Origin of the sequence: Haloplanus sp. CK5-1, from assembly GCF_037201915.1 — an archaeon.
Lineage (GTDB): Archaea > Halobacteriota > Halobacteria > Halobacteriales > Haloferacaceae > Haloplanus > Haloplanus salilacus.
Map to the genome: position 1 here is coordinate 2,861,518 of NZ_CP147505.1, position 111,226 is coordinate 2,972,743.

Consider the following 111,226-nt stretch of genomic DNA (forward strand, 5'->3'; position numbering starts at 1 on the left):
ACCTCGTCGGCGATGATCTCCTCGCTGGTCGCGTTCTCGAGCCAGAAGCGCGCGAACTCGGCGACGTGTTCCTCCGAGAGTGCCTCCTGTTTGGGGTAGGTGAACAGCGGTCGCGAGAGCGGGGTGTACTCGCCGGTGCGGGCGTTCTCCAGCGAAGGCTCGACACAGCCGCTCCCGTCGTCGATACCGACGGCCTTGACGCGGTCGGTGTTCTGGGAGTAGTAGGCGAAGCCGAGGTAGCCGATGGCGGCCTCCGACCCCTCGATGCCCTGGATGATCGTGCGGTCCTGTTCCGTCGCCGAGTAGTCCTGGCGGTGGTTCCCCTCCTCGCCGAGGATCGACTCGATGAAGTAGTCGTAGGTACCCGACGCGTCGGTCGGGCCGTACAGTTCGAGTTCCCGATCGGGCCAGTCGGAGTTCACGTCGCTCCACGTCGTCGGCGGATCCTCCGCCGACCAGATCGCCGCGAGTTCGTCGGTCGTCATACAGTCGACCCAGTCGGCCTCGTTGTTGACGACGACCGTCAGCGCGTCCGTCGCGACGGTGAGTTCGACGGGCGTGATCCCGTTCTCGGAGCACGACTGCTCCTCCTCGGAGCGGATCGGCCGCGAGGCGTTGTTGAAGTCCGTCCGTCCGGGACAGAAGTGGTTCGCGAAGCCGCCGCCGGAGCCGGTCGACTGGATGTTGATGTCGACCTCGGAGTGTTCGGACTCGAAGCGTTCGGCCATCGCCGTCGCCACCGGGAACACCGTCGAACTCCCGGCGATGTCGATGGTGCCCGAGAGGCCGTCGCCACCACTGCCGTCGCCGCCGTCGCCACCGCCGCTCTGAGTACAGCCGGCCAACCCGATGACGCCGGCCGATCCGGCCGCAGCGAGAAGCCGTCGACGCGTCGTGGATCCGTTCGTGGATGTCTCCGTCATCACCGGATCGTCACCGGCACCGCCGTAAGTACCCTTCTATGATAACTATATAGATATACGTTCGCCAACCGATGACGGGGGACGCATCGGACGACGCGAGTTCCGGGTGACCGGATGGACCGCGGTGCGCCAGAACGTGGCGAAATACGGCAGTAAAGGGGCTCAGTCCGGCCGTGTGGGGTACTCGTCTCGGTATTCGTCCGATCGACCTCCGCCTGCCACCGGCGATCCGAGACCGTGGACCACGATCGTTCGGAAATATATAGATATGGAAGGACTTATTTTCCCCGAGTGAGCCCCCACGAGTATGGTCGAGACCCGAAAGGTGCAGGTGACCGGCGGATCGACGTACACGGTGTCGATTCCGAAAGAGTGGGCGACCGAGAACGACGTCTCCGCCGGCAGCGAAGTGGCCTTCTATCCCGAAGGGGACTCGCTGTTCATGACGCCCCGGACCGGCGACGACCGGACGGAAGGAACCCTCGACGTGGGCGACCTCGACGGGGAGGAGTTGATCCGCGCCGTGATGACGATGTACGTCAGCGGGTTCGACATCATCGGCTTGGAGAGCGCCCGGATCACGACCGACCAGCGCCGGACGATCAGGGAGGCGACCCAGAGCCTCGTCGGCCTCGAAGTCTTGGAGGAGACGCGGGACAGGGTGGTGATCCGCGACCTGCTCGACTCCTCGGAACTCTCGATCAACAACGCGGTCACGCGGATGCGACTGATCGCGCTCTCGATGCTCGACGACGCCGTGCGGTCGCTGGTCGACCTCGATACGGATCTGGCTCGCGACGTCATTCAGCGTGACGACGACGTGGATCGCCTGTGGATGGTCGTCTCGCGCATCTTCCGTGCGACGCTCCGGAGTCCCCGTGCGGCCGAGGAACTGGGCGTCACCCGCGAGGTGTGTTTCGACTACCAATCCGCAGCCCGACAGCTCGAACGGATCGCCGACCACGCGACGAAGATCGCTCACCTCGCACTCGAGTTCGACGAGCAACTCCCCGAGGAGGTGACCGACGCATTGTTGGAACTACACGACGACGCGGCGTCGGTCACCGACTTGGCGATGGACGCGCTCTTTCTCGACGACAGCGAGGAGGCGACCAGACAGGCCAACCGGGCCCGCGAGTCGGTCCAAGATATCGACGCCCACGCCCGATCCATCGACGAACTCCTCCGGGAGCTCGACCCGGCGCGGGCGCAGTTGCTCGGACTGGTCGTCGACTCCCTGTCGCGCAGCGCGGACTACGGAGGTAACATCGCTGAAACGGGATTGCAGAAGGCCGCACCCACGCCTTAATCCAGCAGGACGGCGTTGACTTGGCCGGTCTGGCCGGGCCGGGAGGTGACGCGCGCTCGGCCGGCACTCGTCTCGATGATCGCGCCCTTCGTGACGATGTTTCGGCGGGCGTAGTTGGTGTTCGCGGGGTTCTCGGTGACGTTCTCGATTTCGGCCTCGACCGTCTCTCCGCCGTCGGCGACGTGGGCGACGTTCGTCGCGAGCGCCCGCGTCTTCGTCCCGTTGCCGCGGGCGTCGATGGTCTGGAACCGGGGGTCGCCGACCGTCGTCTCCGCCGGCTGGCGGCCGAGCTGGTAGCGCTTCTTGTTTCGGAACGGCCGGAGGCGGCCGCCCGTTCGCTTCCGTGTCGAGCGTCCCTGATCTTTCATACCGTCATCCAGTCCAAGCAGCTACTTGAATCGCTCGGAACACGCGGCACACCGGCCACGGTCATCGAGCGCAGCCGCGCCGATCGGGGGTTCCAGCCGTGGACGGCGGAGAATTACGAAAACACATAACGCCGGGGGTCGATGTTGGCTCCATGGACGGCAAGCGCGTGTTGGTCACCGGCGGTGCGGGATTCATCGGATCGAACGTCGCGAACGAACTGGCCGAGCGAAACGACGTCGTCGCCATCGACGACGGCTACCTCGGCACGCCGGAGAACCTCGACGACGCGGTCGAGTTCCACGAGCGGAGCGTCCTCGAGGACGACCTGCCCACGGACGTTGACGTCGTCATCCACCTCGCGGCGCTGTCGTCGTACGCCATGCACGAGGACGACCCCTGTCAGGGAGCACGGGTGAACGTCGAGGGGTTCGTCAACACCGTCGATCAGGCCCGTGCGGACGGATGCGGGACGGTGGTGTACGCGTCGACCTCCTCGATCTACGGCAGTCGCACCGAGCCCTCGCCCGAGGACATGCCCGTCACGACGAATACGGGCTACGAGGCGTCGAAACTCGCACGCGAGCGCTACGCCGAGTACTTCGGGAACCACTACGACATGAACATGGCCGGCCTCCGATTTTTCTCCGTGTATCAGGGCTACGGCGGCGCCGAGGAACACAAAGGCGAGTACGCCAACGTCATCGCCCAGTTCGCCGACGACATCGCCAACGGCCAGTCGCCAAAACTCTACGGCGACGGCACCCAGACCCGAGATTTCACCCACGTCGACGACATCGTCCGCGGTGTCGAACTGACCGCGGAGCACGAACTCACCGGCATCTACAACCTCGGCACCGGCGAGAGCTACAGTTTCAACACCGTCGTCGAGATGCTCAACGACGAACTCGGGACGGACGTCGATCCGGAGTACGTCACGAACCCCATCCCCGAGGACGTCTACGTCAGCGACACCTGCGCCGACCCGACCAAGATCGAAACTGCGGCGGGGTGGACCCCGCGGATCGACTTCGAGGAGGGGATTCGGCGAGTCTGCGCGCAGTACGAGTGACGGAGCCCTCGATTCCGACCCGAGATGGAGGTTCGCTCCCGGCTGAGACCGTATCCAAACGCTTAGTGGGTCGGTCGACGCCACGTTCACCATGAGCCTCGAGGTAGCCGTTGCGGTGCCCTTCCGTGACCGTGGCGGATCGCGACTCGGCGAGGGGGAGTTCGTCGTCGCCCTCTCGCTGGACCGCGACTGGTTTACACCCGACCAGGCCAAACGCCTCGTCGACGTGGCGGTCGGTCGTGGGCTCCTCGCACGCGACGATGACGACCTCGTGGCCGAGTTCGACCCCGCGACCGTCACCGTCCCCGACGGCTTCGTCCCCGACGAGTCCGTCCTCCACGAGCAGTCAACCTTCGAGCGTGTCCTCTCGGCACTGGTCGATGCCGGCGTCGAGAAACAGGCGGCGGTGGCCGCGATCAACGAGCGCCAGCGCGAGTCGGGGCTCACCATCGAAGCCGCGGCCATCCTCTACGCCCGCAAGCGGGATGTCGACGTCGACGCCGCCGCCGACCGCGTCTTGGCCGACCTCCGGAGCGACGGGGAGCGTTGAAACGGCTTCGCGCCGTACACCCCCTATGGTCGATACCGAACTCGCCGACGGCGTCCGGATCGCGCAGTTGCTGGCCTCGGATCTCGTCGGACACGACGGCGCGCTCGCTGGCGTGACGGTGACCGACGCCGACCCCGAGGTCGACCCGACGGTCGACGGTCGGCGGGCCTACGTCGTCCGCGACGACGGGGGCCCGCTGGCGACGGTCTTCGTCCACCCCGAGCGGATCCGGATCGAGTTCCGTGAGGGCCACGAGCCGGTCGCCGACGCCGCCGCCGCCGCGGGTCTGCGGGTCCGCCCGAAGGCGACCGATCCACCGCGGACGCTCGTGTTCGTTGAGTCCGGCGCGGGGGTCAAACGCGCGTTGCAGGTCGTCGAGGCTGCCACTTAACGCTCCGCGAGGATCGCCGGCAACCGATCGGCCAACTCCGAGCGGTCGACGTGTGCGACCGCATCGGGGTCGGGCGACGGACCACCGGGGTAACACACCTGCACCGCGTCGAGGCCCGCCGCAGTCGCACCCCGTACGTCGGCGTCGACGTCGTCCCCGACGTACACCGTCGCCTCCCGGTGGACGTCGAGTCGGTCGACGAGGGCGTCGAACGCCGTCCGATCGGGTTTGCCGGCCGACAGTTCGCCGGTGACGAGCGTCGCGTCGAAGGCGCCGGTCCAGCCCAGCGCCCGGAGTTTCGACCGCTGGGCGACGACCGGGCCGTTCGTCAGCAGACCGACTCGGTAGCGCTCGCGCAGGGTCGCGAGCAGGGCCTCGACGCCCGGAACGGGCGTCAGCGACGCGTTCACCCGCTCGCGGTACGCGCGTGCGAGGTCGGCGGCCTCGACCGCCTCGACGCCGTCGAGCAGTCGCTCGAAGACGGGTTCGCGACTCCGCGCGGTCAGGTTGTCTGCGTGGGCGGACAGGTACGCCTCCCGCGAGCGCGGCGGGGCGCCGACGGCCGCCAGTGCCTCCGAGAGGAGCGTCTCGCGGTCGACGCCCGTGACGGCGAGCGTGTCGTCGAGGTCGAACGCCACCGCGGCGGTGTCCATACCGACCGTACGCGTGCGAGCGGCATCAGGATGCCGTCTCCCGACGGCACGACCCACTCTATTTGTCCCTGCGGTCGGTGGGTAGCCTATGACACTCGATCCGGTCCACGTCGACGGGATCGCCGACATCGCCGGTGTCCTCGCACACCGGGTCGACTCCACCAACCACGACGACCTGGCGCGCACGGCGTTCGAGGAGTGGCTCGACCCCCTCCGCGTCGACGGGCGGACCGTCGTGGCCCCCCTCGGCGAGCGCCGTCTGCGGTCGGTGCCCGTCGACGACGTGGCGCTCGTCGACGCCCCTTACGCGACCGTCCACGGACTCGACTCGGGGACGATCAACCCGACGACGTTCAAGAACGGGCTGGTGTTGGACGTGGCCCACGCCGCGATGGCGGCCGAGCCGTCGGACCTCGACCTCCACCGCGCGCGGAGCCTCGTGACGACCGTCCACGCCAACGATCCGACGCTCTCGCTGGGCACCGACTGGGTGCGCCGCGACGAGGGGTACTTCCGGCGCAAGATCCTGCACGCGCCGCGGGTCAACCGCTACGCCGAGGGCGTCGTCCACGCCCTCTCGCTCTATCTCGCGGAGAGTGCCCACGCCCTCGAACACGCGGAGACCGTCGACGACTGTCTCCTCCTCGACGGCCCCCTCTACCCGAAGGAACTCCTCAACTGGCAGGACCGCGACGCCGAACTCGGGGCGCTCGCCACCGAGGCCAAACCCAGAGCCATCGTCGAGAACTACGTCCGCCTCGTCGAGCGACTCCTCGGTCGGGACGTCGCCGTCGCTGGCTTCGTCAAGAACCCCTCCGCGAAACTCATCACCCGGACGCTCCGCGAGAAGGGCGTCGACGCGCCGTGGGTCGACGACACCGCCTTCTTCACCCGCCTCCTCGACCCCGGCACAGGCACCGGCACCGGCACCGGCGACGACCGACCGACCGACCGACTCACGTTCACGAACTGGTTTTACTCCCGCGGCGGGTCGGATCGCACCCTCGCGGCCGACGGCGACGCCCTCGGCGTCGACAGAGCGCTGGACCCGGGCGACTACGAGGTCACGTTCTTCGTCGTCTACGACCCCCGCGAGGACCTCTGTTACCGGGTCGAGGCGCCCGCCGGCCTCACGCGCGACGCCGACGCCCGCGACCGACTCACCCGGCGGATCCTCCACGACGTGGCCGTCTCGCGGGGGCCACCCCCGGTCGTCGACCGGGCGGATTCGCTCGCGCGCATCGGCGTCGACGAGAAAGCGGCGCTCAGACGGACGTTCGAGGAGCGACTGGAGTCCGAATCCGTCCGCCGCTACGACGACGCTCGCTGGGACGAGGAGTACTAGTCGATCGGGTCTGCCTTCTCGACTTCGACCGTCACCGTCGATTCGGGGACGCCGACCCGCGCGAACTGGGTGCGGAGGTGTTCTTTCGCCGCCTCGACGGCCTGGTCCCGGGTGTCGAACCCGCGGGGCATCGGCGACTCGAAGGCGACCTGGATCTCCTCGCCGTCGATCCGGGTGGTCGACCCGCCGCTCTCGACCTCGTAGAACTCGTCGCAGACCCAGACGTAGGGGGCGTCCTCGTCGGGCGCCCCTTGGAACGAGGGCGCGCGCTCGCCGCGTTCGTACACCGTCCCGGTGAGCGTGGCGCCGCCGCCCGTCCCGCGGATCAGTAGCATCGCCGTTTCGTAGGGGAGCGAGACGTAAAAGACGTCCCCGACCGCTCCGAGCGTGGGCTCACCCGCCGCTCGGGCCGTCCGGGCAGTCGACTTCGTAGGTGGTGGTCCCACCCGAGACGCGGACGTCGGATCCGGTGGCTTCGACGAGTTCGACGGTGAGGCGGTCGGCCCCGGAGACGTTGCCGGCCGGCGGCGTCAGGCGGAGCGTCGGCCCCTCTGCCGTCCCGTACGACCCCTCGAAGGTGAGGTCGGTCGGACTGTTCGGTTCGACCGTTCGGTCCACGGTGTCGGTTGCTATCCCGACCGACCCTCCCGTCGCAGTCACCCTGACGCTGACCTCGGTGATGGTGATGTCGTCGGCGAACCGGTTCCGAACGAACGCCTCGTTGGCCCCGTTCGACCCCGTCCCACACTGCAGGTCGTCGGCGAACGCGACGTAGGCATCGCCGGTCGGTTCCGCGACGCCGACGAACGCGCCGTGGTCGCTCACCACCGCGTCGTAGCCTCCGACACCGAAGACCAACCCCACGACCACCAGCGCCCCGACGACGACGGCGAGACGGCGGCGGGACCCGGTCATCGCTCCGCTTCCGGTGGCGGTCCCTCGCCCCCGAGGCGCATGCCCTGCGTGCAGTACGTGTGGACGAGTGCGAGGACGCCGAGTGCGGTGACCGTGAAGACGCCACACATGACGTCCGTCATCCCCGCGAGCACCGGCACCCCGAGTCCGTGACCGAGCGTCACCAGTCCGGCCGTCCCGCCGACGCCGAGGTAGTAGAGGCTCCACGGGGCGTCGTACCGGTCGACGACTTCCAGATACACGTCGATGTCGTCTGCCGCGTCCGTGAGCGTCACCTCCCCGGCGCGACGGTCGAAGACGACCAGATCCAAGTCCTCCATCTTCGGGAGGTGGAACTGCTGGAGTGACGTGTACACGTTCTTCCGTGCGTCCGCCCCGACGGCCGCGACGTCGATACCGTTCTCCCACGCCGCGACGTGTTCGGCGAGCGTCCCCAGTCCGACACGCGAGTCGGTCCGCCTCAGGTAGTGGATGACGAACCGGCGTCTCCGGTTCCGCAGTACTTCGTAGACGTCGTCCCGTGGTAGGCTCACCCTTAGTTCCCTCCTCTAGCCGGGTTACGATACTCGGCTTCGCATACAAGTAACTATCGCTGACAGGTTCGACGACCGAGTCGATCCAGCCAACGGTAAGCGGGTCTTACCGACCGTTCGACCGGTGGTGTCCCGATTCACACACTCTTTTCTCGACTTCAACAACCGCACTACAAGGGAGATAGAGCCGGTAGCGGCCACTAGTGGATCACGACGCATGCAACGGAGAAAACTGATCGCAGCCGTCGGATCGCTGGCCGCCGGGAGCGCGGCGACGGTGGGAACCGGCGCGTTCACCACCGTCCAAGCCGACCGGACCGTCGAGGTGGAAGTCGCCGGCGACGCCGACGCGTACCTCAGACTGGCCGCAACCGGGTCGCCCAACTCCGACGCGTACGTCAGCACGGACGACGGGCAGGTCTCGTTCGACTTCTCCAGCGACGGGGGTGGGGAAGGCAGCGGCTTCAATCTCGACTCGGTGACGGTCATCGACAGCCTCCTCCAGGTGGCGAACCAAGGGGCACAGTCGGTGTACTTCCACGCCGATCTGTCGGGACTCGACCTGTCCGACGACAACACGACACAGTCGGGCGGCGAAGGGCGGGCGTACGTCGCCCTCGAACCCGTGGCCCTCGACGCCGACGGGACCCGAACCGGGACGGTGACCGACGGCGAGACGCCCGTCACGAACGTCGCCGTCGGGGGCGGCGGCGGCGACATCGAGGGCACCTTCTCGGGCGTGACGCCCGGCGACCCGGAGACGGTCGAACTGGACAAGGGGGAAGCGATCGAACTCGACATGATCGTCGACACGCGGGAGTTCTCCCCCCCGTCGTCGGCGTCGTTCCCCCGGACGACCAGCGGAGACGTGACGTTCATCGCGGACCAAACGGAGGAACTCTGACATGAACCGACGACAACTCCTCGCACTGATCGGATCGCTGAGCGCCGGCGTTGCGGTCGTCAACGGGACGGGCGCGTTCACGAGCGTCGAGGCCGACCGGGACGTTTCGGTCGAGGTGGCCAGCGACGCCAACGCCTATCTTTCGCTGTCGGCCACCGGCCCCAACGAACCGTACACGACGGTCGAGGACGGCCAGTTGGGTATCGACCTGACCGCCGACAACACGTCGGGCATCTCCGGCGGGCAGGGCGTCAACGCCGAAGCGATCACCGTATTCGAGGACCTCTTCGAGATCCGAAACCAGGGCACACAGGAGGCCGCGGTGTCGGCGACGCCCCTGACGTTCGTCGACAGCGAGTCCGAGGACACGCTCCTGGTTCTGGTGGTTCCCGAGAGTGACTTCCCGGAGACGACGCTCTCACCCGGAAGCGCCGAGACGTACAGCCTGATCGTGGGCGCGTACTCGTCCGACGACACCGACACCGACGGCAGTACCGACGACACGATCACCGTCATGGCCGAAGCGACGTCATGAGGTGGCAGGAGCGAACGGCGGCGACGCTGGAGCGGACGGGGAGTAGCCTCACGTTCGAGGACTTCGCGACCGAGGCGGGGATCGACCCCTCGGTCGCACCCGACGAGGTCCGAAACCGGATCAACGACCAACTGAACGGGCTGTACGAGGGAGCGCCGACCGGCGGGGTCCCGGGCGATCCCCTCCGGCCGTTGCCCATGGCGCTCTCGCTCGACGAGCGGTCGAAGTGGGTCGCCGGCGAGGCCGTCGACGGCGGCGAGACGTTCGCCGGCACGTGGGACGTCGAGACCGGGTTCGGGTTCCCGTTCTTCGAGGCCTCCGACGGGGGGTCGTCCGGCCCCAGTCCGGGACTCGAGGAGTCGACCACCCGCGGGCCGCTCTTGGAGCCCCGGACCTGCTGGGCCACGCGTCGGGGGTCGGGCAAACAGGGCCTGTACTTCGGCGGCCGATCCGGGTTCCGCGCCGTGCCCGAAGCGGAGTATCCGATCGACGGCGCCCCGCCGGGCATCTCGTCGTTTTACCCCCTCCGGGAGTACACCGTCTCCGAGATCGACGAGATCGGCTACTTCCTCCGCGAGCCCTCGCCGTTGAACGGCGTCGACGTCTACCTGAGCATCTACACGGCGCCGGAGGACGACGGCGACGACACGGCGTGGTACGACAGCCGACTCCAGGCCCTGCCGGCGGAGGCAAACGGGGGGGACCCGTCGTTCACTCCCGGGCGATTCAACGCCTTCGCTACCTCCGCCGAGGAGCCGAACGTGTTGAACTTCTTCGACAGCGGCCGGGCGGAGACGGGCGATATCCCCAAGCCGAGCCCGGAGGACCAGGTTACCCTCGACGCCCTCGGCGATGGCCCGGTCGATTGGGCGACGACACCCGAGGGGGAGACCCGCGATTACAGCGACGAGACGGTGCTCGGCCTGTCGATCCAGACGGGGAGCGACTCCTCGTCGAGCCTCGAAGCGTACGTCGACGGGGTCGGCGTCGTCCTCGAAACGAACGAGACGCTCGTGTTGAACTTGGGCGTCGGCGTCGACGAGATCACGGAGTGATACCGATGCACACCGATCAGCGGCCCCCACGCGACGGACGGGCGGTGATCGAGTCGTGAGTCGGGCCGTCCCGCCCCGTGTCGTCGGCGTGGCGCTCTCGCTGGTCGTGGTGTCGCTCGCCGTCGGCACCGGGGCGTCGATGGTTTCCGGTCCGGCCGACGCCGTCTCCGACGACGTCTCCCTCTCGCCCGCTTCGGGGCCGAACGGCGAGTACGCCCGCCTCGACGACGGCGAACTCGTCGTGGACCTCACCGGGGCGAACCCGAACCTCGGCACCGGCGACGGCCTCAACGCCGACGGCGTCACGACGTTCGACGACGTGTTCGTGATTCACTACGGCGGCGAACGCTTCGCGCGGGTCTGGCTCACCCACGACTCCGGGTCCGTCACCCTCCGGGCAGACGGTCGGCCGATCCAGTCCGAAGCGAACGCCGTCGTCCTCGACGCGAACGAGTCGGTGGCCGTCGGCCTGACGCTCGATACCGCCGACGCCGACGCCGACACCGACGGCGTGTTGGAGGACATCACCGTTCACGCGAGCGTGGCCGACCCGGAGGACGTCGACGACACGACGGCGGGCACCGAATCCTCGACGGAGGAGCGGGTGCCGAACTCCGATCCGGACTCGGACGACGACCGGTCGATCCGGTCGTTCTCGCCCGACGACCGGACCCGGACGTTCACGGTGACGAACGCCCCGGCCGGGGCACCGGTCACGCTCGACACCGATCGGCTCGTCGTCGACGGCGCCGAGACGCGGACGCTCACGCTCGATGCGCTGACCGTGACGAGCGACGCCGGGGCGATGTCGGTCGACGTGGAAACGGTCGATCCGGAGTCGGTCGACGCCGGCCCCGGCGTCACCCCCCTGGGCGCACTCGACGTCGAGGACAGCGGGACGGTGACGAGCGCGACGTTCCGGTTCAGCGCCTCGTCGGCGTATCTCGACGAACGGGGGATGGATCCCGGCCGCCTCGTCGTCCGCCGCAACGACGGCACCGGCTGGGAATCGATCGACCCCGACTCCCTCGGGATGCGCAACGGCCGGGCGGTCTTCGAGGCCGACTCCCCCGGCTTCTCGACGTTCGTCGTCGGCATCGGCACGCCGGCGTTCCGCGTCACCGACGCGAGTCTGACGCGGACGACGGCCGCCCCCGGCGAGTCGGTTCCGGTGGCGGTGTCGGTGACCAACGAGGGACAGGCCGCCGGCGAGTGGACGGTGCCGCTGACCGTCGACGGGGACCGCGTGGCGAACCGTACCGTCGCGTTAGCGCCCGGCGAGTCGACGACGGTCCGGTTCGACGTCGCCGCCGACTCGCCCGGGGAGTACGTTATCGGCGCGGACGGGAGCGACGCGGGGACGCTCGTCGTCGAGGCAGCGCCGTCGACGGCCACCGACGCCCCGCCCGCGACGCCGGAGCCCACGGCGCCCGCGGTCGATTCGGACGAGTCGACCGACGGGACCGACGACACGGCCGCGCCGGCGGCGGTCGGGACGCCAACGCCGGTCGCCGAACCCGGCGCCCTCCAAGTGCCGACGACGGTCGGCCTGGTCGGTCTCCTGATCGTACTGATCGCGACGTTGCTGGCGGTCCGTCGCTACGGCGGGTGACCGCGGCCGCGGTGCCGGGGTGGTTTTTTGTCCGTCGGGCGCGTCGTCCCGACGACTCGAATGCCGGTACGGCGCACGCTCGCGGTCGGGGGGGAGCTACTGGTCGTCGTCGCCGTCGTCTCGCTCCTCGCGGGACAGGTGCTCGGCTACCCGGTGTTGCTCGGCTTCGTCGAAACCGGGAGCATGGAGCCGACGCTCGAGGCGGGCGACGGGTTCGTCGCGGTTCCGACCGCTCTCGACGACGACATCGAGGAGGGGGACGTGATCGTGTTCCGTGCCGAGCGGATCCAAGGCGGCGGACTCACCACCCACCGCGTCGTCGGCGAGACGGAGCGTGGCTACATCACCCGGGGTGACGCAAACCCCTTCACCGATCAGGACGGCGACGAACCCCCTGTCAGGGAGCCACGGATCGTCGCCAAGGCGTGGCAGGTCGGCGGCTCCGTCGTCGTCATCCCCCACCTCGGGACCGCCGTTGTGGGCGTCCAAACCGCCGTCGCGGACACCCAGCGCGTCCTCGCCGCCCTGACGGGGACGCGGTCCGTCTTCGGGGCACAGGGACTGACGTACCTGTTGCTCGCCCTCTCTACGGCGCTGTACGTCGTCGACCTGTTCGCGAGCGATGGCGACGGCCGCGACCGGTCGCGGTCACGCGACAGGACCACCGGCGTGTCGACCCGCCTCGTCGTCGCGGCGCTCGCCGGCCTGATCGTCGTCACGGCGACGGCGGCGATGGTCGTCCCCGCGGGGACACAGGAGTTCGGCGTCGTGAGCGCCGAGTTCGACTCGGACAGCCCGACGGTGATCCGACAGGGTGAGTCCGACTCCCTCACGTACCGCGTCCCCAACGCGGGCGTGGTCCCCGTCGTGGTCTATCTGACGCCCGAAAGCGAGGGGGTCGCGGTCGACCCGGAGCGACTCCGGGTCGGCGGGCGGGCGAGTGCGGACGCGACGCTCACGCTGTCGGCGCCGCCCGAGACGGGCTTCTACCGGCGGTATGTGACCGAGTACCGGTATCTCGCCGTGTTGCCGACGCCGCTGATCGACGCCTGTTACCGGATCCACCCGTGGCTCCCGATAATCGTCATCGACGCCGCGATGGGGGTGCCGTTCTACCTGTTCGGATTGTGGGTCGTCGGCACCGGCCGCATCCGCTCTCGGTCGCGTTCCCGCTCCCGATCACGGTCGCTGCCGGGCGTCGCAACCGTGCGCCGACTGTTCGACAGGGACGGGTGATCACGCCCTCAACATTCTTGTAGGGGTCCCGGAAACAGGGAGGTACATGTCACGGTCGTGGGGGGTGCGCGGTCGACTACTGCTGGAGGAGTGGTTCGCCGTCGTGGTGGTCGTCGCGGTGGTGGTCGTAGCCGTCGGCGGGGTCGCTACCTACACCGCGTACGTATCGCCGGGGACGACGACAGAACAACGGCAGGTGTCGTCGTGGGCGGCAAACGGCACGTACGAACTGTCGGCGACGGTGAGCGAACCGAACCCCCTGTACCCGGTCGGGACCGAACTCGCCGACCGGCCGGCGTACTTCCTGTCGATCAGCCCGTCCGCGGAAGGGCGGTTCGCCTTCGGCTACGAGGCCAGCGACGGCGGATCGGTCGACGTGACGATCCAACAGGTCCTCGTCCTCAGGGCCGTCGAGAGCGAGTCGGCCGGCGGCCCGGTCGAGTACTGGCGGGTCACGGAGCCACTCGGCGCGGAGAGTGAAACCGGGGTCGCACCCGGCGAAACGGTCGACATCGCGTTCGAGCGAAACGTCAGCGCGACCTACGAGCGAATGGCCGCGATTTCGGAGCGCCTCGGCGGGACGCCCGGCACGACGGAGATGCTCGTCGTCTCGTCCGTGGCGTTCGAGGGCCGCGTCAACGGCAACGACGTCGACCGGACGGCCACCTACCGACTTCCGATCGAAGTCGACGGGACGACGTATCGACCCGGCGCAGTCGACGGCGACTCCCTCTCCGACTCGACGACCGAGACGATCACCCGCCAGCGAACCTACGGTCCCCTCTACCGCGTCGGCGGCCCGGTCGCACTGTTGGTCGGACTGCTCGGCACGGCCGGACTCGCCTACGGCCGGTACGACGACCGCTTGGCCGTCTCCGAGGCCGAACGCACGACCCTCGAGTTCGAGTCGACCCGCGAGGAGTTCGACGACTGGATCACGGTCGCCCGCCTACCGGACGCCGTCCTCGACCGCCCCCGGGTCGAGGTCGACTCGCTCGACGGCTTGGTCGACACCGCCATCGACGTCGACGCCCGCGTGTTCGAAGCGCCGGACGGCGACGCCTTCTACGTCGCCGACGACGGACTCCTGTACGTCTACGAACCGCCGACCGCGGGGCTGAACGGAACAGTTGGTGATACCGAGGGTGCCGGCGACGACGCGGCGGACACGGACGACGGACCCGCCGACGCCTGACGGTCGGGCGAAAGGGGTTTGACCCTCAGTTCCGTGGTAGTGGACATGTCCGACCTCGGCGATTTCACGGAGGTGTCGGCCGACGACTCGGCGGCCGACGACGCTGACGGGTCGGCGGCCGACGGCGGCGATCCCGACCGCTCGACCGCCGACGACTTCGACGCCTACGACGTCTCGCCCGCGGGGAGCGACCGTGGCCTCGGTTCCATCTCCGTCTCTCAGGGCCTCCGCGTCGCCGAGGACGGCGACGACACGGCGCTCAAGGCCTTCGTCACCAGCGACAACCGGGAGTCGGTCCGCCTCGGGAAGTACGTGATCGTCCCCTACCCCGACGACGAGACGCTGTTCTGCCGGATCACCGCCCTCGAGTACGCCCAGGAGTTCGAGGCCGACGACGCGACCGAGATTCACGCCCGGCGGGCGATGCGCCGGGACGACTTCGCGGAACGGGACTACAAGTTCGTCGCGACGCTCGACCCGGTGGCCGTCCTCTTTTCGGAGGGCGAGGACCTGAAGCGGCGGATGACCGACCGCGTCCCGAAACCGGGATCGATCGTCAGCGAGGCGACGGACGCGAGTCAGATCAAGACGGGACTCGCGATTCCGTCCGAGGGGGTCTTTCTCGGCCACCTCTCGGTCGGCGGCGAGACGGTGCGGACGGCGGCGACGCCGCCGACCATCGACTACCGACTGAAGGACGATTACGCCGACGGCGACCCACTCGTCTTCCGGCACACCCTCGTCGCGGGCGGGACGGGGTCGGGAAAGACTCACGCCTCGAAGAACGTCCTCCGGCAGTACTTGGACTCGTCGTACGCGATGGACGACGGTCGGGAGGTGGCGACGGCCGTCGTCCAGTTCGACCCGCAGGACGAGTACGCCCAGATGCACGACGACAACCCCGAGATGGACGACGCGACCCGCCGCCGCCTCGACCGACAGGGGATCGCTCACGGCGGCCACGACGACACCGTCGCCCTCGTTCCCGACGTCGACGGCGCGTCCTACGGCGGCGGCGGGCACCGCGCCGAACAGGTGCCGTTCACGATTCCCTTCCGGATGGTGAAGCGCCGACCGTGGCTCGTCGCGGGCGCACGACTCAACGACAACCAGTACCAGGCGCTCGACTACCTCCTCTCCCGCTTCTTCGACGACTACGGCCCCGAGGCCACCTACGATCAGTTCACGACCTACCTCGACGACCCGGCGCTCCGCGAGGAACTCGACGAGTCGGGGCGGGTCCACGAGGCGACGTTCGACGCCGTGCGCCGGCGGGCCCTCGGGAGCGCCTTCGCCCGGGTGTTCGACCGCGACGCCCGGCCGGTGACCGACCTGATCCACGAACTCGTCCGCCCCGGTGGGCTGACGGTCGTTCCCACGTACCACGTCAACGATACTCGCGCGACCGAACTCGTGGTGCTCGCCGTCGCAAGCCTCCTCGTCGACGAGAAACTCTCGAACGACCCCGACCACGACCGGATCAAGGAGACGCCGCTCGTGGTGGGGATGGACGAGGCACACAACTTCCTGACCGACGCCGAGAGCGTCCAGGCCCGGAAGGTGATCGGGAAGTTCACCGAGGCGGCCAAACAGGGCCGCAAGGAGCGACTCGGCCTCTTCCTCATCACGCAGGACCCACAGGACATCGCCGACTCGGTGTTCAAGCAGGTGAACACGAAACTGGTGCTCAATCTGGGCGACGAGGACGCCATCAGCAGCGTCAACATCCCGCCGACCCTGGAGGACAAGGTGCCGTACATGGAGAAAGGGCAGATGGTGGTGTACTCGCCCGACAACTCCGAACCCGTCGAGTTGACGGGGCTGTCGACCTGCGTGACCCGACACGGGGAGTGAGGCCGGCGGTCGAACCGCTACGGTTTTGCCCGTACCGGCGTAGCCGAACGTATGACACTGGAACCGGAGCGCCGGGCCTTCCTCGACCGACTGCTGGAGACGCCGAGTCCCTCGGGGTTCGAGACCCGCGGTCAGCGCGTCTGGATCGACTACGTCGACTCCTTCGCCGACGAGGTGTGGACGGACGACTACGGCAACGCGGTGGCCGCCTACGAGGGCGGCGGGACGGAACTCGCCCTCACCGGCCACGCCGACGAGGTCGGGTTCATCGTCCGCCGGATCGACGACGACGGCTTCGTCCGCATCGGCGCCATCGGCGGCGCGGATCGGACGGTCTCGAAGGGACAGCACGTGACGATCCACGCCGACGACCCGGTGTCGGGCGTCGTCGGCCAGACCGCGATCCACCTGCGTGACTCCGGCGAGGAGAGCTACGACGACATCGGCGAGCAGTACGTCGACGTCGGCGCGACCGACCGCGAAGAGGCCGCGTCGTTGGTGTCGGTCGGCGACCCCGTGACGTTCTCGACGACGGTCGAGGACCTCCACGGGTCACGGGTGGCGGCCCGCGGGATGGACAACCGGATCGGCGTCTGGGCCGCCGCCGAGGGGTTGCGCCGGGCGGTCGAGACCGGCGTCGACGCCACCGTCTACGCCGTCAGCACCATCCAAGAGGAGGTCGGCCTGCAGGGCGCGCGGATGGTGGGCTTCGACCTCGCGCCGGATGCCGCCGTCGCTGTCGACGTGACCCACGCGACCGACTCGCCGGGGATCCCCGGCAAGCGACAGGGGCCGGTCGAACTCGGCGGCGGGCCGGTCGTCTCGCGGGGGAGCGCCAACCACCCAAAACTCGTCGAGATGGCGCGGGCCGCCGCCGAGGACGCCGAGGTCGACGTGCAGTTGCAGGCCTCGGGGAGTCGCACCGGCACGGACGCCGACGCCTTCTATACGTCGGGTGGCGGCATCCCGGCGCTGAACCTCGGCCTCCCGAACCGCTACATGCACACGCCGGTGGAGGTCATCGACGAGACGGACCTCCGGGACCTTGCGGCGTTGCTCGGCCGGTTGGCGGACCGAGCGGGTGGCGTCGACTCCTTCGCAGTCGACGTATGACCGCCCCGTGTGCCCCGGACACACCCGTGAACCGAAAGAAAACCGTTAAAAGTCGTCCCCGGGTTTGATGCGGTATGGCTGGAACCATCGAAGTACTCGTCCCCGGCGGCGAGGCGACCCCCGGGCCGCCGCTCGGTCCGGAACTCGGCCCGACGCCGGTCGACGTGCAGGCCGTCGTGGCGGAGATCAACGACGAGACCGACGCGTTCGACGGCATGGAAGTCCCCGTCACCGTCGAGTACGACGACGACGGCTCCTTCACGATCGAAGTCGGCGTCCCGCCGACGGCCGAACTCATCAAGGACGAGGCCGGGTTCGAGACGGGCAGCGGCGAACCCCAAGAGACGTTCGTCGCGGACCTCACCGTCGAACAGGTGAAGAAGATCGCCGAGCAAAAGCAGTCCGACCTGCTCGCGTACGACCTGAAAAACGCCGCGAAGGAAGTCGTCGGCACCTGCGTCTCGCTTGGCGTCACCATCGAGGGCAACGACCCCCGGCAGTTCAAAGAGCGGATCGACGACGGCGAGTACGACGACCAGTTCGCCGACGAAGCGGCGGCGTAGGCCCGGACTCCCGGACCGCGGGTTTCTTTTCACCCTCCGCGTTAGTGAGACGGTATGGCCGACTCACTCGTCGTTCCCGAGGACACCATCCGAGCGACCGTCGGGGACAAGACGTTCCCACGCATGGGGATCATCGAACAGCGGTGGGAGACCGATCCGATCCCGGTCGACGACGTCGAACGCCGGGCCGCCGAGGCGACGGCCGACCTCGACCTCTCCGTGGCACCCGAGGGCGGCGAAGTCGCCATCGGGGCCGGCAGTCGCGGCATCGCCAACCTCGACGCCATCGTCCGCGGCGTCGTCGCCGGCGTCCGCGACCAGGGGTACGACCCCTTCGTCTTCCCGGCGATGGGGAGTCACGGCGGCGCGACCGCCGAGGGACAGCGCGAGAAACTGAACACGCTCGGCGTCACCGAGGAGAGCATCGGCTGTGAGATCCGCTCGACGATGGCGGTGGAGACGGTGGGCGAGACGCCCGACCGCGGCGTGCCGGTGTACGCCGACGCCAATGCGGTGGCGGCCGACGCCATCGTGATGGTCAACCGGATCAAACCACACACGGACTTCGGCGGCGAGGTCGAGAGCGGCCTCTCGAAGATGCTCGTCATCGGGATGGGGAAACAGAAGGGAGCGAAGATGGCTCACGACTGGGCGGTCGACTGGAGCCTGCGGAACATGCTCCCCGAGATCACGGAGCAGTTGCTCGAAGCACTCCCGGTCGCCGGCGGGGTCGCCATCGTCGAGGACGAACACGACGACACGACACTCCTGGAAGGCGTCCCCGCCTCGGACTTCCTCGACCGCGAACGGGAACTCCTGGAGACCGCCCACGACCGGATGCCGAAACTCCCCTTCGACGACCTGGACGTCCTGGTCGTCGACCGCATCGGCAAGGACGTGAGCGGGCAGGGGATGGACACGAACGTCACCGGGCGGCGACACTTCACGATCAACGAACCCGAACCTGAGTCGCCGACGATCAAGCGGATCTACCTCCGCGGGTTCACCGAGCGCACCCACGGCAACGCAATGGGGATGGGACAGGCCGACTTCGCCCACGCGGACGTCGCCGAGGGGTTGAAGCCGTCGAAGACGCTCATCAACGCGATCACCGCGAGCACCGTCCGCGGCGTCCGCCTGCCACCCGTCGTCGAGAACGACCGCGCGGGACTGCTCGGCGTCCTCGGGACCATCGGGCCGGTCGACGGTCCCGACGCCCGCGTCCTGCGGGTGACCGACACGATGCGACTGGAGCGGTGTTACGCCTCGGAACCGCTTATCGAGGCCGCGCGGGAGCGCGACGACCTGCGCGTGGCCGCCGAGGCCGAGGAGTTGGCGTTCGACGACGGAGAGTTCGCCGCGCCGTCGCCCGACCGCTAGAACGCGCGGTCGTACTGGACCGGCACCTCGACGCCGTCGGCGTCGAGGCGGTCGAGGGCCTGTGCGGCGTGGAGCGCGAAGTACGGGTCCCGGAGGTGTTCCCGGCCGACGATGGCGAGGTCGCCCCGGCCGTTGCGGACTAGGGCGTCGGCCTGTTCGGCCGTCGTGATGCCGCCGACGACCCCGACGGCGACGTCTTCTTCGGTCTCCTGGCGCACCCGTCGCGCGTAGCGTTCCTGATACCCCGGTCCGGTCGAGGGGATCCGCTGGTCGGGGTGGATGCCGCCGGCGCTCACGTCGATCAGGTCGACGCCGAGGGGCGCGAGGTCGTCGGCCAGACGGACGGAGTCGGCGACGGTCCAGGACTCCCGATCCGGGAGCCAGTCGGTCGCCGAGATTCGAACGAACAGGGGGTCGTCGTCCGGCCACACCTCGCGGACTGCGCTCGCTATCTCGCGGAGGATCCGGGTTCGGTCCCCGAAGCTCCCGCCGTAGTCGTCGTCGCGGTCGTTGGTGACCGGCGAGAGGAACTCGTGGAGGAGGTAGCCGTGGGCGGCGTGAATCTCGGCGACCCGGAAGCCGGCGTCGCGGGCGCGTTCGGCGGCGACCCGGAAGGAGTCGATCACGTCGTCGATGTCGTCGGTCGTCATCGCCCGCGTGGCCACCGCGTCGTCGTCGTAGGGCCACGGGCGGTCGCTCGGGGCGACCGTCTCCCACCCGTCCTCGCCCGTGAGGGGGTCGCCACCCGCCCACGGTCGCGTCTTCGACGCCTTCCGCCCGGCGTGGGCGAGTTGGATCCCCGGGATGCTCCCCCGGTCGCTGATCGACGACGTGATATCGGCGAGTGCGTCCGCGTGGTCGTCGCTCCAGATACCGAGGTCGTGGGGTGTGATCCGGCCGCGGGCCTCGACGGCCGTCGCTTCCGTCATGACGAGTCCAGCCCCGCCGACGGCACGGCTGACGAGGTGGGTGTCGTGCCAGTCGGTCGGCAGGCCGTCCCGGCCCTCACAGGAGTACTGACACATCGGCGATACCATCACCCGGTTCGGGATCTCGGTGCCACGCAGTACGAGCGGCGTGAACAGGTCGGCTGACACGCGAGGGCGTTCGCCGTCCCCGTCGATACACCTGTCGAAACCGGCTGAGGGTTCGGGTTTCCGCGGTCAGTCGGTCCGGACACCGCGCGTGGCCGTCGCCTTGAACGAGGCGACGACCGGCGTCCCGCGGTGGAGGTTCAGTTTCTCGACGCTGGCCGCGGTGACCAGTGCCGACAGCGACACGTCGCCGCCGACGTCGACGGTGACCAGGGCGACCGACTCGCCGGCGTCGACGGCGAGGACCGTCCCTCGAACCCGATTCCGTGCGCTCGTTCGGTCGGGGTCGGGCGACTCCGAGGGCGACTGGAGCGTCACCGCGTCGGCCCGGAGGGTGAGGCGGACGGTTTCGCCACCCTCGGGGACCAGCGCACGGACCGTGCCGGCCGCCGTCTCGACGGTGGCGAGTTCGCCCTCGCGGTCCACGACCCGCCCGGGCAGGACCGTCTCTGCCGTCTCGGCGACGCCGCTGAACTCCGCGCGCAACCGGTCGTACCGCGAAAGGAGGCGGTCCGCACGCTCCGTCAGCCGACTGCCGCCGCCGCCCGACCCACCCCGGGTCCGCTCGACCAGTTCGCCGAAGGCGTCCTCGAGTTCGACGATCCGTTGCTGTGCCCGCGAGTAGGACCGACCGAGCGCCGTCGCCGCGGCGTTGATCGAGCCGTGGTCGTCGACGGCCCGGAGCAGTTCGACGTCGCGTTCGGCGAGCGTCACGTCGCCCTGCCCGAGACGGGCGTCGAACTCGGTCGAGAACTCCATACCGACGGTACCACACGGGCGTGCAAAGGCGTTGTCTTGCAGTCATCCGAGCATGTGGTGAGCGAGATGTAATGAGAAAGCGTTTCGATACCCGATCGAGCACGAACTACGAACCCGAGTACGGTTACTCGAACCGAAAGAAATTTTATCACCCCCTGCCTCGTTGTTTCTATGACGATACAACGACGCCGGTTCGTCGCGGCGCTCGGCGGTGGAATCGTCGCGGGACTCGCCGGGTGTTCCGGTGGCGGCGGCGGGGGGCAAAGCGAGAGCGTCGGCGTGCAAGGCGAGACGCTGACGCTGACGACGACGACCAGTACCTACGACACGGGGCTCCTCAATGATATCCACCCCGATTTCGAGGAGATGTACGGCGTCACCGTCGACGCGGTGGCCCAGGGGACCGGTGCAGCCCTGGAGTCGGCCCGGAACGGCGACTCCGACGTGGTGATGGTCCACGCCCGCGGCCTGGAAGACGAGTTCATGCGCAACGGCTACGGCGTCAACCGCCGAGACCTGATGTTCAACGACTTCGTCATCGTCGGCCCGGAGGACGACCCCGCCGGGATTCGAGGGATGGACTCGGCGACCGACGCGCTGAACGCCATCGCCGAGTCGGAGGCGACGTTCGTCTCCCGCGGCGACAACTCCGGCACCCACACCAAGGAACTCAATCTCTGGGAGGCGGCGGGCACCGACCCCGGCGGCGACTGGTACCAAGAGATCGGCGCCGGCATGGGCGAGGCGCTGAACATCGCCAACCAGCAGGGTGCGTACACCCTCTCGGACCGCGGAACCTTCATCTCCCAGCGCTCCGAGGTCGACCTCGTGATCCTGGTGCAGGGACCGATCGAGGGTGGGCCGGAGATCCTCTCGAACCCCTACGGGGTCATGGCGGTCAATCCCGGCGTCCACGACGACACCAACTACGACCTCGCGATGGCCTACATCGGGTGGATCACCAGCCCCGGCGCACAGGACGCCATCTCGAGCTACGAGATGAACGGCGAGCAGTTGTTCTTCCCCAGGGCGGTCTCGGAGGACCCGGACTTCCAGCAGTACGTTCCACAAGGTTGGAGTAGCGACTCCTCGGACGAGTAACCGTGCCGTTCGAACCGGTCGTCCACCTGGTGCCCGGGATCGTCGAGTTCCCCTTCCGCGAGGGGTACGTCCGGAGTATCATCTACGTCTCGCTGTACGTGAGCGTCACCGCGGTGGCCCTGAGTACGCTGTTCAGCCTCCCGGTGGCGATGCTGATGGGGTTTTCCGACTTCCCCGGCAAGCAGCTCGTAAAGTCGATAATCAACACGGGGATGGGCTTTCCGAGCGTGGTCGTCGGGCTGCTCGTTCTCTTCGGCGTCTCGAATCAAGGGCCGCTCGGCGACCTGAACCTCATCTTCACCAAGGAGGCGATGATCATGTCCCAGTTCGTGCTCGCGACGCCGCCGATCACGGCGATCAGCCTCGCAGCCATCAGAGGTGTCGACGACAACGTCCGCGACGCCGCCCACGTCCTCGGTGGGACGCGCGTCGACGTGGCACTGGTCGTGATCAAGGAAGCCAGGTACGGCATCGCGACGGCGATCCTCGCGGGCTTTGGCCGCGCCATCAGCGAGGTCGGATCGGTGCTGATCGTCGGCGGCAACATCACCAGTTCGAGTGGCATCTCGAAGACGCGGACGTTGACGACCGCGATCCAACTGGAGGCCCGACAGGGCCGGTACGACACCGCGATGGTGCTCGGTGCGGTGTTGCTCGCGCTCGTGTTGACGATCAACGCCGTCGTCGTCCGTCTCGGCGACGAGGGGGCGATGCGCTGATGGTCCGACTGTCGAACGTCACGCACGGCTTCGGCGACGAGACGGTCGTCAGGGACCTCTCGCTGTCCCTCGATCCCGGTGAGGTCGTCGCCATCATCGGCCCCTCGGGCGTCGGGAAGACGACCATCCTCCGGATCCTCGCTCTGTCTCTCCACCCCGACGGCGGGACGGTTTCCCTCGACGGCGACCCCGTCTGGTCGCTGAGCGAGGACGACCGACTCGCCCTCCGTCGGCGCATCGGCATGGTGTTCCAAGAGGCGAGCCTGTTCGACGCCACCGTCGAGCGGAACGTCGGGTACGGACTCCGGGTGCGTGAGTCTTGGCGCGACCGACTGTGGTCCGTCCTCGGGTCGAACGAGACGCCGGAGGCCGTCACCGACTCGCTCGACCTAGTGGGATTGGACGACAAACTCCACCAGGAAGCTCGGTCGCTGTCCGGCGGCGAGGCGCAGCGCGTCTCCTTCGCTCGGGCGCTCGCGTACGACCCCGACTACCTCCTGCTCGACGAACCGACCTCCGACCTCGACCCGCGGAACACGGACCTCATCGAGGACGCCATCTCGGAGGCCAGCGACCGCGGCATCGGCGTCGGCATCGCGACCCACGACATGCACCAGGCCGAACGGATCGCCGACCGAGTCGCCGTCGTCCTCGGCGAGGGCGTCGCCGAGTTCGGATCCGCCGAACGGGTGTTCGAGAACCCCACCGACGAGCGGACCGCGAAGTTCGTCTCCGGCGAACTGGTGTACTGATACCGTCGACCACGACTATCGACGCTTCGACGGGTTTAAGTCCGACATCCACCTCGTTCCGGTGAGACAGGCCCACGCCTGTTTCACTGACCCGTAGGAGCGAAAGCGTACTACGGAGGTGAAAGATGGCAGATACAATAGAGCAAGCAGTCTCTCGCGCACTCGACGAGGCGCCGCCGCGGAACTTCCGCGAGACGGTCGACCTCGCCGTGAATCTGCGCGACTTAGATCTCAACGACCCGTCGAATCGCGTCGACGAGAGCGTCGTCCTGCCGGCCGGAACCGGCCAGGAGACGCAGATCGTCGTCTTTGCAACCGGTGAGACAGCCCTGCGTGCCGAAGACGTCGCCGACGAGGTCCTCGACTCCGACGACCTCGAAGACCTCGGCGACGACGACGACGCGGCCAAGGATCTCGCCGACGAAACCGACTTCTTCGTCGCCGAGGCGGCGCTGATGCAGGACATCGGTCGCTACCTCGGGACCGTCCTCGGGCCGCGCGGCAAGATGCCGACGCCGCTCCAGCCCGACGACGACGTCGTCGAGACGATCGAACGGATGAAAAACACCGTTCAGCTCCGGAGTCGCGACCGCCGGACCTTCCACACGCGTGTCGGCGCACAGGACATGTCCGCCGAGGACATCGCCGACAACGTGGACGTGATCGTCCGCCGACTCGAGGCGGCCCTCGAGAAGGGTCCGCTCAACATCGACTCGATGTACGTCAAGACCACCATGGGACCGTCCGTGGAGGTGCCCGCATGAGCGAGAGCGAGTCGGTCCGTCGGACCGAGACCATCCCGCAGTGGAAGCGGGAGGAGGTCGACGAACTCGTCGACTTCATCGACTCCTACGCGAGCGTCGGCATCGTTGGCGTCGCCGGCATCCCGAGCCGACAGCTCCAGAACATGCGCCGCGAACTCCACGGCAGCGCCGCCGTGCGGATGAGCCGAAACACGCTCGTCCAGCGCGCGCTCGAGGAGGTCGGTGAGGGGCACGAACAGCTCTCGGAGTTCGTCTCCGCGCAGGTCGCGCTCATCGGCACCAACGACAACCCCTTCGGCCTCTACCAGCAACTGGAAGCGTCGAAGACGCCCGCCCCGATCAACGCGGGCGAAATCGCCCCCAACGACATCGTGATCCCCGAGGGCGATACGGGGGTCGACCCCGGCCCGTTCGTCGGCGAACTCCAGCAGGTGGGCGCCGAAGCCCGAATCATGGACGGGTCGATCCAGGTGACCGCCGACTCGACGGTGCTCGAAGCCGGCGAGGAGGTCAGCACCGAACTCGCGAACGTCCTGGTCGAACTCGGCATCGAGCCCAAGGAGGTCGGACTCGACCTCCGTTCGGTCTACTCCGAGGGCGTGTTGTTCGCACCGGAGGAGCTCGCCATCGACGTCGACGAGTACCGGGACGACATCGCGTCGGCCGCGGCCGCCGGACGCAACCTCTCGGTCAACGCCGAGTACCCGACGGCCCGCACCGCGGGCACGCTGCTCGCGAAGGCGGCCGGGCAGGCCAAGGCGCTCGGCGTCTTCGCCGCCATCGAGGACCCCGACGTCCTGCCGGACCTCGTGGCTAAGGCGGACGGCCAGGTTCGCTCCATCGCGGCACGGATCGACGACGACGAGGCGCTCCCCGAGGAACTGCGCGGCGTCGACGCGCCCGCGACGGGGGCAGAGGAATCGAGCGACGAAGACGAAACTGCAGACGAAGCCGACGGTGACGGCGACCCCGACGCAGACGCCGACACCGACGCGGACGACGACCCCGACGACGACGACGACGGTGGCGACGCCGGCGAGGGTCTCGGCGCGATGTTCGGCTAACTACGGAGACAAACAATGGAATACGTTTACGCAGCACTCATCCTGAACGAGACGGGCGAAGAGATCAACGAAGACAACGTGACCGCGGTCCTCGAAGCCGCCGGCGTCGACGTGGAGCAGTCCCGCGTCAAAGCGCTGGTCGCGGCGCTCGAGGACGTCGACATCGAGGAGGCCATCGACACGGCCGCCGCAGCGCCCGCCGCGGGCGGCGCGGCCGGCGGTGCCGCCGAGACGACCGACGACGACGACGACGACGACGAGGACGCCGGCGGCGACGAGGCCGCCGACGAGGAAGAGGAAGCCGCCGAGGAAGACGACGAGGACGAAGAGGCCAGCGGCGAGGGCCTCGGCGAACTCTTCGGCTGAGTCGGTCACACCGCGCCCACGCGACGATCCCGATTTTTTCCGCGACCGCATCGAACAGCCTCGCTGCCGGGGGTTCAAATACGAGCGGGCGGCCACCCGGTCTCGATGCCACCGGCCGTCGGCCCCACGACGCTTTGCTACGCCGTCGCCGGCGTCGGCCTCGGCACGTGCAGTGGTCTGACGCCCGGACTGCACGCCAACAACTTCGCGCTGTTGCTGGCGTCGGCCGTCCCCGCCCTCCCCGGTCCGTCGGTGGCGCTCGGTGCCGCGATGCTCGCCGCCGGCGTCGTCCACACCTTCCTCGACGTGGTGCCGGCGCTCACACTGGGCGTTCCGGACCCCGCGACGGCGGCCGTCACGCTGCCGGGCCACCGACTCGTCCTCGACGGCCGGGGCCGCGAGGCGCTCCGGCTCTCCGCGCTCGGGAGCGGCCTCGCCGCCCTCGCGGCGGTACCGGTCGCCGTCGTCCTGACCGGCGTTGTCGAGGCCGTCTATCCGACGCTCCGCCGACACGTCCCCGTCCTCTTGGTCGCGGTGGCTGTCGTCCTCGTCGCCACCGAACCGACGTGGCGACGGCGAGTCGTCGCCGTCGGGACGCTCCTCGTCGCGGCCGGGTTGGGGTGGTTGGTTCTCGACCTCGATCCGTCCGGCCCCGTCGCCGCCGGGGGTGTCCTCGCGCCGCTGTTCGCCGGGTTGTTCGGGGCGCCGGTGCTCGTCGAGGCACTCGATGGCGAGGGCGTCCCCCCACAGGCCGACCCAGCCGTGACGCTCGACCCGCGGACGGTGGTCGGGACGGCGGGCGCCGGCACGGGGGCGGGCGCGCTCGTCGGCTATCTCCCGGGAGTCTCCGCGGCCGTCGGGACGGTGCTCGTCCTGCCGGCGGTCCCCGGTCGGTCCGGCGCGCGGGGGTTCCTCGTCGCTTCCAGCGGGGCCAGCACCGCCAACACCGTGTTCGCCCTGTTCGCACTCGTCGCCCTCGGCACCCCCCGGACCGGCGTGATGGTGGCGATGGACCGGGCGGGCGTCCCGCACGCAACGGGCGTGTTGGTGGGGACGGCGTGTCTCGCTGCCGCGGTCGGGTTCGTCCTCGTCGTCTCCGTCGGCGACGCCTACCTCCGGACGGTCGGCCGTCTCGACTACACTCGGGTGTCGCTCGCGACGGGGGGCGTCCTCGTCGTCCTCGCGTACCTCTTCGCCGGCGGTGTCGGTCTCGCGGTGTTCGCGCTCGCGGCGGTCGTAGGGCTACTTCCGCCGGTCCTCGGCGTGCGGCGGGTCCACCTGATGGCCGTCCTCGGTCCCGCCGTCGTGTCGGCGTAGTCCCGACGTCGCCACGCCCGGTTCGTTCAGATCGTTCGACGCGCGTGGCTGAGTCCCACCCGCTCGCTTCGCTCGTGGCACTCCCGCGAAGTGGGACTCGGCCGTGGGCTGTTATTGTTAGCGATCCGATAGTAACGCGGTGGTCGGATATGACGGGCACGACACACGCGACGGCCCACCGGAAACGCAGGGCTGCACTCGAAGCGATTCCACCGATCGAGCGTTCGGAAACGGACGGCCGTCTCCGGATCACACACGGCTTCAGGGGGATCACGCCAGCGCAGGCGATCCGGTACCTGGAGTCGCTTGGCGGCGACCGAATCGACGACAGAACCGTCGACGGAACCGGCTGGCGGGCCACGCTCTCGACGCGGGCCGTCCCCGTCGGGCCGTCCTACAGGCTCACGGAGGTTCGCGTGACGTGGACTGGCGACCCCGACGCCGTCGAGTCGGTCGTCCCGGAGTTCAGACTGAAGGCGTTCCGGGCCCCGGCTGACCGGCACCGCCGGCCGTCGAGAGACCCGAAAGACAACGATTAAACCCTCCGAGTGGGTTCGTCACTGTATGAGCCAGACGGAAGGAAAGCAGGAGCGCCAGTGTGTCTCCTGTGGCATCAACATCTCCGGGATGAGCGCCGCCTCGTTCAAGTGCCCGGACTGTGGCCACCGAATCTACCGCTGTGCGAAATGCCGCAAGCAGAGCAATCTCTACGAGTGTCCCGACTGCGGGTTCCGGGGGCCGTAACGATGGGCAAGGTCGCTGCCAAGATGAAGGTCATGCCCAACAGTCCCGACGTCGACCTCGACGACCTGCAGGAGCGCCTGGAGGCCTCGCTCCCGGAGGGTGCGAAGATCAACGGGTTCGAACGCGACGAAGTCGCGTTCGGACTGGTCGCCCTCCTGCCGACGGTGATCGTCCCCGACGACGCGGGGGGCACCGAGGCCGTCGAGGAGTCGTTCAGCGGGGTCGACGGCGTCGAGAGCGTCGCCGTCGAGAACGTCGGCCGCATCTGAACGCCCGGCCCGTAACGCACCATTTATAACCACCACGACAGTATCCTCTCCCACGACAATGCCGAGTTCAAACGGGCCTATGCAGGGGACGCGCGGCAAACTCTCGAACGATCCGCGAGACCGCGGTGCGTCTCCGCCACAGCGAGCGATTCAGGAGTACGATGTCGGTCAGAAAGTCCACCTCACGCTCGACCCGAGCGTCACCGAGGGTCGGTTCCACCCCCGATTCAACGGGCACACCGGCACTGTCCTCGGGATGCAGGGCCGTGCCTTCAAAGTCGAGATCAACGACGGCGGCAAGGAGAAGACGATCATCGCGCGCCCGGCCCACCTCAAGGCCCAGCAGTAACGCGCGATGACCATCTTCAAAGAGCGGATCGACGAGGAGTTCGTCACCGTCTCGGAGGTCAAAGACCTCCTCGCCGAGGTCGAGGCGGACCGCGCCGCGGACCCCGACCGCGAGATGCGTTACGAACTCGCGCGGGCGATCGAACACGCCAACACGTTCGCCGTCCTCGACGCCGAGGAGTCCCGCGAGATGGTCGAGCAACTGCTCGAACTCGATCAGGTCGACGAGATCGCGGCGTTCAAGATCGTCGACCTCCTCCCGCAGGATCGCGACGAACTCCGCTCGGTGTTCGCCCACGGCCGCTACTCGCTCGACGGCGACGAACTCGACGAGATCCTGAACGTCGTCGCGAAGTACGCGTAGCGCCGCTACGTCTCGTCGGCGTCCGCGTCTCCGGCGTCGATGTCGAAAAACGCCTTCTCGAACGTGTTCGGATCCATCTGCCCGACCGTCTCCGAGGCCCGCGCGTCGAGTTCGTCCGCGCGCTCCCGTAGTGTCTGGTACTCGCTGCTCGACTCCAGTTCCCGCTTCGGCTTCTCGGCCTCCAGCGTCGTCAGTTTCTCGGCGACGCTGAAGCGCTCGCGAACCTGACTGTCGTACTCCGAGAGGGTGAGCAGTTCGTCGACCGTCGACCGGAGTTCGTCGTCGGTGACCGGTTTGGTCAGGTAGGCGTCGAACTCCATCTCGACGATGTCGAAGTCCGGATCGACCGCGGTTACCATCGCGACCCGCGCGCCGACCCCACAGCGTCTGATCTCGTCGAGAACGTCCCCGCCGGACAGCCCCGGCATCCGTCGATCGAGGAGGATCGCGTCGGCGTCCGTCGCCTTCTCCAGCGCTTCCTCCCCGCTGTAGGCCTTCTCGACGACGTAGTCGTCGGAGAAGGCGAGTGCGTAGACGTCGACGATGTCTTCCTCGTCGTCGACGAGGAGAACTGTCGGCTGCTCCGGTGGCATTGTGGGCTCATCCGTGGCGTGCTGTGTTAAACGGTGTGGCTCTCGCCGTCGTGCCCACCAGAAATGGAACCATTTATTCGGATCGGTGATAGCGTTCCCACATCACGCCAAGGCGACCGACACACCCGAACATGTCACAGGCTTTTCACTCCCGATACGAAGCGATCTGTGAGGCTTCGCCGGACACTATCCTCCTCGTCGACGACAACGGACGGATCACGTACGCCAACGAACGCGTAGCCGACATGTTCGGCTACGAGCCGGCCGAACTGCTCGGCGATCCGGTCGAAGTGCTCGTCCCGGCGTCGGTGCGGTCGATCCACGCGGCCGACCGGGAAGCGTACCTCGACGACCCGGAGACGCGACCGATGGGGGCCGCGATGGACCTCAAGGGCCGACGCAGGGATGGCTCGACGATGCCGGTCGACATCAGCCTGAGCCCGATCCGAACCGCCGGCAGTCTCGAAGTGATGGCGGTCGTCCGCGACGTCAGCGAGCGGGAAACGTACCAGAAGACCTACCGAACGATCCTCGAAGCAGTTCCGGACGCCGTCCTCATCACCGATGCGACGACGGGCAAAATCGTCGACGCCAACGACGAGGTGGCCACGCTCCTCGGCGACGATCCGGAGACGTTGGTGGGTGAACCTCACACGGTCGTCCACCCGGCGGCGGACGAAGCCCGGTACCGCGACCTCTATACACGACGCGTCCCCGAAGACGGCGCCATCTTCACGCAGTTCCCCGACGGGACGGATCTCTGTGTCGAACGAACCGACGGAGACCGCGTTCCGATAGAGATCAACGCCCGCGTGTTCGAACTGGAGAACCAGCGGTTGATCGTCAGCGTCCTCCGGGACGTGTCCTCCCGAAAGCGGCGCGAGCGGCGGCTCCGCGCGCTCCACGACACCACGCGTCGGCTCGTCGAGGCCGACGATCCGTCGGGGATCGCGACGCTGATCGCCGACACCGCGGATACGATTCTGGAGTACGCGAACACCGTCGTCCGGTTCGCGAGGGACGGTCGACTCCGGCCGGCGAGCAGCACCGCCGCGGCCCTGTCGACGATGGGAGTGCGTCCCTCGTACCCTATCGACGACACGACACCCGCGGGCCGGGCGTATCTGACCGGGGAACCGATCCGAATCGACGACGTCCGCGATATCGAGGACGGGCACAGCCGCGGCGACGCCCGCGCCGCGATGTATCTCCCGATGGGTGAGCACGGCGTCGTGAGCGTCGTCGACACCGCGGTCGGCGCGTTCGACCGGTCGGACATCGAACTCGCGGCGATTCTGGCGACCAACGCCGAAACCGCGCTGGACCGTCTCGCACACGAGCGCGAGCTCGAACGCCAAAACGAGCGACTCGACGAGTTCGCCGGCGTCGTGAGCCACGACCTGCGGAACCCACTCGACGCCGCTCGGGGATGGCTGGACGCGGTCGACCGTCCCGAGTCGAGCGAGAACCTCCGTCGCGTCGAGGACGCGCTCGACCGGATGGACGCGATCATCGAGGACACCTTGACGCTGGCGAAACAGGGGCGGGCCGTCGGCGAGTCCGACGTGGTCGACGTGGCGGCGGTCGCCAGGGAGAGTTGGGTCGTGGTCGCGACCGGCGAGGGACGTCTCGAGGTGGCCGACGAACTCCGGATTCGCGCCGACCGGGATCGACTCCAACACCTGTTGGAGAACCTGTTTCGGAACAGTGTGGAGCACGGCTCGACGGACGACGATTCCGGCGTCACCGTCACAATCGGCCCCGTCGAGGGCGGGTTCTACGTCTCCGACGACGGACCCGGTATCCCACCCGAGGAACGCGATGCGGTGTTCGAACCGGGGCGTACCTCTTCATCCGACGGAACCGGACTCGGACTCACCATCGTCGACGAAATCGCCGAGGCACACGGCTGGGAGGTCCGTGTCACCGACGGCGACGAGGGGGGCGCGCGCTTCGAGTTCACGAACGTCGAACGCAGTTAGTCCGGTCGCCGTCGGCGTCCCTACAACAGGAACGAGACGACGGCGAGGACGACGAAGATGATGACGAGCCACTTCGCAATCTCCATGCTGAGGCCGGCGATCCCCCGTGCGCCGAGGATCCCCGTAACGAGCGCGAGTATCAGAAAGAGAACCGCGAGTTCGATCAGGCCGCCGCCGAACTGCAACGGTATCGCCCGGATCGAGGCAGCACCGCTGGCTACGACGTGTTCGATTCCCATGTCTCCGTGTTGACCGCCGGGCGTTTCATCCCCTGGCGTATTCACGCGTGTCCGGATTTCTGATCAATCGGGTCAACAGACCCACACCGGTTCACCCGGTTAATCAGGACGGTGCCACCACCGTGAGAGTCGGGGTGACTATGCGCTCCCCGTCTAGGGACGAACGGAACGGGTGACTCGACCGACGATCCGGACACGCGGGCTGGATGGGTGCCCGACACATGGGCGCACTGGAGACGTCGACGCGAGACGCGGTGGCCGCAGCGATCACGCTCAGCGAGGAGGACGGACGGGTCACGGTGTTCGACGACGGCGCGTTCGAGGACGTCGGGGTGACCCCCCTCGGTGTGGAGTGACGGCGGTTCGGACGTTCCCAGAGAAGTAGCCGACGACGCGTACAGCACCGCCGACGTGGTCCCGCCGGTCGCAGTGGCGGGCCCCGTGAGGTCCCGGTCGTCGTGATCCACTACATCGTTTCACGTTACGCGATTGCTGGGCGGCTATCGACGTTCGAGTATACGGACCTCGGGTGAGCAGAGCGTACACGGGCGATACGAGTGGTTTTTAACCTGAGCTGTCCGAACCGTCGGTGGACAATGGTCTCCCCGACACGTCGTGCCCTCCTCCACGGAGCCGCGGGGCTCGCCGCCGGGTTCGCCGGGTGTAGCGGGCTACTCGACGGCTCGGCCGAGTCGACGCGTACAGCCCCACGAGGCGGGAGCAACGGCCGTCCTGAGTCCGGGTCAGTGACAGATCCGGAGACACTCTTGCTCCGCTTGGCTACCGATCGCCCGCCGATCTGGCTCGCGACGTCCAACAGCGAAGATAGCGGTCGTCCGGCCGCAAGCGAGCGTGACCGCTGGCGCGAGTTTATCGTCGTTGACGACACGGCTCGTGCTGACCGTCTCGATGTCGCCGATACTGTCGACCGTGATCAGGTCGAGTCGTTTCTCGCAGCGACGGACTTTGCGGGCGAGACAGTCTACGTCGAGATGGGGGCGGTCGAGGAATGTTTCCGACTCGATCTCTGTTACATCGGCTGGACGCCGACCGAAATATCGACGGATTACACCCGACAACTCCGCCCGTATACCGAGCGCTGTGAGGCCGACGAGTTGGTCGTCGAGGCTCGACTCGTCCGGATCCCCGACGCGATCGAGGCAGCCGACCTAAACAGCTACTCGTCCTCGATCGGGTCCGGAGTCTGCGACCGACGCCGAGGACACGCCGAGGGGGAGGGTGGATCTGAGCCTTCGCCCGCAAGCGAGAGTGATATTCGGACCGAGACGGCGACGATCGATTCCGGAGGTGGTCAGTGATGCACGAGGAGAGTGCGTCCACGCCGGATCGGGAGCGGACGACCCGTCGGGGACTGCTGGCACTGACCGGGACGACCGTCCTCGCCGGCTGTGGTGGACTCCCTGGACTGGATGGTGGGACGGACGCGACACTACGAGCCTACGACCTCCCGGATATCGACGCCGACGAGGATCCGGAACCGGTTATTCCCGAATCTGTCCCCGTCGATATCGCCCCAGAGCACTTCGACGCCGCCCGGAACAGGGTCACGACACTGCTCGCAGACCTCCCGATACCGCTGGGACCCGAGGATATTCCGAACGGCTACATCCGCACACAACTCGCCGACGCTGCGACCGACGCCACCACCGGAATCACCGATGCACGCGACGCCCGGACGGAACTGGTGGCACTCGAGTCACTCCGGCGGGCACGCACCGAGGCCCGGTACGCCGCCGCTGGATGGGCAGTCGCCGACCGTGGTCTCTCGGTTGAACCCATACAGCGAGCGTACAGGCAGACGGTCTCGGACGCCCAGTCGGTTCGGAACGCCCACGAGTACGTGGGCACCGATCTCACCCGGGCGGCGCTCGTCCACGCCCGTATCGAGGACACACTGGAGCGAGTGATCAACAGTAGAGTCCCCTCACAGGATGGAAACCGACTCCTGTACATTGCAGAGTGGGGTGAGGACGCCGAGTTAGCACAGGCACACCTCGACGACGTCCGCCATCTCGACGCGCAGTTCGCGACGTCGCTACCGGCCGACGCTGGCCCTGTCGAAGAGACACTCACGGCGGCCGCCGAGACGCTACTCGCGGACGTCCGGTCGCGCCGGCCGGAGTTACCACCGGAACCGACCGCCGAGGAGTGGGACATCCCCGAGCGGGTGATCGGAGACCTCCGCCGGGACGCCGACGACGGGATCGATCGCGTCGTGGACGCGACCGGGCCAGCCAGTGCCGTGATCGACGCGAATAGACGTCTCACACACTTCGAGGCACTGGATCGCCTGCAGGAGCGTATCGACGAGGGCGAACTCTCCCGACCACGGAGTGCCGAGGCGGTTCGAGAGATCCGGTCGGCTGCCTACGATGCGCTGCAAGCGGCGCTCGAAGAGAGTCCTGCGCCGGAGTTGACGCGAACGGCCGTCACGAGTGCTGCCTGGCGAGTTGCCAGTACCGACTGGGAACTCGCCCGATACGAGGGGGAAGTCTCCGTTTCGCGTCTCGATCCCCACATCGTTGACTACGCCGTCGCGACGGCTATCGGACGTGCGGCCCCGGATATCTCCAGACGGACCGTCGAGACACTAGCGCGTGCGTGATAGTGATACGCTCGAACTCACGAGAGGATCCGAAAGCGGTCGTACGCACGCAGATCGAGCGATTACGACGCTCTCGCCTCGGGTGGGTGACCGTACACGCTGCCCGTCGTTCGGGATGGGATCGGCCACTTTGCCGCCGAGCAGCGAGTCGTCGCCGTCACACCCGGTGGTGACGAGCAGTGGAGCGGCGTCTCGACAGCGAGGTCTCGGGTGCGCCGCCCCCCGATCAAGGTCGGGGACACCTCTACGTCCCGACGGGCGACGCTCCAGATCCGGTACCTGCGTCGGTAACGATCCTCTGCCTTACCGACAGTGAGGTCGTCGGGACAGTCCGCGACGGTGACGGGTGGACGTACGGCCTCACCGTCGCTGAAAGCGACGTGTTCGCTCGGAGCGCGGCCGCATGCGTTCGACTCGCCCCCGGGCACCGAACGCTGGCGTCAGTCGATGGTCCCACTCGGCTATGACGAGTCCAACCCGGTCGATTCCACCGCGACGCAGATTGCGCCCGCCGTTACCGCGGATGGCGTGTACGTTTCCGACCGGAACGCTCCCGTGGAACGACTAGGTCGTGGGACAACGGTGGTCGCCATCCAACCGCCGACACGGCCGAAACCGATCCGAACGTTGGCGATATGCACAGCACTGCCCTGTCACCGAATGCGGGGAACACGAGTCCGGACACCGGCCGTGTCGCTGTCAGTGCGTCGGTAAACACGAACGTGAGAATCGCGATGACGCCGCCGCGGAAGCCAGCGTGGAGACCGGCAGCACTCGGAGTTCGGGAGCCAACTCATCGGGGTAGCGGCTGGTAACGAGACTCCTACTCCGAGACTCATAATGCGGAATGCGACGGGTGTGGAGGTCCGAATACATAGTCTATCCAACACGGTACAGCAGCGTCGGCACCTGCGGTTTTGAAGTTCGAGCGGCGGTTTAGCTTGACTGAGCACACCGTCGAGACGGTCGTACATTCGTGCTGGCAGTCTATCCAATACGAACGCGGAATCCACTCCTACTTCCCCGCCATTCTGCTATCGTTTCTCAAACTTAGCTGACTCTTTGAGCTTCAGCTACATCTTTGATAGGCCCACGTGTAGCCACCCGTGAGAACGATGAGTCTACTGCAAGCTATCTACCCGTTCGTCTTGGCCGTTCTAAATATGGCACTGGGTTGGTTTCTCTACTACCCATTGGGATCCGTCGCTGGTATCTTGCTCGCTGCGATCGGCGTCGTCGTCCTTCTCACCCGGATCGGAGGCACTGTCGCTAGTTGTCCACTCTATCGATAGCGCCGGTGGCAAGAGTCCGGTTTAACACGATAAGAAGGCCGAAACGAGACGAATTCCACTCCTGACGCTGCACCGAGTTAGAAAAATATCAAATACTTGGCTGTTGTCCGCTGTGGCAGTTATTTCGACGACCGTCAAAAGATAGCTGTCGCTGTTCGCCAGCCTCGCTTCAGCCGAAGCGAGGCGGCTCAGCCGAGTCCGTGCTCGTATCCTGGTGGTAACCCTTCACTGTTTGTCCGATGCTTTTGCTTCCAGCCGAGCTCATCGTCTAACACCTGCTCGATCCCGTGGAGAAACCCATCACTGAACGTGAAATCTGTCGGGAGTGCTCGCCCGCCACGCCGTGGCCGGGCGAGCACTGCCCATTGCAACACGAGCCACAACTGCTCCAACAGGAACCCGACACCCACGTAGAAGAGCCGAATTATCGTCGATGGCGTCGTTGTCAAAGCACGCGCTTCGCGGAACTTCTCATAGCTCTTCTCGATCCGTGACCGATGGTTGTAGACCTGCGCCACTTGCTGCGGCGTGCGGTCTTCCAGACCGTACGCCGCGTAGCCCGTTTGTTTGAGCCCTGATTTTCCACGATCACCGTTCTGGTAGGTGACGTTCACTGCCAGCGGATACGTCTGTTCGTACTCTTTGTCTTCACAGACCGTCTCTTCTGTCATATGCGAAGCAGTGACAGCAAGTTTCTCCCGGAGCGAGTCTTTCCGGGTTATGACCGGAAAGACTGGCGGTGCTGTCTCCCGAAGAACACCGATTAACTCCCCGACGAAGGCGTCTCTGTCCATGAGGATCTGGTCGGTCTCGAATGGATATGTCTCGACGCGGGCGAGCACGCGCTCGACCGCGTCGGCCTTGCTGTCCTCGCCATCAACTGGTTCAACTGCCAGTGTTAGTGGCTTTCCCTGCGCGATGACGAACGCAGTACAGTACCGGTGACACTTCGTGGTTCCGTCCCGTGCTTCCATTCTCCTGAACTCGTCCTCGTCGTCTGGATGACCGTGGAACGGATTGTCCATGAAGTCCAGACAGATGGTTCTCGACCCGCCGCGGTCGAGAACCGTCATTGCCACCAGTGCGAGGATATCGTTGACAGCATCGAGCATCGGCTCTTTCTCCAGGGTGTGCAACCAGTCCATCACTGGCTCGCGGTTTGGCGTGTCCTCAGTATTCGTTGTGACGCCGTTGACTGAGGTTGTGTCAACAGCAGCTCGTAAGACGACTTCCATGATCTCCTCGGAATCGAGGCCAGAGCCCTCGATTCCTTCCATCGGTATCAGCTCAAGCAACTCCATGCTAAGAGACTTCAACTGGCTGTTCGAAATGTACTCGTCCGGATCTGTGAGGATGCGTTTGAGTTTTGGTAGCCTCATCACGCATCCATCCGGACGGCGGCTGAATCAGGCGACTGATTCAGTCGCGTCATTCTGATCACTACGTGTCAGCAACTGGTCTCTTGAGCCAGAGTGGACAACTAGCGACTGTCCGTGAACATCGACTGGTACTCGGGGACTCGGGCTGATCCCCCTTCCGAGCCGTCTCGTTGAACGCACTCTCCGTCGGTCGCGTTCTTACTGACAGACACTGGGAGTTCGGAAAGACGCTGCTGTATACAACGCGAGGTGACGTGTGTAGGCAACAAACGCTGGGTGCTGGTGTTTCCCACACGATACGTTCTCTCGGTCGCCTCGGCCACGACAGCTTAGCTCTCCAGGAGGGTGTCATAGAACTCTTCTCACACCGTGATGATTGTGCTTCCCGGATTGTCTCCGCGTTCGTAGTTGGTGATTGCGACGACGAGGCGCAGACACAACGCGAGGAACACCTGCGCTCGTGCATGGACGCGGCCTCGGGCGTGCGTTCGCCCGAGGCCGCAGCCCTTGACTGATTCGTTGGTTCGTTCGACGCCACTCCGGCGGTTGTACGTCTCGTCTAGCGTTGATTGCTTCAGCTGAACGTCGTTGCTGTGTTTTTCAATGCGGTCTTCTACCCTGTACTCGATATCTTTCGGGTCGTCGGTGTTTCGTGGATTGTACGGAGCGACTGGCACGACCCCTGCGGCCAGCAGGTGGTCGTGCCAGTCGAGCGTGTCGTAGGCACTGTCTCCAAGCATCCACATCGGTTTCCCGACGGCGAGCGCGTCACGCGTGACGCGCATCGCCGTCTCTTCTGGTGCTTGTTTGCTCTCGGTGAACTCGGCTGCAATCGGGATCTTTTGCCCGGTTGAGACGATCGTGCAGCCGTAGCCGTAGTAGTACTCGTCATCGGTTGGATCATAGCACTTCGATGCGTCTGGATCGGCGGGCATCGCTCTCACGTCGGTTGAATCGATAGAATACGTCAAGTCGAGCAGGCCCCGCAAGGCGGCCTGCTCGACGAGATGGTCGAAGACCCGGTCAACAACGTGCTCAAGATCAGTGAGGAATCGATCGACCGCGTCTCTCGACGGCGGTCGATCGAAGCTACAGCTGAGCCAGACAACGGTGTTGTTCAGTTCTCGTGCAACCGGACGGATACCGTAGATGTTCTTGTAATAGCAATGGAGAAAGCCACGCATCATCTCGGGCGGCTCAAGATCTCGTGTTCGCCCCGTCTCCGCCGGGGCGAACACGTCGAACCCTTCAAGAAACTCGAAGGAGAGGTGCTCGAACAACGCCAACGTCTCCGTTTCCACGGCATTGAAGAACGATTCTACCGAAGGATCATCTTGCAGGGTCGCTGAACTCATTCCACCTCAGCGTTCACCCTGCTCTTTGGTATGCGAACTGTTCTATGACACCCTCTGACAATGTTATCGAGTACCGATTCGCGGGTTAGCTTCGGTGATTCGGATACCCGCCACGATCAGATGCACAGTACCATCGAAGAGTGGATCGACGACCTTGTCATCGGCGTCAACGACGCGCAGGCCAGCGTGGAGTTCTAGGAGTGGCTCGGCGTCCAGAGTCGCTTCCACGATTACTCGTATCGGAACACGCTCCTCATCAAGCGGCAGTGTCCCGAGGCGAGCCGGGTTGCGGGCTACCGGACGTGGCAGGAGGAGTTTGACCACCACATCAAGGAGGGTGAGTCGGCCATCTGGATCTGGGCGCCGATCATCACCAAGCAGTGCCCGGAGTGCGAGAATTCGCCGAACTACCACGAGGACAGTAACTGTGAGTACGACGAGACACCGCCCGAGGGTTCAAGCTTGCGCCGGTGTTCGATGTCTCCCAGACCGAGGGCGAGCCGCTTCCCGACCTGAACACGGAAGCGACCGGGGACACCGGCAACCTCGTCGAACATCTGACTGCCGCCGCTGATGAACTCGGTGTGACGGTGCGAATCGTGCCGGAAGCGGAGTGGACGCACGGTGAGGCCAAAGGCATCTGTGAGCAGTTGAGTCTCGTCGACGTTCAGCCGCTCGTCGAGGTGCGTGATCGGAAGAACGAGGCCGACCTCGCGCGGACGCTGATCCACGAGTACGCCCACGCCCTGCTTCACTTCGACGTCGACGACGACGACACCGAGCGGTCGAAACGCGAAGTCGAGGCCGAGGCGGTCGCCTACGTCGTCGGGCGGTACTGTGGGCTGGATACCAGCGGGTCGGCGTTGTACCTGGCCGCGTGGGAGTCGGACGATCCCAAGATCGTTCGCGACCGTCTCGACCGCATCAGTTCCACAGCAGAAGAACTCATCGACGTGCTCGAAGACGGCGTCTGAATTCTTAACCAATACTTGGTTCTACCCCCAATTTCGTTGGTTAAGTCTGCTCGTCGCCGCCGTCCGCGGCAGTCGCAAGGCTAAAGCAGACTCGTATTTATATTCTATGTAAGAAACGCAGGTATAAGTATCATAGAACAAACGCAAAATATACGCCAGGGTCTCTCGACTCGAGAAAGTCGACTCCTTGCACGACTCGCTGGCGCGGGTCACCAGATCATCTCCGTCGACGACATCGAGACGACACTGGAGATCCCCCCAAACACCGCCCGTGAGATCGCCTCCCGGCTCACCGAGAAGGGCTGGCTCGACCGGCTCTTCCCGGGCACGTATCTCATCATTCCACTCACAGCCGGCGAGGAGGCCGTGTACACGACCCACGAGTACCTCATCGCTGCCCACGTCGCCGAGCCGATGTACATCGGCTACTACAGCGCCCTCAGCCACCACGGGCTGACTGAACAGGTCCCCCGGACGGTGTACGTCGTCACGCCGACCCGAGCGCAAAGCCGAGAGATCCACGGCGTCCCGTACCGCGTCACGACAGTCACCGAGCGGAAGTTCTTCGGCTTTGAGCCGACATCCATCGAGGGCACGACCGTTCAGGTCAGCGACCTGGAGAAGACGCTGGTCGACTGTGCGGACCACCCCGAGTTCTGTGGTGGTCTTCGGAAACTTGCGACCGCGATGCGCACCGCCGACGAACGGGGTTGCGACTGGGACACGGTCGGCGAGTACCTCGAGCGCCTCGACAACGGCGCGGCGACCAAGCGGATCGTCTACCTCGCCGACCAGCTCGGCATCGACCTCCCCGCCCGCGAGGAACTCGTCGCGTCGTTCACGAGTGGCTACTCGTTGCTGGACCCGACGCGACCCGACAACGGGTCAACCGACAGTACGTATCGCCTCCGAATCAACGTCGAGCCAGCCATGCTGGAGTCGGCGGAGTCCTGATCGCGATGATCAGTCAGGACCGGCTCCGGATTCTCGCTCGCGAACTGGGCGTTCGGCAAGGGTACGCCGAGAAGAACTACGTTAATTCGTGGCTCCTCTGGGGCATCTTCACGAGCGGCTACGGCGACAACCTCCTGTTCAAAGGCGGGACCGCGCTGTCCAAGCTGTATTTCCCGCAATCGTGGCGATTCTCGGAAGACCTCGATTTTGGCGTCGAAGGGGAGTACCAGGGGTCCAAACAGGAGCTCCGAGCGGTCCTCGATACGATTGCCGACCGCTCTGGCATCGAATTCGAGATTCGCGAGCACCACGAATCCCAGCAGGACCACTACCCGACCCACTACGTCGACATCAGCATTCATACGGTCGTGCGTTAAATTTTACCGGTACTCATGGACAGAGATAGTTCCAGATATTCGGTTCAGACACTGTAGAGAGTCCTCGTTGAATCTGCTGTTTTAGCGCTGAGAGATCAGGAATGAGACGATGCTTGAACCATTCGTTGAGTCGATCCCAGCACCCTTCGATCGGGTTGAGTTCCGGCAATTTCGACGGAAAGTACCAGACATCGAGATGCTCTTCACCTTCCTCATCTCCGCGCACGCACTCGACCGAACTGTCTTCGACAGTCTCGGTCGAGCGCTCATCACTAACATGCTCCCAGAGATCTCTGTTGTAGAAGTACCCAGCACGGTCAAGAAACACAACCAGTTCTTCACCGAATTTCTCTTGGAGCGCACCAAGCAGCCAAATGCCTTGTTTTGACGTGAGATTCTCTTCGGTCCAACAGTAGAAGCTGTCACCGTCGTCGGTGACAGCGCCAAGCACTGTCACCTTATCCCATGAGTTCGATGTCTCTATCGTCGGATTTGACCCAATCGGGTACCAGCCACGGCGTTGAACAGTGCCGACGCGTTTGGTAAACTGATCGACGACAACAACGGTTTTCTCGGTCAGTTCAGGTCGTTTTTTTGAACTGTCTGTTGAAATTCGGCCTCTTTCTCTGTGTCAGCTTCGTGATTGCGCGGCCGTGCTGTCCGGCAGGACAGCCCGGCCTTCCCCATCAACTTTCGTCCATGACCCTTGCTGTATTCGACATCATACTCCTCTCTAACGTGGTGTAACAGGAGCTTCGTTGACCACGCTTGCTGATCGTAGCCCCGCTCAGTTGGTGGCTCTTGCAGATGATCGAACAACTCCTCGCGCTGATTGTCTGCAAGTTTCGAGGGCCGTCCAGGTCGAGACTGGTCGTAGGGTGCCTGCTCGATCGGTTCTTCGTCGAACCGATCGAGCCAATTGCGGATCGTTTTCTCGACAACATCGTGGCGTTCGGCGAGTCTGTCGATTTCATCACCCTGCTTCCGGCCGATCGCCGCGAGAACACGTTCTCGCGGGATCTCTCCTTCCGTTTGCTCACGTAACTCGTGGAGTTCTTCCAGAGTAATATCGTCCAGCCGGCCCATTACGAGAGAATACGACTACTGTAGTAAATACTTTCGCACGACCGTATCAGTACCGCGCCGTCCTCAACCACCCCAACACGACCAGCATCGACGTGATGGTCGACGAGCACGTCGCCTTCGACCCCGTTCAGCACACTCACGCGCACGAAGATGTGCCCGAATTCGATCTCCAGGCGTACAGCGTCGAGGAGATCTTCGCCGAAAAGCTCCGAGCGATCTACCAGCGCGGAGCCGCCCGTGACTACTACGACCTCTATCAGCTGCTCGAAACCGATTCGGTCACCATCAACTTTGCCGACGTGGGGCCCGCTTTCGACGCGAAGTGTAAACACGATGGGCTCACCGTTGATCTGAACGACGGACTCCAGGACGAGCAACAAGAGACGATCCGCCACCAGTGGGAGACCACGCTGCCGGACCTGACCGGTGATCCGCCGGCGTTCGAGATGGTCTGGGAACAGTTGGATACGGCGATCTCCCAACAGGGATCGTCGTAGGCAACGGCCGATATCGGTGTCGATGGCCGATGGGTGCCGCATCCGGAACTCTGGGGGTTTAACCAACAATCTGGGATCTATGGCTGGTGCGTTGGTTACGTTTTTGAGCGTCCGTCGAGGGGCGGAGGCGCATTCCAGCCTTCACCGAATCATGACAGAGCGACATCTTAGAGCTGTTCTGGTAGAAGCTGAGCGGGTTGCAGAACAGTACGACCAGGTCGCCAAAGCCACAAGGATTCCCCTGCACACGAGTATCTCCGGTATGCCGTACTCCGACTTCTCGAAGGCGATGCCAACTCGATCCCCGAGGAGGTCCCGCAGGTCGATGGCGTGACAGTCGGATACGGCCGAGATCAAGCGATGTACGACAGTTGAGGGTCCGACGTCGAGTGATGGGACACAGTACCGCCACAGGACGACTGTACGCGCTTTCGAGTGTTCTACCCTGAGGACCAAACACCGGTTCCCCGGGTCATCCTCACCGTGATGACCGCGCTGGGAGCATGGCGAGTCTGGGAAGGGAGTGCCGCTGCCTGTGGCTCCTACGATCATCGAGAGCGACGAGAAGTCCACTTTCTCTGGCCGGAGGGGAACCTTGCGGAAGCGCTCTTGGAAAACCGGATTCAGGAGACTGACGACGCTGTCGCTCCAGACGGAGGACAGACAGGGGACGTTCGCGACCGAATGCTCGTCTCGAATGGCTCCACCTCGGCCGATGATCTCGAGCCACGAACGAAACGCGCTGTCGAGGAAGCGATGACCGTCTCCCTACTCGTCAAGGGTGGTCGCTACGAAGTCGAAGCGGCGTCCGGAAATCGATACGAGGTCGATATTATCGGGCAATCCTGTACCTGTCCTGATTGGCAGCAGCGCGCTCCAGACGGTGGCTGCAAACATATGCGTCGCGTCGATCACGAAATCAAACAGGGGCAAGTCCCACGTCCAGATGGTCAGCTTCCACCACAGGTGTAAGCTCCTGTCTTGCTTCTCAGTCGCTTCTGCGTAGTAGTTTACTCTGGGGTAAACTACTTTGGCGTACTCGATTGAACACACCAATATGGACGATGGCCTTGGGAACGGTGAGAACACGGCACCACGGGAACTCATGCATTTCGTCACTCAGCAGACGCGGTTCGCGCTGATCAACAACATTCTCCAGCACCCCGAGCAGTTGCCCTCGATGTACGAGCTCGAGGAGCTCAATCCCAGCGTGAGCGATGCCACCGTCTACAAGCATATCCAGAAGCTCATCGACGCCGGCATCGTCAAGGAGGTTGCCCTGGACGACGACCAGCGCCGACAGGGCTACCCGTGGAAGTTCTACGGGCTCACCGAAGACGGCCGCGAGTTCTTGGAGACGCACAATCTGCTCGCCGCGGAGGAGACACTCCAGCAAATCTACGACACCATCGCCGATAAGCCCGAGAAGATGGTCAAGTACGAGAACGCCGCCCGTCCGGACGGCGTCTAACGGCACCTGACTCTGTTGAAACCCTCAGAAGTTGATAAGAATGGCGTGCTGAATAGAACGCGCATATTCAGCAAACACAACTGAAGGCATTCGTCTTTAGCTAAGACTCACACCTCGTTTCCGGTATACATCTAGGTCAGTGCCGTCCGCTCGTGATCAGTTCAGTTGGAGAAACTGGTAGTTCAGGATCGCTGCGAAGCCGACCCAAGCGATGTAGGGGATCAGCATTGCGGCGGCACGACGGTCTACGCGTGCGAACGCCCACGTGGTGGGCAACAGCAAGACAAAGAGCCCGAGGATAACCCCAAATGCCAGCCCGATGCTCTGGAAAGCGAAGAAAGTCGGCGTCCAGGCGACATTGAACGCCATCTGGACGACGAACAGTCCCAGGGCGACCTTTACGTCCCGGCGGTCTAACCCTCGACTGTACACCAGGTACGTAGCCACACCCAGCAGGGTGAACAGGATAGTCCAGACTACCCCAAAGGTCCACGTCGGCGGAAACAAGGAGGGTTTTGTCAGTGATTCGAACCACTCGGTGCTCGGCCCGCCCAGTATCGCCGGAACCGCACCGACGATATTAATAATCACGATCGCTATCCCCGCTCCGACGACATCGTCGCGGTCTATCCCTCTAATCGTGGTACTCACGAAAGCAAGCCATCTCATAAGATAGCTAACAGTTGAAATGCAATGATGAAAGGTGTATCGGGATTGTTAGCGCGATTCAGCGATTCCGCTCTGCTGACTTCACGCTCTGTATCTCGCACACTACTACTGACGGCTGTCGGGTAGTTCGTCAAGTTGGTGCTGCATACAGCGCGCTCATGTCGTACACGCTACGCTCAGTGGTTGAGGCCGCACTTTTCGATGTATCGGTCACAGACCGTGTCTAAACACTCACGCGAACTCTCCCTGTCCCGCCATCTCGAACTCGAATCGTGCCCCACCATCAGTTCCATCGGTTACAGACAGTTCCCAGCCGTGTGCTTCCACGATTCGTTTTACGATGGTCAACCCGAAACCAGTACCACCATGTGCTGACGACTGCCCCGGTTCGAACACTTCGTCACGCTGTTCGACTGAAATTCCTGGTCCATCGTCTTCAACGTAGATTCCCGTTTCATCGTGAGATCCGACACAGACGGCCACGTCTGACCCACCGTGTTCAACAGCGTTCCGGAACAGGTTCTCGAAAACGTGCCGTAACCGCTCTGGATCGCCTTGGAAGGTCATCTCGTCGACGATCTCGATAGTTGCGTCGTCCGTGTCTACTGTTGCCCAGCACTTCCCGACGAGGTTGGTCAAACTGATCGACTCGGTTTCGCTTATCGTGTCGCCTTGGCGAGCAAGCGTCAACGTGTCCTCAACGATTGTCTCCATCCGGTCGATCGCCTGCAGGAGTGGATCGAGATGCTCGCTTTCCGTTTGCTCTGCGAGGAGCGTTGCACGACCCTGTGCGACGTTGAGCGGGTTGCGCAAATCGTGAGAAATAACACCCGCAAACTCTTCGAGACGCTCGTTCTGCTGACGTAATTGTCGCTCCCGTTCGACGCGTTCAGTCACGTTCCGGGTGATCCCAACGAGGCGAGTTACCTCACCATCGGAGACTACCGGTGCAAGCTTCGTTTGCCAGAAGCGTGCGCTTTCACCGACCCTGAGTTCCTCTTGGTACGAGATAGGTTCGTCAGCGTTGACACAGCGGTGGTAGTTCGCTTCTAACTCGGTTCCTTGCTCCTCACCGAATACGTCTCGTGGTGTCTGGCCCTGCACTTCTTCGATCGTAATGCCGGTTTGATGCTCGTAAGAGGGACTGAGGCGTTCGAATTCAAATCGGACATTATCTTCGCCTTCTTCGACATTAATGAGAAAGATGGCATCCTCCACGTTGTTCAAGAGGGCCTCGTACTCTTCGGCGAGCCCTTGGGATTCGAGCTCGTACCCCTTGCGTTCGGTGATATCCCGACTGCTAAGCAGAATCCCATCGATGATGTCGTCGTCGAGTCGATTCCGTATTGTGGCTTCGATCCAGCGCCACGAGCCGTCAGCGTGGCGGAAGCGGACTTCGACAGTCTCGGATTCGGAAGGGTCCGAGAGAACGGTCTCCAACGCGTCGGCGTTTCGTTCCCGATCCTCGGGATGGACGAACTCGTATCCTTCCTGACCGATCAATTCGTCGGGATCGTAGCCGAGAATCCGTGTGACGGACGGACTGACGTAGGTTATCGTCCCGTCGGTATCGACGACTGTCGCGAGATCATTCACCCCCTCAACGAGCGTCCGATACCAGCCAGGCCCGCGTTTATCGTTCTCTCGAAGAGTCGTGTCGTCTTCCATTAGTCGTAGTGTGTCCACTACGCATGTATGTATTTTGAACTCGTGCTCTTTCTCCAGTACAAGCGGTACTGTTTTTAGTATATGTACATGTGATTGTCGAGACGTTGCTGACGCCACCCTCTATATTCAGCAGCCGGTTCCTATCCGCTGTTGAGAATTTTCGGCTACTGTCGTTTCACGACAATCGTGTCTGCGACGAGGTCACCGACCCGTTGGTTGTCGTTGGTAACCAGCATCAGCACCATCGCAACCAGATTCGCCGTCGGAAGTGCGTCGACGATCCACAGTAGGTTTCGCAGTATCGACGCGCCAACCGTACAGTTGGAGCCATCCGACCTGACGACGACGAGCCCCAACAGGTACTTTCCGGGCGTGTACCCGTACAATCCCTCGAGCAAAAAGCCGTAGACCAAGGTTGCGACCACCCCCACGAACACCAGCAAAAGGAATCCGGTATCACCGAGAGCCACCCCGGCGATCACGGCCACACCCCAGATCAGCCCCATGTGGACCGAATCGGTGACATACGCGAGTACCCGGTGCCAGATCACGTCTCCGCTCGTTCCGAGTTTCGGGGTCGGATGTTTCTTCATGTCGCTCTTTGAGTGTTAGAAGTCGCCATACAGCTTGGACAGGCTACACTCCGGCAAAGGAACGCGTGGAGTGAGGTCTGGTATCCGATGCCGAGGCGCTCCAGTACACCACCCTCTCTATCGGTTTCAACGTAGAGGTCGCCGATTCCTTCGGCGGTTACCGCCGTTTTCGCCACCTGGACACCACAGTCCGGACACTGCCGCTCATCTATTTGTTTCAGTTCAGTATTGATACCAATTGAGGGTGTCATAGAACTCTTCTCACACCGTGATGATTGTGCTTCCCGGATTGTCTCCGCGTTCGTAGTTGGTGATTGCGACGACGAGGCGCAGACACAACGCGAGGAACACCTGCGCTCGTGCATGGACGCGGCCTCGGGCGTGCGTTCGCCCGAGGCCGCAGCCCTTGACTGATTCGTTGGTTCGTTCGACGCCACTCCGGCGGTTGTACGTCTCGTCTAGCGTTGATTGCTTCAGCTGAACGTCGTTGCTGTGTTTTTCAATGCGGTCTTCTACCCTGTACTCGATATCTTTCGGGTCGTCGGTGTTTCGTGGATTGTACGGAGCGACTGGCACGACCCCTGCGGCCAGCAGGTGGTCGTGCCAGTCGAGCGTGTCGTAGGCACTGTCTCCAAGCATCCACATCGGTTTCCCGACGGCGAGCGCGTCACGCGTGACGCGCATCGCCGTCTCTTCTGGTGCTTGTTTGCTCTCGGTGAACTCGGCTGCAATCGGGATCTTTTGCCCGGTTGAGACGATCGTGCAGCCGTAGCCGTAGTAGTACTCGTCATCGGTTGGATCATAGCACTTCGATGCGTCTGGATCGGCGGGCATCGCTCTCACGTCGGTTGAATCGATAGAATACGTCAAGTCGAGCAGGCCCCGCAAGGCGGCCTGCTCGACGAGATGGTCGAAGACCCGGTCAACAACGTGCTCAAGATCAGTGAGGAATCGATCGACCGCGTCTCTCGACGGCGGTCGATCGAAGCTACAGCTGAGCCAGACAACGGTGTTGTTCAGTTCTCGTGCAACCGGACGGATACCGTAGATGTTCTTGTAATAGCAATGGAGAAAGCCACGCATCATCTCGGGCGGCTCAAGATCTCGTGTTCGCCCCGTCTCCGCCGGGGCGAACACGTCGAACCCTTCAAGAAACTCGAAGGAGAGGTGCTCGAACAACGCCAACGTCTCCGTTTCCACGGCATTGAAGAACGATTCTACCGAAGGATCATCTTGCAGGGTCGCTGAACTCATTCCACCTCAGCGTTCACCCTGCTCTTTGGTATGCGAACTGTTCTATGACACCCTCATTCATCACACCTATATATTCGAATGCCGGCGCTCGGGCGGTCGCGTCCGCGACCCGGCGACGCTATCCGGTCGCGTCCGCGTCGCGGAGGAACACGGTGCCGGTGCTCCGGGCGACCACGACGTAGCCGCCGTAGGTGAACGTGAGACACCCGGCGCTGGGTCGGTCCGAGCAGTCGGTCTCCCAGAGGGAATCGAGGGCCTCCACGTTGATCCGGGCGTCGAGCGGTGGGAGGTCATCCGGCGACGTGTCGTCGAGGGCGGCGACGGCGGCGACGAGGGCCTCGCTCACCCGTTCTCCCTCGTCATGGTGGACGTGGTAGACGTCGTCGCGGTCCGTGGTAGCAGCGCCCATGGTCGAACGTGTTCGGGGAGCGACCTCACTCTACGGGTGTCCCACCTGTGACGTTTATGACTCCTCGACGAGCGTTCGCTCGACGAGCCGCGACGTGCCCCGTCGGATGCGGCCGCCGACGGCGGTGGGCGAGATGTCGAGGTCGGCGGCCAACTCCTCGAGCGACGTCCCCCGTGGTTCCTCGAAGTACCCCGCCTCGTACGCGGCCAGGAGGGCGTCACGCTGGGCGTCGGTCAAGCCGACGCCGTCGACGGAGACGTCGTCGAGGCTGTAGATGTGGTCGATGTGGAACTCGATATCCTCCCGGTCACAGAACTCCCAGAGGCCGCCGAGCGTCTCGCGGTCGGGGAGTTGCATCCGAACCGACCACCCCGTGTCGGTGCCCTCGGCTTCGAGCATGAGTCCACCCATCTCGGTGGTGATGGGAGAGATCAACTTCGTGCCCGACGTGTGCCGGAGGCGGTAGATCCGCGTCGTGGCCGCCTCGGCGACGAGCAGCGACGCCTCGACGGTGTGGTCGCTCTCCAGTGACGCTTCGAACGCCGGGAAGTCGTCCGTCTCGACGAGGAAGAAGAACATCCCCGTCTCGGGGTCGGTCGCGGTGTGGGAGACGACCTGAACCGACGCGTCGGTCGACCGGATCGTCGGGGTCAGGGCGAGGTCGGGGTGGTCTATCTCCACGACGGCGATGAGGCTCATCCGACCCTCCGGCGGCGGTGGTGTGTGGTCGTAGGGGCGGCCGATCGGCCCACGGCGTCCTCGTTCATGTCCGCGATGGGGGAGCGGACGGCCTTTAACGGTTCGGGAGCCACGTGCGACGGATTTCCGCCTCCGGTGACTCTTTGGGGAGCGCAGGGGCACATCGGGGTATGGATCTCGGACTCGACGGCGACGCAGCACTAGTATCGGCGTCAAGCAGTGGACTGGGGAAGGCCTCGGCGACGGCGCTCGCGGCCGAGGGCGCGGACGTCGTCGTCAACGGTCGCGATCCCGACCGACTCAACGCGGCCGTAGCCGACGTCCGCGAGAGGGCGACCGGCGAGGTGGTCGGCGTCCGGGGCGACCTCACCGATCCCGAGGACGTGACACGTCTGGTCGACCGGACCGTCGAGGCGTTCGGCGGCCTCGACCACCTGGTGACGAGTGCCGGCGGCCCGCCGAGCGGGGCCTTCCTCGACACCGACGACGGGGACTGGTACGACGCCTTCGACTTGCTGGTGATGAGCGTCGTGCGGCTGGTTCGGGAGGCGACCCCGCACCTGCGCGACGGCGGGGGGACGGTCACCACCATCACCTCGGGAAGCGTCAAGGAGGCCATCGACTCGCTCGTGCTGTCGAACTCGGTGCGGATGAGCGTCGTCGGTCTGGAGAAGACGCTGTCGACGGAACTCGCGCCCGAGGTGCGAGCCAACACGGTGTTGCCGGGCACTCACGAGACGCCGCGGATCGAGGAACTCGTCGAACAGGGCGTCGAACGCGGCGACTACCCCGACTACGAGACGGGGGTCGCGGAGTGGAGCGCCGGCAACCCGATGGGGCGGATCGGCCAACCCGAGGAGTTCGGCGACGTGGTCGCCTTCCTCTGTTCGGACCGGGCGAGTTACGTCAACGGCGCTGCCGTCCCCGTCGACGGCGGCGACCACGCCTCGAACCTCTAGGGCGGGGATTTTATGTGGCGGTGGGGGCCCCATCGGAAACGACATGGTACTGGGACTGTCGGGGGAGCTGATTTCGGTCGTGCTGTTTCTGGCCGGCGTCGCCATCGTCGTCGTGAGCGTCGAGACGTTCATCGAGGCCGTCGCCGAGGGTGCGTTGGCGCTCGGGGTCTCGGGCTTCTTCCTCACCGTCGTCCTCGCCGGGACCGACCTCGAAAACGTAGTGCTCGGCATCGTGGCCGCGGCCGACGAACTGCCCGACCTCGCGCTCGGGACCGTCTTCGGCGAGGCGCTGTTCATCCTCGGAGCCGCCGTCGGCATCGCGGGGGTACTCGTCCCCTTCGAGACGGAGGTTCCCCGGAACTACCTCGGGCTGATGACCCTCGCCCCGTTCCTCTTTTTCGGCCTAGCCCTCGACGGGACGCTCTCCCGGTTCGACGGTATCGTCCTCACCGCGACGTTCGTCCCCTACCTCGCCATCGTCTACCTGCTGGAACGGTCGACCGAGCGGCAGTACCTCTCGGCCGAGGACGTCGAGATCAGGGAACGAGCGCGCGAACGGGGGGAACTCGGCGTCGACGAGGACGAGGAGTGGTTCGACTTCGATCTGGATCTGGACGTGGACGACTTCGTCGAGGAGCGCGTCCCCGAGCGGTACGAGGGGCCGGCGTTCGTCGGGATCGCGATTCTGGCGGCCGTCGGCATGACGGTCGGGTCGGAACTCGCCGTCTCGGGGGCAGAAGACCTCCTCACGTTGCTGGGTGTGACCGGCCTCGCCTTCGGCGCGACGGTGATGAGCTTCATCGCGTCGCTCGAGGAACTGTTCCTGACCGTCGAACCGGTCCGGCGGGGGCGCCCCGAAATCGGCGTCGGCAACGTCGTCGGGAGTATGCTCTTTTTCGTCAGCGCGAACGCCGGCCTGATCGCGATGGTCCGCCCCCTCGACACGACGGGGACGGTGCTGACGGTCCACTGGCCCTTCTTCTTCCTGACGCTGGGCATCGTGACCGTCGCCTTCCTCCGGGGGAAAGTCGACCGGCCGACTGGGGTCGTGCTCCTGGGTTCGTACGTGGCGTACTGGGGCGCGAACTTCCTGGTCTAAAAGAGTCGAACAGCCCGACTGTGGGGTCGTCCGTTACTCGCCGATCGGCACCCCGCTGTACACGACGAGTGCGATGACCCAGTAGGCGACGTAGAGGCCGCCGAGCAGGTAGCCGTGCCAGCGCTTCATTTCCCCCTGGTAGAAGAAGTACGCGGCCAGGACGGTGACGATGATCATCGCCGGGAGGTGGAAGGTCAGCACGGACGGCGAGATGGCCACCTCGCTGAGGTACATGATGACGCCGATGTTGCCGGTCACCGAGAACAGCACGCTGCCGATGACGTTGCCGACGCCGATCTCCGGGAAGCCACGCCGAACCGGTTCGATGGTGAGCAGGAGGTCCTCACCGGTCAGCAGGAGGGTGAGGAAGGTCGCGCCGAAGACGGTCTCGGAGATACCGAAGCCCTCGATGACGACCTCGGAGCCGCCTTCGAGCAACATGGCGGCGAAGACGATGCCGACGAGCGCGACGATAGAGAGGACGATCCACATGATCCCGGAGTCGGCGAGGTCGCCGAGGATGCGGTCCTCCGGGATCTCGTCCATCGACTGGGGGCGGGCCACGCCGCCGTCGGGTTGGAGTTCCTTCCCGAGTTCCGTGTCACGGAACACCGGAATATCACGCTGGCGCTCCCGGAGGATGAAGTAGCCGAAGGCGAACACGAAGAAGGCCGTCAGGACGAGTCCGTGGATGAACGTGAGCGTTCCGAGCAACACGAACGGAACGAGGATCAGCGGCGAGAGCGCGAAGATGACGATGTAGTCGGTCGGCAGATTCACCGGGAACGGCTTGATGATCGCCGCCAGCGCGAGCGTGATGCCGATGATCGCCAACCCGGTGCCGAGCGCCGTCCCGAGGGCGGCCTGTTCCAGCCCGCCACTCGAGAGCACCAGCGCGAGGATCGTGTCGTCGAACTCGAAGCCGGTGAAGACGATCGCGAGCGCGAACAGCGACATCTTCATGTTGATCGACGCGCGGGCGAGGTAGCTGATGAGCTTCTCCGTCGAGGCGGTCAGTAACACGATGCCGCCGAGCAAGACGAACGCGGCACCGATGGTCCCCTGGGCCTCGATGAAGCCCTCGATGGCACCCTCGATGCCGCCCTCCTCCTCTTCACCCTCTTCGCCCGCCTCGCCGCCCTCCTGTGCGCCGACGGGGTCGACGGGACCGCTCGCCCCGAGGTCGTCCGCGACGGCGGACGCCGCCGGCGAGGCGACGACGAGCGACAGTAACAACACGATACCGACAACCATCCGCTTTCGAACCATGGGACGTCGAAAGAAGTGGACTATTATGTAGGTTGGTACGTGGGTATCGGCGTACGTTGAATTATTATACACGCGGCGGAATCCCGGCCGAAGCGTCAGTCCGACGACGATTTGGCCTCCTCGACGTCGTCCGCGTGCAGGAGGAACATGGGGTCGGGTTCGGGCGACGCCCGGAGTTCGATCCGCTTGGTCAGCCGGTAGTACTTCCGTCGGCTGGTCCGGTAGCTCTCGACGATCCCCGCCTCTTCGAGCGTCGAGAGGTGGTGGACGGCGGTCTTGCCGTCCATGCCGACGCGGTCGGCGAGTTCGGAGACGTATCGGGGCTCGGTCGCCAGTTCGCGAATGATCTGCAGGCGTGCCTTGCTCCCGAGAACGTCGAACAGAGACATCGGTTGCCGTGTCTTTGGAACGCACACCCTTATACTCCGCTACTTCATACACCGCCTATGGCCGACCTGCCGGACGCAAACGACGGCACCCGAACCGTCACCGACGGCTACTTCGAACGGGAGGTGCGACTCTCCCGGGAGTCGACCGCGGCGTTCCTCCGCGATCTGGCCGACCAGATCGAGGACGAACCGCGGCTCACCATCTCCACCGACGAGTGGGAGATTCCCTTCGAGTTCGACGAACCGATCGAGGTCGAAGTGGAGTTCGTCGGCGAGACCCACCGCCAACTGGAACTCGAACTCGAGTTCGAGTGGTCGCCGCCGGAGGACAAGATCGGCGTTAATTAATAAACGTTTCACCGGAATTCTTATACTGGTCGTCTCCTGATAGCCGCCCATGAGACGGACATCGACGAGACGACGGTTCCTCGTGGGCGCCGGTGCGACGGGTGTGGCGGGGTTGGCCGGCTGTCTCGGTGGGGGCTCCAACGCCGGGAGCGACCCCGAGCCCGAGTCGAGCGCCGACTCCGGAGCGACGGGATCGACCGGGACGATGACGGGCACACCGATTTCGGGTGATCACTCGCTGCTGCTCAACTGGAAGCCAAGCGGCCTCCACGCCCCCTACTTCGCCGCGAAGGCGAACGGGTTCTACGACGAGGAAGGGCTGTCGCTCTCCGCCATCGAGAGCGGCGAGGGCTCGACGTTCTCCGCGAAGCAGGCGGGACTGGGTAACGTCGAGTTCGCGATCAGCAGCAGCGATCAGGTGGTGAACATCAACAGCCGCGGCCTCTCGCCACAGTCGGTGGGTGTGGTGATGCAGAAGAGTCCGGCGGTGGTGTTCTCGACCCGGGAGACGTTCGGCGGCGAACTGACGAGCGTCGACCAACTCGCGGGCAAGACCGTCGGCACCGGTCCGGGGATGGTTCGGGTACTCACGACGCTCCTCCTAGAGGACGCGGGGATCCGCGACGACGTGGAGATGGTCGACACCGGCTACGACACCGTCCAACAGTTGCTCTCGGGGAAGATCGACGCCGCGGGCGGCGTCTTCGGCGACGCCATCAGCGCCGAGGCACAGGACTACACCGTCGACAGCATCGCCGTCGGCGACACGGTGCCCTCCTACGGCCACGTGGTGGCGGCCGAGCGAGAATGGGCGGCCGAGAACGCCGGCGCTGTCCGGGCGTTCCTCCGGGCGACGGCACGCGGGGCCGCGTGGGCGCAGTCGAACCCCGGCGAGGCGACCGACGCACTGATCGACGCCAACGGCGTCCTCGAGGAGTCGCGCGATCAGCAACGGCGGAAGTGGGAGACCATGGCCGCGGAGTTCATGACCGGCGACGCGGTGGCCGAACACGGCTGGGGGTGGAGCGAGAGCGAACCGTGGGGGGTCGTCCACGACGCCCTCGCCGACACCGACGCCCTCGACGGCGAGGTCGACCTCAAGTCGGTTTGGACCAACGAGTATCTCGACACGGAGTACGAGTACATCGGGTCGTACATCGACGCAGTCTGATGTCGACCTCCGACGAGCGCCTCCCAGGGGTCGGGACGCCGGCGGTGAGCGCAGGGCGTCTCCGGCGGCTCTCGGCGCGGGTCTGGCCGCCGGCCCTCGTCTTCGTCGCCGTCGTCGCCTGCTGGCAGTGGTACGTGACGGAAAGCGGCGTCCCGTCGGTGATCCTGCCGTCGCCCGCCGACGTGGTGGCGGCGGGCGTCGCGGGTCGGGGGGCGCTGCTCGCGGCCGCGGCGACCACGGCGCTGACCGCCGGCCTCGGCCTCGCGGGCGGGGTCGTCGTCGGCCTCGGACTCGCCTTTGCGATGGTCGGCTCGCGGACCGCAAGCGCCGTGTTCCACCCCTATCTGGTCGCACTCCGTATCGCCCCGCTGATCGCCATCGCTCCGCTTGTCTTCCTCTGGATCGGCGACGGCCTCCTCTCGCGGGCGCTCCTCGTGACGACGATGACGGTGTTCCCCGTCGCCGTGGCGTCGGTCGACGGCCTCCGGGCGGTCCCCCGGGAGTACACCGATCTGGCCAGATCGGTCGACACACCGCCGGCCCGGGCTTTCCTCAGGGTCCGGGTGCCCGCGGCCGCGCCGAGCGTCTTCGCGGGAGTGAAACTCGCGGCGGCGCTCTCGGTCGTCGGTACCGTCGTCGCGGAGTTCCTCACCCTCCAGTCCGGAATCGGCTACCGGTTGTTCGACAGCGCGGAGTACCTAGAGACGAGCTCCACCTTCGCGGCGCTCGCGACGCTCGTCGTACTCGGTCTCGTCTTCTATCTCGTGCCCGCCGCGGTCGAACGGCGGCTCGACTGGGGATAGTCACTGCCACGCGACGACGCGGTAACAGAGCGACACGCCGCCGTACAGGAGGAGGCCCATCGGGAGGAGAACGGCGAGGGCCGCGAGCATCACGTCCACTTGGACGTTCTCGGAGGCGACGAGGATCAGCGAGCCGAGGCCGTCGTTCGAGAGGATCCACTCCGCGACGACGGCTCCGACGACGGCGAGGGTGACGGATTGTTTCACGCCCGCAAACACGTCCGGGAGCGCGTGGGGGAGGCGGACGGCGAGGAAGGTCCGGATCGGGTCGGCATCGATCGACCGAAGCAGGTCGAGGTGGGCGTCTGGCGTGCGGTCCAACCCCGCCGCGGTCCCGACGACGACGGGGAAGAAGACGATCACGGCGACGAAGAGGACGGCCGTCCCGAAGCCGACGCCGAGGTAGATGAGGAGGATCGGGGCGATGGCTATCTTCGGGAGGACGCGCGCGGCGACGAGGTAGGGGTAGATCGCCCGGCGGAGCAGCGACACCTCGCTGACTGCGAGGGCGAGGACGAAGCCGGCGGTGACGCCGGCGACCCCGCCGACGGCGATCTTCTCCAGCGTCTCGACGGCGTGAGAGAGGTACAGCCCGGGGTTGGCGGCGAGGCGTGCACCCACGGCGGCGGGCGGGGGAAGGACGTACGGCGGGAGCGCGAGGGCGACGGTCAGTCCCCACCAGCAGGCGACGGCGACGACGAGTCCCGAGACGGGGAGGACGACGTCGGGGAGGGGCACCCGTTCGGCGACGCTCATTCGTCGCCGTGGAGTGCGCGGCGTACCTGCGCAACCTGCGTCCCGAACGCCTCGGAGCCGAACACCGACTCGTCGCGTGGGCGGGGCAGGTCGACGTCGAACTCGCCGACGATGCGACCCGCCGCGTCGTCGGTCGTCGCGCCGGTGGCGTCCCCCGAGACGACGAGACAGCGGTCGGCCAGAAAGACGGCTTCGGGCACGCTGTGGGTGACGAACACGACGGTCTTGCGGTTCTCGCGCCACAGGCGCAGTATCTCGACGCCCATCTCGTCGCGGGTGATCTCGTCGAGTTCGCCGAACGGTTCGTCCATGAGCAACACGTCGGCACCGAGGTGGATGGCACGGGCGATGGCGACGCGCTGTTTCATCCCGCCCGACAGTTCCGACGGGCGGGCGTCCTCGAAGCCGTCGAGCCCGGTCGTCGACAGGAGGTCGCGTGCGCCCTCGGGGTCCGGGTCCTTCCCCGCCATCTTCCGGAGGAAGGTGACGTTCTCGAGTGCCGTCTTCCACGGGAGGAGGGTGTGATCCTGGAAGACGAAGCCGAGTCGGGCGGCCGACTGTGCGGCCTCGGGGGTGTCGCCGTCGACGCTGACGCGGCCGGTCGTCGGCGACTCCAGGCCACCGATGGCCCGCAACAGCGTGGTCTTGCCACAGCCCGAGGGGCCGACGACCGTGACGAACTCGCCGTCGTCGATGTCGAGGGAGACGTCGTCGAGCGCGCACAGGTCGCCGTAGGTGACCGACAGGTTCTCGACACTGATCATTGGTCCAACACGTCCGCCTGTCCGAGTGCGATTCTGAGCCGTTGCCACGTCTCCGGGGAGTGCCAGCCCCAGCCGTGTTTCTCGACGGCGTCGCCGCCGGCGAAGCGGTCGAGCGCTTGCTCCAGTTTGTACTGCTCGGCCGCCGGCGCGTCGTCACCACGACCGTCGAGACACTCGACGGCCGACTCGGGGTCGACCGTCGCGTCGGTCCACCCGCCCATCGTCCCCTGGAGGAAGCTCCGAAGCGCGGCCGGGCGGTCACGGAGCGTCTCGCGACGGACGACGAAGGCGGGACCGGGGACCGGGAAGTGGTCGGCCACCAACACCGAGTCGACGTCGTGGCCCTCCGACTCGAGTTCCAGCGGATCGGTGAACACGCCGGTCGCCACGTCGGCGTCCCCGTCGAGGAGGGCCGTCCGCTCCTCGCCTTTCGCCGGGACGACGGTCACGTCGTCGACGACGCCGGCCTGCGAGAGGAAGAGACGCCCGAGCGCGCCGGTCTCCGAGCCCTGGGGCATCGCGACCCGACGACCGCGGACGTCCTCGACGCTGCGGAGCGGGCCGCCGAACGCCGATCGGGTGGTGTAGAGGACGACCATCGCGCGCTGGTAGTACAGCGACAGAGGCACCAGGTCGTGGCCGGCGGCGTGCCCGCGGAGGAGCGTGGCCGCGCCGGTGAGACCGACGTCGACGTCGCCGTCGGTCACGGCCGACAGAGCCGCACGGGACCCACGACAGCCGGTGAACGTCACGTCGACGCCGTGGTCGGCGTACGTCGACGCGAACAGGGGAGCGTGGAGGCCGTTGGGATTCCAGTTGAGGCCCACCTCGAGGGAGTCGGCGTCGACGGTCGACCCCGACGGGTCGACGTCGACGTCGTCGCCGAGCGTCGCGGCGACGGTCGCCGCCCGTTCGAGCAGTGCCTCGGCGTGGAAGCGCCTGACGCGAGCGAGCGTCCGGTCGCGGTCGGCGTCGGCACGCCACCCCTTCGGCGGGCGACCGGGGGCCTCGCTGTCGACGGTCGTCTCCACGACGAGGCCGAGGTCGGTGAGCGTCGACAGCACGTCCGAGACGCGCCCCCGTCCCAAGTCGACGCCGACGCGAACGGCGAGACGGGAAGCGACGTCGCCGGCGAAGCGGTCGGAGTCCTCGCGCCCGACCAGATAGGCGAGAACGCGTGCTGCCTCGCGGTCGAGTCCCGTGGCGAACGCCTCGACGGTCCGTTCGTCCTCGTCGCCGAGGACCGGGAACTCCCTCACTTGCACGCCCGTACCTTGGTCGTCCGGAGTATATAAAACACGTGTGGGCTACCGGTTGGTGTCTGTGCGTGTACACGTTGCGTGTTTGGGAGTCCCTGACTCGAATTCATCAGATTTAACCTATCTAAACCAAAGTTCGTGTCGATGGTCTCAAAGCAGCCGAAAGACGTCCTGTCCCGGCGAAAATTCGCAGCCACACTCACCGGCGTCGCGGTCACCGGCCTCGCGGGGTGTTCCGGTGGCAACGGCGGCGACGGCGGCGACGGCGGCGACGGTGGAGAGGCGACGGCCACGGCCACGGCGACGCCCGAACCGACGGCGACGGCCACGGCGACGGCCACGGCGACGCCAGCCGTGGAAGCGGACACCACCATCGAAGTCGGTCCAGATGGGAACTACTTCGATTTCGTTCCGGAGCAAGTCCGCATCTCGAAAGGTGATACGGTCAAATGGACGTTCAATTCGGGTGGTCACAACGTCTGTGGACACCCGTCGCATCACTCGGATGTCTCGATCCCCGACGGGGCGGAACCGTTCGGAAGCCACCCGGAAGGAAATCCACAGGGGACCAACCCGCAAGGGGCGACCTACACGCACACGTTCAACACGACGGGTGACTACACGTACGCCTGCATTCTGCACGTGAACAACGACATGATCGGCCACATCACTGTCCGATAACCCGAAGAAATCCGCAAACGGCGTCCAGACGATTCCCTCCTCGGTCTCACCCTATACCCCCTTATACACTCATATTTAGAGGGTGTCATAGAACAGTTCGCATACCAAAGAGCAGGGTGAACGCTGAGGTGGAATGCGTTCAGCGACCCTGCAAGATGATCCTTCGGTAGAATCGTTCTTCAATGCCGTGGAAACGGAGACGTTGGCGTTGTTCGAGCACCTCTCCTTCGAGTTTCTTGAAGGGTTCGACGTGTTCGCCCCGGCGGAGACGGGGCGAACACGAGATCTTGAGCCGCCCGAGATGATGCGTGGCTTTCTCCATTGCTATTACAAGAACATCTACGGTATCCGTCCGGTTGCACGAGAACTGAACAACACCGTTGTCTGGCTCAGCTGTAGCTTCGATCGACCGCCGTCGAGAGACGCGGTCGATCGATTCCTCACTGATCTTGAGCACGTTGTTGACCGGGTCTTCGACCATCTCGTCGAGCAGGCCGCCTTGCGGGGCCTGCTCGACTTGACGTATTCTATCGATTCAACCGACGTGAGAGCGATGCCCGCCGATCCAGACGCATCGAAGTGCTATGATCCAACCGATGACGAGTACTACTACGGCTACGGCTGCACGATCGTCTCAACCGGGCAAAAGATCCCGATTGCAGCCGAGTTCACCGAGAGCAAACAAGCACCAGAAGAGACGGCGATGCGCGTCACGCGTGACGCGCTCGCCGTCGGGAAACCGATGTGGATGCTTGGAGACAGTGCCTACGACACGCTCGACTGGCACGACCACCTGCTGGCCGCAGGGGTCGTGCCAGTCGCTCCGTACAATCCACGAAACACCGACGACCCGAAAGATATCGAGTACAGGGTAGAAGACCGCATTGAAAAACACAGCAACGACGTTCAGCTGAAGCAATCAACGCTAGACGAGACGTACAACCGCCGGAGTGGCGTCGAACGAACCAACGAATCAGTCAAGGGCTGCGGCCTCGGGCGAACGCACGCCCGAGGCCGCGTCCATGCACGAGCGCAGGTGTTCCTCGCGTTGTGTCTGCGCCTCGTCGTCGCAATCACCAACTACGAACGCGGAGACAATCCGGGAAGCACAATCATCACGGTGTGAGAAGAGTTCTATGACACCCTCTCATATTTAATTAACGTCTTAAATTGTGAAATATATCACAAAGTTAAATATAGAGTCATCCTTCCCTACGGATGGAGTGGTATGGCATGTCGCAATATGTAAATGACGGAATGCCCGAGATCGACCAAGAGGATCGACGGCAGTTCCTCAAGGTCGTCGGGTTGACCGGCGCAGTGGCAGCAGGTAGTGAGTTCACCCTGAGCGATCTCAGGGGCGAAGTAGAAGGCGAAGCGGCGGGGGAACTCGCCGCGATGGGCGAGGCCATTCGCGAGGACCTTACCGGCGAACTCAGCGCCGGCCTCCTCGGGAACGAACTCGCCGCCCTCGAGGGACAGATCGAGCGCCTGCCCGAACTGCGGGCGATGGGCGTCCCCGCCGAGGACAGCACGGAGTATCAACAGCTCGCCGAGCCCGGGTGGGCCATCCACGAGCATCTCGTCGAAGTCGGCTTCTTCGAGAGTGCCGAGGAGCACCTGCCGGAGTTCACCCCCGAGCACATCGGGGCCACGGCACGCGAGTTCATCAACACGGGCGTGCTCGCGAGCGCGCTCGGCGAACTCGGCTACAGCGAAGAGGAACTGACCTCGACGGTCGTCAACGTCGTCAACAACAAGGAACGCCTGGCCATGTGGGTGCCCACGAAGAACATCCCGGCCGGCGTCGAAGGGTTCGATCCCGGGAACGTCGCCCCGCTCCACCAGCGAGCGGCCGCCGGCGTCCTCCTGTGGACCGACTACCTCGACACGTACCTCTGGCAGAACGAGGTGCTCCTGACCGAGACGATCCTCGACAACAACTACGGCGACCTCAAGCAGATGTACGCCGGCCTGCACCTACTGGCCAGCGCTGCCGAGGACCTCGCCGGCGCTCAGGAGCTCTCCGACGCCCAGCTCACCGCCGCCCTCTCCGCGGGTGCGGCGATGATGATCGTCGGACAGGAGGACCTGACGAACGACGTGATGCGCATCACGGACGAAATGCGCGCTCCGTCTGCTCTGAGGTGATAACGCATGGCTAGTATTCACGAACACGACGAAGCGGTAAAAGCGGCACAGAACATCGAGATGGTGGAGGTCGAGGACGGGTACACGCTGACGAACCTGCCCGACGAATCCATCACCCAGCAGTTCGACATCGACCAGATCCCCCAGCGTGACGTCACGCAGGAAGATCTGCACGCCTCCGCGAAGGAGGACCCGACGTCCTGGCTGATGTACGGTGGCGGCTATCAACAACAGCGATACACCTCCGCCGACGTCATCACGCCCGAGAACGTCGACGGCCTCGAACTCGAGTATCTGGTACAGAGCGGTGTCTCCTCCAGCATGGAGGGCGTACCGATCGTCGTGCCCGGCGACCCGCCGGTCATGTACCAGACGAACGGCCCGAACCACGCCAAAGCGATCAACGCCCGCACGGGCGAGACGCTCTGGAGTTACACGTACGCTAACCCGCAGGGACTGCTTCTCTGCTGTGACGCCAACAACCGTGGGTTCGCCGTCTACGGCGACAAGGTCTACATGACCACCCTCGACTCCGGGATCGTGGCGCTCAACCGCTACACCGGAGAAGAGGAGTGGTACACCTCGACCGGCGACCACGAGATCGGCTACTCCGCCACCTGGGCACCGATCGTCTACGACGGTCAGGTCATCACCGGCTCCGCCGGTGGCGAGTACGGCGTCAGCGGCTTCGTCGCCGCGCTCGACCCCGAGAGTGGCGACGAGATGTGGAAGACGAACACCACGCCTTCCGACGAGTGGGCCGGCGACTCCCACGAACACGGTGCGGGGACGGTGTGGATGACGCCGACGCTGGACCCCGACAGTGGGATGATCCACGCGCCGGTCGGCAACCCCGGTCCGGACTTCGACGGCACGGTCCGTCCCGGCCCGAACCGATTCACCATCGGCACGCTGACCCTCGACGCCAACGACGGCTCCATCGACTGGCACTACGGCGAGAGCCCCCACGACGTGTGGGACTACGACTCCTCGGCGACCAAGATCCGTGTCAACGACATGGAGATGGACGGCGAGTCGCGCGACGTCGTCCTCAGCCCGGGCAAGACGGCCTGGGTGTACACGATGGACGCCAACGACGGCCAGCTGCTCGAACGGTCCGAAGAGACGACCCAGCACATCAACATGTGGAAGATGGTCCCGCACACGGACGAGGACCGTCGGGTCGCCTTCGTTCCGGGCGCACACGGTGGCAACGACTGGCAGCCGCCGTCGTACAGCCAAGAGACCGGCCTGATGTACATGAACCAGAACAACGCGCCTCACGAGATCTTCTGGGAAGAGGCGCAGTACGAGGCCGGCCAGACCTACTGGGGCGGCGGGCTCAACGACTGGCCCGACGTCGACGCGCCGGACAACTGGAACGGCAACCTCAGCGCCGTCGTCGCAGTCGACCCGTCCACCGGCGAGCGCGTCTGGCGTGACTGGATCTCCCAGGAGACGACGAGCGACTACCTCTGGGGCGGCTCCATCACGACCGCGACCGGCCTGATGTTCACCGGCACGCAGAACGGGAACATCATCGCCTACGACGGCGAGAACGGCGACCGACTCTGGCAGTTCCAGCTCGGCGCGCCGATCTGCTCGTCGCTGTCCAGCTGGTACGACCCCGGCGAGGGCAAGCAGTACGTCGCGGTCCAGGTCGGTGGCTCCGGCTGGCTCCACGGCGGTCGCCGTGGCTCCACCGTCGCCGTCTTCGGCCTCAGCGAGTAGCGACTCCGACCGACTTCTCCATTTTTTCGCGGGCCGGTAGCGTCGCGTATCGCTAGTGTGAGTACGATACTCAGGAGGTATATCCCGTAATTTTATTTAATATGGGATACAGGGAACGGGTATGGCGACACGAAGAAAATTCCTGATCGGTGCTGCCGCGGCGACAACTGGCTTGGCCGCAGCGGCCGGGTCCGCGAGCGCCCAAGCACAGACGTTCGAGCTCGAGTTGACCGACGAGGGGTTCGTCGGTCAATCGCCCTCCAGTATCGAAGGCACGACGAACCCGACCCTCGAAGTCGAGGCTGGCAGTCAGTACACCATCGAGTACACGGTGGGCTACATCCCGGAACTGCAGGGGCTCCCGGGACGACACAACATGATCGTCCGGACCGAGGACGGCACCCTCCGCCGGACCAACTACGTCTTCGAAGAGGGGAACTCTCAGAGTGTCAGTTTCGAGGCGTCGAGCAACCTCACCACGTGGGGCTGTGAGGAACACGCCTACGAGTCCGAAGGCGAGGTCGAAGCGTCGTGGTCCGACTACCCGGTCGAGGGTGGCGAGTTCAGCGTCTCCGGCGGCGCGACGGCGACGCCCGAGCCGACGGATACGCCCATGAGCGACGGCGGCGACGGTGGCGACGGCGGCGACGGCGGCGACGGCGGCGACGGCGGCGACGGCGGCGACGGCGGCGACGGCGAGGAGACCTCCGGCAACGGGCCCGGCTTCGGCGTCGGTGCGGCACTGACCGCCATCGGTGCCGGCGCGTACGGCGCGCTCCGCCGTGGCGACAGCGACGAGTAGTCGACCCGATCCGGCACACAGCTTTTTTCGAGGTGCGATACCTACCGAGGAGCGATGCGTACCCAACTCAGTAGCATCGGTGATCGCCTGCGACGACCGGAGTACACCGGCGAGAACCGGTGTGTGCCGTGTACGGTCGTCAACCTTTGTCTCGCCGTCGTCGCCGCGGTGGTCGTCGGAGTCGTTCTCGGCCCGGTCGGAGGGGTTGCCGTCCTCGCCGGCGCGGCCGGCGCGATCTACTTCCGTGGCTATCTCGTCCCGGGGACGCCGACGCTCACCGTGCGGTACTTCCCGCCATGGCTGCTCGAACTGTTCGGCAAGGAGGTCGATCTGCGGGAGACGCTCGAACCGGTCGAGGGCGTGGCCGTCAGGGCGACGCCGGAGGGCGGCCGACTCGTCGACTCCTTCGAGCACGCATGGGTCGACCGGATCGAGCGGATGCGCGAGGCGGGCATCACGGACGATGACGTGGCTCGGCTCCTCGGCGTTCCGGAGGCGTCGAGCGTCCCGGGTGACGTGGCGTACGTCGTCGACGGCGGTCTCAGACAGTGGCTCTCGGAGTCAGCGCTACTCGCCGACGCCGCGGCCGCGGCGGTGCTGGAGGCGGAGGGTGACGAGGCGTGGGTGTCGCTCGACCCCGACGCGCGCGTGGCGACGCTCCGTGACCTCCGGAAGTACCTGACGTACTGTCCCCTGTGTGGCGGAGACCTCGACGACGAAGAGACCGAAACCGTCGAAACCTGCTGTACCGAGTCCGAACGCGTGTTGATGGCGACGTGTGTCGACTGCGACGTCCGCTTGATCGAGGATCTGGACGACCGATAGTCCTCAGTCGTCGGCCGGGGTGTCCGCGGAGTCGGCCTCGGCGTCGACCGTGACCTCGATCTCCGCGGCTGCGGCCTTGTACTCTGGGATCTTCGCACGCTCGTCGAGCACGTCGTTGGTGAGACGGTTCCCGGCGGCGTCGGCGAAGTGGGGCGTCGTCCACACGGTGCCTTCCTTGGTGTCCTCCGTGACCCGCGCTTCGACCTCGATCTCACCCCGGCGCGACTTGAGCGTCACGTAGTCGCCGTCCTCGATGCCGTAGTGCTCGGCGTCGTTCGGGTGGACGTCGACGAAGTTCTCCGGTTCGACACGGTTGAGCGTCTCGGAACGACGACTCATCGTTCCCGTGTTGTAGTGTTCGATGATGCGGCCCGTCGTGAGAATCAGCGGGTACTCCTCGTCGGGCGTTTCCTTGGGCGGCTGGTGCTTGACGCCCTCGATCTGTCCGAGACCGCTCTCGGTGGTGAAGCCGTCCCCGTAGAGGTAGTCGTCACCCTCGTCGCCGGGTTCGTAGCAGGGCCAGTGGATGCCCTCCTCGCCGAGACGGTCGTAGGTCATGCCGTGGAAGATGGGCGCGACCTTCCGGAGTTCCTCGAACACGTCCTCGGGACCTTCGAAGTCGAACGAGCCGTCGCCGAAGAGACGGTTGCCCACGTCACAGAGGATCTCCAGGTCGTCTTTGGTGTTCGGGTGGACCTTCTCGACACCGCGCATCCGCTGGGTTCGGCGGTCCGTGTTGACGACCGTCCCGTCGCGTTCGGCCCACGACGTGGCGGGCAGGATCACGTCGGCGTACTCGGCGGTCTCCGTCTTGTAGATGTCCTGCACCACCATGAAGTCGAGTTCCTCGAGACGCTTCTCGACCTGGTTGGTGTCGGGTTCGCTCATCACGGGATTCTCGCCCATGATGTAGAGCCCGTAGATCGTGTTACCGATCTCGTGGGAGACCTCGACGTTCGTCAGGCCGGGTTCGGACGGGATCTCGAAGTCCCACACCTCCTCGACGTCCGCGCGGACCTCGGGGTCGGAGACGTCACGGTAGCCCGGGAGGACGTTCGGCATCGCACCAACGTCCGAGGCTCCCTGAACGTTGTTCTGGCCGCGAAGCGGGTTGACGCCCGTGCCCGGTCGGCCCAGGTTGCCCGTGATCAGCGCGAGGTTGATCTCGTTTTGCACGTTGTCGACGCCACAGGTGTGCTGGCTCATCCCCATCCCGGTGAAGATGGCCGCGTTGTTCGCCATGGCGTACTTCTCGGCGGCGAGTTCGATATCCTCGAGGGGGACGCCACACTCCTCGGCCGCGGCTTCCTTGTCGAAGTCCTCGAGGGTCTCTTTCAGGTCCTCGAAACCCTCCGTGCGCTCGGCGACGAACTCCTCGTCGACCCAGTCGTTCTCCAGAACCGTCTTGAGGACGATGTTGAGCAGAGGAATGTCCGTGCCGGGTTCGAGTTGGAGGTGCATGTGGCGGTCGGTCTCGGTGATCTCGAACGACCGCGTCGTCTTGTTGGCGTGCGGGTCGACTTGGATGACGGTCGCGCCCTCCAGTACCGCCTGCCGGAAGTACTGACTGTTGGCGATGGGGTGTTGCTCACCGGGGTTCGCGCCCTGAATCCAGAACACGTCGGCCGCCTCCTCGAGGTCGGCCATGCTGTTGGTCATCGCGCCCTCGCCGAGGCTGTTCTTGAGGGCGTACACCGTCGAGGAGTGGCACATCCGTGTGCAGGTGTCGACGCTGTTGGTGCCGTAGCGTCGGGCGAGTTTCTGGATGAGGTAGTTCTCCTCGTTCATCGCCTTCGAACAGCCGTAGAAGCCCATCCCTTGGGCGGTGTAGTCCTCGCGGATGCGCTCCATGTTTTCGACGATCACGTCGTAGGCCTCGTCCCACGACGCCTCACGGAGTTCGCCGTCGTCGTCGCGGATCAGGGGGTCGGTCAGACGGTCCTCGTGGTTGACGGACTGCGTCGCCGCACCGCCCTTGATACAGATGCTCCCCTCGTTGACCGGCGCGTCACCCCACGGACGGAAGGTGACTTCGCCCTCGTCGTCCTGTGCGATCTGGATGCCACAGCCCACGCCACAGTACGGACAGATCGTCTTGGTCGGCCCGTCCGATTCGCCGCTTGAGTCGGATGACATTATACGTGAAGAAACCGGATGGGAGACTATCAATGTTGTCATCCGGTACCGTGGGAGAACCGGACAGTCGGGTGCCGAGCCGTCCATCGAGGCGGAAAGTTCTCCCCGACGGAGGCCGGATGGGTACGTATGACAGCCGGGGACGACACGGCCGACGCGACGGCGCTCAGCCGGGTGGCCGTCGACGAGTTGAACGAGGCGTACGAACGGGAGGAACCGTTCGACATGGTCGAACGGGAACACGTCGAGACACTCCCCCCGGCATTCGCGTCCGGCGAGTTCGGCCGACGCGACGCCGAGTGGGTGGTCCAGTGGTACTACCGCCGTCGCCGTCGGGTCGGTGCGATCACAGACGTCGAGCGACGCACGGCCGAGGAGCGATTTTTGGAGAACGGCTACGACGCGGTCGTCGAAGCGCTCCAAGGGGCCGCGGCGGCGACCGACCTCGACGAGCAGTGTGATCGGCTGACGGCACTCGTCGGCGTCGACGTCGCCGTCGCGTCGGCGTTTCTGTCGTTCACACACCCGGATCGACGCGTGGCGGTCGGACCGCGGGAGTGGGACTCCCTCCACGAGGCCGACGAACTGTCCGACCCATATCCCGATTCGGTGACGACCGCCGCTTACGGCCGGTATCTCGACGCCGTCGGCGCCGTCGCGAGCCGAGTGGGCCGCGACCGCTGGACGGTCTACCGCGCGCTCTGGCAACTCGGCGGCGACGGTTCGAACTAGCGGCCGATCCGCTCGGCGTAGTTGGCGATGACCGGATCCGAGTCGTCGACGTACTCGTTGGTCCACACCTCCGCAGGGTCGACCGGCGACTCCAGCAGATCCGTCTCGGCGAGCATCTCATTCAGATTCTCCCAGCGGTCCGTGTCGAAGTGTCCCCACCCCGCCTCGCGGACGAACTCCGTGAACTGGAGGTCCTCGGCGGAGGCGAGGAACTTCATGTGCTCGACCTCGCGGTTGTGTTCCAACTGGGCGTTGCGGTCGATGAGCGCGTCGACCGCACGCTCGGGATCGTTCGTCGCGGCCTCCCACCCGCGGGCGGTCGCCCGCAGGAACGCGCGGACGGTCTCGGGGTTCGACTCGGCGAACTCGGGGTTGGTGACGACCGCCATCCCGTAGACGTCGAGGTAGTCCCCGATGAGGAGTTCGTCGGCCGTCCGGTCGTACTCGCGTTCGAGTTCCTTGCCGTTGGTGACGACACCGACGGCGGCGTCGACGTCGCCGTCGAGCACCAGGTGTTCGACCCGGTGGTGGGTGTGTTTCTGTACGTCGCGGACTTCCACCTCGTCGCGGATACCTCGATCCTCCAACAACTGGAGCGTGAGGATCCGGGTCTTGGTCGCGGAAGGCGCGACCGTCCGATCCCGGAGCTGTTCGGGTTCGGTGAACGGTTCGCCGAACGTGTCCCGGAGGCTGTAGATCGTCGCGGGCGTCTTCTGGCTGACGGCGGCGACGGCCAGCGGATCGAGCCCCTGACTCCGGACCGAGAGGACGGCGCTCCCCCCGGCCAGACCGAGGTCGCTCCGGCCTTTCGCGGTCTGTTCGGCGGCGAAGGGGGAGCCGTGGCCCTCGACGAACTCCACGTCGAGCCCTTCGTCGTCGTAGAACCCCTCGCGGCGCGCGAGGAAGTACGGTGCCTGGAAGCCGTTCGGTTCCCAGTTCAACTGGAAAGTGACTGTCTCCGTCATGGATCGATCTCGAAGGTGCCGTCGGGTATCTCTTCCACGCCGAGCGCGTCCGCGCCGGCGACCGCTTTCAGGTGGTCGAACAGCCGGTACATTCCGTCTACGCTCTCCTCGTCCCAGTCCCGGACGACCATGTCCCGCCAGCCGTCACGCACCGCACGCATTACGTCGGGGTCGTCGTAGGTCATCAGCTTCTGGCTGATCTCCTCCCAAATCTCGTCGTCCTCGACGAGTCGGTCGACCGCGTCGCGGTAGGCATCGGCGAAGGCCCGCACCGTCCCACGGTTCTCCTCCAGATACGTCCCGCTCGTGAGGAAGGCGGCGATGGGGAGTTTGTTCTCCGTCCCTGAGAGTCGCTGAACCAGTTCGGAGACCGGCAGGACGTTCTCGTAGGGGCCCGTCTCCGTAATCTCGGGAACGATCTGCCAGAACTGGAAGCCGGCGTCGACCTCGCCGTCGCGGATCATCCGCGTGAGTTCGACCTTCGAGCCGGCTTCGACGGGCGTCGCCGTCTCGTCGGGGTCGAAGCTGTGGTACTCTCGACACGCCGCCCGCGTCAAGATCCAGTTCTTGTCGAGACGGCGGACCACCCCGATGCGCTTGCCAGAGAGGTCCTCCAGCCCGTCGATGTCCGATCCCTCGGGAGCGACCAGTCCACCCACCGTCCGTCCGTAGGGGTGGAAGGCGACGATGTCCGCCCCCTCGGCGCGCTCGCGGGCGATGGAGATGTAGTCGATGTCGATGAGGTCGGCGTGTCCCTCCTGCAGTTGTGCCTCGACCGTCTCGATACCGTCCTCCAGTGCGTCCGAGACGAGTTGCACGTCGAGGTGGAAGCCGTGGTCGCGGTCGTAGCCGAACCGCTTGATCGTGTAGAGGAGGTAGCGCGGGCTCCCGTTGTGTTCGAAACGTGCCCGCATCACCGGCAGGTCGCCCGGGTCGTCGTGGTACGCGTCGAGGGCGTCCTGTTGGGCGTCGACGTGGTCCCGGTTCATCGGCTCGTCCGATCGGGTGTGTGTGGCTGTCGTGGCGATTCAGCATCCGTGTCCGCGGAATCACCGGGGGAGCCGACGGCCCGGCGACGCGACGCGGTCCGCTCGTCGGTCGGCATACCCGCAGGGTACGACTGGACCCTGATAAAATTTCCTTGGAAACGTTTATTCAGTTGTAGCCGACCACCGTCAGGGGTCGGGATCGAAGGTTCCTTCGGGGATTTCCTCGACACCGAGTGCGTCCGCACCGGCGACCGCTCTCAGGTGGTCGAACAGCCGGTACATCCCGTCGACGCGCTCCTCGTCCCAGTCCCGGACAACCATATCCCGCCAGCCGTCACGCACCGCACGGATCACCGTTGGATCGTCCTCGTGCATGAGCGCCTCGCCGATCCGCCCCCAGAGGTCGTCGTCCTCGTGGAGGCGGTCGACCGCGTCCCGGGCTGCGTCGGCGAAGCCCCGCACCGCATCCGGGTGGTCGTCGAGGTAGGACTCGCCCGTCAGAAACGTCGCGACTGGGAGCTCTCGGTCGGTTCCGGAGAGACGCTGAACCAGATGGGAGACGGATAGCACCTCCTCGTACGGACCGGTCCGGGTGAGTTCGGGGACGAGCGGCCAGAACTGGAAGCCTGCATCGACCTCGCCGGACCGGATCAGTCGCGTGAGGTCGTCCCGAGACTCGGCCTTGACGAGAGTCACCGTCTCGTCGGGGTCGAAGCCGTGGTACTCCCGACACGCCGCCCGCGTCAGGATCCAGTTCTTGTCGAGGCGACGGGTCACGCCGATCCGGTGGCCCGAGAGGTCTTCGAGCCCCGAGATGTCGGCATCCTCGTGGGCGACCAGTCCGCCGACCGTCCGTCCGTACGGGTGGACGGCGACGATGTCCGCCCCCTCGGCGCGCTCCCGGGCGACAGAGATGAAGTCGGTATCGACGAGGTCGGTGTCGCCGCCGTTCAGACGGGATCGGATCGTCTCCATCCCGCTTTCGAGTTCGTCGGAGACGAGGCGAACGTCGAGGTGGACGCCGTGGTCGTGGTCGTAGCCGAACCGCTTGATTGCGTACAGCAGGTACCGTGGACTCCCGTTGTGCTCGAAGCGCGCCCGAATCACCGGCAGGTCACCCGGGTCGTCGTGGTGTTCGTCGAAGGCGGCCTGTTGGGCGTCGATGTGGCGTCGGCTCATGGCGGGTGGGGTGGGGAGTCGAACCGGAACGGACCGCCGGCGGCGACGTCCGTCACGATCACCGGATCGGGGAGACGATGGCGTCGATGTCGGCGTCGGCGTCGATCAACTGTCGCTGTTTCATCCAATCGAGGTGGTAGTCGAGGTCCTCGCGGTCGGCCAGTTCGGGCACCTCGTACTCGGGCACGTCGATGGCGGCACGGACGGCCTCGGTGTCGACGTCCTCGAAGAGGTCGGGGGCCACCTCCTCGTCCTTCCAGAGCATGTCGAGATACTGGTCGCGGTACGCCGACGGGTCGGCATTGATCTCCTCGACCGCCCGCCGGTAGGCGCGCATGAACGCGTCGAGGGTCTCACCCTCCAGTCCCTCGGCACCCACGACGCCCATGTGGTTCTCGAACTCCAGTACTTTCTCGAAGCCGAGGTGCTCGGCGAGGGTGATGTGTGGATCCAGCAGCGAGACGGCGTCGACATCGCCGTCACGGAGAGCGCGGAGCCGATCGGTCGGCATCCCGTGGCCCTCGATCACGACGTCGTCTTCGTCCATATGCTCTTCGAGCGCCCGGATCGCGGTGTACTCCTGGCCCGTCCGCGTGTTGACGCCGACGGGCGTGTTCGCCAGATCCGCCGGCTCCTCGATATCCGAGTCGGGGCGGACGAACACCGCGTAGGGCTGGTCGGCGAACGTCCCCTTCGCGACGATGCGGCCGTCGTCGAAGTCCCAAGTCCGTTTCAGGCTCTCCCACTTGCAGATCGGGTAGAGGTCCACGTCGTTGTCGCCGGTCAACGTCTCGTCGGCCGGGATGTACTTGTTCGTCACGCAGGTCCGGTCGCGCTCGATCAACTCGACGTCGAGGCCCTCGTCGGCGAAGTAACCACGGTCGACCGCCACGCGCTGGGGCAACATGAACGAGAAGGGCAGGTGGAACACCCTGATCGTCTCGTCTTCGGACATACCACACGGTACGATCGTACTTACATAAAAGTTGCTCAGGAACCTTTATTAGGTGACATCGGTATCCCGGACGTAGGGAAACTCGAATGAGGCGGATCAACGACGAGGCGACCGACGGAGCGGAGGTTGCTGACGGCGTGTTCCTCGCCGATCTCGCGTCCGGGGAGCGGGCGTCGATGAAGCACTGGCGGGTCGAACCGGGGTCGACGCTCCCCGTTCACCGTCACGACAACGAACAGATCGGCTACATGATCCAGGGCACCCTGACGGCGATCACCGAAGACGAGGAGATCACGCTCCGGCCCGGCGACTCCTACCTGTTCGAGGGCGACGAGTTACACGGAGCGGAGAACCGCGGCGACGAACCCGCGGTCGGCATCGGCGTCCTCTCGCCGCCGCGATCCGACCCCGACTGGAAGCAGTCGTGATCACTCGCGGCCGAGGTGTCGATCACACCGTGCCCGCGGCACTGTCCCGTCGGCGTTCCAGCCCCGCAGATCGTAGTACGTATCGAGCGCCGCCGACAGGCCGTCGAGCGCGAAGGGGAGGTCGTCGTCGTCGTTCCAGTCCCGGCCGCGACGGTTGTTGAAGCCACGCTCCAGATCCACCACCCGCGAGCCCAGCGCGTCCAGTTCCCTCTCCGACGCGTCGAGAAGCGTCGCCAAGCGGTCGTCGGTGAGCGTCCCCCGCGAGAACCGACAGGCGATGGCCGAGTCCAAAGCGGCGTTTCGGTTCTCGGACGCGACCAGCCGTTCGGCCTTGCCGTCGAGGCCGTCTGCGGGGAGCGCCGCCTCGCGGTCGACCAGCGGGTACTCGTAGACGTACATGCCGCCGTAGAGGTGGTCCGCGCCGCGGTTCGAGGTAGCGAAGGCGAGCCCCTGTCCCGCCAACGCCCGGCCGTCGTGGGCGGCGAATTCCATTCCCTTCATCGTCCAGTCGGGGACGCCGAGGTCGTCGTGACAGCGGGCGATCCCCTCGGCGAGTAGGTCGCCGACCCCCTGGCGGTAGGCGATCTTCTCGATCAGGTCGTGGACCAGATCGGCGTCGCCGAAGGCGTCCTCGGCGGCGAGATACGCCGAGACGACGTCGCCACACGAGATGGTGTCGAGGCCGAGTTCGTCACAGCGGTCGTTGGCGTGCATCACCGCCGGCAGGTCGTCGACGCCGGCGTTGCTCCCGAAGGCCATGATCGTCTCGAACTCCGGCCCCTCCGTCTCGATGCTCCGATCCTCGTCGACCGTGGGGAGTTTGCAGGCGAAAGCACACCGCGAGCAGGTGCCGCGGCCGGTCTTCTTCTCGGCCACCCGCTCGCCGCCCACCGCGTCGGCGCCCTCGAACGACAGTTCGGAGAAGTACCGCGTCGGCAACGCCCCGACTTCGCTGGCGAAGGTCGTGAGACTCGCCGTCCCTTGGCGCTTCATGACGTGGTCGCTCTCGGCGGCCTCGCGGTGGACCGCGCTCGCCACCTCGCCCGCCGCGGCGTCGAGGTCCGGCCCGGGGTCGGCGTCGCCGTCGAACGTGATCGCCTTCACGCCCTTGGATCCCAGCACCGCCCCCAGACCGCCGCGGGCGAACGCCCGGTGGTCGGTCGTCACGACCGCGGCGAAGCGGACGGCGTTCTCCCCGGCCGGGCCGACGCAGGCGACGTGGTCGCCGTCGAGGCCGTGGGCGTCCCGGGCCCACTGGGTCACGGTCGACACCTCCGCGCCGGCCAACTGCGGGACGGCCTCGAACTCGACGCCGTCCTCGCGGACGTGGACGGCGACGAGCTCGTCGCTCTCGCCGGCAACCTCGACGGCGGCGTAGCCCGCGCCGACGAAGTTGCCGGGCAGGAACCCCCCGGCGTTCGACGACAGCAGGCCGTCGGTCAGCGGCGAGAGACCCGTACACGAGAGCCGACCGGCGAAACTCGTCGTCGCCGTCTGGAGGGGTCCGGCTGCGAAGTAGAGGCGGTTCTCGGGGGCGAGCGGGTCGGCGTCGAACGGGACGCGCTCGTAGGCCAGTCGCGTCCCGAGGCCGCGGCCGCCGACGAACCGCTCGCGGGCGGCGTCGACGTCGTCGGTTCGCCACGTTCGCTCGCCCACGTCGACCGAGAGCAGGGGACCCCGGGCGTGTCGCATCGTCCGGCGAAGGGGACGGGACGCATATAGTTCCGCGGGTGCGCGGCGGGAAAACCTATATCGGTCGGGGCTCGCGAGTGGGCGCATGGACGCCGTCGACCACATCAACATCGACGTCGACGACCTCGGCGAAGCACACGAGTTCTACCGCGACGTCCTCGACCTGCACCTGTTGCGCCCACCCGAGGACTTCCAGGGCGCACACGCCATGTTCGAGACCGAGGCCGGGACCGTCGTCACGCTCATGGAGACGGGACAAGCCGAGAAGTGGGACGAACGCGGACTCGATCACCCACTCGACAAGGCCCACCTCGCCTTCGAGACCGACCGCGACACGTACCAGTCGCTGATGGACGACCTCGACGACCAGTTCCCGAAGCAGGGGCCGTACGACTGGGGCGAGTTCGAGGGGTTCTACTTCCTCGATCCGTCCGGCAACCTACTCGAAATCGTCACCTACGACCCCGCACCGGCGAACCGGCCACGACGGCTCTTGGACCACGACGACGTCGAGTAACGCCGGGAAGTCGATCGATCGGAGGAGTCAGGACGTCAGGACGTGCGGTCCTCGGGGCCGGGACGGGCGCCAGTATCGGTGCCGCCGTCCGCGTCGGCCCGCGGCAGTTCGACGACGACCGTCGCGCCCGGCGACCCGTCGTCCGCGAACCGGACGTCGCCGCCGTACGCGTCGACGAGCGCCGCAACCAGCGACAGGCCGCCGGCGTCGCCGTCGTCCGCCCCGAGAAGCGCCTCCCGTCGGTCCGGGTCGATCCCGGGCCCGTCGTCGCTGATCCGCAACCGGACGGTCTCGGGGGCACGCTCCACGGCGACCGTGACGTGAAGGTCGGCGGCCGCCGGACGGTCGTCCCCCGATCCGTGTTCGACGGCGTTCTCTAGGAGGTTATCGACCGCCGACCTGATACCGTCGTTCGCGGTGACGAGCGCCCGGTCCGGGGCGTCGACCGTGACGGGCACGTCGAACGTCTCCTCGACGGTGGCGGCGAGGTCGGTGACGACGGCGACGAGGTCCACGGGGTTGAGGTCGGCGTCGCCGACGAGCGTGTCGGCGATGGTCCGCGTGGTCTCGATGTGTGCGAGCGCCTCGTCGGCCTTGTCGACGACCACCTCGGGGTCGCCGGCGTCCGCATCGGCGGACGAACGAGCGAGCAAAGACGCGTGGCTCCGGATCACGTTGAGGTCGTTTCGCAGGTCGTGACGGACGAGATGGTTGACGAAGGAGAGGGCGCCACCGACGGTCCGCGCCCGGCTGGCGTCGCGCCGCGCTCGGGCGTTGAAGTAGCCGGCGGTCAGCCCAGCGAGAGCCCCCACGTCGGCGGCGACGAGCATCGGAAAGATCGGTTCGGCGACGGGGCGGCCCTCGAACGTTCGAACGAGGAAGGTCACGACGAACACGGCCACGAACGAGGCGCTGCCGACGAGACACCAAGCGAGGACGGTCCACTGGTTCCGGGTCGTGAGGTCGGTCGTGGCGATCCAGTAGCCCAGATACGCGAGACCGATGGCCGGAACCCCGTCGAAGAGAAACGCGATCAGCGGCCCGGTCAGTTGGCCGAGGACGCGAACCTCGCGCGCGTGGGTCCCGGCGGCGACGAGCGCCAGTAACACGCCCATCGCGACGATCAAGACCGAGGGGTTCGGCGGCAACCGCCGACGAATCACGACCGAAGTAGCGTGCGCCACGTATTAGAGGTGGTGGCCCGGCGTACCGCCACCGGCGAAAGCCGGAACCCCGATCAGTCGCCGACCCGCGCCTCAGTTCGGCCCGCTCGAAGAGTACCTACTCGTCTTCGACTCGCGCCTCAGTTCGGCCCGCTCGAAGAGTACTTACTCGTCTTCGACCCGCGCCTCGACCCCCGCCAGATCCTCGATCACCTGCATCACGCCGGAGTTGTCGTCCTTGCCGCGGCCGGTCTCGACCATGGATTTGTACATCTCGTGGACGAGTTCCGTCTGGGGCATCGGCGACCCGTACGCCTCGCCGGCGTCGGTCGCGATGCGGAGGTCCTTGTACTGGTAGTCGGCGAAGAAGCCGGGTTCGAAGTCGCCCTGAATCATGCTCGGTGCGCGGTTGTCGAGCGTCCAGCACCCGGCCGCGCCGCCGCTGATGGCGTCGACGACCGCTTCGAGGTCCGCGTCGGCCTTGTAGGCGAAGACGAGGGCCTCGCTGACGGCCTCCATCGTCCCCGCGACGACGATCTGGTTGCAGGCCTTGGTGACCTGGCCGGCGCCGTTGTCGCCACAGTAGGTGATCGTCTCGCCCATCACCTCGAGGATCGGGCGACACTCGTCGAGGACCGCCTCGTCGCCTCCGACCATGATCGAAAGCGACCCCTCGATGGCGCCCTCCTCGCCGCCGCTGATCGGCGCGTCGAGCATCCGCGCACCCCGGTCGCGGACCTCCTCGGCGAGGTCCTCAGTCACCATCGGTGAGATGGTCGAGTTGTCGATCACCACGTCGCCATCGCTCAGGCCGGCGAGGACGCCCTCGTCCTTGCGCATGACCTCCGCCACCACGTCGTGGTCGGGGAGACACATGATCGTCACGTCGGCGCGTTCGGCGGCTTCCTTCGGCGTCTCAGCCGCCTCGCCGCCGGCCGCGACGTGGTCGTCGATGGGGCCCTGCGAGCGGTTGTGGCCGATCACGGTGTACCCCGCATCGATCAGGTTCTTCGCCATCGGTCCACCCATGATGCCGAGTCCGACGAAGGCGATGGTCTCGTCCGTCATACCCATGTCACTCCGCTCGGCCGACATAAAGGAGTCGGATGCGGCGGTCCGACCTCCGGCCGTTTGATACGTCTCGGGAGCCAACCGCGGGCTATGACCGACGACGAGACGCGGACACCCGCGACCGGGCCGAGCGACGAGACGGCGGTCGAACGCGTCCTCGGTCGGCGCCTGCGCGACCGGGACGACACCGTCGCAGTCGCCGAGTCGCTGACCGGCGGCCTCGTCGGGTCGCTGCTCACCGACGTCCCCGGATCGAGCGACTACTTCGACCGCGGAGTGGTCGCCTACTCGAACGACGCCAAACTGGAGACCCTCGGCGTCTCCCGGGAGTCGCTGGACGCCCACGGTGCCGTCTCGGCCCCCGTCGCCCGCGAGATGGCACAGGGTGCCCGGGACCGGTCGGGGACGACGTGGGGCGTCTCCACGACCGGTATCGCCGGGCCCACGGGCGGCACCGAGGAGAAGCCGGTCGGCCTCGTCTTCGTCGGCGTCGCCCACGCTGCGCCGTGGGGAAGCGACGACTCCTTCGCCGCCGCCGAGCGCTACGTCTTCGACGGCAACCGCTGGACGGTCAAAGTCGAGAGCGCGCGGCGAGCCCTCTCGGACCTACTCGATTCCCTCTAGGTCGTCGTCACGAGTTCGATCACGTCGCGGTCGTCGAGTTCGTGGCCACCGCCGACCTGCCGCGAGGACCGGCAGTCGACGCCGTGGAGCAACCCATCGCCCAGATCGGTGTGGATGTGGTCGGCGAAGTCGGCCGTCGTCGATCCCTCGGGCAGGAGGAAGCAGTCGCGGAAGACGCCCTCCTCCGAGGTCGACCCGTCGTCGCTCCCCGGGAACACCGCGATGAGATCCAGGGCGTCGAACAGCGCCGCCTCCAGCGACGCTTGGACGCCCGTCCCGCCGTAGGCGTCGAGAAGTGACTCGATCCGATCGAGTCCCGTCGCTCGATCACCGCCGACCTCGCCGACGACGTCGAATGCGTCGTCGCCGGGGGTGTACTCGACGGCATCCGCCTCGTCGGCGGCCTTCAGCGCCTTCTCGGCGTGGGCGCTCGTCGGGACGAACGTGAGGTGGTCGTAGGCGGGGTCGTCGGTCACCGCCTCGAAGTGCTCGGCCGCCGCGGGGTCGTCGATCTTGTTCGCCGCGATCACCATCGGCTTCGTGCGCTTTCGGATCTCGCGGGCCAGCGACTCCCGGTCCGACTCGTCCCACGTCGACGGGTCGAGGGCCAACCCCTCGGCGAGGACCACCCGCTTGATCTCGTCTGCGGTCGTGCCGAAGGCGCTCATCTGCTCGGCGAGGTCTTCCTCGACGGTCGCGTCCGCGCCGTGATACTTCGACTCGAAGCGTTCGATCCCCTTCTCCAGCACTTCCAGATACCACATGTCTAGTTCGGCCTCAAGGAAGTCGATGTCGTTGCGGGGGTCGTGGCCCTCGGTCGGTTCGCCCTCGCTGTCGGTCTTGCCCGAGAAGTCGACGACGTGGACCAGCACGTCCGCCTCGTTGAGGTCGCTCAGGAACTGGTTGCCGAGCCCGTCGCCCTCGTGGGCACCCGGGATGAGACCCGCGACGTCGACGAGTTTCACCGGGACGAACCGGGTGCCGTCGTCGCAGTAACCCACGCTCGGCGTACACGTCTCCCCGAACTCTGGGGCTGCACAGTCGACGCGGACGTACGCCTCGCCGACGCTCGGATCGATGGTCGTGAAGGGGTAGGCCCCCTCGGGGACGTCGTTCATCGTCGCCGTCGCAGGATCGCAACGCGATCCTGCTGCCCGTCAGAGCTCCGCTCTGACGGCCGCGTTGAAAAAGGTCGACTTGCCCACCGAGGGCTTGCCGACCAGACCGATGGAATAGCTCATGAACTCCGTCCGCGTTCGGCGGCCAAAAACGCCGCCATCCCGTCGGCGTGTGGCTGAGACTCCCTCTCATGAACATCACCCGCCCGCGTGCGTCAGTCCCTCTCGGGACCGTCCCGCTTATCACGCCGCCGAGCCGAGCGAAACCATGACCGACGCTACCGAGGGGTCGACGCCGGCGGACACCTTCGGCGTCAGCATCGGCGTCGACGACGACGCACTCCGGTTTCTCGTCCACGTCCCGTCGGACCTCGACGCGGCCTGGAGCGACCGCGACGCCTTCCAGCGACTCGTCGAGGAAGCCGTCTGGGAGCGACTCGACCGCGAGTCGACGCTCCGTGCGGTCGGGACCGTCGCCGACGCCGGCGAACGCGTCGAACTCGGGACGGTGACGTTGACCGCCGACGGGACCGTCGTCGACCACACGCTGGCCACACCGGAGCCGTGACGCTCGCCGACGTCCGTGCGGCGGCGCTCGATAGCGCGCTGATCGGCGACGACCCGACGACCGCACTGGCACTCGCGGGCGTCGTCGACGCCGCCGAGGGGACCGACGACCCTCTCGCAGTCGCGATGCTCGCCATGCGCTGTGTCGGTCGGGACGCCGGAGAGTCACTCGACGACGGGGCGTGGCGACCGGGCGACGACGTCGACGACGCCGTCCTCGCCGGTGCGGCCGTCGCGGTCCGCCGTCGAAACGTCTCCCTCGACCGAGCGGCTACCCTCGCCGGCTGCGCGCCGACGACGCTGGAAGCCGTCGTCGAACGACAGCGCGTAAAAAGAGAACGGGAGTGAACGGCTAGTTACCGGCCGTTACTGCCCGCGTTCCCGTTGCCGCCGCCGTTCCCGTTGCCACCGGCGTTCCCGTTGTCACCGGCATCGCCACCGTCGTCGCTAGTGTCCTCGTCGGATTCGTCTTCTTCGTCTGCCTCCTCGTCACCGGACTGTCCCGGTGTGTCACCGGAGTTGCCCGGAGATTCGTCGGACTCGTCGTCGCCTTCATCGGACTGCCCCGGCGCGTCACCGGAGTTGCCCGGCGCGTCACTGGACTCGTCGTCGCCTTCCTCGGACTGGCCCGGTGCATCACCGGAGTTGCCCGGCGCGTCACTGGACTCGTTACCGTCGGATTGCCCCGGCGCGTCGCCGGAGTTTCCCGGCGACTCGGTGGGCGGCGTACTCGGGACGACGCGGGTTTCGTTCCCGTCGGACTCGTTACCCGGGCCCGCGTCCTCGGGCGGGCCGCGCTCGGACGCGTTCGCGTTGGCGTTCTCGTTCGACGGATTGTTGCTGGTCACGAAGTCGGAGACCTGCTGACCGAGGGGGCCGCTGAAGCCGGCGCTCTTGAGCGTCTCCACGAACGTCGAGACGATCCGTCCGAACGGACCGGTCGGTGGCGGCGTCAGGTCGGCCGTCGTCGTCGCCGTCTCGCCACCCTCGCTCGCTTCGACCGTCACCGTGACGTTCTCCGACGGCGCGGGGAGGACGACCGTCCCCCCGTCGTCCGTCCCGTACGTTCCCGCGCCCACGTACGTGTCGTTGTCCTTAGCGGTCACGTCGACCGTCGCGTTGGCGACCGGTTCGCCGAGTCGACCGACTGATAGTGATTAAGTCGGATCTTTACCGGTAAGATACGGCCAGATATTTGGTTCGGTGATTGCGCTCAATCCTCGTGTAATGGAGTCTTTCAGCGTCGAGAGATCTGGGATAAGGCGGTATTTGAACCACTCCTGGAGCTGATCCCAGCACCCTTCGACGGCGTTCAATTCGGGTAGCTTTGACGGGAAATACCACACTTCGAGATTGTCCCCGCGCACGCACGAGACCGAACTGTCTCCGACAGTTTCGGTCTCGCGCTCACCGCTGACGTGCTCCCAGAGATCCCTCGCATAGAAGTAGCCCGCTCGGTCCAGAAACACCACTAATTCCTCACCGAACTCGTCTTTCAACGCTTCTAACAACCGAATTCCGTGGAACCTGGTCAAGTTCTCTTCCGTCCAGCAGAAGAGGCTATCACCGTTATCGGTGACAGCGCCAAGCACTGTCACCGACTTCCAGGACGTTGCAGTCTCTATCGTCGGATTTGAACCGATTGGGTACCAGCCACGCCGCTGGACGGTTCCAACGTGCTTGGTGAATTGATCGACGACAACGACGGTTTTCTCGCTCAGTTCGGGCCGTTTTTTTCGACTGTGTCTTGGAACTCGGCCTTCTCCTCGGGGTCGGCCTCGTGGTGTTGAGGCCGTGCTGTCCGCAAGGACAGCCCGGCCTCTCTCAATAACTCGTAGGCGTAGTTCTCGTGGTATTCGACGTCGTACTCCTGTTTGACGTGGTGAAGAAGGAGCTTCGCTGACCACGCTTGCTGGTCGTAGCCGAGTTCGGTTGGCGGCTGTTGCAACTGTTCGAACAGCTGTTCCCGCTCTTCTCCCTCGATCTTTGCTGGGCCTCCTGGTCGAGGAGCATCGTAGGGAGCTTGCTCGATCGGTGTTTCCTCGAACCGATCGAGCCAGTTGCGGATCGTTTTTTCGACGACTCCATGGCGGTCAGCCAAGGTATCGATTTGATCGCCCTGCTTGCGCCCGATCGCCGCGAGAACACGTTCTCGCGGCTTACCCTCGTCTATCTGCTCTTTGAGGTCGTAGAGTTCCTCAAGCGTGATCTCGTCGAACTGCCCCATTATCGACCCCACTACGTCTAACAGTAAATAACTTCCTTAATCACTATGAGACGGTTACCGACCCGTCGGTCACCTGTTCGACACCCACGGCGAGCGTCTCGACCGGATCGACGGCGACAGTCGTCGTCGCCGTGTCACCGTCGTCCGTCGCGGTGATCGTGAGTTCGACGGAGTCCTCCGGGTTCGCGAGCGTGACCGTGCCGTTCTCGTCGGTCGTGTACTCACCCGCACCCGCGTAGGAGTCGTTCCCGTCGGCCGTCACGTTCACCGTCGCGTTCGACACGGCCGTCCCGTTGTCGGTGACGGTGACCGTCGAGTCACCCGTCTCGTCGTCCTGTACCACGTCCACCGAGAGCGATGTCGTCTGTGCCGTCACCGCGGCCGGTGTGACCGCTGACACCAGCATCACGGCGACGAGCAGTATCGCGCCGAATCGTTTCGCGTTCATCACGCTCGAGCCATCGCCCCGTACCACATTAAATCGGGAACGCGCTGAATCCGGGTTGGAGCCACTTTACTTCGATTAAGCCCGGTTTAATTCGCCAGACGGAACGGCCGTCGGCGTCGAAACCGGCGGCTCAACGATCGATATGCAAAAAGCCCCGCCGAGCTCGCAGCTCGACGAGGCTGAGTATGAATGGTGAGGCGGCGAATCGAAACTCCCAGAGGGTCGCCCACTCCAGTACTGCTCGATACGCAGGCGGGCTTAACGTCCGTGTTCGGGATGGGTACGGGTGTCTCCCCGCCGCTCTGGCCGCCTTCATGCCGACCGACGGAATCGAACCGCCGTCAAACCACTGTCGGTAGGGTCTCCAACCGTACGTACGTGCGATCCAGCTAGCGCCTGGACCCGACACTCAAATCGGGTCACAGTGCGACATCTGATGAATGTGGCTTGGACTGTTAGTGCTCGCGGGCTCAACGCCTCGTTGCCTCGGCGCGTACACCCCGAGTCTATCTAACTCGTCTTCTACGAGTGTCCTCGGTGGTACTTCTTTTCCAGGTGGGTTTCGAGCTTAGATGCGTTCAGCTCTTACCCCGTGGTGCGTGGCTGCCCAGCAACTGCCCTCTCGGACAACTGGTACACCAGTGGCACCCAAGCGGAGTTCCTCTCGTACTATACGCTTGTTCCCGTCAAGTACCGTCACACCCCCAATAGATAGCAGCCGACCTGTCTCACGACGGTCTAAACCCAGCTCACGACCTCCTTTAATAGGCGAACAACCTCACCCTTGCCCGCTTCTGCACGGGCAGGATGGAGGGAACCGACATCGAGGTAGCAAGCCACTCGGTCGATATGTGCTCTTGCGAGTGACGACTCTGTTATCCCTAAGGTAGCTTTTCTGTCATTTACGGCCCGCAACAAGCAGGCTCGTAAGTTCGCTAAACCACGCTTTCGCGTCAGCGATCCTCGTTGGGAAGATCACTGTCAGGCTTCCTTGTGCTCTTGCGCTCTCTTCCGGGTTCCCGACCCGGATGAGGAAACCATCGGGCGCGCTCGATATCTTTTCGAGCGCGTACCGCCCCAGTCAAACTGCCCGGCTACCGGTGTCCTCCGCCAGGAGTGAGAGTCGCAGTCACTACCGGGTAGTATTTCAATGCTGGCTCGGTGGCCCGCTAGCGCGGGTACCTGTGTACCGCCTCCTACCTATGCTGCACAGTAGCGACCACGTCTCAGCGACAGCCTGCAGTAAAGCTCTATAGGGTCTTCGCTTCCCCTTGGGGGTCTCCAGACTCCGCACTGGAACGTACAGTTCACCGGGCCCAACGTTGGGACAGTGGCGCTCTCGTTGATCCATTCATGCAAGCCGCTACTGAAGCGGCAAGGTACTACGCTACCTTAAGAGGGTCATAGTTACCCCCGCCGTTGACGGGTCCTTCGTCCGATTGTACTCGGTGTTCAGATACCCGCACTGGGCAGGATTCAGTGACCGTACGAGTCCTTGCGGATTTGCGGTCACCTGTGTTGTTACTAGACAGTCGGAGCGCCCGAGTCACTGCGACCTGCTCTTGCACAGAGCAGGCATCCCTTATTGCGAACGTACGGGACTAACTTGCCGAATTCCCTAACGTCGGTTGCTCCCGACGGGCCTTGCCTTTCGCCGGCAGAGCACCTGTGTCGGATCTCGGTACGAACACCACACTCGTCTTTTCACGGGCTCTAGGTACGGCCGAGTTGCCCTATCCCGGAAGTCGTCCGCTTCCTGCCATTACGGCTTCCACGGAGGTGTCCGGTTCGACCGGGCGAGTGCCCGGCTCGGCTGTTCCCAAAGCGTCGACTTTCAATGTGTGGTGGCGCTGGAATATTAACCAGCTTCCCTGTTGTCTCGGTCGAATTACGGCGAGACTTAGGATCGGCTAACCCTCGGCTGATTGGCAGTGCCGAGGAACCCTTGCTCGTAAGGCCGTCGGGGGTCACACCCGACTCTCGCTGCTACTGTGACCAGGATTATCGTCACCACTCGGTCCACACGAAATCTCTCCCGTGCTTCCGTCCGAGCGGTGTGCCAGTCTACGCGGTCATCCTTTCACGGATGCGGGTAGGTCTCGGTGGTGGATTTGAGCCCCGATCATTTTGGGCGCCCCGAACCTCGGCCGGTAAGCTGTTACGCTTTTCTTGGAGGGTAGCTGCTTCTAAGCTCACCTCCCGGCTGTCTAGGGCTCGGGACTACCTTCGATCGCACTTAATCCACACTTGGGGACCTTAACCTACCGCTGGGTTGTCTCCCTTACGGTGCACAGGCTTACCCCGCACACCGGACTCCCTTCGTCTGTGGCGTCCGCAAGTTCGGAGTTCGACAGGATGGCCGACTCCTCTCGGAGGCGGGTCATCCAATCGGTCGCTCTACCTCGCGGACTACCTCGGAAGAGGTCATGCTTCGACATGTTTCGACTGGAACCAGCTGTTGCCGGGTTCGATGGGCCTTTCACCCCTACGCATAGGTCACGGGAGGGTATTGTAGGACACCACCCCTAACGGGCCTCCACGTGCCTTTCGGTACGCTTCACCCTGCCCACGCGTAGATCACCCGGTTTCGGGTCGCATCCGCTTGACTCCCCGCGCTTGAACACGGTGGCCCTCGTCGTCAGACTGCGGCCGTATCGGTTTCCCTGCGCCTTCCCCGATGGTCGGGTTAGGCTCGCCAAGCAAATGCACTCCCTGGGTCGTTTTTCAAAACGCACGACGGAACATCGGCTTCCCACGAGTCCTACTGGAGGGTCGCCCCTCGGTCGTTTATCGTGGGACCTTGTATGCCCCGTCGCTCGATCGCCAGCTGAGTTCAGGCTCTATTGCAGTTCCCTTCTCGGGATACTTTTCAGCGTTCGCTCACGCTACTTGTTCGCTATCGGTCTCGAGGAGTGTTTAGTCTTCCCGGTTGATGCCCGGGACGTTCACGAGGAATATCCAATCCCCGCTATTCTGGAACTGACTCCCATCGTACTGTCCTCCGATACGGGGCTGTCACCCTGTATCGCACTCCGTTTCAGGAGATTTCTCGGAGGAGGTCGGATGTTGGTGGTCAGTCCGACACCACATGTCTCGTAAGAGATTCGGTTTGGACTGGCCCGCGTTCACTCGCGGTTACTGACGGGATCGCGTTTGCGTTCTGTTCCTGTTCCTACTGAGATGTTTCAATTCGGAACGTTCCCCATTGCGCGAGGCAATTGTGTAGGGATTCCCATTCGGAGATCCTCAGTTCTTCCCTTCCATGCAGGTCCCTGAGGCTTATCGCAGCTTGGCACGTCCGTCGTCGGCTCTCGAGCCGAGCCATTCACCAGCTGGCACAGTAGCCAGATTGATGGATGTCACACTAGTGACCCGGTTTGACTGTCGGGTCCAGTGGACGCCTGGATCGCACGTACATACGGTTTCATCACCCTCCCGTGGATGCGGGAGCGTTCGACCCTTCCCATCCGCGCTTGCGCGGGATGGTGCATCGGTCTGGGATCAGTCGTACCGCCCTCGCCCACTTAAGGGGCGTGGTTTGGTTTTCCGATCCCGGCATGGACCCACTGGGATTCGAACCCAGGGCATCCTCCTTGCAAAGGAGGCACTCTACCGCTGAGCTATGGGCCCACTCCCGGGCGATCCCGGGAGCGTGATGTGAAGCGTGAGCCTTGGTGGTTCTAAAGTGCCCGATCGGCGTGGTGATCGAACCGTGGACCGCAGTGGTCGTCGGTGGGCTCTCCCGTGTGGGAGAGTCCCGGTCTGTAGGAGGTGATCCAGCCGCAGATTCCCCTACGGCTACCTTGTTACGACTTAAGCCCCCTTGCGGAGCCCAGATTCGACTTGGGTATCCAGGCCTCATCCGGACCCCACTCGGGTGCTTTGACGGGCGGTGTGTGCAAGGAGCAGGGACGTATTCACCGCGCGCTGCTGACACGCGATTACTACCGAATCCAGCTTCATGAGGGCGGGTTTCAGCCCTCAATCCGAACTACGACCGAGTTTAGGAGATTACCGTCCTCTCTCGAGGTTGGAACCCATTGTCTCGGCCATTGTAGCCCGCGTGTAGCCCAGCACATTCGGGGCATACTGACCTACCGTTGCCCGTTCCTTCCTCCGTGTTGGCCACGGCAGTCCTCCTAATGTACCCACCCAAGCGAACTTGGTGCTGGCAATTAGGAGTGCGGGTCTCGCTCGTTGCCTGACTTAACAGGACGCCTCACGGTACGAGCTGACGGCGGCCATGCACCTCCTCTCAGCAACTCTGGCAAGGTCATCAACCTGACCGTCATTACTGCTGTCGATGCTGGTGAGATGTCCGGCGTTGAGTCCAATTAAACCGCAGGCTCCTCCGGTTGTAGTGCTCCCCCGCCAATTCCTTTAAGTTTCATCCTTGCGGACGTACTTCCCAGGCGGTCTGCTTAGCGGCTTCCCTACGGCACAGCACCCACTCGTAGTGGGAGCCGCACCTAGCAGACATCGTTTACGGCCAGGACTACCCGGGTATCTAATCCGGTTCGAGACCCTGGCTTTCGTCCCTCACCGTCGGATCCGTCTTCCCGAAGTGCTTTCGCCATCGGTGGTCCGTCCAGGATTACGGGATTTCACTCCTACCCAAGACGTACCCTTCGGGTCTTCCGGTCCCGAGCCGTGCAGTTTTCACCGGACGCCCGCCAGTTGGGCTGGCGGATTTCCCGATGAACTTGCTCGGCCGGCTACGGACGCTTTAGGCCCAATAAAATCGGCCATCACTCGAGCTGCCGGTATTACCGCGGCGGCTGGCACCGGTCTTGCCCAGCTCTTATTCCACTACCACCTTACGGTAGTGAAAAGCGAGGACTGTATGCCCTCGCACTCGGGGTCCCCTTATCGCACTTGCGTGCAGTGTAAAGGTTTCGCGCCTGCTGCGCCCCGTAGGGCCCGGAATCTTGTCTCAGATTCCGTCTCCGGGTTCTTGCTCTCACAACCCGTACCGATTATCGGCACGGTGGGCCGTTACCCCACCGTCTACCTAATCGGCCGCAGCCACGTCCTCCAGCGTCGGAACGTTTTCGCGTCTCGGCATTCCAGCGTGAGACGGGTATGGACTATTAGCCTCAGTTTCCCGAGGGTATGGTCCTCTAGAGGGTGGTTTGGCCACGTGTTACGGAGCTATTTGCTACGAGTCTGAACTCGTACAACTAGCATGGCTAAATCGGACCCCGATAGCAATGGCCTCCGGCAGGATCAACCGGAATGGTCTCACTCCATAGGGAGTGAGGGGTGGCGGGAAACGTAATGTTTCCGCGTCGTGTATAGACCACTGAGGTCCGTGGTTCGGGCCACCGCGTCGATCGGGTGACACCGAACCACCAAGGCTCACATCAGATTCCGTCTTACGGCGGACCGCAGAGGTGGAATCCTCATATTTCGTCCGGACTTGAATCGAGTCGGGCGACCCACATAAGCCCGTCGATCGGGCGTGGGGTGAGTCGGCCGGTCGGCGTATCAGTCCGGGTCGAGGGCGTTCGTGCCCTCGCCGCGCTTCGCATCACAACCGAAGTCGGGTGAATACTTAACCCCGTTGATTCCCGCCGAAACCGACTGTCGTACTGATATTTGCGTGGTGATCCCTGTCGTGAGAGACAACCACACACCGGGACTGACCGGGCGTCGGGGACGAACCGGGACGACGGGACGAGCGTCGGGGTGGTTTATAAGGATGGGGAGACCAATGAGGCGCATACGATGAGTAATCCGGCAGATTCGATAGAAATCCAGAACGTGGTGGCGTCGACCGGCATCGGGCAGGAACTCGATCTCGAAGCGCTCGCCGAGGACCTTCCCGGAGCCGACTTCAACCCCGACAACTTTCCGGGATTGGTCTACCGGACGCAGGAACCGAAGGCAGCGGCCCTCATCTTCCGATCCGGAAAGATCGTCTGTACGGGGGCAAAGAGCATCGACGATGTCCACGAAGCCCTCGGTATCATCTTCGGGAAGCTCCGAGACCTGCAGATTCCGGTCGAAGATGACCCCGAGATCACGGTCCAGAACATCGTCTCGAGCGCGGACCTCGGCCACACGCTCAACCTGAACGCCCTCGCGATCGGACTGGGCCTGGAGGACGTGGAGTACGAACCAGAACAGTTCCCCGGGCTCGTCTACCGCATGGACGATCCCGACGTGGTGATCCTGCTCTTTGGTAGCGGCAAGATCGTAATCACGGGCGGGAAGCGGACCGCGGACGCAGCCGAGGCGGTCGACGTGATCGTCGAACGGATCGACGAACTCGGCCTCCTCGGATAGGTCGATCCGCACGCGGCGGTGCCCGACGGGTCACAACGCGTTTCTCCGTCGCGGCCGTACCGACGGTGATGACCGACGAGTCCACCGACGGCGGCGACACCGTCAGCCTGGCGTCGTTCCACGACGCCCTACAGGACGAGGGTCGCCCCGTCGCGACCGCCCAACAGATCGCGCGCCGAATCGGCTGTTCGCAGTCGGCAGCGGCCGAGGCGCTCGACCGACTGGTCGCCGACGGCGAGGTCGAGCGTCTCGACGTGGCGTCCGATCCCGTCGTCTGGTACCCGACCGAGTGGGGCCGTCTCGCCGACCGCGAGCGCGTGATCGTCTTCCCAGAACGACGGGAACTCGTCGTGGACCAACCCAGCCAGTACACCCGGGCACAGCTCTCCCGGATCGCCCACCTCGTCGACACCTCGGGAACGAAGGGGTATCTCTACCGCGTCCGCCGCGAGGACGTGTGGGCGGCCCCATTCGACGACTGCGACGCCCTCCTCACGACGCTCCGGAGCGTCCTGCCACGGCGCTCGCCACACCTAGAGGAGTGGATCGAGCGCCAGTGGACGCGCGCACGACAGTTCACGCTCGTCACCCACGAGGACGGCTACACCGTGTTGGAAGCGGCGAGCGAGAGCCTCATGGGTAACGTCGCGCGCCAGAAACTGGGCGAGGAGCATCTCCACGCCCCCATCTCTGACACCGAGAACTGGGTGGTCGAGGGGAGCGAGGCGTCGATCAAGCGGATCCTCTACGAGGCGGGGTACCCCGTCGTCGACGACCGAGAACTCGAAACCGGCGACCCACTCGACATCGAACTGCGGACGGCGCTTCGGGACTACCAGCGCGACTGGGTCGAGCGCTTTCTCGACCAGCAAGCCGGCGTGTTCGTCGGCCCCTCCGGGAGCGGGAAGACCGTCGCGGCCATCGGCGCACTCGCAGCCATCGGCGGCGAGGCGCTGATCCTCGTCCCGAGCCGGGAACTCGCCGGGCAGTGGCGGTCGGAACTGCTCGAACACACCACGCTCGACCCCGAGAAGGTCGGCGAGTATCACGGCGGCGAGAAGGAGATCCGACCCGTGACGATAGCCACCTACCAGGTGGCCGGCATGGACCGCCACCGCGCGCTGTTCGACCGCCGGGAGTGGGGGCTGATCGTCTACGACGAGGTCCACCACATCCCCAGCGACGTCTACCGCCGGAGCGCGGACCTCCAGAGCAAACACCGCCTCGGGCTCTCGGCGACGCCCGTCCGAGAGGACGACCGCGAGACGGACATCTACACGCTGGTCGGCCCACCCATCGGCACCGACTGGGACGCCCTCTTCGACGCCGGCTACGTTCAGGAACCCGAAGTCGAGATCAGGTACCTGCCGTGGGCGGACGACGAGGAGCGTAACGCGTACGCGAGCGCGGAACCGCGGGCGAAACACCGGATCGCCGCCGAGAATCCCGCGAAGGTCGACGAGGTGCGCCACCTGCTGGCCGAACACCCGACCGACAAGGCGCTCGTGTTCGTCGACTGGCTGGATCAGGGACGGGCCATCGCCGAGGCCATCGACGCTCCGTTCGTGAGCGGGGAGACGCCACACCGCGAGCGCGACCGCCTGTTCGCGGCGTTCCGCGACGGCGAGCGCCGGACGCTCGTCGTCTCTCGGGTCGGCGACGAGGGGATCGACCTGCCCGACGCCGAACTCGCCGTCGTCGCCTCCGGACTGGGCGGGTCGCGCCGGCAGGGCGCACAGCGCGCCGGACGGACGATGCGCCCCGCGGGGAGCGCGAGGGTGTACGTGCTGGCGACCCGCGGGACCAGCGAGGAGGAGTTCGCCCAGCGACAGATGCGCCACCTCGCGGAGAAGGGTATCAGAGTGACCGAGCAGGGAACCGACTAGAGCACCGACGCCAACGCGTCCATCGCCCGCTCGACACGGTCGACATCGGCGTTGTACCCCATGTGTCCGACCCGGAGCACGTCGTCCGCGAGGTCACCGAACCCGGTCGCGAGTGTCACGTCCGCCTCGCGGAGTCGCTCCTGGAGGTCGGTCGCCCGTCCGGGCACCTCGAAGGCGGTGACGGTCGACGAACTCCGCTCGGGGCCGGGGTACGATTCCAGGCCCAGTTCGCGTCCCCTCTCCCGACAGACCGCGGCCGCCTCCCGGTGGCGATCGTAGACGGTGTCCAACCCCTCCTCCAGCAGGCGGTCGAGCGCCACGTCGAGGGCGACGACGAGCGTCGTCAGGTGGGTGTAGGGGTACGGTTGCTCGGCGTCGCGCCACGGGAGCAGGTTGGTGTACAGCGAGTCGGGGTCGCGCGCCTCGATGCGCTCCCACGCGGCGTCGCTGACGGAACAGACCGCGAGCCCGGGGGGTGCGCTGAAGCACTTCTGGGACGCGCCGAGACAGACGTCGATCCTGTCGGTCGGCACCGGGACGCCACCCAGTGACGAGACGGCGTCGACGACGGTCAACACGTCGTGTTCCTCGAACAGGTCGAGGGCGGGGTCGAGGTCGTTGAGCGTTCCCGTCGGCGTCTCGCAGTGTATTATCGTCGCGAGGTCGAACTCGCCGTCGGCGAGCGTCCGGTCCAACGCGTCGATCGGCAGGGGGTCGTCGTAGTCGGCACCGACGACCGTCGCCTCGCCGCCGTAGTCCGCCACGAAGTCGGCGAAGCCGTCACCGTACGGTCCGTTCGAGAGGCAGAGCACGTGGTCACCGGGGGCGACGGTCGAGGCGATCGCCGCCTCCAAGCCGAGAAGCCCCTCACCGCCGAGGACGACCACCTCGTCGTCGGTGCCGTAGACGGCCTTCAGTTTCTCCGTCAGGGCGTCGTACCGCTCCGCGAACGCGGGGTCGACGTCGGGGTTGACCAGTTCGCGACTCATCGCCTCCCTGACCGACGGTGGGAGCGCGGTCGGACCGGGCGTCAAGAGCATACCAGCCCTATCGTCCCCGGCGGCTTGTAGCGTACGGTCCGGTGTCGCACGACACCAACCCGTGGTGCCAGCCTCGTCAGAGACGGGAAGGCACATGGGAGCCGCGGTCGTACCGGACACCCATGACCGGCAAACTCGACCGGGAGACCCTGTCCACGCTCGTCCTCTCGCGGACCGGCGCGCCGAACCCGGATCTCCTCGCGGGGCCCGCGTTCGGGGAGGACGCTGCCGCGATCCGGGTCGGCGACGAGACGCTGATCGCCAGCACCGATCCTATCTCGCTCGCGGCCGAGCGCATCGGTCAGTTGGCCGTGGCCGTCGCCTCCAACGACGTGGCGGCCTCGGGTGGCCGTCCCGAGTTCCTGCTCAGTACCGTCCTCCTGCCCGACGCCGACCCAGACCGCCTCGACACGATCACCGCGCAACTCGACGCCGAATCCGAACGCCTGGGTCTGACCGTCGCGGGCGGCCACACGGAGGTGGTCGCCGGACTCGACCGCCCGCTCTGTTCGCTCACCTGCGTCGGCCTCGCCGACCGCTACGTGTCGACCGGCGGCGCGAGGCCAGGGGACCGTGTCCTGCTCACGAAAGGGGCCGGTATCGAGGCGACCGGCGTCCTCGCCACGGACTTCCGGGACCGACTCGACCTCTCGGCTACCGACCTCGACCGCGCGGTCACCGCGTTCGACGACCTCAGTGTGATGCCCGAGGCAGCCGTCCTCGCACCCGTGGCGACGGGCATGCACGATCCCACGGAGGGAGGCGTGCTCGGTGGCCTAGTCGAGATGGCGCTGACCGCCGACGTGACCGTGGCCGTGGATCGCGACGCGGTCCACGTCCGACCGGAGACCCGGGCGGCCTGCGACGCCGTCGACGTCGACCCGCTTCGCGTCCTCGGCTCCGGCGCGTTGCTGGCGACCGTCGACGCCGACGACGCGGAGGGGATGCTGGAGACACTCGACGACGAGGGGATCGACGCCGTCGAAATCGGTCGAGTCGAGCGCGGCGAGCCGGCCGTAGCGATCGACTACGAGCGGCACACCGAACCGATCCGCGACGGGATGTACGCTCTCTGGGACTAGAACTCCGGCTCTGACCAGCGGTCGTCGGGAGCAACCGCCGAGAGAGCGTGAGCCACCTGTTCGTCGGTGTAGTCGTACCTGTCGAGCGCGAGAAAGAGTCGCTTCCACCGGGCGCTCACGTCCGTTTCTCCCTCTGGGCCGACCCGCGCGCCGTGGACCCGGAAGAACGGCGAACTCCGGTCGAGACGCGCCCCTTCCCCGGTGTGGCCGTCGAGCGCGACGTCGTACCGACCGTCCGCCGAAAGGTCGTCTTCGGTGACGGGGAACGTGTGGGTCGGTTCCTCGCCCTCGGCTCGTGCTTCTGCGCGCTTCTCGGCGACGGCGTGGAAACCGTTGACCGCGTTGGCTCCCTCGCGGGCCGACCGCGCCCGCGCGACGGCGAGCGCCGCCTGCACCGCCGCCATCTGCCCGCGGCGGGAGTCCATTCCCCACTCGTCGGCCAACTCCTCGTACCGACCGACCAGCAGTGGCGCGCGGGAGTCGGCTTTCAGATCTTCGACGACGAACGTGTTCAGACGGTCCCAGAGGTTCCACCCGAAGCCGGAGCGAGCGAGTTCCCAAGCGGTCCACGCCGACACCTCCTCGTCGCCCCGACGGATCGCCTTCTGGAGGAGGCTGACGACCGCGTAGCGGTTGAAGCCGCCGTCCGTCTCGTCGGCACCCGTCTCCTCGCCGAAGTCGTTGGTCCCCGTGGCCTCCGGCGCGTCGGTCTCCAGTTCGCCGTCCGGCCCGAAGGTGGCCTGTCGCTCCTCGTCCATGCGGAGTGGGTGGCGACCGGCCGACGAAAGGGTTCGGGTCCGTCTCCGACCACCAAATGAGAATCCTTAAGTCCGGTCTGTCGGTTATCTGTACTCGCCCGCCCTTAGCTCAGACTGGTAGAGCAGCCGACTGTAGATCGGCTTGCCCCCCGTTCAAATCGGGGAGGGCGGATACGAAATAAAGTCGGGGCCGACGCGGTCGGCCAGTCGACTTCCCCCGCATCAGTCCAACACCTCCAGCTTCGAGCGTCGCTGTTCCATCCGTTCACGGGGCGTCCGTTCGTCGTAGTAGTCCTCGATCACTTCCTGCGTCGCGTTGACCCGCGCCGACACCACCTCCGCCGGGATGTCGAGCCCGCGCATCCGCATGATCGCCGCCGCACGGACGTCGTGGGGCGCGCGACTCGACGGACACTTCGACGCCCGTCCGGTCTTCATCGCTTCGCAGGCGTCCGGATCACGGTCGTGTGGACACTCGCCGTACTCACAGGGGCGAGTCATCCGGTACACGGTATCCCGAATCGCCGAGATACTCATCCGGCCCCGAGACGTGGCGACAAGCGGGCGACGACCTTGCTCGTCCGAGACGTCGGGCCGGTTGACGCGCCGGTAGTCCTCGACGACGTCGACGACGCGCTCCGACAGCGCGACCGGACGCTCGCCGTGGACGTCGTTCTTCAGCGGCGTCGACGGTTCCCGGTTGACGAACTCCAAGTACCGTTCGTCGGGGTGGTAGTCCGACAGGTCGACGGCGTGGAGCGCGCCGACGCGACACCCGACGTGGAAGAGTAGTTCGAGGATGACGTGCTCGCGACTCGCGTACGCGAACTGCCGGTAGTGGTCGAGCAGGTCCTCGACGCGCTCCGGGCGCAGGTCGTGGTCGCGGGCCAGTTGGTGCTTGTCGAGTTCCGGGATCAGCACCTTCTCGTGGAGGTCCTTCGGGACCGCCTCGATCGCCTCGCAGTACCGCAGGAACGCACGGTAGGTGTAGGAGTTCCCGCGGATCGTCGTCTCCTTCACCCCGTCGCGGCGGCGGTCCGCGAAGTACCGCTCGATGGTCCGCCCGGACAGGTCGTTCAGGTTCGTGATGCCCTCGTCGTCAAGCCACTCGGTGAACTGCTTGAGTCGGTAGCCGTGGGCCTGTATCGTCCGCTGGTGCAGGCTCCCGCGCCGGTGATCGAGGTACATCTCGACGCCCTTCTCCGGCCCGAGCGGTTCGAGGTCGTCGCTCACGCGTAGATCACCTCGCCGCAGTCGGGGCACGGGTCACCGTCGAGGTAGCCGATGATCGTCGCGCCGCAACTGCACTCCTCGACACGAGAGCGCCGGCCCATCACAAGTTCGGGGCCACCGTCGAGGCGGATCTTCGCGCACTGCCGACAGACGGGCGGGTTACCGTCGCGCCCGGCGTCGACCCCGTCGGCCGGGTCACCACAGACGACACAGTCGCCGTCGTCAGGTTTTTCTCCGCTCGGTCCCTCTCGGGTCGTACGGGACATTCGTCCCGTAGGTTCCGACAGCATGGTCTTAGGCTCGGAACCGTAACGCGGGCGGCGTCCTAGCGCCGTCCGCGTCACCGACCAATCTCGAAGTGCCAACAGTGTCTCGCGTGGTTCCGCATGATTTAATCCGCACCGTTGTCACATATAATTTACTCAGAAACTGAGCTAAACATCTGGTGCTATTCGGTTATTTTACTATTTATTAGGTGACAGCGGCTCACATAGGTGCTTAATGCGACGATCCGGGACGTGGATGACGATCTGGGATGATCGGATCTTGGAAGTGATCCGGGAGGAGGGATCGGGATCGCCATCCGAATTAGCCAGTACAGACGTTATTCGAGTCTCTCGACAGCATGTTTCTCGTCGCCTTCAGAAACTTGCAGACCACCAACTACTCACCCATCTTGGAAATGGCGTCTATGTCATCACCGAGGAGGGGAAGAAGTACCTCGACGGAGAACTCGACGCCGACGAGTTGGAGGATGCGAGCGACAACGGGGAGGGGACGGCAAGCGCATAAGAGATGAAGTACCGGAAAAGGGGTCACTGGATGCAGTACACCGACGAACGGATACTCAAGTATCTGTCGTCGGTATCGACGGCGACGGCGTGGGAGATCGACTACGAGCAGGACGTCGAGAGGCGATCGTCGTCGGATCGAAAACCGGTGTCGAGTGCTGGCGAACGGGGGATTCGTCGACGTCTACCTTCGGGACGTCGGCCTCGACGACGAGTACGAGATTACCAGTTGGGGCGAGTTGTATCTGGACGGCGATGTCGATGCAGAGTTACAGCGGCCGTTGCCGGCGGTGCGGCCGCCGGATAAGGTGCGGCCGGGTTGGTGGGCGGGGTTCGGTTAGGCTTCGGTGGGATCGTCAAGTGCCGTCACGGAGAGTATCTTCCTGAGACGGTCTGTATCGAAGTCGCCGTCGGCGACAACGAGTTCGTTGCCCGTTGAGCGGGCGGTCGCGGCGATGAGGGCATCGCGGGGACTCAGCAGGTCGCCGGCTTCTTTGAGTTCATCCTGAATCCGAGCGCCCTCGACGGCAATCCCTTCGTTTAGTTCCAGTGAGTTCACCCAATCGAACTGTGAACGCTCCCCGCGAAGATCGGTGTTGCCGGGAGTGTGAACCGCACCCATCAACACCTCGTAGATGCAGAGGGCAGACGTGAAGTACGGTGGTGTGGTTTCGTCGTCGACGTAGCGGACGACATGGTCGGTGTTGTCGAGGTAGTGGATGATGACGGAACTGTCGAGAAACGTCATCGGGTGCGGAAGCTTCCCTTCATCCGCTCACGCTCTTGGAGCGCGTTCTCTGCTTTGTCGGTGCCGTCCCACGAACCAGCCGAGGACTGCATGGTATCTTCAAGGTCGGCAAGGCGATCAAGAAGTTCGTTGAACGTCTCGTCGTCGCGCTTGATTCGGTCGAGCTTTCGTTTTGTCTCGTCCGAAACGCGGATCGAGGTTCCCATATGTATGCACTACGTATACAGGACGGGAAGGTCTTTCGCCACTACAGCCACGCGACACCGTCCCGCGCCCGCTTCTGCGCTGCCGGTGAGAACGTCCCGCGGTAGTGGTCGAGGAAGGTTTCGAGGTCATTCCAACCGCCCCAGTCACACACCAGCAACGGATCGACGTCCGCGCTTGCGAGCGCCGTCGCCCACGTCCGCCGGAGATCGTGGAACGTCAGGTACTGCCACCCGGTATCGTCATCGTCGACGCGCTCGGCCGCGTGGGTGACCCACCGCCGGAGGGTCCGCGTGCTCGTGATGTCGACGAGCGACGCGCTCGACGACTCGTCGCGGACGTCGTCGACGGTCCGGATCGTCGTCGCGAGGTCGCGTGGGACGGGCGTCTCTCGGTACTTGTCGCCCTTCCCGTGGTGAACGCGGAGCATGGTGCCCGCGTCGGTATCGACGACGTGCTCGGGAGCGACGTCGAGGACTTCGTGCGAGCGGAGCCCGCACCGCGCGCCGAGGGCGAGGGCGATGTGTTCCTGCGTCCCGTCGGTGGCGTCGAACAGGGCCGACACTTCGTCTTGACTCAGCCATACCATCATATCGTCGCGTTGCTCGTGTTCTCGGAGATTCATGGTGTCCGGGTTTGGATGATTCTCGGTCACTCATTTTGGGACAGAAGAGTGGGACGTTCCTCAGAAGGACTGCACACTAACCGTCGTGAGTCTGATTGCTCAAAATCTTCCGGGACCACGCCGATCTTCGAGTGTCCCTTGGTCTTGTTTACGCCGCCATTCTTCATCAGATAACTCCTCACTACCTGACGAGTGCTTCGACTTGTTGGGGTCTAGGAGTGCATCAACATATTGATCGGCTTCTTTTTGAGACTTCGATGCCTTTGACTCCTCCTTGGTTGCTGGAGAATCGATTGGCCCGTTCTTGACCTCTGGAGGATCGGAGGTGGTTTTAATTAGTATTCCAAGCAACACGACGGCCAGTACGAGTGCTATGTGCCACCACTCCATTTAGTTCTGTAAATGATCACTCACCAATTAAAACTAATCAGTCATAGAATATTTCATATTCTTCTCACGCAGATTTGAAGTGAGAGACACAGGACCGGTAGTAGCCGACTTTCGGTCACTTCTCGGACGACGGATATCGCTTATTCACCTCGTCTTTCCCTCTCATCGGTAACGAACGCTATAGTAGCCTTTGTAAGTCATCACACACCTGATCGCATGACTGCGTTCGATCAGGTGTGCGGACAGTTACAAACGCTACTATAGTTACTCGAAGTACCACCTTCCACGTTGGTCAAGCTTCTGCACCCTACTGTCTGGATCGTCCGCTAGCCGATGTAGAACGGTCCTGACTCTATGTTGCCACTCAGGAGAACCGGTCCCGCCACTACAAATCTGGCTACAAGATATCGAGTCATCGCACAGGGACTGTACTTTTTTGAACGGCGGGATAGACTTCGGTTGAAAGATCACGGGATCCGACTTCAATACACGCCATGTCGGTGTTCCCGAGGCGGCGTTGCAACTCTTTGAGTTTATCTGGCATGTCCGTCATGGTTGAGTGAGGTGACTCGTACCCCCGTCGAATCCGTATCACCAAACCTGTATAAGCTTTTTGCTAAAATTCCTGATTTGGGCATTTTCAGGCCTTCTAGACCCATTTTACTAGCTCAGGATCCACTGGATATGAGAATCTAGTTCCACCAAACGACTACAGATACTGCTGACCTAGTGTCTAGTTTTGAGGTACTTCTGCATCACCAAAACCTTGTGGAACTTGCCCGATCGTCATAGGATTGTGTGGAGGAACAGGACAGGTGGGTTATCAGTTTGACCAGTGTTCGGGAATTATTCCATCTCCATAGCACAATTCACAGGTATATACAATTTCGTCAATGAGTCCCCCATTTGGGCCGTACACTGGTTCGACGTATGAACCGGCACCGTTGCATTTGTTTGCGTCGCACGCAACGAACTTTTCGGAATCGCATATTGGACAAAGTTCGTCATAATATTCGTAATTAGTATTGCCGCAGTCGGGGCAAGGCATAATCGCCACTAAATGGCAAGAAAAGTTAAAACTCGTGTGAGAGATCACACATGAAAGACACCCGTGTACCTCGGTTAATTACCGACGAGACGATACGTGGTGTGTAAACTTGCTACACGCTCGAAGGTCGGTTCCCACTCCACTGATCTTCGTCCATGCGATCCGTTTCCACGAGCGAAGCAAGCCGTATCGCGGGAGAGTGAGAGCCGAGCGGATTCGGCTCGTGAGACTCCGACCCGCACACGACGGCGCGGATCCATGGCACGCAGACGAATCGGGGCGCCGTCCGGGAGTGCCCCCCATCCGTCACGATCCACCAGAAATATTGTGAATGACCATGAACTTTTAGTCCCTAGCGTACGGGATGCCGACCGGGGCCCGAAACCATCTATCCCGTCTGTCCACGGCTGGGCCCCCCCACCGGTGGAACCGCCGTTCGCGGCGGGCGCGGTGGCCGTCCCGGTCACCTCCAGTGGACGCCCTCACGGCTGTAGTCGTGGGAGGCTGTCAGTCCAGAAACGCCAGTTCCTGCTCCGGATCGGTCGGAAGCCCGGCCATAATCTCGTCGACCTCGCCGTCGTCGAGGTCCACCTCGTCTAAGCCGCCGTCGCTCCGGTGGAGCGACCAGACGAAGTTGATCATCGTCGCCTGAAAGTGCGGGCTCTCCTGATCGCCCTCTCGGATGTGTTTGATGATCTTCGCCGCGGTTTCGGTGTCGAGTATCTCGCCCATACGATACCGTCGCGGGCCCTCGGCAGGTAGGTGTTCCGGAGCGTGGGTGGTCGTGAGGCCACTCGACGAAACGGCCCCCGAAGCCGTCGGAAGCCAGTCCATCCGCCGGAATCGGGTGGCGTCGGGATGCCGTCAGTCGCTGCCGACGGCAAAGGCCGTCGCGTCCTCGCCGGCCGTCGGCGTCGAGACGAGGGAGACGCCGACGGTGAGGACGGCCCCGAAAAGCATGAAGCCGAGAGCGACGTCCCACCCACCGTAACTTCTGGCGAGGAGGGAGATGGTCGTTCCGGCCACGTCGACGGGGACGGCGGGGACGAGGACGTGGACGAGATACAGGAGTTGAGGGACGCCGACGCCGACGAGCATCCCGTCGGCGGTGGTCGCCTCCCAGTAGAGCGCGATCATCACGGGGGGTGCGAGCAGAGCGAACCCGGAGAAAGCGGTGTCACCGACCTCGATGAGCGTCCCGGGGCGGGAGAGGCTGGCGACGAAGGCGAGCGTGGCGAAGACGGCGACGCCGACGCGGGCGATCCACGCCTCGCGGCGCTCACCCGCGTCGGGGCTGACGAACGGGCGGTAGAGGTCCCGGGTGAAATAGGACGACCCCGACAGCAGCATCGAGTCCGAGGACGACATCATGGCGGCCATCGCGCCGGCGACGACGAGGGCCGCGAACCACCCCGGTGTGTACTCGGCGAGCAGGACCGACAGGACGTTCGCCCCCTCGGGTACCTCGATGGGGAGGCCGGACGCCCACGCGCCGAGCATGAACGCGGGGACGAAAAGCAGGAGGACGAGCACCGGCCAGAGCGCGAAAGAGCGTTTCAGCACCGTCGCGGAGCGGGCGACGAAGAATCGCTGGTTGATCTGTGGGAACATGGTGACGCCGAAGGCGATGGTGACCGCCGAGGAGATGATGAACTGTGGGGTGTAGAGCCCGCCGCCGAGGGCGGCGAAGTCGGGGTTGGCGTCGATCATGCCGCGGGTCGCAGCGCCGACACCGCCGACCGCACCGACGATCCACACGACCGCGACCCACAGCACCGAGAGCATGAACAGTCCCTGGAGCGTGTCGGTCCACGCGACGCCACGAAGCCCCGCGAGCATCACGTAGACGATCATGAACAGCGTGATGAGCGCGGCTCCACCCCAGTAGGGGACGGTTCCGCCGGTCAGCCCGCGGAGCGCTTCGCCGGCACCCATCTGCTGGAGCATGACGTAGGGGAACAGCCAGAGCAGGCTGACCCCCGCGACCACTCCCCGCAGCGCCGGCGAGGCGAAACGATCACCGAGCATCTCTCCCAGCGTGACGTAGTCGCGGGCGCGACCGATGAGCCACTGACGGTAGCCGATCACGTACCAGAGGATGGCGAAGAGGACACCGTCCATCACACCCATGACGAGGATCCACTCCGGGCCGGCGCTGTACGCGAGGTTTGGCCCGCCGAAGAAGGTAAACGCCGAGAGGAGAGTCGCGAAGGTCGTAAAGAGGAGAACGAGGGTGCCGAGCGTCCGGCTAGCGAGATAGAAGTCCTCGGCGTCGTCGCCACCGACGCGGTAGGCGACCAACCCGACGCCGAGCGCGAGCAGGAGGTACGCGACGACGATACCGAGCGGTTGGAGCGTCACGGCCGCTCACCCCGCCCGACCCCGACGTCGCCGTCGACACCCATCAGCCGATCCCAGCCGGTCCGTGCGAACAACGCGAAGACGACCGCCGACACCCCCATCCAGCCGACGTGCCACCAGAGCCAGACGGGGAGACCGGCGACCACCGTCGCAGTCCCCCAGAGGAACCACGGCACCGAGAACGTGACGAGGACGGCGAACACCGCTATCCAGAGCCAATCTCGTGTGAAGTGCGTCATCGGAGTCGCGTACTTTCTCCAACTACGTAAATGATGCCGAATAATTCTCCATCACAGACTTCGAAGAAATTTCTTCTTCAGAGTTGGCGTCGGATCGGTGATCGAATTTCATCCGTATCGACAGGGGTAAGCACGGCCCATCCGACCGGCGTCGTGTGTCCACGAGCGACGCCGTCGTGCCGCCGTTTCTCGCCCTCGCAGTCGCGGTGGTGGCGATCAGTACGAGCGCCATCCTCGTCCGCTGGAGCGACGCCCCGAACGTCGTCAAGGCGCTGTACCGCGTGACGTTCACCGTCGGGGTGTTGCTCCCGGTCGTCCTCCGGCGCGGGAGTCGGGCGGCGGTGGCGCGGATCGGCCGTCGGGACGGAGTGGTCGCCGTCGCCGCGGGGGCAGCACTCGCCGCACACTTCGCGGTGTGGTTCGAGAGCCTCGATCACACGACCGTCGCGGCGAGTGTCACGCTCGTCCAAGCCCAACCGGTCTTCGTCGTCGTCGGGGCGTGGCTCCTCCTCGGCGAGCGAGTCGCCCGCCGGAGCGCCGCGGGCGTGGCCGTCGCCGTCGTCGGCACGGCGACCCTGTTCTTCGGCACGTCGCTGCTCGCGGCGGTCGATCCGACGGTCGGCGACGCGGGTGTCGACGCCGGGACCGGGTACGGGAACGCGCTCGCGCTTCTCGGTGCCGTCGCCGTCGCGGCCTACTACCTCGCCGGCCGGTCGCTCCGGCGGCGGCTACCGGTGGTGCCGTACGTGACCGTCGTCTACGCCGCCTGTGCCGTCGTCCTGCTTGTGGTGGCCGTCGGCCAAGGCTACGCCCTCTTTTCGTACGCCCCCCACGAGTGGGTCCTGTTCGTCGCGATGGCGGTCGGGCCCGGCGTCCTCGGCCACACCGTCATCAACTGGGCGCTCGGCCACTTGGAGTCCCACGTCGTCAGCGTCACCCTCCTCGGCGAACCTCTGGGGAGCGCGGCGCTCGCGGCCGTCCTCCTCGCGGAGGTGCCGACGGTCGGGACGCTACTCGGCGGAGCGGTCGTCCTCGCGGGGATCTATCTCACGGCGTCGGGACGGCCCGCTCAGTGAAGTTTGAGTTCGACCCGGCGACCGTCCGGGTCGCGCACGTACGCCGCCCAGTCACGGCCGTACGCCCCGTAGCGCTCATGGGGTTCGTCGGCCTCGACCTCGACGCCGGCCTCCCGGAGGTCGGCCACGAGGGCGTCGAGTTCCGCCCGCGTGCCGGTGCCCGAGGAGCGAACGAGGAGGCAGACGTGTTCGCCCCCGACGTCGATCGGTCCGTCGGTCGGGACGAGGTGGAGGTGGCGACCGCCCGCCACGACCGCGACGTACGGGACCTCGCCCGCCTCGTAGCGGTCGCGGTCCCGGGCTTCCATCCCGAGCAGGTCCCGATAGAACGCGAGCGACCGGTCGAGGTCGGTGACCCGCAGGGCGACGTGGTCGATGTCGACGACGTCCATGCCGGCGCCTTGGGGTCGGAGGCTCAAAACCGTACGGCCGTCCCGACGACCCGTTACGACTCGCCGGCGAGCAGTTCCCGCGTCCGCCGGTGACGGAACCGAAACATCGGTTCGAAGCCGACGCGAGCGAGCGGTCCGGCGGCGTCGCCGAGGGGGCCGAGCGGCAGGTCGTAGACGACCCGGTCGTCGACGACGGTCGCGGAGCCGTCGGCGAAAAAGCGATGCGTGTGTTCCCACTGCGGGAAGAGGCCGCCCTCCATCTCGTCGCGGAAAAAGGCCGACCCGTCGTCCCGGCCACGGTCGGTGATGACGGAGGTCCAGCGCTGTCGCGGGCCGACGCCGAGTGGCCGGAGCGACGCCTCGATGCGCGACCCGGTCTCCAGTATCTCCGGGTCCGGTTCGCCGTCGGGGCCGGTGACCGACTCGACTTCGAGGTTCATCCACCCGGGTGTCAGGGCCTCCAGTCCGCTCGCACGGGAGTGGAAGTCCCAGACGGCATCGAGCGACGCGTCGACGCGCGTTCGGCGCTGGTACACAGCCATACCTCACCTACGGACGAACGGCGGATAAGCACGACGGGCGCGGCCGATCCGGACCCGCGGTCGTGTCGCGGTTCGATATGCTTGTTGCGACGAAAGAATTTATGTGTCATGTTCTAACATGGGACTGTAGTGGACTACTATGGACGAAACTAGGCGCCGATTCCTCAAGCGATCAGGCGTAGCGACGATAGCAGCAACGACACTGGCGGGTTGTTCCGGCGGTGGCGGCGGCGGCGGTGGCGGCGGCGGTGGCGGCGGCGGGACGCCAGCGGGCGAACAGCGGACGATCGAGGGCGACAAGGGCGAAGTGCACTTCCTCTCGGCCGAGAACAGTTCGGCTTTCAAGCAGTACTACCAGAAGTGGGCCGAGCGGTTCAGCGAGGAGACGGGCTACGGCGTCAGACTGGAGTTCGTCGGCGTCGGGTCGAGCCAGTCGGCTCGGATCTCCCGGCTCCTGCAGGCGGGCAACCCGCCGGAACTGACGACGACCGCCCCGGAGAAAGGGGGCGGGCTCGCGCTACAGGGCGTCCTCGCGGACCTGAGCGAGCAGGCGAACTGGATGGAGGACCTCTACGGCTACGACTTCAACGAAGACTTCCTCTTCTCGCTGCAGGGGAACCAGTACGTCGTCCCCATCTGGGTCAACATGACGATGGACTGGTACCGAGTGAGTACGTGGGACGAGGAAGCCGGGATGACGCCACGGGAACCCACGTGGGACGAGTACCTCGAAGGCGTGCAGGCGGTCGATGGGGTTGGTGAACGCAGCGGAACCACCGTTCCGGCCGGACAGACCCTGATGGCCACGGAGTACTACATCGACCACATGTTCCAGAACGGCGGGCAGATCTTCGAGCGAAACGGGGACACCGTCGAAATCGTCATGGACCAAGGTGAGAACCGCGAACGCACCCGGGAGGTCCTGGAGTACATCGACCAACTCAACGACGTCTCCGTCGACGGGTCGGGCTACGGCTACGGGCCACAGATCGAGTCGTACTGGTCCGAGCAGTCGAACACGGTGAAGTACTTCGGGGCGCGACCGCTCCAACAGGCGGTGGCGAACAACGAGGCCGTCGCCGAGGACACCGGCCTCATGCACCCGCCGTCGCAGGCGGAGCAGACCCACCAAGCCTTCTCCGAGGGGTGGGTTATGTTCGAGGCCTCCGACAACAAGGAGGGAGCCCGGAGGTTCGTCGAGTTCATGTCCCGACCCGAACCGCTGTACGAACTCCTCCACATCGCACCGCTACACAACCTGCCGCCGTTCCCGGCGGCCGTCGACGACGAGGAGTTCCTCGACAACGAGTTCATCGACACGTGGGTGCGGCCGAACGACCACATCCGCATCGAGGACGTGGTGAAGATGGTCGAGACGGCGAAGACGCTGGTCGGGGAGACCGACCCCAACAACGCGCTGGCGTCGCCCGTGTTCTCGGAGTCGACGTTCGGGAACATGCTGTTCAACTACCTCCACGGCGACATGAGCATCGACGAAGCCATCGACGAAGCGGGGTCCCGCTCGCGGGAGATCATGGCGAACTTCGAACAGTGATCCACCAGAGCGACGGCGGGAGGTGGACGTAGATGGGCGAAGCGACCCCGACGAGCGGGGTCGAAGCGTCCGTCGAGGAGCCGTCGATCCGCGACCGGATCGGTGACCTGCTGGAAAACGAGACGGTCCTCGGCTACGGGAGCCTCTCGCCGGTCATGCTCCTGTTCCTGTTCATCGCCGTCTTCCCCATCGTGTGGGCGCTCGCGGGGAGTTTCTTCGCCATCAACGCGTTCAATCCGGTGTGGGAGTGGACCGGCCTCTCGAACTACGAACACCTCTTCTTCGAGGACGGCTTCTACTGGACCGCGGTGGTCAAGTCGGTCATCTTCGGCTTCGGCTCGGTGGCCGTACAGGTCATCCTCGGCATCATCTTCGCGCTCATCCTCCAGCGGTCGTTCCGGGGGAACGCCCTCGCGAGGGCCGTCGTGTTGCTCCCCTACCTCGTCCCGGTTATCGTCGTCGGCCTCGTGTTCCAGTGGATGATGAACCCGAACTACGGCGTCATCAACCTGCTCGGAATCCGCTTCGGGATCATCAACGAGGCGATCAACTTCCTCGGCAACCAGGACATCGCGATGTACGCGCTCATCGTCGCGGCGAGTTGGAAGTGGTCCATCTTCGTCGTGATGATGTCGCTCGCGCGTCTGGAAGCGATTCCCTCGGGCTACTACGACGCCGCGCGGGTCAACGGGGCCAACGCGTGGCAGCGCTTCCGTGACATCACGCTCCCGAACCTCAAGGGCATGATCGTCCTCGTGGTGTTGCTCCGCGGGATCTGGATGTTCAACAAGTTCGACATCATCTGGATCATGACGCGAGGTGGGCCGAGTCAAGCGACGACGACGCTTCCGGTGTACGCGTACCGGGTGGCGTTCAACCAGTGGCAACTCGGGGAGTCGCTGGCCATCGCGTCGACGCTGTTCCTGACGCTCGTCGTCGGGGCAGCCATCTACTTCGGTAAGTTCAACCCCGAACAGGAGGTTCGTGTCGAATGAGCTACAGCACATCCAAATCACCGATCGAGCGCATCATCGACTACTACGTCCGGAACGTCCCCCACGCCACGCAGCGCCGACTGAGCACGTGGGTGTTCCGGTTCCTCGTCGGGGCGACGGTCATCGTCATCGGCTTCCCGACGTACGTCATGCTGAAGTCGTCGATCCAGCCCGAACTCGAACTGTTCTCGAACACGTTCCTGTTCGTGCCGCGGAACCCGACACTGGAGAACTTCGCGGGGCTGTTCACCGAGACGGCCTTTGCCCGCTTCTACCTGAACAGCATCATCGCCGCACTGGGAACGATGGTGATCAGCGTCGTCTCCGCGACGCTCGCGGGCTACTCGCTGACCCGGTTTACGTTCCCCGGCAAGAAACGCCTCGCGCAGTCGGTGCTGTTCTCCTACATGTTCCCGCCGCTCCTGCTCGCGTTGCCGATGTTCATGATCTGGCGGGATCTGAACCTACTGAACAGCTACCCCGGCATCATCCTGGCACACAGCGCCCACGCGCTTCCCTTCGACATCTGGCTGATGTGGAAGTTCTTCCAGACGGTGCCGATCAGTTACGAGGAGAGCGCGTGGATCTACGGCGCGAGTCGCCTGCGTGCGATGCGCGACGTAGCCATCCCGATGGCGCTGCCCGGCATCATCGCGGTGTCCATCTTCTCCTTTGCCATCTCGTGGAGCGACTTCACGTTCGCGAACCTCCTGCTCACACAGGAGTCGATGAAGACACTCCCCATCGGGATGCTGGGGTTCATCGAACAGCAGGCGGTCAACTGGGGGCTCATCATGAGCGCCTCGGTGATGATGGCGTTGCCCGCCTTCCTGCTGGTGTACTTCCTGCAGAGTTACCTGCTTCGCGGGTTCAGCGTGGGTGGTCTCGGATGACCGACCCACGTCGCACCGCTCGACGACCGATCCACGAGGTGAGATACCGTGTCTGAGATACGAATCGAGAACCTTCGGAAAGTCTACGACGTACCGGGCGGCGAAGAGGTCGCAGTGGAAGGGTCGACACTAACGGTGCCGGACGGTGACTTCCTGACCCTGCTCGGCCCCTCCGGGTGCGGGAAGAGCACGACGCTTCGCTGCATCGCCGGCCTCGAGAACCAGACCGACGGAGAGATCTACTACGACGAGGACGAGGTCTCCGACCGACTGGCCCAGGAGCGCGACATCAGCATGGTGTTCCAGTCGATCGCGCTCTACCCGCACATGAAGTGCATCGACAACATCGCCTATCCGCTGAAGGTGCGGGGCGTGCCCAAGGAGGAGCGCTACGAGCGCGCTCGCGAAGTGGCCGGGACGCTGGAAGTCGAAGGACTCGTCGAGAAGTACCCCGCCGAACTCTCCGGTGGCCAGCGCCAGCGGATCGCCATCGCCCGCGCCATCGTCCGGGAACCGCGCGCGTTCCTGATGGACGAGCCGATGACCGGTCTCGACGAGAAACTGAAGGTGCGGATGCGCAAGGAACTCAAGCGCGTCGTCGACGAGACAGAACAGACGGTCATCTACGTCACCCACAGCCAGGAGGAGGCGATGATGCTCTCCGACTGGATCGCGGTGATGAGCGACGGCGAGATCGAACAGTACGGCACGCCGAACGAGGTGTACCAGGAACCGAACAACCGGTTCGTCGCCTCCTTCGTCGGGATGCCCGAGATGAACATGTGGCAGGGGGAGACCGACGGCTCGACCGTCACCGTCGACCTGGGCGACCAGACGGTCGAACTCGACGTCCGCGACACCGCGGACGACGCCGAGCGCAAGGAGAAATCCAACATCGGGGAACGGAGTTCCGACGACGTCGAGATCGGGTTCCGACCCCAGGCACTCAGCGTCGTTTCCGAAGGCGAGGGTGACTTCGACGCCGAACTCGACCTCGTCGAACCGATGGGCGAACACAGCCTCTGTTATGTCGAGTCGCCCATCGGCGAGATCCGCATCGTCGAAGACTCGACCGCCGGCCTGTCCGAGGGCTCGGTCGTCGGCGTCGACCTCGACAGCCACGAAGGGTACGTCTTCGACATGGACACCGGGTCGACCATCGCGCGGACCGGGTCGACGCCGTCCGGGTCGGCCGGCGTCTCCGGACAGGCAGCGACCGACGACTGAGTCGGCCGCCGGGACGTGCCGGCCCCACCGACAGCGCTACACGGGGGGCGCGTCTCTCGGCGAACGTCACGGGACGGTCCACACGGTGGGTCGTGACCGAAGCGACGGGAACACTATCATGAAAGCAATTCGATACCACGAACACGGTGACACAGACGTACTGACGGTCGACGACGTCCCGACGCCGGAACCGGGACCGGGCGAACTCCTCGTCCGGGTCCGCGCGGCGAGCGTCAACCCGATCGACACCTACGTGCGGGACGGCGCGGTGAGCCCCGCAGACGGCCTCCCACACGTCGGGGGGTCGGATATGGCCGGCGTCGTCGAAGCCGCCGGCGACGGCGTCGACGGGATGGCGGTCGGGGACCGGGTGTTCGCCACCGGTCTCGGCCTGTTCGAGGACGGGACGTACGCCGAGTACGTCGTCGCGCCGGCCGAGTCGCTGGCACCGCTCCCGGAGTCGGTGTCGTTCGACGAGGGGGCCGCCGCCGCCATGGCCTTCGCGACGGCGTGGCGGGGCCTCGTCTACCGGGGCGACCTCTCGGTGGGCGACGCCTGCCTGGTGCAGGGTGGCCGCGGGGGCGTCGGCCACGCGGCGGTCCAGATCGCGGCCCACGCGGGGGCACGGGTGGTCGCGACGGCGAGCACCGACCACTCGTTCCTCCGGGACCTCGGTGCGGACGCGGTCGTCGACTACGCGGCCGACGACGCCGCCGACCGGGTCCGCGAGGCCGCCGGCGGGGAGGTGGATGTGGTACTCGAGACCCACGCCGCGGCCAACGTCGAGACGGACCTCGATCTCCTGGCTCGCGGCGGGAGCGTGGTCATCCTCGGCGAGGAGGAGCCGATCCGGATCGACCCCGGGGCGTCGATGACAGGCAAGATCGCCGACGCCGACCTGCGGTTCATGTCGATCATGGCCTCGCGCGACGATCAAGTGCCGATCCTCGAACGCGTCGGTCCCTTGCTGGCCGACGGCACGTTCACGGTCGAAATCGAGGCCGCGTACCCGCTGGCGGAGGCGGCCGAGGCACAGCGCCACGTGCTGTCGAGTGGCTCCCGTGGGAAGGTCGTCCTCGATATCGACGCAGAGTAGCGCCCGAAGGACCGGGGGATTCATCGTCCTGTGGCCACCTTCCGAGGGTATGACGACGACGCTCGACCCCGACGACACGGTCGCCGTCCTCGCCCACGACCGATTCCCCGATCGCGCGAAGACTGCGGTCGGCGTCATCCGGTACGCCGACTACGACGTGACTGCGGTGATCGACCGTGCCCACGCCGGCGAGTCGGTCGCCGACCACCTCCCGGACGCCCCGGACGCCCCGATCGTCGGGAGCATGGCCGACGCCCCGGACGTGGACGCCCTACTGATCGGTATCGCACCCATCGGCGGCGGTTTCGACGACTCCTGGCGACCCGACGTGCGGGCCGCCATCGAGGCAGGGTGTGACGTGGTCGGCGGTCTGCACTACTTCCTCGCCGACGACGACGAGTTCGCGGCGCTCGCGGCCGACCACGGCGTCGACCTGGTCGACGTACGACGCCCGCCCGAGGACCTCACGGTGAGCGAGGGGCGGGCGGGTGACGTGGACAGCGAGGTGATACTGACCGTCGGCACCGACTGCTCGACGGGCAAGATGACGACGACGCTCGAACTCGTCGCCGCGGCCCGCGAGCGAGGGATCGACGCCGGGTTCGTCCCCACCGGGCAGACGGGGATCATGATCGCCGGGTGGGGGATCCCCGTCGATCGGGTGATCTCCGACTTCGCGGCGGGGGCCGTCGAGCGGATGATCCTTAACGCCGCCCCCGACCACGACGTCCTCTTCGTCGAGGGACAGGGGACGATAGTCCACCCAGCCTACTCCGGGGTCACCTGTAGCCTGCTCCACGGCGCGATACCCGACTCGCTGGTGTTGACCCACAGCGCCGGACGGGAGACGATCCACGGCTACGAGGAGTTCGCAATCCAGCCGATCGGAACCTACGTCGATCTCTACGAGGACCTCGCAGCGCCGGTCGCCTCCGCGGAGGTGGCCGCCGGTGCTCTCGACACACGGTCGGTCGACGGCGACGACGCGGCGCGGGATGCGGTCGAGTCGTACGCCGACGCCGTCGGCGCACCGGCGACCGACCCGATCCGATTCGACGCCGACGAGATCTTGGACGGCCTGCTATGAAGGCCGAATTCGAGCGTCTGACCCTCCCCATCGACGGCGCGTTCACCATCTCGCGCGGGTCGATGACGGAGGTGGAGACGGTGGTCGTCCGCGTCAGCGACGAGGCGGGACGAACGGGTGTGGGTGCCGCCGCGCCCGACACACACTACGGCGAGACGGCCGACACCGTGTGTGCGGTGCTTCCCGACCTCCTCGACGCGGTCGAGGCGGTGGACGACCCCCTCGCACTCGGCGAGGTCGAGCGCCGACTCCGCGCCGTCGTCCGTGAGAACCCGGCCGCCCGTGCCGCCGTAAGCGTCGCGGTCCACGACCTGGCGACCCGTCGTCTCGGCGTCCCACTCTACCGTCACTTCGGCCTCGACCCCGACCGCGCGCCACCCACCTCCTACACGGTCGCCATCGACGACCCCGAGACGATGGCGGACCACGCCGCGGACGCCGTCGACGCGGGCTACTCGATCCTGAAGGTGAAACTCGGCACCGACCGCGACCGGGAACTGGTCGAGGCGATCCGGGGGGCCGCCCCCGACGCGACGATTCGCGTCGACGCCAACGAGGCGTGGACGCCCCACGAGGCCGTCGAGAAGAGCGAGTGGCTGGCCGACCTCGGCGTCGAGTTCGTCGAGCAACCCGTCCCGGCGGAGCATCCCGCAGGGTTGAAGCGGGTCCACGAACGCAGCGCCCTCCCGGTCGCCGCCGACGAATCCTGCCGCGTCCTCGCGGACGTCCCCGCGGTGGCCGACCGGGTCGACATCGCGAACCTGAAACTGATGAAGTGTGGCGGCGTCCGCGAGGCGATCCGGATGGTCCACGCCGCCCGCGCACACGGGCTGGAGGTGATGCTCGGCTGTATGGTCGAGTCGACCGCCTCCATCGCGGCGTCGATCCACCTCGCGCCGCTGGTCGACTACGTCGACCTCGACGGCGCACTGCTCCTCGCCGAGGACGCCTACGAGGGGCCGACCTACGACGGCGGGCGCGCGACGATTCCGGATCGTCCGGGGACGGGCGTCCGGTCGCGCTGACCGGCACCGCTCAGTCCGTCGCCCGGAGGTCGACCCAGCCGTCCGTGGCGCGTCGGCCACCGTCGCGCGTCAGGAACAGCGCCGAGAGTCCGTCGCGGGCGGCGACGAACGACGACGCTCGGTCGTCGTCCATCACGAACGCGGCCGTGGAGTAGGCGTCGGCCGTCTCCGCGTCCGGCGCGACGACCGTGACGCTCGCGTCCTCGGTGGGCGACCGCCCGGTCCCGGGCGTGAGGATGTGGTGGTGGGTGCGGTCCTCGTCGTAGTAGATCCGGTAGCTGCCGGAGGTGGCGACGCCGCCGCCGTCGAGACGGAGGGTCGCGGCGAGACCGTCGCCGTGGGGGTCCTCGACGCCGACGCGCCAGCGCGACGCCGAGTCGGACCCGCCGAAGGCCCGAACGTCGCCGCCGGCCTCGACGAGGCCGGCGTCGACCCAATCACGGAGGACGGCGACGCCGGCGTCGACCACGGCACCCTTCGCGACACCGTCGAGGGTGACGGGCGTCGGTGCCCGGAGCGTCGATTCGGATATGTCGATCACGTCGAAGGACGCGTCCTCGACGCGCCGACGGGCGTCCCGTGGGGTATCGTCTCCGGATTCGTAGGCCGACAGTACGGGGAGGACCGTCGGGTCGAACGCGCCGTCGGTACGGTCGTAGATCCGCCGACACCGACGGAGGAGCGCGACCAGTTCGGGCGACGGGTCGGCGAGAACGCCAGCCTCGTTCAGGCGCGCCACCTCCCCGTCGGCGTCGTGGCGCGTGAACACCGACTCCAGACGGGACATCTCCGCGAACGCGCGTTCGACGCCGAGTTCGGCTCGATCGGGGTCCCGCGTCACCGCAGTGACGGTCACGAGCGACCCCATCATGAGGCGAGTGCTTCGGACCTCGGTGACCTCCCCACGGACGAGCAGCGTCCGCCCGAGAACCCCGGCACCGGCGGCTCCCCCGACGGCCGTCGACAGGAACGACCGGCGGTCGAGTTCACGCATCGTCCTCACCACCCGTGGTGTCGGGCCGACCGGCGGCGTCCGATCCCGGCGACTCCTCGGGCGACGCGTCGTCCCCGGCCGTCGATCGGCGGACCATGCTGACGACGGTCCCCTCGGGAACCAGTTCCTCGCTCCCCGGATACAGGTCGGTCTCACCGCTGTCGGTCATGGCACGGTTCGCGAGAATTCGCTGTTAGTCCGTCGTCCGGTCCTCGGGGCGGATGCGCTCGATGAGCGCGGGGTCCCGCCAGGCATCGACCGTGAAGCCGTGTTCGTTGTCGTACTGGAGGACCACCGGACACCCCTCGGGATCGTGGTAGTTGTCGACACAGACCGAACACTGGAAACACTGGAACTGGTCGATTGAGCCGTCGTCCTCGATGGCCTGGAAGTCACAGTCGGTCTGGCACTTCACGCAGTCGCCACAGAGGTCGTACCGCTGGATCGGCTCCCGCTGGAGGATGTTGCCGAGGGCCAAGCCAGCCCCGAGGGGACAGACGTACCGGCAGTAGGGCCGGAACATGAACGCGCCCGAGACGACGAGCAGCGCC

At 65.4% G+C, this 111,226-nt stretch carries 117 protein-coding genes, 2 tRNA genes, 3 rRNA genes and 4 pseudogenes (2 of these 126 running past the window's edge); 68 read left to right on the forward strand and 58 right to left on the reverse strand.

Annotated elements, in window-relative coordinates:
* Positions 1-923, reverse strand: the 5' portion of a protein-coding gene (locus NBT81_RS15160; protein WP_338739670.1) for a PstS family phosphate ABC transporter substrate-binding protein. It extends 82 nt beyond the left edge of the window; 923 of the gene's 1,005 nt are visible here — the first part of the coding sequence; it begins with the start codon at positions 921-923; its stop codon lies beyond the left edge, outside the window.
* 307 nt (positions 924-1,230) lie between these two features.
* On the opposite strand from NBT81_RS15160, the gene NBT81_RS15165 reads away from it, so the two are divergent.
* Positions 1,231-2,232, forward strand: coding sequence for a PhoU domain-containing protein (locus NBT81_RS15165; protein WP_338739671.1), 1,002 nt, complete (start codon positions 1,231-1,233; stop codon positions 2,230-2,232).
* Here the strand turns inward: NBT81_RS15165 and NBT81_RS15170 are convergent.
* Positions 2,229-2,600: a 30S ribosomal protein S8e gene (locus NBT81_RS15170; RefSeq protein WP_338739672.1), complete on the reverse strand. Its 372-nt coding sequence runs from the start codon at positions 2,598-2,600 to the stop codon at positions 2,229-2,231. The two genes, NBT81_RS15165 and NBT81_RS15170, sit on opposite strands and share 4 nt — an antisense overlap.
* Positions 2,601-2,752: 152 nt before the next feature.
* Here NBT81_RS15170 and NBT81_RS15175 point away from each other — a divergent pair, with 152 nt between their 5' ends.
* The 3 genes from NBT81_RS15175 (at position 2,753) to NBT81_RS15185 (ending at position 4,611) form a co-directional block, all read left to right on the forward strand.
* On the forward strand, positions 2,753-3,670 hold the full coding sequence (locus tag NBT81_RS15175; RefSeq protein WP_338739673.1) for an NAD-dependent epimerase/dehydratase family protein: 918 nt from the start codon (positions 2,753-2,755) through the stop codon (positions 3,668-3,670).
* 91 nt (positions 3,671-3,761) lie between these two features.
* Positions 3,762-4,220: a DUF2240 family protein gene (locus NBT81_RS15180; protein ID WP_338739675.1), complete on the forward strand. Its 459-nt coding sequence runs from the start codon at positions 3,762-3,764 to the stop codon at positions 4,218-4,220.
* 25 nt (positions 4,221-4,245) lie between these two features.
* Complete coding sequence (locus tag NBT81_RS15185) at positions 4,246-4,611, forward strand: hypothetical protein (protein WP_338739677.1); 366 nt, start codon at positions 4,246-4,248, stop codon at positions 4,609-4,611.
* Here NBT81_RS15185 and NBT81_RS15190 read toward each other — a convergent pair.
* The gene (locus NBT81_RS15190; protein WP_338739678.1) at positions 4,608-5,264 is read right to left on the reverse strand and encodes an HAD family hydrolase; all 657 of its coding nucleotides are present in this window, start codon (positions 5,262-5,264) and stop codon (positions 4,608-4,610) included. The genes NBT81_RS15185 and NBT81_RS15190 overlap by 4 nt on opposite strands.
* An 88-nt stretch (positions 5,265-5,352) precedes the next feature.
* Between NBT81_RS15190 and NBT81_RS15195 the strand changes: the two genes are divergently transcribed.
* A complete protein-coding gene (locus NBT81_RS15195; protein ID WP_338739679.1) occupies positions 5,353-6,609 on the forward strand; it encodes a DNA double-strand break repair nuclease NurA in 1,257 nt (418 codons plus the stop codon).
* Here the strand turns inward: NBT81_RS15195 and NBT81_RS15200 are convergent.
* Genes NBT81_RS15200 through NBT81_RS15210 form a run of 3 tightly spaced genes read right to left on the reverse strand, consistent with a single transcriptional unit; the run spans position 6,606 to position 8,057 of the window.
* On the reverse strand, positions 6,606-6,944 hold the full coding sequence (locus NBT81_RS15200) for a DUF7113 family protein (RefSeq protein WP_338742569.1): 339 nt from the start codon (positions 6,942-6,944) through the stop codon (positions 6,606-6,608). The two genes, NBT81_RS15195 and NBT81_RS15200, sit on opposite strands and share 4 nt — an antisense overlap.
* Before the next feature lie 58 nt (positions 6,945-7,002).
* Complete coding sequence (locus tag NBT81_RS15205) at positions 7,003-7,524, reverse strand: hypothetical protein (protein ID WP_338739680.1); 522 nt, start codon at positions 7,522-7,524, stop codon at positions 7,003-7,005.
* Complete coding sequence (locus tag NBT81_RS15210) at positions 7,521-8,057, reverse strand: DUF7344 domain-containing protein (RefSeq protein WP_338739681.1); 537 nt, start codon at positions 8,055-8,057, stop codon at positions 7,521-7,523. The genes NBT81_RS15205 and NBT81_RS15210 overlap by 4 nt, the downstream gene beginning before the upstream one ends.
* Before the next feature lie 217 nt (positions 8,058-8,274).
* Here NBT81_RS15210 and NBT81_RS15215 point away from each other — a divergent pair, with 217 nt between their 5' ends.
* From NBT81_RS15215 to NBT81_RS15260, 10 genes are all read left to right on the forward strand, one after another.
* Positions 8,275-8,961 (forward strand): hypothetical protein, encoded by a 687-nt coding sequence (locus NBT81_RS15215; protein ID WP_338739682.1) that lies wholly within the window; start codon positions 8,275-8,277, stop codon positions 8,959-8,961.
* 1 nt (position 8,962) lies between these two features.
* A complete protein-coding gene (locus NBT81_RS15220) occupies positions 8,963-9,496 on the forward strand; it encodes a DUF1102 domain-containing protein (RefSeq protein ID WP_338739683.1) in 534 nt (177 codons plus the stop codon).
* Positions 9,493-10,551 (forward strand): hypothetical protein, encoded by a 1,059-nt coding sequence (locus tag NBT81_RS15225; RefSeq protein ID WP_338739684.1) that lies wholly within the window; start codon positions 9,493-9,495, stop codon positions 10,549-10,551. Before NBT81_RS15220 ends, NBT81_RS15225 begins: the two co-directional genes overlap by 4 nt.
* Before the next feature lie 55 nt (positions 10,552-10,606).
* Positions 10,607-12,163, forward strand: coding sequence for a CARDB domain-containing protein (locus NBT81_RS15230; RefSeq protein WP_338739687.1), 1,557 nt, complete (start codon positions 10,607-10,609; stop codon positions 12,161-12,163).
* A gap of 60 nt (positions 12,164-12,223) precedes the next feature.
* The gene (locus tag NBT81_RS15235) at positions 12,224-13,399 is read left to right on the forward strand and encodes a signal peptidase I (protein ID WP_338739688.1); all 1,176 of its coding nucleotides are present in this window, start codon (positions 12,224-12,226) and stop codon (positions 13,397-13,399) included.
* A gap of 46 nt (positions 13,400-13,445) precedes the next feature.
* Entirely contained in the window at positions 13,446-14,594 is a 1,149-nt protein-coding gene (locus tag NBT81_RS15240; RefSeq protein ID WP_338739690.1) for a DUF5305 domain-containing protein, read from the forward strand.
* Between the two features lie 45 nt (positions 14,595-14,639).
* Entirely contained in the window at positions 14,640-16,448 is a 1,809-nt protein-coding gene (locus NBT81_RS15245; protein ID WP_338739692.1) for an ATP-binding protein, read from the forward strand.
* Between the two features lie 57 nt (positions 16,449-16,505).
* Positions 16,506-17,561, forward strand: coding sequence for a M20/M25/M40 family metallo-hydrolase (locus tag NBT81_RS15250; protein ID WP_338742570.1), 1,056 nt, complete (start codon positions 16,506-16,508; stop codon positions 17,559-17,561).
* A gap of 74 nt (positions 17,562-17,635) precedes the next feature.
* Positions 17,636-18,124 carry a 50S ribosomal protein L11 gene (locus tag NBT81_RS15255; protein WP_338739694.1) on the forward strand — a complete coding sequence of 163 codons (489 nt, stop codon included), beginning with the start codon at positions 17,636-17,638 and terminating at the stop codon, positions 18,122-18,124.
* A 54-nt stretch (positions 18,125-18,178) separates the two neighbouring features.
* Positions 18,179-19,504 (forward strand): DUF362 domain-containing protein, encoded by a 1,326-nt coding sequence (locus NBT81_RS15260; protein WP_425498682.1) that lies wholly within the window; start codon positions 18,179-18,181, stop codon positions 19,502-19,504.
* Here the strand turns inward: NBT81_RS15260 and NBT81_RS15265 are convergent.
* Together NBT81_RS15265 and NBT81_RS15270 are read right to left on the reverse strand one after the other, a co-directional pair.
* Complete coding sequence (locus NBT81_RS15265; protein ID WP_338739695.1) at positions 19,501-20,601, reverse strand: NADH:flavin oxidoreductase/NADH oxidase; 1,101 nt, start codon at positions 20,599-20,601, stop codon at positions 19,501-19,503. The genes NBT81_RS15260 and NBT81_RS15265 overlap by 4 nt on opposite strands.
* 66 nt (positions 20,602-20,667) lie before the next feature.
* The gene (locus NBT81_RS15270) at positions 20,668-21,357 is read right to left on the reverse strand and encodes a TOBE domain-containing protein (RefSeq protein ID WP_338739697.1); all 690 of its coding nucleotides are present in this window, start codon (positions 21,355-21,357) and stop codon (positions 20,668-20,670) included.
* A 171-nt stretch (positions 21,358-21,528) separates the two neighbouring features.
* On the opposite strand from NBT81_RS15270, the gene NBT81_RS15275 reads away from it, so the two are divergent.
* The 12 genes from NBT81_RS15275 (at position 21,529) to NBT81_RS15330 (ending at position 29,165) form a co-directional block, all read left to right on the forward strand.
* Positions 21,529-22,458 carry a substrate-binding domain-containing protein gene (locus NBT81_RS15275; RefSeq protein WP_338739698.1) on the forward strand — a complete coding sequence of 310 codons (930 nt, stop codon included), beginning with the start codon at positions 21,529-21,531 and terminating at the stop codon, positions 22,456-22,458.
* Between the two features lie 2 nt (positions 22,459-22,460).
* Positions 22,461-23,177, forward strand: coding sequence for an ABC transporter permease (locus NBT81_RS15280; protein WP_338739699.1), 717 nt, complete (start codon positions 22,461-22,463; stop codon positions 23,175-23,177).
* Positions 23,177-23,929, forward strand: coding sequence for a phosphate ABC transporter ATP-binding protein (locus tag NBT81_RS15285; RefSeq protein ID WP_338739700.1), 753 nt, complete (start codon positions 23,177-23,179; stop codon positions 23,927-23,929). The genes NBT81_RS15280 and NBT81_RS15285 overlap by 1 nt, the downstream gene beginning before the upstream one ends.
* A 125-nt stretch (positions 23,930-24,054) precedes the next feature.
* Positions 24,055-24,693, forward strand: coding sequence for a 50S ribosomal protein L1 (locus NBT81_RS15290; RefSeq protein ID WP_338739701.1), 639 nt, complete (start codon positions 24,055-24,057; stop codon positions 24,691-24,693).
* Positions 24,690-25,757 (forward strand): 50S ribosomal protein L10, encoded by a 1,068-nt coding sequence (locus tag NBT81_RS15295; RefSeq protein WP_338739702.1) that lies wholly within the window; start codon positions 24,690-24,692, stop codon positions 25,755-25,757. The genes NBT81_RS15290 and NBT81_RS15295 overlap by 4 nt, the downstream gene beginning before the upstream one ends.
* Positions 25,758-25,772: 15 nt before the next feature.
* Positions 25,773-26,123 (forward strand): 50S ribosomal protein P1, encoded by a 351-nt coding sequence (rpl12p, locus tag NBT81_RS15300; RefSeq protein WP_338739703.1) that lies wholly within the window; start codon positions 25,773-25,775, stop codon positions 26,121-26,123.
* 105 nt (positions 26,124-26,228) lie between these two features.
* Positions 26,229-27,440 carry a tripartite tricarboxylate transporter permease gene (locus NBT81_RS15305; protein ID WP_338739704.1) on the forward strand — a complete coding sequence of 404 codons (1,212 nt, stop codon included), beginning with the start codon at positions 26,229-26,231 and terminating at the stop codon, positions 27,438-27,440.
* Positions 27,441-27,589: 149 nt separating this feature from the next.
* On the forward strand, positions 27,590-27,979 hold the full coding sequence (locus NBT81_RS15310; RefSeq protein ID WP_338739705.1) for a hypothetical protein: 390 nt from the start codon (positions 27,590-27,592) through the stop codon (positions 27,977-27,979).
* 25 nt (positions 27,980-28,004) lie between these two features.
* Complete coding sequence (locus tag NBT81_RS15315; RefSeq protein WP_338739706.1) at positions 28,005-28,184, forward strand: HVO_2753 family zinc finger protein; 180 nt, start codon at positions 28,005-28,007, stop codon at positions 28,182-28,184.
* 2 nt (positions 28,185-28,186) lie between these two features.
* Positions 28,187-28,453, forward strand: coding sequence for an elongation factor 1-beta (locus tag NBT81_RS15320; protein ID WP_338739707.1), 267 nt, complete (start codon positions 28,187-28,189; stop codon positions 28,451-28,453).
* A gap of 58 nt (positions 28,454-28,511) precedes the next feature.
* Positions 28,512-28,802, forward strand: a complete 291-nt coding sequence (locus NBT81_RS15325) for a 50S ribosomal protein L21e (protein WP_338739708.1) — start codon at positions 28,512-28,514, stop codon at positions 28,800-28,802.
* 6 nt (positions 28,803-28,808) lie between these two features.
* Positions 28,809-29,165, forward strand: coding sequence for an RNA polymerase Rpb4 family protein (locus NBT81_RS15330; RefSeq protein WP_338739709.1), 357 nt, complete (start codon positions 28,809-28,811; stop codon positions 29,163-29,165).
* 5 nt (positions 29,166-29,170) lie between these two features.
* Here NBT81_RS15330 and NBT81_RS15335 read toward each other — a convergent pair whose 3' ends face one another.
* The gene (locus NBT81_RS15335) at positions 29,171-29,758 is read right to left on the reverse strand and encodes a HalX domain-containing protein (protein WP_338739710.1); all 588 of its coding nucleotides are present in this window, start codon (positions 29,756-29,758) and stop codon (positions 29,171-29,173) included.
* A gap of 131 nt (positions 29,759-29,889) precedes the next feature.
* On the opposite strand from NBT81_RS15335, the gene NBT81_RS15340 reads away from it, so the two are divergent.
* Positions 29,890-31,740: a PAS domain S-box protein gene (locus NBT81_RS15340; protein WP_338739711.1), complete on the forward strand. Its 1,851-nt coding sequence runs from the start codon at positions 29,890-29,892 to the stop codon at positions 31,738-31,740.
* A gap of 20 nt (positions 31,741-31,760) precedes the next feature.
* On the opposite strand, the gene NBT81_RS15345 is transcribed toward NBT81_RS15340, so the two are convergent.
* Positions 31,761-31,979, reverse strand: coding sequence for a DUF1328 domain-containing protein (locus NBT81_RS15345; protein WP_338739713.1), 219 nt, complete (start codon positions 31,977-31,979; stop codon positions 31,761-31,763).
* Positions 31,980-32,185: 206 nt separating this feature from the next.
* Between NBT81_RS15345 and NBT81_RS15350 the strand changes: the two genes are divergently transcribed.
* The 3 genes from NBT81_RS15350 (at position 32,186) to NBT81_RS15360 (ending at position 34,605) form a co-directional block, all read left to right on the forward strand.
* Positions 32,186-32,335 (forward strand): hypothetical protein, encoded by a 150-nt coding sequence (locus NBT81_RS15350; protein ID WP_338739714.1) that lies wholly within the window; start codon positions 32,186-32,188, stop codon positions 32,333-32,335.
* 240 nt (positions 32,336-32,575) lie between these two features.
* Positions 32,576-33,298, forward strand: a complete 723-nt coding sequence (locus NBT81_RS15355; protein ID WP_338739715.1) for a hypothetical protein — start codon at positions 32,576-32,578, stop codon at positions 33,296-33,298.
* Positions 33,298-34,605 carry a hypothetical protein gene (locus NBT81_RS15360; RefSeq protein ID WP_338739716.1) on the forward strand — a complete coding sequence of 436 codons (1,308 nt, stop codon included), beginning with the start codon at positions 33,298-33,300 and terminating at the stop codon, positions 34,603-34,605. Before NBT81_RS15355 ends, NBT81_RS15360 begins: the two co-directional genes overlap by 1 nt.
* A 1,480-nt stretch (positions 34,606-36,085) precedes the next feature.
* Here the strand turns inward: NBT81_RS15360 and NBT81_RS15365 are convergent.
* Positions 36,086-37,276: an ISH3 family transposase gene (locus NBT81_RS15365; protein ID WP_338737857.1), complete on the reverse strand. Its 1,191-nt coding sequence runs from the start codon at positions 37,274-37,276 to the stop codon at positions 36,086-36,088.
* Between the two features lie 362 nt (positions 37,277-37,638).
* Positions 37,639-38,631, reverse strand: coding sequence for a transposase (locus NBT81_RS15370; protein WP_338738304.1), 993 nt, complete (start codon positions 38,629-38,631; stop codon positions 37,639-37,641).
* A 60-nt stretch (positions 38,632-38,691) separates the two neighbouring features.
* Between NBT81_RS15370 and NBT81_RS15375 the strand changes: the two are divergent.
* The 3 genes and pseudogenes from NBT81_RS15375 to NBT81_RS15385 all read left to right on the forward strand — a co-directional run.
* Positions 38,692-39,605: pseudogene (locus NBT81_RS15375) on the forward strand (DUF955 domain-containing protein).
* 123 nt (positions 39,606-39,728) lie between these two features.
* Positions 39,729-40,559 carry a type IV toxin-antitoxin system AbiEi family antitoxin domain-containing protein gene (locus NBT81_RS15380; protein WP_338742573.1) on the forward strand — a complete coding sequence of 277 codons (831 nt, stop codon included), beginning with the start codon at positions 39,729-39,731 and terminating at the stop codon, positions 40,557-40,559.
* A 5-nt stretch (positions 40,560-40,564) separates the two neighbouring features.
* Positions 40,565-40,918, forward strand: a pseudogene (locus NBT81_RS15385) (nucleotidyl transferase AbiEii/AbiGii toxin family protein); the annotation flags it as partial.
* A 31-nt stretch (positions 40,919-40,949) separates the two neighbouring features.
* Here the strand turns inward: NBT81_RS15385 and NBT81_RS15390 are convergent.
* On the reverse strand, positions 40,950-41,549 hold the full coding sequence (locus NBT81_RS15390; RefSeq protein ID WP_338742561.1) for a transposase: 600 nt from the start codon (positions 41,547-41,549) through the stop codon (positions 40,950-40,952).
* Positions 41,513-42,022, reverse strand: a complete 510-nt coding sequence (locus NBT81_RS15395; protein WP_338739428.1) for a helix-turn-helix domain-containing protein — start codon at positions 42,020-42,022, stop codon at positions 41,513-41,515. Before NBT81_RS15395 ends, NBT81_RS15390 begins: the two co-directional genes overlap by 37 nt.
* 92 nt (positions 42,023-42,114) lie before the next feature.
* Here NBT81_RS15395 and NBT81_RS15400 point away from each other — a divergent pair, with 92 nt between their 5' ends.
* The 3 genes and pseudogenes from NBT81_RS15400 to NBT81_RS15410 all read left to right on the forward strand — a co-directional run bounded on the left by NBT81_RS15400 (position 42,115) and on the right by NBT81_RS15410 (position 43,990).
* On the forward strand, positions 42,115-42,519 hold the full coding sequence (locus NBT81_RS15400) for a nucleotidyl transferase AbiEii/AbiGii toxin family protein (protein WP_425498685.1): 405 nt from the start codon (positions 42,115-42,117) through the stop codon (positions 42,517-42,519).
* Positions 42,520-42,670: 151 nt separating this feature from the next.
* Positions 42,671-43,491: pseudogene (locus NBT81_RS15405) on the forward strand (hypothetical protein).
* 85 nt (positions 43,492-43,576) lie between these two features.
* A complete protein-coding gene (locus NBT81_RS15410; RefSeq protein WP_338739720.1) occupies positions 43,577-43,990 on the forward strand; it encodes a PadR family transcriptional regulator in 414 nt (137 codons plus the stop codon).
* A 156-nt stretch (positions 43,991-44,146) separates the two neighbouring features.
* Here NBT81_RS15410 and NBT81_RS15415 read toward each other — a convergent pair whose 3' ends face one another.
* The 6 genes from NBT81_RS15415 to NBT81_RS15440 all read right to left on the reverse strand — a co-directional run bounded on the left by NBT81_RS15415 (position 44,147) and on the right by NBT81_RS15440 (position 49,282).
* Positions 44,147-44,659, reverse strand: coding sequence for a TspO/MBR family protein (locus NBT81_RS15415; RefSeq protein WP_425498686.1), 513 nt, complete (start codon positions 44,657-44,659; stop codon positions 44,147-44,149).
* Between the two features lie 231 nt (positions 44,660-44,890).
* The gene (locus tag NBT81_RS15420) at positions 44,891-46,327 is read right to left on the reverse strand and encodes a PAS domain S-box protein (protein WP_338739723.1); all 1,437 of its coding nucleotides are present in this window, start codon (positions 46,325-46,327) and stop codon (positions 44,891-44,893) included.
* Positions 46,328-46,491: 164 nt separating this feature from the next.
* A complete protein-coding gene (locus NBT81_RS15425; RefSeq protein ID WP_338739725.1) occupies positions 46,492-46,920 on the reverse strand; it encodes an RDD family protein in 429 nt (142 codons plus the stop codon).
* 261 nt (positions 46,921-47,181) lie between these two features.
* Entirely contained in the window at positions 47,182-48,174 is a 993-nt protein-coding gene (locus NBT81_RS15430) for a transposase (RefSeq protein WP_338738304.1), read from the reverse strand.
* Positions 48,175-48,292: 118 nt separating this feature from the next.
* Positions 48,293-48,583: a HalOD1 output domain-containing protein gene (locus tag NBT81_RS15435; RefSeq protein ID WP_338739726.1), complete on the reverse strand. Its 291-nt coding sequence runs from the start codon at positions 48,581-48,583 to the stop codon at positions 48,293-48,295.
* A gap of 54 nt (positions 48,584-48,637) precedes the next feature.
* Positions 48,638-49,282 (reverse strand): helix-turn-helix domain-containing protein, encoded by a 645-nt coding sequence (locus NBT81_RS15440; RefSeq protein WP_338739727.1) that lies wholly within the window; start codon positions 49,280-49,282, stop codon positions 48,638-48,640.
* Between the two features lie 170 nt (positions 49,283-49,452).
* On the opposite strand from NBT81_RS15440, the gene NBT81_RS15445 reads away from it, so the two are divergent.
* The gene (locus NBT81_RS15445) at positions 49,453-50,241 is read left to right on the forward strand and encodes an SDR family oxidoreductase (RefSeq protein WP_338739728.1); all 789 of its coding nucleotides are present in this window, start codon (positions 49,453-49,455) and stop codon (positions 50,239-50,241) included.
* Positions 50,242-50,284: 43 nt separating this feature from the next.
* Complete coding sequence (locus NBT81_RS15450) at positions 50,285-51,340, forward strand: hypothetical protein (protein ID WP_338739729.1); 1,056 nt, start codon at positions 50,285-50,287, stop codon at positions 51,338-51,340.
* A 33-nt stretch (positions 51,341-51,373) separates the two neighbouring features.
* Here the strand turns inward: NBT81_RS15450 and NBT81_RS15455 are convergent, their stop codons facing one another.
* Positions 51,374-52,609: a sodium:proton exchanger gene (locus NBT81_RS15455; protein WP_338739730.1), complete on the reverse strand. Its 1,236-nt coding sequence runs from the start codon at positions 52,607-52,609 to the stop codon at positions 51,374-51,376.
* Between the two features lie 95 nt (positions 52,610-52,704).
* Positions 52,705-52,998, reverse strand: a complete 294-nt coding sequence (locus NBT81_RS15460) for a winged helix-turn-helix domain-containing protein (protein ID WP_338739731.1) — start codon at positions 52,996-52,998, stop codon at positions 52,705-52,707.
* Positions 52,999-53,055: 57 nt separating this feature from the next.
* Here NBT81_RS15460 and NBT81_RS15465 point away from each other — a divergent pair, with 57 nt between their 5' ends.
* The 3 genes from NBT81_RS15465 to NBT81_RS15475 are packed head-to-tail and all read left to right on the forward strand — an operon-like array spanning position 53,056 to position 55,320.
* Positions 53,056-53,346, forward strand: coding sequence for an amphi-Trp domain-containing protein (locus NBT81_RS15465; protein ID WP_338739733.1), 291 nt, complete (start codon positions 53,056-53,058; stop codon positions 53,344-53,346).
* Positions 53,347-53,395: 49 nt separating this feature from the next.
* A complete protein-coding gene (locus tag NBT81_RS15470; RefSeq protein WP_338739734.1) occupies positions 53,396-54,517 on the forward strand; it encodes an ABC transporter substrate-binding protein in 1,122 nt (373 codons plus the stop codon).
* Positions 54,517-55,320: an ABC transporter permease gene (locus tag NBT81_RS15475; RefSeq protein ID WP_338739735.1), complete on the forward strand. Its 804-nt coding sequence runs from the start codon at positions 54,517-54,519 to the stop codon at positions 55,318-55,320. Before NBT81_RS15470 ends, NBT81_RS15475 begins: the two co-directional genes overlap by 1 nt.
* Here the strand turns inward: NBT81_RS15475 and NBT81_RS15480 are convergent, their stop codons facing one another.
* The 3 genes from NBT81_RS15480 to NBT81_RS15490 are packed head-to-tail and all read right to left on the reverse strand — an operon-like array spanning position 55,321 to position 58,105.
* Entirely contained in the window at positions 55,321-56,076 is a 756-nt protein-coding gene (locus NBT81_RS15480) for an ABC transporter permease (RefSeq protein ID WP_338739736.1), read from the reverse strand. It lies immediately after the preceding gene.
* Positions 56,073-56,840 (reverse strand): ABC transporter ATP-binding protein, encoded by a 768-nt coding sequence (locus NBT81_RS15485; protein WP_338739737.1) that lies wholly within the window; start codon positions 56,838-56,840, stop codon positions 56,073-56,075. Before NBT81_RS15485 ends, NBT81_RS15480 begins: the two co-directional genes overlap by 4 nt.
* Positions 56,837-58,105 carry an ABC transporter substrate-binding protein gene (locus tag NBT81_RS15490; RefSeq protein WP_338739738.1) on the reverse strand — a complete coding sequence of 423 codons (1,269 nt, stop codon included), beginning with the start codon at positions 58,103-58,105 and terminating at the stop codon, positions 56,837-56,839. The genes NBT81_RS15485 and NBT81_RS15490 overlap by 4 nt, the downstream gene beginning before the upstream one ends.
* Before the next feature lie 138 nt (positions 58,106-58,243).
* Here NBT81_RS15490 and NBT81_RS15495 point away from each other — a divergent pair, with 138 nt between their 5' ends.
* From NBT81_RS15495 to NBT81_RS15520, 6 genes are all read left to right on the forward strand, one after another.
* Positions 58,244-58,780: a plastocyanin/azurin family copper-binding protein gene (locus tag NBT81_RS15495; protein WP_338739739.1), complete on the forward strand. Its 537-nt coding sequence runs from the start codon at positions 58,244-58,246 to the stop codon at positions 58,778-58,780.
* Positions 58,781-58,913: 133 nt separating this feature from the next.
* Positions 58,914-59,906 (forward strand): transposase, encoded by a 993-nt coding sequence (locus NBT81_RS15500; protein ID WP_338737836.1) that lies wholly within the window; start codon positions 58,914-58,916, stop codon positions 59,904-59,906.
* Between the two features lie 131 nt (positions 59,907-60,037).
* A complete protein-coding gene (locus NBT81_RS15505) occupies positions 60,038-60,931 on the forward strand; it encodes a hypothetical protein (RefSeq protein ID WP_338739740.1) in 894 nt (297 codons plus the stop codon).
* Positions 60,932-60,937: 6 nt separating this feature from the next.
* Entirely contained in the window at positions 60,938-62,662 is a 1,725-nt protein-coding gene (locus NBT81_RS15510) for a pyrroloquinoline quinone-dependent dehydrogenase (RefSeq protein WP_338739742.1), read from the forward strand.
* A gap of 121 nt (positions 62,663-62,783) precedes the next feature.
* Positions 62,784-63,464, forward strand: a complete 681-nt coding sequence (locus NBT81_RS15515; protein ID WP_338739743.1) for a PGF-CTERM sorting domain-containing protein — start codon at positions 62,784-62,786, stop codon at positions 63,462-63,464.
* A 54-nt stretch (positions 63,465-63,518) separates the two neighbouring features.
* Positions 63,519-64,289, forward strand: a complete 771-nt coding sequence (locus NBT81_RS15520; protein ID WP_338739744.1) for a hypothetical protein — start codon at positions 63,519-63,521, stop codon at positions 64,287-64,289.
* Between the two features lie 3 nt (positions 64,290-64,292).
* Here NBT81_RS15520 and fdhF read toward each other — a convergent pair whose 3' ends face one another.
* Positions 64,293-66,425 (reverse strand): formate dehydrogenase subunit alpha, encoded by a 2,133-nt coding sequence (gene fdhF, locus NBT81_RS15525; protein ID WP_338739745.1) that lies wholly within the window; start codon positions 66,423-66,425, stop codon positions 64,293-64,295.
* Positions 66,426-66,554: 129 nt separating this feature from the next.
* Between fdhF and NBT81_RS15530 the strand changes: the two genes are divergently transcribed.
* Positions 66,555-67,157, forward strand: a complete 603-nt coding sequence (locus NBT81_RS15530) for a hypothetical protein (protein ID WP_338739746.1) — start codon at positions 66,555-66,557, stop codon at positions 67,155-67,157.
* On the opposite strand, the gene NBT81_RS15535 is transcribed toward NBT81_RS15530, so the two are convergent.
* The 4 genes from NBT81_RS15535 to NBT81_RS15550 form a co-directional block, all read right to left on the reverse strand.
* Positions 67,154-68,122 (reverse strand): ABC transporter substrate-binding protein, encoded by a 969-nt coding sequence (locus NBT81_RS15535; RefSeq protein ID WP_338739748.1) that lies wholly within the window; start codon positions 68,120-68,122, stop codon positions 67,154-67,156. The two genes, NBT81_RS15530 and NBT81_RS15535, sit on opposite strands and share 4 nt — an antisense overlap.
* The gene (locus tag NBT81_RS15540; RefSeq protein ID WP_338739749.1) at positions 68,119-69,111 is read right to left on the reverse strand and encodes an ABC transporter substrate-binding protein; all 993 of its coding nucleotides are present in this window, start codon (positions 69,109-69,111) and stop codon (positions 68,119-68,121) included. Before NBT81_RS15540 ends, NBT81_RS15535 begins: the two co-directional genes overlap by 4 nt.
* 186 nt (positions 69,112-69,297) lie before the next feature.
* Positions 69,298-70,290 (reverse strand): ABC transporter substrate-binding protein, encoded by a 993-nt coding sequence (locus NBT81_RS15545; RefSeq protein ID WP_338739750.1) that lies wholly within the window; start codon positions 70,288-70,290, stop codon positions 69,298-69,300.
* A 58-nt stretch (positions 70,291-70,348) separates the two neighbouring features.
* Positions 70,349-71,245 (reverse strand): ABC transporter substrate-binding protein, encoded by an 897-nt coding sequence (locus NBT81_RS15550; RefSeq protein WP_338739751.1) that lies wholly within the window; start codon positions 71,243-71,245, stop codon positions 70,349-70,351.
* Positions 71,246-71,331: 86 nt separating this feature from the next.
* On the opposite strand from NBT81_RS15550, the gene NBT81_RS15555 reads away from it, so the two are divergent.
* Complete coding sequence (locus NBT81_RS15555) at positions 71,332-71,673, forward strand: cupin domain-containing protein (RefSeq protein ID WP_338739752.1); 342 nt, start codon at positions 71,332-71,334, stop codon at positions 71,671-71,673.
* On the opposite strand, the gene NBT81_RS15560 is transcribed toward NBT81_RS15555, so the two are convergent.
* Positions 71,674-73,365 (reverse strand): aldehyde ferredoxin oxidoreductase family protein, encoded by a 1,692-nt coding sequence (locus tag NBT81_RS15560; protein ID WP_338739753.1) that lies wholly within the window; start codon positions 73,363-73,365, stop codon positions 71,674-71,676.
* 85 nt (positions 73,366-73,450) lie between these two features.
* Between NBT81_RS15560 and NBT81_RS15565 the strand changes: the two genes are divergently transcribed.
* Positions 73,451-73,882, forward strand: a complete 432-nt coding sequence (locus NBT81_RS15565) for a VOC family protein (protein ID WP_338739755.1) — start codon at positions 73,451-73,453, stop codon at positions 73,880-73,882.
* Between the two features lie 35 nt (positions 73,883-73,917).
* Here the strand turns inward: NBT81_RS15565 and NBT81_RS15570 are convergent, their stop codons facing one another.
* Positions 73,918-75,045 (reverse strand): ATP-binding protein, encoded by a 1,128-nt coding sequence (locus NBT81_RS15570; RefSeq protein ID WP_338739756.1) that lies wholly within the window; start codon positions 75,043-75,045, stop codon positions 73,918-73,920.
* A gap of 165 nt (positions 75,046-75,210) precedes the next feature.
* Positions 75,211-76,113 (reverse strand): NAD(P)-dependent oxidoreductase, encoded by a 903-nt coding sequence (locus NBT81_RS15575; RefSeq protein ID WP_338739758.1) that lies wholly within the window; start codon positions 76,111-76,113, stop codon positions 75,211-75,213.
* Positions 76,114-76,206: 93 nt separating this feature from the next.
* Between NBT81_RS15575 and NBT81_RS15580 the strand changes: the two genes are divergently transcribed.
* Positions 76,207-76,740 carry a CinA family protein gene (locus NBT81_RS15580; RefSeq protein WP_338739759.1) on the forward strand — a complete coding sequence of 178 codons (534 nt, stop codon included), beginning with the start codon at positions 76,207-76,209 and terminating at the stop codon, positions 76,738-76,740.
* Here NBT81_RS15580 and NBT81_RS15585 read toward each other — a convergent pair.
* Positions 76,737-77,981: pseudogene (locus NBT81_RS15585) on the reverse strand (redox-regulated ATPase YchF). The gene NBT81_RS15580 and the pseudogene NBT81_RS15585 sit on opposite strands and share 4 nt — an antisense overlap.
* Positions 77,982-78,126: 145 nt before the next feature.
* On the opposite strand from NBT81_RS15585, the gene NBT81_RS15590 reads away from it, so the two are divergent.
* The gene (locus NBT81_RS15590) at positions 78,127-78,426 is read left to right on the forward strand and encodes a hypothetical protein (protein ID WP_338739761.1); all 300 of its coding nucleotides are present in this window, start codon (positions 78,127-78,129) and stop codon (positions 78,424-78,426) included.
* The gene (locus NBT81_RS15595) at positions 78,423-78,773 is read left to right on the forward strand and encodes a hypothetical protein (protein ID WP_338739763.1); all 351 of its coding nucleotides are present in this window, start codon (positions 78,423-78,425) and stop codon (positions 78,771-78,773) included. Before NBT81_RS15590 ends, NBT81_RS15595 begins: the two co-directional genes overlap by 4 nt.
* An 8-nt stretch (positions 78,774-78,781) precedes the next feature.
* Here NBT81_RS15595 and NBT81_RS15600 read toward each other — a convergent pair whose 3' ends face one another.
* From NBT81_RS15600 to NBT81_RS15635, 8 genes are all read right to left on the reverse strand, one after another.
* Entirely contained in the window at positions 78,782-79,531 is a 750-nt protein-coding gene (locus NBT81_RS15600) for a hypothetical protein (RefSeq protein WP_338739765.1), read from the reverse strand.
* A gap of 51 nt (positions 79,532-79,582) precedes the next feature.
* Positions 79,583-80,254 (reverse strand): transposase, encoded by a 672-nt coding sequence (locus NBT81_RS15605; RefSeq protein ID WP_338742574.1) that lies wholly within the window; start codon positions 80,252-80,254, stop codon positions 79,583-79,585.
* Positions 80,143-80,652, reverse strand: coding sequence for an IS630 family transposase (locus NBT81_RS15610; protein WP_338738573.1), 510 nt, complete (start codon positions 80,650-80,652; stop codon positions 80,143-80,145). Before NBT81_RS15610 ends, NBT81_RS15605 begins: the two co-directional genes overlap by 112 nt.
* Before the next feature lie 43 nt (positions 80,653-80,695).
* Positions 80,696-81,100, reverse strand: coding sequence for a hypothetical protein (locus NBT81_RS15615; protein ID WP_338739766.1), 405 nt, complete (start codon positions 81,098-81,100; stop codon positions 80,696-80,698).
* A 192-nt stretch (positions 81,101-81,292) separates the two neighbouring features.
* Positions 81,293-81,414 (reverse strand): 5S ribosomal RNA (gene rrf, locus NBT81_RS15620).
* Between the two features lie 123 nt (positions 81,415-81,537).
* A 23S ribosomal RNA gene (locus tag NBT81_RS15625) occupies positions 81,538-84,453 on the reverse strand.
* A gap of 205 nt (positions 84,454-84,658) precedes the next feature.
* Positions 84,659-84,730, reverse strand: a tRNA-Ala gene (locus tag NBT81_RS15630).
* Between the two features lie 136 nt (positions 84,731-84,866).
* Positions 84,867-86,337: ribosomal RNA gene (locus NBT81_RS15635) — 16S ribosomal RNA — on the reverse strand.
* The 16S, 23S and 5S rRNA genes sit together here with 1 tRNA gene alongside, the layout of an rRNA operon.
* 490 nt (positions 86,338-86,827) lie before the next feature.
* Between NBT81_RS15635 and NBT81_RS15640 the strand changes: the two genes are divergently transcribed.
* Both NBT81_RS15640 and NBT81_RS15645 read left to right on the forward strand, forming a co-directional pair.
* On the forward strand, positions 86,828-87,388 hold the full coding sequence (locus NBT81_RS15640) for a TATA-box-binding protein (protein WP_338739768.1): 561 nt from the start codon (positions 86,828-86,830) through the stop codon (positions 87,386-87,388).
* Positions 87,389-87,456: 68 nt separating this feature from the next.
* Entirely contained in the window at positions 87,457-89,274 is a 1,818-nt protein-coding gene (locus NBT81_RS15645) for a DEAD/DEAH box helicase (protein ID WP_338739770.1), read from the forward strand.
* Here the strand turns inward: NBT81_RS15645 and NBT81_RS15650 are convergent.
* Complete coding sequence (locus NBT81_RS15650; RefSeq protein WP_338739772.1) at positions 89,271-90,314, reverse strand: alanine--glyoxylate aminotransferase family protein; 1,044 nt, start codon at positions 90,312-90,314, stop codon at positions 89,271-89,273. The two genes, NBT81_RS15645 and NBT81_RS15650, sit on opposite strands and share 4 nt — an antisense overlap.
* Before the next feature lie 122 nt (positions 90,315-90,436).
* Between NBT81_RS15650 and NBT81_RS15655 the strand changes: the two genes are divergently transcribed.
* The gene (locus tag NBT81_RS15655) at positions 90,437-91,396 is read left to right on the forward strand and encodes an AIR synthase family protein (protein WP_338739775.1); all 960 of its coding nucleotides are present in this window, start codon (positions 90,437-90,439) and stop codon (positions 91,394-91,396) included.
* On the opposite strand, the gene NBT81_RS15660 is transcribed toward NBT81_RS15655, so the two are convergent.
* Positions 91,393-92,154: a hypothetical protein gene (locus tag NBT81_RS15660; RefSeq protein ID WP_338739777.1), complete on the reverse strand. Its 762-nt coding sequence runs from the start codon at positions 92,152-92,154 to the stop codon at positions 91,393-91,395. The genes NBT81_RS15655 and NBT81_RS15660 overlap by 4 nt on opposite strands.
* A gap of 98 nt (positions 92,155-92,252) precedes the next feature.
* Between NBT81_RS15660 and NBT81_RS15665 the strand changes: the two genes are divergently transcribed.
* Positions 92,253-92,326 (forward strand) — tRNA-Tyr (locus NBT81_RS15665).
* A gap of 50 nt (positions 92,327-92,376) precedes the next feature.
* On the opposite strand, the gene NBT81_RS15670 is transcribed toward NBT81_RS15665, so the two are convergent.
* Both NBT81_RS15670 and NBT81_RS15675 read right to left on the reverse strand, forming a co-directional pair.
* A complete protein-coding gene (locus tag NBT81_RS15670) occupies positions 92,377-93,387 on the reverse strand; it encodes a tyrosine-type recombinase/integrase (protein WP_338739779.1) in 1,011 nt (336 codons plus the stop codon).
* Positions 93,384-93,653, reverse strand: coding sequence for a hypothetical protein (locus tag NBT81_RS15675; RefSeq protein ID WP_338739780.1), 270 nt, complete (start codon positions 93,651-93,653; stop codon positions 93,384-93,386). Before NBT81_RS15675 ends, NBT81_RS15670 begins: the two co-directional genes overlap by 4 nt.
* A 235-nt stretch (positions 93,654-93,888) precedes the next feature.
* Between NBT81_RS15675 and NBT81_RS15680 the strand changes: the two genes are divergently transcribed.
* Together NBT81_RS15680 and NBT81_RS15685 are read left to right on the forward strand one after the other, a co-directional pair.
* Positions 93,889-94,179: an ArsR family transcriptional regulator gene (locus NBT81_RS15680; protein WP_425498687.1), complete on the forward strand. Its 291-nt coding sequence runs from the start codon at positions 93,889-93,891 to the stop codon at positions 94,177-94,179.
* Between the two features lie 154 nt (positions 94,180-94,333).
* Entirely contained in the window at positions 94,334-94,519 is a 186-nt protein-coding gene (locus tag NBT81_RS15685) for a hypothetical protein (protein WP_338739784.1), read from the forward strand.
* On the opposite strand, the gene NBT81_RS15690 is transcribed toward NBT81_RS15685, so the two are convergent.
* The 7 genes from NBT81_RS15690 to NBT81_RS15720 form a co-directional block, all read right to left on the reverse strand.
* Positions 94,516-94,926, reverse strand: a complete 411-nt coding sequence (locus NBT81_RS15690) for a PIN domain-containing protein (RefSeq protein ID WP_338739786.1) — start codon at positions 94,924-94,926, stop codon at positions 94,516-94,518. The genes NBT81_RS15685 and NBT81_RS15690 overlap by 4 nt on opposite strands.
* The gene (locus NBT81_RS15695) at positions 94,923-95,132 is read right to left on the reverse strand and encodes a DUF7557 family protein (protein ID WP_338739788.1); all 210 of its coding nucleotides are present in this window, start codon (positions 95,130-95,132) and stop codon (positions 94,923-94,925) included. The genes NBT81_RS15690 and NBT81_RS15695 overlap by 4 nt, the downstream gene beginning before the upstream one ends.
* 41 nt (positions 95,133-95,173) lie before the next feature.
* A complete protein-coding gene (locus NBT81_RS15700) occupies positions 95,174-95,755 on the reverse strand; it encodes a tyrosine-type recombinase/integrase (protein WP_425498688.1) in 582 nt (193 codons plus the stop codon).
* A 99-nt stretch (positions 95,756-95,854) separates the two neighbouring features.
* Entirely contained in the window at positions 95,855-96,145 is a 291-nt protein-coding gene (locus NBT81_RS15705) for a hypothetical protein (protein WP_338739791.1), read from the reverse strand.
* A 1,555-nt stretch (positions 96,146-97,700) separates the two neighbouring features.
* Complete coding sequence (locus NBT81_RS15710) at positions 97,701-97,925, reverse strand: hypothetical protein (RefSeq protein ID WP_338739792.1); 225 nt, start codon at positions 97,923-97,925, stop codon at positions 97,701-97,703.
* A gap of 132 nt (positions 97,926-98,057) precedes the next feature.
* Positions 98,058-99,554, reverse strand: coding sequence for a sodium:solute symporter (locus tag NBT81_RS15715; RefSeq protein ID WP_338739793.1), 1,497 nt, complete (start codon positions 99,552-99,554; stop codon positions 98,058-98,060).
* Positions 99,551-99,793: a DUF3311 domain-containing protein gene (locus NBT81_RS15720; RefSeq protein WP_338739794.1), complete on the reverse strand. Its 243-nt coding sequence runs from the start codon at positions 99,791-99,793 to the stop codon at positions 99,551-99,553. Before NBT81_RS15720 ends, NBT81_RS15715 begins: the two co-directional genes overlap by 4 nt.
* Positions 99,794-99,948: 155 nt before the next feature.
* Between NBT81_RS15720 and NBT81_RS15725 the strand changes: the two genes are divergently transcribed.
* The gene (locus NBT81_RS15725; protein WP_338739795.1) at positions 99,949-100,869 is read left to right on the forward strand and encodes a DMT family transporter; all 921 of its coding nucleotides are present in this window, start codon (positions 99,949-99,951) and stop codon (positions 100,867-100,869) included.
* Here the strand turns inward: NBT81_RS15725 and NBT81_RS15730 are convergent.
* Both NBT81_RS15730 and NBT81_RS15735 read right to left on the reverse strand, forming a co-directional pair.
* Positions 100,863-101,261: a VOC family protein gene (locus NBT81_RS15730; protein WP_338739796.1), complete on the reverse strand. Its 399-nt coding sequence runs from the start codon at positions 101,259-101,261 to the stop codon at positions 100,863-100,865. The genes NBT81_RS15725 and NBT81_RS15730 overlap by 7 nt on opposite strands.
* Positions 101,262-101,314: 53 nt before the next feature.
* The gene (locus tag NBT81_RS15735) at positions 101,315-101,803 is read right to left on the reverse strand and encodes an SRPBCC family protein (protein WP_338739797.1); all 489 of its coding nucleotides are present in this window, start codon (positions 101,801-101,803) and stop codon (positions 101,315-101,317) included.
* A gap of 139 nt (positions 101,804-101,942) precedes the next feature.
* Between NBT81_RS15735 and NBT81_RS15740 the strand changes: the two genes are divergently transcribed.
* The 7 genes from NBT81_RS15740 to NBT81_RS15770 all read left to right on the forward strand — a co-directional run bounded on the left by NBT81_RS15740 (position 101,943) and on the right by NBT81_RS15770 (position 109,681).
* Entirely contained in the window at positions 101,943-103,358 is a 1,416-nt protein-coding gene (locus tag NBT81_RS15740; RefSeq protein WP_338739798.1) for a substrate-binding domain-containing protein, read from the forward strand.
* A 32-nt stretch (positions 103,359-103,390) separates the two neighbouring features.
* On the forward strand, positions 103,391-104,353 hold the full coding sequence (locus tag NBT81_RS15745; RefSeq protein WP_338739799.1) for a sugar ABC transporter permease: 963 nt from the start codon (positions 103,391-103,393) through the stop codon (positions 104,351-104,353).
* Positions 104,350-105,246: a carbohydrate ABC transporter permease gene (locus NBT81_RS15750; RefSeq protein WP_338739801.1), complete on the forward strand. Its 897-nt coding sequence runs from the start codon at positions 104,350-104,352 to the stop codon at positions 105,244-105,246. Before NBT81_RS15745 ends, NBT81_RS15750 begins: the two co-directional genes overlap by 4 nt.
* Before the next feature lie 48 nt (positions 105,247-105,294).
* Positions 105,295-106,473, forward strand: coding sequence for an ABC transporter ATP-binding protein (locus NBT81_RS15755; protein WP_338739802.1), 1,179 nt, complete (start codon positions 105,295-105,297; stop codon positions 106,471-106,473).
* Between the two features lie 118 nt (positions 106,474-106,591).
* Positions 106,592-107,569, forward strand: coding sequence for an NADPH:quinone reductase (locus tag NBT81_RS15760; RefSeq protein WP_338739803.1), 978 nt, complete (start codon positions 106,592-106,594; stop codon positions 107,567-107,569).
* Positions 107,570-107,618: 49 nt separating this feature from the next.
* Positions 107,619-108,656: a DUF1611 domain-containing protein gene (locus tag NBT81_RS15765; protein ID WP_338739804.1), complete on the forward strand. Its 1,038-nt coding sequence runs from the start codon at positions 107,619-107,621 to the stop codon at positions 108,654-108,656.
* Complete coding sequence (locus tag NBT81_RS15770; RefSeq protein WP_338739805.1) at positions 108,653-109,681, forward strand: dipeptide epimerase; 1,029 nt, start codon at positions 108,653-108,655, stop codon at positions 109,679-109,681. Before NBT81_RS15765 ends, NBT81_RS15770 begins: the two co-directional genes overlap by 4 nt.
* Before the next feature lie 10 nt (positions 109,682-109,691).
* On the opposite strand, the gene NBT81_RS15775 is transcribed toward NBT81_RS15770, so the two are convergent.
* The 3 genes in view from NBT81_RS15775 to NBT81_RS15785 are tightly spaced (at most 24 nt apart) and all read right to left on the reverse strand, a layout consistent with a single transcriptional unit that may run on beyond the window.
* Positions 109,692-110,675: an FAD:protein FMN transferase gene (locus NBT81_RS15775; protein WP_338739807.1), complete on the reverse strand. Its 984-nt coding sequence runs from the start codon at positions 110,673-110,675 to the stop codon at positions 109,692-109,694.
* Positions 110,668-110,844 carry a hypothetical protein gene (locus NBT81_RS15780; RefSeq protein ID WP_338739809.1) on the reverse strand — a complete coding sequence of 59 codons (177 nt, stop codon included), beginning with the start codon at positions 110,842-110,844 and terminating at the stop codon, positions 110,668-110,670. The genes NBT81_RS15775 and NBT81_RS15780 overlap by 8 nt, the downstream gene beginning before the upstream one ends.
* A gap of 24 nt (positions 110,845-110,868) precedes the next feature.
* Positions 110,869-111,226 carry the end of a 4Fe-4S binding protein gene (locus NBT81_RS15785; RefSeq protein ID WP_338739810.1) on the reverse strand. It continues 1,667 nt past the right edge of the window, so only the last 358 of its 2,025 coding nucleotides appear in the window; the start codon falls outside the window, past its right edge; its stop codon occupies positions 110,869-110,871.

Coding starts and splice junctions, on each gene's coding strand:
- NBT81_RS15455 (WP_338739730.1), bottom strand. CDS start 52,609: ATGGTTCGAAAGCGGATGGTTGTCGGTATCGTGTTGTTACTGTCGCTC.
- NBT81_RS15460 (WP_338739731.1), bottom strand. CDS start 52,998: ATGTCTCTGTTCGACGTTCTCGGGAGCAAGGCACGCCTGCAGATCATT.
- NBT81_RS15510 (WP_338739742.1), top strand. CDS start 60,938: ATGGCTAGTATTCACGAACACGACGAAGCGGTAAAAGCGGCACAGAAC.
- NBT81_RS15545 (WP_338739750.1), bottom strand. CDS start 70,290: ATGAGCCGACGCCACATCGACGCCCAACAGGCCGCCTTCGACGAACAC.
- NBT81_RS15565 (WP_338739755.1), top strand. CDS start 73,451: ATGGACGCCGTCGACCACATCAACATCGACGTCGACGACCTCGGCGAA.
- NBT81_RS15700 (WP_425498688.1), bottom strand. CDS start 95,755: ATGAATCTCCGAGAACACGAGCAACGCGACGATATGATGGTATGGCTG.
- NBT81_RS15200 (WP_338742569.1), bottom strand. CDS start 6,944: ATGCTACTGATCCGCGGGACGGGCGGCGGCGCCACGCTCACCGGGACG.
- NBT81_RS15675 (WP_338739780.1), bottom strand. CDS start 93,653: ATGTCCCGTACGACCCGAGAGGGACCGAGCGGAGAAAAACCTGACGAC.
- NBT81_RS15435 (WP_338739726.1), bottom strand. CDS start 48,583: ATGGGCGCTGCTACCACGGACCGCGACGACGTCTACCACGTCCACCAT.
- NBT81_RS15610 (WP_338738573.1), bottom strand. CDS start 80,652: ATGGGGCAGTTCGACGAGATCACGCTTGAGGAACTCTACGACCTCAAA.
- NBT81_RS15340 (WP_338739711.1), top strand. CDS start 29,890: ATGTCACAGGCTTTTCACTCCCGATACGAAGCGATCTGTGAGGCTTCG.
- NBT81_RS15355 (WP_338739715.1), top strand. CDS start 32,576: ATGGTCTCCCCGACACGTCGTGCCCTCCTCCACGGAGCCGCGGGGCTC.
- NBT81_RS15290 (WP_338739701.1), top strand. CDS start 24,055: ATGGCAGATACAATAGAGCAAGCAGTCTCTCGCGCACTCGACGAGGCG.
- NBT81_RS15770 (WP_338739805.1), top strand. CDS start 108,653: ATGAAGGCCGAATTCGAGCGTCTGACCCTCCCCATCGACGGCGCGTTC.
- NBT81_RS15775 (WP_338739807.1), bottom strand. CDS start 110,675: ATGCGTGAACTCGACCGCCGGTCGTTCCTGTCGACGGCCGTCGGGGGA.
- NBT81_RS15780 (WP_338739809.1), bottom strand. CDS start 110,844: ATGACCGACAGCGGTGAGACCGACCTGTATCCGGGGAGCGAGGAACTG.
- NBT81_RS15550 (WP_338739751.1), bottom strand. CDS start 71,245: ATGTCCGAAGACGAGACGATCAGGGTGTTCCACCTGCCCTTCTCGTTC.
- NBT81_RS15680 (WP_425498687.1), top strand. CDS start 93,889: ATGCGACGATCCGGGACGTGGATGACGATCTGGGATGATCGGATCTTG.
- NBT81_RS15750 (WP_338739801.1), top strand. CDS start 104,350: ATGAGCTACAGCACATCCAAATCACCGATCGAGCGCATCATCGACTAC.
- NBT81_RS15225 (WP_338739684.1), top strand. CDS start 9,493: ATGAGGTGGCAGGAGCGAACGGCGGCGACGCTGGAGCGGACGGGGAGT.
- NBT81_RS15615 (WP_338739766.1), bottom strand. CDS start 81,100: ATGAACGCGAAACGATTCGGCGCGATACTGCTCGTCGCCGTGATGCTG.
- NBT81_RS15350 (WP_338739714.1), top strand. CDS start 32,186: ATGGGTGCCCGACACATGGGCGCACTGGAGACGTCGACGCGAGACGCG.
- NBT81_RS15260 (WP_425498682.1), top strand. CDS start 18,179: ATGGCCGACTCACTCGTCGTTCCCGAGGACACCATCCGAGCGACCGTC.
- NBT81_RS15640 (WP_338739768.1), top strand. CDS start 86,828: ATGAGTAATCCGGCAGATTCGATAGAAATCCAGAACGTGGTGGCGTCG.
- NBT81_RS15650 (WP_338739772.1), bottom strand. CDS start 90,314: ATGCTCTTGACGCCCGGTCCGACCGCGCTCCCACCGTCGGTCAGGGAG.
- NBT81_RS15450 (WP_338739729.1), top strand. CDS start 50,285: ATGGTACTGGGACTGTCGGGGGAGCTGATTTCGGTCGTGCTGTTTCTG.
- NBT81_RS15175 (WP_338739673.1), top strand. CDS start 2,753: ATGGACGGCAAGCGCGTGTTGGTCACCGGCGGTGCGGGATTCATCGGA.
- NBT81_RS15465 (WP_338739733.1), top strand. CDS start 53,056: ATGGCCGACCTGCCGGACGCAAACGACGGCACCCGAACCGTCACCGAC.
- NBT81_RS15710 (WP_338739792.1), bottom strand. CDS start 97,925: ATGGGCGAGATACTCGACACCGAAACCGCGGCGAAGATCATCAAACAC.
- NBT81_RS15360 (WP_338739716.1), top strand. CDS start 33,298: ATGCACGAGGAGAGTGCGTCCACGCCGGATCGGGAGCGGACGACCCGT.
- NBT81_RS15475 (WP_338739735.1), top strand. CDS start 54,517: ATGTCGACCTCCGACGAGCGCCTCCCAGGGGTCGGGACGCCGGCGGTG.
- NBT81_RS15235 (WP_338739688.1), top strand. CDS start 12,224: ATGCCGGTACGGCGCACGCTCGCGGTCGGGGGGGAGCTACTGGTCGTC.
- NBT81_RS15430 (WP_338738304.1), bottom strand. CDS start 48,174: ATGAGTTCAGCGACCCTGCAAGATGATCCTTCGGTAGAATCGTTCTTC.
- NBT81_RS15520 (WP_338739744.1), top strand. CDS start 63,519: ATGCGTACCCAACTCAGTAGCATCGGTGATCGCCTGCGACGACCGGAG.
- NBT81_RS15215 (WP_338739682.1), top strand. CDS start 8,275: ATGCAACGGAGAAAACTGATCGCAGCCGTCGGATCGCTGGCCGCCGGG.
- NBT81_RS15320 (WP_338739707.1), top strand. CDS start 28,187: ATGGGCAAGGTCGCTGCCAAGATGAAGGTCATGCCCAACAGTCCCGAC.
- NBT81_RS15165 (WP_338739671.1), top strand. CDS start 1,231: ATGGTCGAGACCCGAAAGGTGCAGGTGACCGGCGGATCGACGTACACG.
- NBT81_RS15445 (WP_338739728.1), top strand. CDS start 49,453: ATGGATCTCGGACTCGACGGCGACGCAGCACTAGTATCGGCGTCAAGC.
- fdhF (WP_338739745.1), bottom strand. CDS start 66,425: ATGTCATCCGACTCAAGCGGCGAATCGGACGGGCCGACCAAGACGATC.
- NBT81_RS15515 (WP_338739743.1), top strand. CDS start 62,784: ATGGCGACACGAAGAAAATTCCTGATCGGTGCTGCCGCGGCGACAACT.
- NBT81_RS15655 (WP_338739775.1), top strand. CDS start 90,437: ATGACCGGCAAACTCGACCGGGAGACCCTGTCCACGCTCGTCCTCTCG.
- NBT81_RS15285 (WP_338739700.1), top strand. CDS start 23,177: ATGGTCCGACTGTCGAACGTCACGCACGGCTTCGGCGACGAGACGGTC.
- NBT81_RS15310 (WP_338739705.1), top strand. CDS start 27,590: ATGACGGGCACGACACACGCGACGGCCCACCGGAAACGCAGGGCTGCA.
- NBT81_RS15575 (WP_338739758.1), bottom strand. CDS start 76,113: ATGACGGACGAGACCATCGCCTTCGTCGGACTCGGCATCATGGGTGGA.
- NBT81_RS15170 (WP_338739672.1), bottom strand. CDS start 2,600: ATGAAAGATCAGGGACGCTCGACACGGAAGCGAACGGGCGGCCGCCTC.
- NBT81_RS15440 (WP_338739727.1), bottom strand. CDS start 49,282: ATGAGCCTCATCGCCGTCGTGGAGATAGACCACCCCGACCTCGCCCTG.
- NBT81_RS15395 (WP_338739428.1), bottom strand. CDS start 42,022: ATGGGCCGGCTGGACGATATTACTCTGGAAGAACTCCACGAGTTACGT.
- NBT81_RS15530 (WP_338739746.1), top strand. CDS start 66,555: ATGACAGCCGGGGACGACACGGCCGACGCGACGGCGCTCAGCCGGGTG.
- NBT81_RS15495 (WP_338739739.1), top strand. CDS start 58,244: ATGGTCTCAAAGCAGCCGAAAGACGTCCTGTCCCGGCGAAAATTCGCA.
- NBT81_RS15735 (WP_338739797.1), bottom strand. CDS start 101,803: ATGGCTGTGTACCAGCGCCGAACGCGCGTCGACGCGTCGCTCGATGCC.
- NBT81_RS15740 (WP_338739798.1), top strand. CDS start 101,943: ATGGACGAAACTAGGCGCCGATTCCTCAAGCGATCAGGCGTAGCGACG.
- NBT81_RS15370 (WP_338738304.1), bottom strand. CDS start 38,631: ATGAGTTCAGCGACCCTGCAAGATGATCCTTCGGTAGAATCGTTCTTC.
- NBT81_RS15555 (WP_338739752.1), top strand. CDS start 71,332: ATGAGGCGGATCAACGACGAGGCGACCGACGGAGCGGAGGTTGCTGAC.
- NBT81_RS15420 (WP_338739723.1), bottom strand. CDS start 46,327: ATGGAAGACGACACGACTCTTCGAGAGAACGATAAACGCGGGCCTGGC.
- NBT81_RS15335 (WP_338739710.1), bottom strand. CDS start 29,758: ATGCCACCGGAGCAGCCGACAGTTCTCCTCGTCGACGACGAGGAAGAC.
- NBT81_RS15415 (WP_425498686.1), bottom strand. CDS start 44,659: ATGAGATGGCTTGCTTTCGTGAGTACCACGATTAGAGGGATAGACCGC.
- NBT81_RS15220 (WP_338739683.1), top strand. CDS start 8,963: ATGAACCGACGACAACTCCTCGCACTGATCGGATCGCTGAGCGCCGGC.
- NBT81_RS15425 (WP_338739725.1), bottom strand. CDS start 46,920: ATGAAGAAACATCCGACCCCGAAACTCGGAACGAGCGGAGACGTGATC.
- NBT81_RS15365 (WP_338737857.1), bottom strand. CDS start 37,276: ATGAGGCTACCAAAACTCAAACGCATCCTCACAGATCCGGACGAGTAC.
- NBT81_RS15315 (WP_338739706.1), top strand. CDS start 28,005: ATGAGCCAGACGGAAGGAAAGCAGGAGCGCCAGTGTGTCTCCTGTGGC.
- NBT81_RS15190 (WP_338739678.1), bottom strand. CDS start 5,264: ATGGACACCGCCGCGGTGGCGTTCGACCTCGACGACACGCTCGCCGTC.
- NBT81_RS15330 (WP_338739709.1), top strand. CDS start 28,809: ATGACCATCTTCAAAGAGCGGATCGACGAGGAGTTCGTCACCGTCTCG.
- NBT81_RS15245 (WP_338739692.1), top strand. CDS start 14,640: ATGTCCGACCTCGGCGATTTCACGGAGGTGTCGGCCGACGACTCGGCG.
- NBT81_RS15305 (WP_338739704.1), top strand. CDS start 26,229: ATGCCACCGGCCGTCGGCCCCACGACGCTTTGCTACGCCGTCGCCGGC.
- NBT81_RS15185 (WP_338739677.1), top strand. CDS start 4,246: ATGGTCGATACCGAACTCGCCGACGGCGTCCGGATCGCGCAGTTGCTG.
- NBT81_RS15255 (WP_338739694.1), top strand. CDS start 17,636: ATGGCTGGAACCATCGAAGTACTCGTCCCCGGCGGCGAGGCGACCCCC.
- NBT81_RS15590 (WP_338739761.1), top strand. CDS start 78,127: ATGACCGACGCTACCGAGGGGTCGACGCCGGCGGACACCTTCGGCGTC.
- NBT81_RS15505 (WP_338739740.1), top strand. CDS start 60,038: ATGCCCGAGATCGACCAAGAGGATCGACGGCAGTTCCTCAAGGTCGTC.
- NBT81_RS15720 (WP_338739794.1), bottom strand. CDS start 99,793: ATGACGCACTTCACACGAGATTGGCTCTGGATAGCGGTGTTCGCCGTC.
- NBT81_RS15205 (WP_338739680.1), bottom strand. CDS start 7,524: ATGACCGGGTCCCGCCGCCGTCTCGCCGTCGTCGTCGGGGCGCTGGTG.
- NBT81_RS15410 (WP_338739720.1), top strand. CDS start 43,577: ATGGACGATGGCCTTGGGAACGGTGAGAACACGGCACCACGGGAACTC.
- NBT81_RS15180 (WP_338739675.1), top strand. CDS start 3,762: ATGAGCCTCGAGGTAGCCGTTGCGGTGCCCTTCCGTGACCGTGGCGGA.
- NBT81_RS15660 (WP_338739777.1), bottom strand. CDS start 92,154: ATGGACGAGGAGCGACAGGCCACCTTCGGGCCGGACGGCGAACTGGAG.
- NBT81_RS15745 (WP_338739799.1), top strand. CDS start 103,391: ATGGGCGAAGCGACCCCGACGAGCGGGGTCGAAGCGTCCGTCGAGGAG.
- NBT81_RS15580 (WP_338739759.1), top strand. CDS start 76,207: ATGACCGACGACGAGACGCGGACACCCGCGACCGGGCCGAGCGACGAG.
- NBT81_RS15480 (WP_338739736.1), bottom strand. CDS start 56,076: ATGAGCGTCGCCGAACGGGTGCCCCTCCCCGACGTCGTCCTCCCCGTC.
- NBT81_RS15295 (WP_338739702.1), top strand. CDS start 24,690: ATGAGCGAGAGCGAGTCGGTCCGTCGGACCGAGACCATCCCGCAGTGG.
- NBT81_RS15500 (WP_338737836.1), top strand. CDS start 58,914: ATGCGTTCAGCGACCCTGCAAGATGATCCTTCGGTAGAATCGTTCTTC.
- NBT81_RS15240 (WP_338739690.1), top strand. CDS start 13,446: ATGTCACGGTCGTGGGGGGTGCGCGGTCGACTACTGCTGGAGGAGTGG.
- NBT81_RS15560 (WP_338739753.1), bottom strand. CDS start 73,365: ATGCGACACGCCCGGGGTCCCCTGCTCTCGGTCGACGTGGGCGAGCGA.
- NBT81_RS15195 (WP_338739679.1), top strand. CDS start 5,353: ATGACACTCGATCCGGTCCACGTCGACGGGATCGCCGACATCGCCGGT.
- NBT81_RS15325 (WP_338739708.1), top strand. CDS start 28,512: ATGCCGAGTTCAAACGGGCCTATGCAGGGGACGCGCGGCAAACTCTCG.
- rpl12p (WP_338739703.1), top strand. CDS start 25,773: ATGGAATACGTTTACGCAGCACTCATCCTGAACGAGACGGGCGAAGAG.
- NBT81_RS15645 (WP_338739770.1), top strand. CDS start 87,457: ATGACCGACGAGTCCACCGACGGCGGCGACACCGTCAGCCTGGCGTCG.
- NBT81_RS15730 (WP_338739796.1), bottom strand. CDS start 101,261: ATGGACGTCGTCGACATCGACCACGTCGCCCTGCGGGTCACCGACCTC.
- NBT81_RS15705 (WP_338739791.1), bottom strand. CDS start 96,145: ATGGAGTGGTGGCACATAGCACTCGTACTGGCCGTCGTGTTGCTTGGA.
- NBT81_RS15485 (WP_338739737.1), bottom strand. CDS start 56,840: ATGATCAGTGTCGAGAACCTGTCGGTCACCTACGGCGACCTGTGCGCG.
- NBT81_RS15535 (WP_338739748.1), bottom strand. CDS start 68,122: ATGACGGAGACAGTCACTTTCCAGTTGAACTGGGAACCGAACGGCTTC.
- NBT81_RS15470 (WP_338739734.1), top strand. CDS start 53,396: ATGAGACGGACATCGACGAGACGACGGTTCCTCGTGGGCGCCGGTGCG.
- NBT81_RS15540 (WP_338739749.1), bottom strand. CDS start 69,111: ATGAACCGGGACCACGTCGACGCCCAACAGGACGCCCTCGACGCGTAC.
- NBT81_RS15695 (WP_338739788.1), bottom strand. CDS start 95,132: ATGGGAACCTCGATCCGCGTTTCGGACGAGACAAAACGAAAGCTCGAC.
- NBT81_RS15275 (WP_338739698.1), top strand. CDS start 21,529: ATGACGATACAACGACGCCGGTTCGTCGCGGCGCTCGGCGGTGGAATC.
- NBT81_RS15270 (WP_338739697.1), bottom strand. CDS start 21,357: ATGGAGTTCTCGACCGAGTTCGACGCCCGTCTCGGGCAGGGCGACGTG.
- NBT81_RS15765 (WP_338739804.1), top strand. CDS start 107,619: ATGACGACGACGCTCGACCCCGACGACACGGTCGCCGTCCTCGCCCAC.
- NBT81_RS15690 (WP_338739786.1), bottom strand. CDS start 94,926: ATGACGTTTCTCGACAGTTCCGTCATCATCCACTACCTCGACAACACC.
- NBT81_RS15345 (WP_338739713.1), bottom strand. CDS start 31,979: ATGGGAATCGAACACGTCGTAGCCAGCGGTGCTGCCTCGATCCGGGCG.
- NBT81_RS15760 (WP_338739803.1), top strand. CDS start 106,592: ATGAAAGCAATTCGATACCACGAACACGGTGACACAGACGTACTGACG.